Here is a 115343-nt window from a genome sequence, read left to right as displayed (position 1 = left end):
ATCGACCATGCGGGGTACGGCGCCTGCACGGTCTCGCCGGGGACGTAGGTCAGCACCTCACGGCCTTGGGCATCCACTCCCAGAAAAGCTGGTGAGGCGTCGAAGCCGACCTCCTGGAGATGGTCGAGCAACGCGTGCACGGCAGGGCTGCTCGGCCGGAGCGGGCGGCGTACGGTCTGGCCGACCCGAACCACCAAGCCCCGGTTGGCGGTGCCGCCGAGCAGGCGGGTCTCGACCTCAGGCATCACGGCACAGTCTGGCGGCTGGACCTCGATCCGGCCAGTGCGGCCTGCTCACCCCGCCAACCCATCACTTCGGATGCTCAGATGAGCAACGATCCGCTCTACTGTTGCCCGAACTCTTGACAGGCTCACCCACATTCGGTTCACTCAACGATGAGCAGCCCCCTGCTCATATGAGCGAGTACCGCCGATCGCGAAGGAGCAGCCCGTGCTGGAACAGCGCAAACGCATCGGAGGTGTGGTGATCGCACTCCTGCTGGTGAGCGGAGTGAGCAGCTGCGCCGGGTGGGGCGGTGGTGGCGGCGGAGGCGGTGGCGCCGACAGCATCAACGTGCTGATGGTGAACAACCCGCAGATGGTCGACCTGCAGAAGCTGACCGCGGAGAACTTCACCAAGCAGACCGGGATCAAGGTCAACTACACGGTGCTGCCGGAGAACGACGTCCGGGACAAGATCAGCCAGGAGTTCTCCAGCCAGGCCGGCCAGTACGACGTCGCCTCGCTGAGCAACTTCGAGATCCCGATCTACGCCAAGAGCAAGTGGATCGCGCCGCTGTCGGACTTCATCGCCAAGGACTCGACCTTCAACCAGGACGACATCCTGAAGTCGATGACCGAGTCGCTGTCCGGTGAGGACGGCAAGGTGTACGGCGAACCGTTCTACGGCGAGTCGTCGTTCCTGATGTACCGCAAGGACATTCTGCAGTCCAAGGGCGTCGAGATGCCGGCCAAGCCGACCTGGCAGCAGGTCGCCGAGATCGCCGCCAAGGTCGACAACGCCCAGCCCGGTATGCGCGGCATCTGCCTGCGCGGCCAACCCGGTTGGGGTCAGCTGTTCGCGCCGCTGACGACGGTGGTGAACACCTTCGGCGGCACCTGGTTCACCGAGGACTGGCAGGCCAAGGTCAACTCGCCCGAGTTCACCGAGGCGACCAAGTTCTACGTCGACTTGGTCCGCAACCACGGCGAGCTCGGCGCACCGCAGGCCGGCTTCACCGAGTGCCTCAACAACCTTGTCCAGGGCAACGTCGCGATGTGGTACGACGCCACCTCGGCCGCGGGTTCGCTGGAAGCGCCGAACTCACCCGTCAAGGGCAAGATGGGCTACGCCCCCGCGCCGGTCGTCAAGACCGACAGCTCCGGCTGGCTGTACGCCTGGTCGTGGAGCATCCAGGAGGCGAGCAAGAAGAAGGACAACGCCTGGAAGTTCATCTCCTGGGCCTCCAGCAAGCAGTACGAGGAGCTGGTCGGCAAGGAGCTCGGCTGGTCCCGCGTCCCGGCCGGCAAGCGCGCCTCGACGTACGAGAACCCGGAGTACCGCAAGGAGGCGTCGGCGTTCGCGGACCCGACCAAGCAGGCCATCGAGGCCGCCGACCCGCGCAACCCCGGCGTCCAGCCGCGGCCGGCGATCGGCATCCAGTTCGTCGACATCCCCGAGTTCCCCGATCTCGGCACCCAGGTCAGCCAGGACGTCAGCTCGGCGATCGCCGGCCGGATGAGCGTCGACGAAGCACTGAAACGCGGGCAGGAACTGGCCGACGACGTGGCCGAGCGCTATCGCGCCAGAGAAGCGAAGTGAGGGCTGACATGACTGTCGACACCGAGGTTCGACCGGGCCGTCGCGCCGCCGAACCGCCGAAGAAGCCGGGCACCCTGCTGCGCAGCACCGGTGACTGGGCCCGGCGGGCGCCGCTGCTGCCCGCGCTGGTCTTCATGATCGTCGTGACCCAGCTGCCGTTCGTGGTCACGATCATCACCTCCTTCATGGACTGGAACGCCTACTACCCCGACGAGCGCGGGTTCGCCGGGATCGACAACTTCCGCCGGGTGCTGACCGACGCGAACACCCGGCAGGCGATCTGGGTGACCATCCTGCTGACCGCGGGTGTGGTGCTGATCAGCCTGCTGCTGGGGCTCGGCATCGCGTTGCTGCTGGACCGGAAGTTCCGCGGCCGCGGCGCGGTCCGGACGATGATGATCACGCCGTTCCTGGTGGTACCGGTGGCGGCCGCGCTGCTGTGGAAGCACGCGCTCTACAACCCGGAGTACGGGCTCTTCAACGGGGTGCTGACCTGGATCTTCGGCGACGACGCGCCGCAGCCCGACTGGATCAGCAACCAGCCGCTGTGGTCGGTGATCTTCGCGCTGGTCTGGCAGTGGACGCCGTTCATGATGCTGATCATCCTGGCCGGCCTGCAGAGCCGCCCGCTGGACGTGATCGAGGCAGCCGGGATCGACGGCGCCAGCCAGTGGGACATCTTCCGCTACATGACGCTGCCGCACCTGCGCCAGTACCTCGAACTGAGCGCGCTGCTCGGCTCGATCTACGTCGTGCAGAACTTCGACGCCGTCTTCACCATCACCTCCGGCGGCCTCGGTACGGCGAACCTGCCGTACTCGATCTACCAGACCTTCTACACCGCCCACGACTACGGCCGGGCCTCGGCCGCCGGCGTCATCGTCGTGATCGGCACCATCGCGATCGCGACCTTCGCGCTCCGTTCGGTGTCCACCCTGTTCAAGGAGGAGGGCCGATGAGCGCCCATGCGACGATCGTGACCGGTAAGAAGAACCGTGGCGGTGGCTGGGCGTTGTCCGGGCTCGCCTGGGTGGTCGGCGTGCTGTTCGTACTGCCGGTGCTGTGGATGGCACTCACCTCGTTCCACGCCGAGGAGGACGCGGCGAAGAACCCGCCGGACCTGGCGGCGCCGCTGACCCTGGACGGCTTCCGGTCGTTCTTCGACACCGGACCCTGGCCGTCGATCGCGAACTCGCTGACCGCGAGCATTCTGTCGACCCTCTTCGTGATCCTGCTGGCGTTCCCGGCGGCGTACGCGCTGTCGATCAAGCCGGTGAAGAAGTGGACCGACGTGATGTTCTTCTTCCTCTCCACCAAGATGCTGCCGGTGGTGGCCGGACTGCTGCCGATCTACCTGTTCGCGCAGTTCTCCGGGCTGCTGGACAACATCTGGCTGCTGATCGTGCTCTACACCTCGATGAACCTGCCGATCGCGGTCTGGATGCTGCGCAGCTTCCTGGCCGAGGTGCCGGTCGAGATCCTCGAGGCCGCGCAGGTGGACGGCGCCGGTCTGCTCCGGACGCTGCGTTCGGTGGTCGCGCCGGTGGTGATGCCGGGCATCGCGTCCGCCTCGCTGATCTGCTTCATCTTCAGCTGGAACGAACTGCTCTTCGCCCGGGTGCTGACAGGTACCGTGGCGCAGACCGCGCCGGTGTTCCTGACCGGCTTCGTCACCAGCCAGGGCCTGTTCCTCGCGAAGGTCTGCGCCGCGTCCCTGGTGGTGTCGCTGCCCGTGCTGATCGCCGGCTTCGCGGCTCAGGACAAGCTCGTCCAGGGCCTGTCGCTCGGGGCGGTCAAGTGACGGAGGGCAACGTGCAGCAGCTGAACTCGGCCAATCTGGGATCACTCGGCGAGCAGGTCGGCGTACCGGCGTACGACCGTACTGCGATCCGCCCGGGCATCGTGCACTTCGGGGTGGGCGGCTTCCACCGCGCCCACCAGGCGATGTACCTCGACCAGCTGATGAACGACGGCAAGGCGCTCGACTGGGGCATCGTCGGCGTCGGCGTGCTGCCGCACGACAAGCACATGGCCGAGGTGCTGGCCGCGCAGGACCACCTGTACACGCTGGTGGTCAAGTCCGCGGACGGCACGCTGGAGCCGCGGGTGATCGGCTCGATCGTCGGTTACCTGTTCGCGCCGGACGACCCCGAGGCGGTGCTGGCCAGGCTGACCGATCCGGAGACCCGGATCGTGTCGCTGACCATCACCGAGGGCGGGTACCACGTCAACCAGGTGACCGGGGAGCTGGACGCGTCCGACCCCGGCCTGGCCGCGGATCTGGAGCCGGACGCGCTGCCGGGGAGCGCGTTCGGTTTCATCGTCGAGGCGCTGGCCCGGCGCCGGGCGGCTGGCGTCGCGCCGTTCACGGTGATGTCCTGCGACAACATCCCGGGCAACGGGCACGTGGCGCGCAAGATGCTGTCGGGGTTCGCCCGGCTGAAGGACCCGGAGCTGGCCGATTTCCTGGAGCGCGAGGTGCGGTTCCCGAACTGCATGGTCGACCGGATCACGCCGGTCACCGCGGACGCCGACCGCGAGGCGCTGGCGGAGCGGTTCGGCGTACAGGACGGCTGGCCGGTGGTGTGCGAGCCGTTCACCCAGTGGGTGCTGGAGGACGACTTCGGCGGTGACCGGCCGCCGTTCGAGGAGGTCGGGGTCCAGCTGGTCGAGGACGTCGAGCCGTACGAGCTGATGAAGCTGCGGCTGCTCAACGCGAGTCACCAAGCCCTTTGCTACTTGGGGTATCTGTCCGGTTATCGCTATGCGCACGAGGTCTGCCAGGACAAGCTGTTCGTCGACTTCCTGCTCGGCTACATGGACGACGAAGGGACGCCGACGTTGCCGCCGGTGCCGGGCGTCGACCTCACGCAGTACAAGCACCAGCTGATCGAGCGGTTCGCGAACCCCGAGGTGCGCGACACGCTCGCCCGGCTCTGCGCGGAGAGCTCGGACCGGATCCCGAAGTGGCTGGTCCCGGTCGTCCGGGAGCAGCTCGCGGCCGACCGCGGGATCGAGCACGCCGCCCTGGTGATCGCCTCCTGGGCCCGGTACGCCGAGGGTGTCGACGAGCAGGGCGAACCGATCGAGGTGGTGGACCGGTTGCGCGACAAACTGGTCGAGCGGGCCCAGCACAACCGCGACGAGCCGTTGCTGTTCGTGTCGGACCGGGATCTGTTCGGTGACCTCGTCGACGACGAGCGATTCGTGCAGGCCTACACCGCCGCATTGACCTCGCTGCACGAGCACGGGGCCCGCGCGACGCTGGAGGCGCGGGCCAGCTGACCAGTTAGCGGATGGGGCTCGCAGCAAGGGCTGCAAACCGTTACGGTGCCGGGGAATCACGGGAGAAGGATTGGTGGCGGGGCGAGCGTGAACAGCCGGGGACAGCTGCTCGGAGAGGGCGACGAGGAGGACGAACTGCTGGCCGAGGTGGCCCGTCGCTACTACCTCGACAACACCTCCAAGGTGGACATCGCCAAGCAGCTCGACCTGAGCCGGTTCAAGGTCGCCCGGCTGCTCGAGGACGCCCGCAGCCGGGGCATCGTGCAGATCCAGATCAAGAGCCCGAGCCCGATCGACCGGGGTCTGTCCGAGCAGCTCGCCAACGCTCTCGGCATCCCGCGCTGCGTCGCCACCCACACGTCCGGTTCGCCCGAGCAGGTCCGCGACCAGGTGGCCGAAGCGGCCGCCCGGACGGTCGCGCCACTGGTCCGCGACGGCGACCTGCTCGGCCTGACCTGGAGCCGGGCAGTGGACGCGATGGTCGATCACATCGACGCGCTGCCCGCTTGCACGGTGATCCAGATGGCCGGCTCGCTGCACTCACCCGCAGGCGGCGGCAGCACCATGGACCTTGCCCGGAGAGCAGCAGCACTCGCAGGCGGTACTGCGCACGCCGTCCACGCGCCGCTCGTAGTGGACGACATCGCTGCCGTCACCGCGCTCCGTCGGCAGCCCGGGATCGCCGACACCTTGGCGCTGGCCGACGGCCTGGACATCTCGGTGGTGGCGATCGGCGCTTGGCGCGCGGGCTGCTCGACCGTCTGGGATGCGGTGTCGGAAGACCTCCGGGCTGAGGGGGTTGCCGGCGGGGCAATCGCCGAGGTCAGCGGGCATCTTCTGGACCTGAGCGGCAGACTGGTCGAGTCTCCGTTGGAGCAGATGATCATCGCGGTCTCGGTCGACCAGTTGCGCCGTCCGGCGGAGCGGGTCGCGCTGGCCGCGGGGACCCATCGCGCCCCGGCGGTGATCGCCGCGGTCCGGGCCGGTCTGGTCAGCACCCTGGTGACGACCACCGATCTGGCCCGCGAAGTACTGCGGCATCTTGCTGTTTCTGAGAGGGAGTTAGATGACTGACCCGAGACTGGTCGCCGGCGTGGACTGCTCCACCCAGGCGACCAAGGTCGTCGTGTGCGACGCGAACACCGGCGAGGTACTGCGGGAAGGCCGCGCGCCGCACCCCGACGCCACCCAGGTCGACCCGGCCGAGTGGTGGAAGGCCTGGTCGATCGCCTCCGACGGTCTGCTCGACGGGGTCTCGGCCTTGTCGGTCGCGGGTCAGCAGCACGGCATGGTGCTGCTGGACGGCGCCGGCGCAGTGGTCCATCCGGCGGTGCTGTGGAACGACACCAGCTCCGCCGATGCGACTACTTCCCTGGTAGCCGAGTTGGGTGGACCGGAGGCCTGGGCCGCTGCGACTGGATCCGTACCGGTGCCGAGCTTCACCGTCACCAAGCTGCGCTGGGTCCAAGGCGCTGCTCCCGATGCGGCCGCGAGTGCTGAGGCTGTCGCGCTGCCGCACGACTGGCTCACTCACCAGCTCGCCGCCGACCGTTCCGGTATCGCCGATCTGACAACGGATCGCGGCGACGCCTCCGGTACGGGCTGGTGGTCCCCGACGACCAATGAGTACCGGCCTGACCTGGTCGAGCTCGCTTTCGGCCGCTCACTCCAACTGCCGCGCGTAGCCGGTCCTGCCGAGATCGTCGGCCAGACCGCGACCGGCATCTCGCTGGCCGCCGGCACGGGCGACAACATGGCAGCCGCGCTCGGCCTCGACCTGCAGCCGGGTGACGTCGCAGTCTCCCTCGGCACCAGCGGTACTGCGTTCGCCACCTCGACCGTCCCGACCACGGACCCGAGCGGCTTCGTCGCAGGCTTCGCGGACGCCACCGGCGGCTACCTGCCCTTGGTCTGCACGCTCAACGCAGCCCGAGTGCTGTCGGCAACAGCCCAACTCCTCGGCATGGACCTCGCCGAACTGGACGAGGCCGCCCTGACCTCACCAGGCAGCAACGGCCTCGTCATGCTCCCGTATCTCGACGGCGAGCGGACCCCCGACCTCCCGCACTCGACCGGCCTGATCTACGGCCTCACGCGCACCACGGCCCAGCCCGCCACGATGGCCCGCGCTGCCGTCGAAGGCATGCTCTGCGGCCTGGCTGACGCGGTAGACGCCCTCCGAGCCCAAAGCCTCCCGGTCCACCGAGTGCTGCTGCTCGGCGGCGCCGCCCGCTCCCGCGCAGTACAGGCGTTGGCTCCTGCTCTCCTGGGCGCCCCCGTCGTCCTGCCTGAGCCCGCCGAGTACGTCGCCCTGGGCGCCGCCCGCCAGGCAGCCTGGGCCGTCTCCGGCTCGGTGCCGACCTGGGAAGTCGCCATGAGCAAGCCGGAGCCGTCAGTCCTCTCCGACGAAGCAGCCGACCAGATCCGCACCCGCTACGCCGCAGTACTCAAGGGCACCCGCCCACTGCTTGCTGGTAGCTAACCCCGGAACCCTGCGCGGTGGTCGGTCTAAGGCCGTGGGCCCAGCGGGTCCTCTGCGGGCGGCGTGGGGGAGCTGCGGGTGGTGTTGGCGAGGGAGCGTTCGGGGAGCCAGAGGATGAAGGTCGAGCCGATGCCCACCTCGGAGTGCAGCGCGACCGAGCCACCGTGGGACTCGACGATCTGGCGGACGATGGCGAGGCCGAGGCCGGCTCGGCGTTGACTGGTCGACGGGCCGCTGGACGGGTCGTTGAGCGGGACTGTTGTCGGTGGCTGGCGTTGGCCGGAGCGGAAGAAGCGGTCGAAGACCCGGTCGGCGTCCTCGTCGGCGATCCCAGGCCCTTCGTCCCGTACGGCGATCCACGCCCACCCGTTGCGGCTGCCGACGGCCAGCACGAGTTCGCTGCCGCCGCGGGCGAGCCGCACCGCGTTGGAGAGCAGGTTGTCCACTGCCCGGCGCAGCGCCTGCGCATCCCCGGCCGCGATCGGCCCGGGCGACAGGCGGCGTACCAGACGGAGCTCGCGATCGGCGGCGAGCAGCGCATACTCCTCCGCCGCCTCGCCGGCGATCGCCGCCAGGTCGATGTCGGCATCCACGAACGCCGGTGACGACCGCCGAGCCGAGGCCAGCAGGTCCTCGACCAGGCGCGTCATCCGCTGGATCGCGCGCGACACGATCGCCGTCGCCTGTGCCCGATCCTCGGACGGTGTGTCGTCATGAGCCAGTACTGCGTCGACATTCGCCTGGATCACCGCCAGCGGATTACGCAGCTCGTGCGACGCGTCGTCGACGAGTTGCCGCTGCGCGACGAAGGCCGACTCGAGCCGCTCCAGCATGTCGTCGACCGTGTCCGCGAGACTGCGCAGCTCGTCCTGCGGCCCGTCCAGCGCGATCCGGCGGGACAGGTCGGTCGCCGAGATGTCCTGCGCGGTCGCGGTGATCCGGCGGACCGGCCGCAGCGCGCGACCCGACAACCACCAGCCGGTGCCGAGGCTGAAGACGAGCAGCACTCCCATCCCGGCCACCGAGTACGTCTTCATCGTCTCCAGTGTTTTGTAGTTCACCGCCGACTGGACACTGGTGATGTCAGCGGCCTGGATCGGCTCGCCGGGCTTGAACTTCAGATGGCCGTCCTTGTCGTAGTACGACTTCTTGACCGTGATCGGGTCCAGCGGCTGCGGATCGAGGTACGCCGACAGCGCGAAGTACAGGCCGCCGAGCACCAGCGCGGACAGGCCGATCAGGACCGCGGAGTAGGTCAGCGTCAGACGGAACCGGATCGTCTGCGTCCAGGGCGGGAGCTTCATTCCTCACCCCTGAGCCGGTAGCCGCGCCCGATCACCGTCTCCAGCAACGCTTCCTCGCCGTCCAGCGTGAGCTTGCGGCGCAGCGTGCCGACCGTCACCCGCACGCTCTGGGTGAACGGATCCGCGTTCTCGTCCCAGACGTGCTCGAGCAGCTCCTCGGCCGACACGACATGGCCGGGCCGCGACATGAGATAGCGCAGTACGCCGAACTCCTTCAGCGTCAGCGGCAACTCACGCCCGGCCCTGGTCGCCAGGTGCCGCGCGCTGTCCAGCACCAGCTCGCCGACGTGCAGCTGGGTGGTCCCGTTCGTCACGTCACGACGCAGCAGCGCGCGGATCCTGGCCAGCAGCTCGACCAGCGCGAACGGTTTGGTCAGGTAGTCGTCCGCGCCCTCGTCGAGCCCGCGGACCCGGTCGGCGAGCGAGGCGCGCGCGGTCAGCATCAGCACCCGCAACTCGCGCCCGGACGCCACCTCGATCTCGCCGCGACGGACCGCGCGGCACAGGTCGAGACCGCTGGTGTCCGGCAGCGTGATGTCGAGAATCGCCAGATCGTACGGCGTACTGGCGAGCTTCTCGACCGCCTCCGCGCCGGTCAGCGCCGCGTCCACGGCATAGCCGGCCCGGCCGAGTCCCGAGCGCAGCGCGCTGACCAGGCCTTCCTCGTCCTCCACCACCAGTAATCGCACCACTCCAAGGTAGCGGCGCGAGCCGCTGGAACGGGTCTGCGCTTTCGCCGGACTTTCGTTCTGCTTTCCGGTCGTTTTCGGGGTGGCCTGATGAATTGGTGGCCAGCATCGACAACCTGAAGGAGTCAGCATGAATCTCCCCGGTAAGCGTCTGCTGCTCGGTACTGCGATCGCGGTCGCCGCGCTCGGCGCCGGCGGTGTCGCGTATGCCGCCGGCAACGACCCGGCCCCCGAGCAGGGTTATGTGACGGTGGAAGAAGGGCCGTCGGCATCAGGTAAGGACTGCCCGGGGAAGAACGGGTCCGGCGGTCAGCAGGGCGGCGCGGAGCAAGGCGCTCAGCCCACCCAGCCGCAGAGTGAGCAGCAGCCCGACGTGGCGGGCAACGCATGACCGCAGTACTGGAGCGGGCTCTCTTCGAGGTGAAGCGGGTGGTCGTCGGCCAGGACCAGCTGGTCGAGCGGATGCTCGTCGGATTGCTTGCCCGCGGCCACTGTCTGCTGGAGGGCGTGCCCGGCGTCGCCAAGACGCTTGCGGTCAGGACGCTGGCCGAGGTGATCGGCGGCCGGTTCACCCGGCTGCAGTTCACCCCCGACCTGGTGCCCGGCGACATCGTCGGGACCCGGATCTGGCGGCCGTCGGCGGAGGGGTTCGACACCGAGCTCGGTCCGATCTTCGCCAACCTGGTGCTCGCCGACGAGATCAACCGCGCCCCGGCCAAGGTGCAGTCGGCGTTGCTGGAGGCAATGGCCGAGAACCAGGTCAGCATCGGCGGCGTCAGCTACCCGCTGCCGGAGCCGTTCCTGGTGCTCGCCACCCAGAACCCGATCGAGTCCGAGGGCGTCTACGCGCTGCCCGAGGCGCAGCGCGACCGGTTCCTGCTGAAGATCACCGTCGACTACCCGACCCCGTTGGAGGAGCTCACGATCCTGCAGCGGATGAGCTCGCACCGGCCGCACGCGAACGGGGTGCTGACCCCGCAGATGGTGAGTGAGTTACAGGAGGCAACGGAAGACGTCTTCGTGCACAACGCCGTCGCGGAGTACGTGGTCCGGTTGGTGCACGCGACCCGTCAACCGCAGCAGTACGGGATCGATGATCTGGCCGGCGTGCTGGAGTTCGGGGTGAGCCCGCGGGCGACCTTGGGTCTGGTCGCGGCCGGCCGCGCGCTCGCCTTGCTGCGTGGTCGCGACTACGTGCTGCCTGCTGACGTGTACGACGTGGCGCATGACGTGATGGCGCATCGGTTGGTGCTGACCTTCGACGCGCTGGCCGACGGGGTCGACCCGCGGGCCGTGGTGTCGCGAGTGCTGCACGCGATCGAGCAGCCGCACGTCGTACCGGCTGATCAGGCGCAGGGGTCCGCGGCATGACAGGTCCCGACCTGCTGGCCGGGCGGGAACGCGCGCTCCGCTCGCTGGAGCTCTCGGTGAAACGGAAGCTGGAAGGCTTCCTGCACGGCGAGATCACCGGCCTGCGGAGCGGCCCGGGCAGCGAACCGAACGAAGCAAGGCCTTACCAGGCAGGCCAGGACGACGTCCGCCGAATGGACTGGAACGTCACCGCCCGCTCGCTCGAACCCCACGTCCGGGCGCCCCTCGCCGAGCGTGAACTGGAGACCTGGGCCCTGGTCGACGCCTCCGCCAGCATGGACTTCGGTACTGCGCTGTCGGAGAAGCGCGATCTCGCCGTCGCCATCGTCGGCGCGGTCGCCCTGCTGGCCGACCGCCCCGGCAACCGCCTTGGCGTCCGCGTTGCTGTTGGCAACGAAATCCGGCGGATCCCGGCGGTCAGCGGTAACGCCGCGCTCCGTCGTACCCTCCGCGCTCTGCTGTCGTTGCCAAGAGCAACGCCGGGCGAGCATCCCGCAACAGACCTGGCCCACGCGATCACCCGCCTCAACCGCGAACACCCACGCCCAGGCCTGCGAGTCGTCATCTCGGATTTCCACACCGCGCCGAGCACCGGCTGGGCCGACCAACTGCGACGCCTCGGCGCCCGGCACGAGCTCATCGCCGTCGAAGTCCTCGACCCCCGCGAACTGGAGCTCCCCGAGGTCGGCCTGCTCACCCTCGTAGACCCCGAGACCGGCCGCACCCGCGAAGTACAGACCAGCAGCAAACGCCTCCGCGCCAGATATGCCACCGCGATGCGCGAGCACCGCGAGCAAACCACCCAAGCGATTCGCGCCGCCGGCGCCGCCCACCTCGTCCTGCGGACCGACACCGACTGGGTCCGCGACGTCGCCGCCTTCGCCACCGCCCGCAAACGCGCCGCCACCCGACGCGCCCCGCGAGGAAGGACCGGTACCCGATGAAATTCGAGCAACCCCTGTGGCTCTGGCTGCTGCTGATCGTCGCGGCGCTGGTCGTGGCCTACGTCTTCGCTCAGCGCCGCCGCAGCAAGTACGCCGTCCGGTTCGCGACCCTGCCGATGCTGGAGAAGGTCGCCCCGAAGAGCCCCGGCTGGCGTCGCCATGCGCCTGCCTTCGCCTTCCTGGCCGCCCTCACCGTGCTGACGATCGCGATCGCCCGCCCGGTCACCGACGTCCGGGTACCGCGTGAGCGCGCCACCGTCGTGGTCGCGATGGACATCTCCAACTCGATGGCCGCCACCGACGTCGAGCCGAACCGGTTCGAGGTCGCCAAGAGCGCCGCCACCGAGTTCGTCAACAGCCTGCCGGAGCAGTTCAACGTCGGCCTGGTCTCCTTCGCCCGTACTGCGAATGTCGTCGCGCCGCCGAGCACCAACCACCAGGCCACCGTCGACGCGATCAGCCGGCTCACCCTGACCGACAGCACCGCGATCGGCGAGGCGGTCCTGACCAGCCTGGCCGCGGTGCAGAACCTGGACGCCGACGCGGCCACCGACCCGCCGCCGACCCGGATCGTGCTGCTGTCCGACGGCGGCAACACCGCGGGCCGCCCGATCGACGAAGCCGCGCAGGCCGCGACGGAGGCCGGCGTACCGGTCTCGACCATCGCTTACGGCACGGCGCAGGGCACGGTGACGATCGAAGGCCGGAGCATTCCGGTCCCCGCCGACGCCGACTCCCTGCGGGGACTGGCCGACGCGACCAACGGTTCCTTCTACGCCGCGGAGAGCGACGAGGAACTGCGTTCGGTCTACTCCGATCTCCAGTCGTCGATCGGCTGGACCACCGAGGAACGCGAGATCACCAACCTGGTGGCGGGAATCGCCCTGGCCGTCGCACTGCTGGCCGGCCTGGCGTCGCTGCTCTGGTTCTCGCGGCTGCCCTAAGGAGCCTTCAAGTGAGCCCTCATCTCGGTCACCCCTTCCGCGGGCCGCACTACCAGCCCGGCCCACCACCCACCGCGCCGCCCGCACCCAGCGGCCCGCCGCAAGGCGACCCGTTCACCGTCACCCCGGCCACCGCCTGGTCGGCTCCCCCCTCTCCGGCCGAGGTACCACCGGCCGGGGTGACGGCCTCACCCCCAGTACGCCGTACCGGCCGGATCCTCGCCACGGGGATCGCACTGTCCGTGCTGGCCGGCGGCCTCGCCGGCGCGGTCACGGGCAACTGGGGCGACTCGCCGTCCTCGGTGAGCGCGCCGGTCGAGTTGCCTCAGGCCCCGGCTCCGTCGGCCGGTGCCGAGCAAGGCTCGATCGCGGCCGCCGCGGCGAGTGTGTTGCCCGGCGTGGTGTCGGTCCGGGCCGGCCGGGCGACCGGCTCCGGGTTCGCGATCGACCAGCAGGGGCACGTGGTCACCAACGCACACGTGGTGGAAGGAGCGAGCAATGTGTCACTGGTCCTGTCCAACGGGCGGTCCGTTGCCGCCAGCATCGTCGGGGTCGACGCGGACAACGACCTCGCTGTCCTTCAGGTCAGCGGCAATGTCGAGGGACTGCGTGCGCTCACGCTCGGCCGGTCCTCGCAGCTCCACGTGGGCGACCCGGTCCTGGCGGTCGGCTCCCCGCTCGGCCTGGAGGGAACGGTGACGGCGGGCATCGTCAGCGCCGTCGACCGGCAGGCCCGGTTCGGCGACAACGGCAACCGCCAGACCGCGATCCAGACCGACGCCGCCATCAACCCCGGCAACTCCGGCGGCCCACTGGTGAACGCGGCCGGTCAGGTGGTCGGCGTCAACACCGCGATCGCCACCCTCGGCTCGTCGTCGCGCTCCGGCAGCATCGGCATCGGCTTCGCGATCCCGGTCGACCGGATGACGACGATCGTCAAAGGCATCATCAACTGACGGCGTCACCCAGCCGGCGCGAGATCGGCGCCGGGCTGAAGTCCTCACCGTCCTGGTGCCGGAGCACCCACTCGTCCAGATCCGCCGCCGCTTCTTCCGGTGCCTCCGGCAACAACCAGCTGACCGGTTGTGCAGTCGTCTGCTGACATGTGAAGGCATGCACAGTCGCGGCATACCGCTCAGCGGCAGCCAGTACTTCGTGCGCTCGCGCCAGCAGCTCCTCGGGATCGCCCTCGATCGTCACAGCCGTTCGCGCGGCCTCGGCCAGCTGGCACGCTTCCCAGGCGATCGTCAGCCGGGCCAGCGAGTCGGCGGTGATCATGAGGTGACCACGAAATAGCCGACCGTCATCGCGGCCGCCGACGTCACCACGATCGCGCGGAGTACGGAGGTGGAAAGCCTGCGGCCGATCGAGGCGCCGCCGTACCCGCCGATGATCGCGCCGGTGAGCATCACCAGCAGCTTCGGCCACTCGGTCAGGACGTCCGAGGCGACCAGGAAGACGGCGCCGGCGGTGATGTAGATGGCCGCCATCTGGGCCTGCCGCAGCGGGTTGAGCCGGCCCGGGTCGACACTCGCGGCGACGCTCCAGAACGCGACCATCATCAGCCCGGAGGCGCCGCCGAAATACCCGCCGTAGAGGGAGAGCAGCAGTTGGCCGGCCAGGATCGTCGGCCGGGCGGCGATCCGCGTTTTGAGGGATTTGGCGATCCGGCGGCCGAAGGCGAGCACGAAGGTGGCGAAGGCGAGCAGCCACGGCACCACCGCGTCGAACGACTCGGACGGCAACAGCAGCAACAGGACCGCACCCAGCGCGCCGCCGAGGACGCTGGTCCAGGTCAGCACTGGGATCGACGTGTTCGGCAGCGGCCGGAGATCGCGGCGATAGACCCAGAGGCTGGCCAGCCCGCCCGGCAGCAGGGCGACCGTCGTCGCGGCGTTGGCGGTGACCGCGGTGACGCCGACCGCCACCAGCGCGGGGAACGCGACGAAGCTGCCACCCCCTCCGACGGAGTTGAGCGCACCGGCCGCGATCCCCGCGAGCAGGACGATCAGCAGCGTGGTCACTCCTAGTGTCCCGTCAGCGAAGTAGCTTGACGCTGGAGGCGCCCAGGCACGCACCTCGCGGCACTTGACGAGCATCCACGATGCTCCGCATCGAGGACGCTCCTCAAGCACCACGATGCACGCACCTGGACACCTCCATCGTTCAAGCTACTTCGCTGACGGGACACTTAGAGCATCCGGGAGCCGGGTAAGGAGCACAATGCGTATTTGCCGCAGTCAGCCTCTGCTCCAGGCGTAGGCTGGTGGCTGTGCGTTACGACCTGGATGACCTGCGGCTCTTTGTCCACGTGGTGGACCAAGGCTCGATCACGGCCGGTGCCGCCCAGATGCACCTGAGTCTGCCTTCAGCCAGCGCGCGGGTCAGAGCCCTCGAAGCCCAGGTCGGCGTACCGCTCCTGATCCGCGAACGCAGGGGAGTGCGCCCAACCCCGGCCGGTACGACGCTGGCCCGCCACGCGCGCGAAGTACTGGCGCAGACCTCGCGTCTCGACAGCGCGGTCGCCAGCTACACCGCAGCCCGCTCCCGACCGCTCATCCTGGTCTCCGGCGGCTCCGCCATGCACCGAGTCGTCCCGGCCGCGCTGGCGTCCTTCCTGCGCGAGTACCCCGAACACGACGTCACGGTCTCCGAGCAACGCACCCCGCAGTCACTCCGCCTCCTCGCCGACGGCAAAGCAGACCTGGGCATCGTCCTGGACGACGACGAAACCATCGCCACCACCCTCCGCACCGAACCCCTGGTCGACGACTCCCTGGTCGTCATCGGCCAATCAGGCGGCCTACTCGCCGGCCGCCACACCATGCCGTACGCCGAAGTCGCCGAACACCCCATGATCGGCCTGGACCTCGGCTCCACCCTCCGCACCTGGATGGACCGCCGCCTCGGCCCGCACGCCCCCGCCCCGCGCTACCGCACCCTCGTCCCGACACTCCACACCCTCATCACCCTCGCCACCGCCGGCGTAGGCCTGGCGATCGCCCCACTCCGCTCGGTCGACGGCAACCCATCCCTCGACATCACCCGCCTCACCGACCCCTGGGCCACCCGCTCCCACCTCCTCTGCTACGCCTCCCCCCGAATCACCCCAGCCGTCAAAGCCCTCGCCAACCACATCCGCCTGGCCGCCCACACCTGACCCGGCTATCGCCTACGGCGTTCCTTCACCAGCTTGCGCCAGGCCGTTTCCGTCACCAGCCGCGCCGGCCTGACAGCCCGGGCAAAATGCTCCACCTGCGACATCTCCAGGTGTACGACGATCGACTGGCTCTCATCCGCCAGAGACACGGTCGGCTGCCCCCTGTCGTTCCAGACCGTGGCGTCGTAGGCCCAAGGCGCGAAAACCAGAAACGCGGCCCAGGTCTCGTCGGCAGCCACCGGCAGTCGCCCGGTCCGCGCGTACCCGCCCTTGTCGACCCGGCCGGTCTGACCCGCGGCTGCTCGCAGAACCTCCGCAGCCGCCAGAACCTCCGGCGGCCAGTCGGCCTCGACGGCAGGAACATCGACCCGGTACTCCGCTGCGGTTCCCTGCGCAGCGCTCAGCACCGCCCGGCAGGCCTCGACCATCTCGGCGTGCTCCCAGCCGTCCCTGTCCACCACAAAGCTCTGCACGCTTGCCACCGTAACCAGTCCGCTTGCGACCTCTCCTGCTCATCACCTGTCAAGAGAGCTGGATCTCGTTTGCAGCTTGTTGCAGATCGCGTAACGGCGCGCCGGATGGCGTCGATGTGGTGAGCGCTGGCCCGCTCGGCGAATGTCCCTCGCCGCAGCCGCCCTAGGCCGGCTCTCAACGGGGAGTGCCATGTTTGTGCTTGATCGATCTCAGCGTGCCCGGATCCAGAAATTCCCGAGGGTGGTCGCCGCGGTTGTCTCGCTGGCACTGCTGGCCACCGCCCTCGAGACCCATCAGACCGCGGAGGCAGCGCCGTCGGAGGATCCCCAGCCGGTCGCGCAGAAGGTTGCCTCGCGCCCCGATGTGATCTCGGCGGCGGTGACCGCGCGGTCCCAGGGCTCCCGGGTCGAGGTCGAGTCGCTGCGGACCGAGACGTCCACGACGTGGTCGAACCCTGACGGGACCATGACGACGGACGCCCACGCGGTACCGATCCGGTTCAAGACCGCCAAGGGCAGCTGGCAGGCGATCGACCTGACCCTGCAGAAGGCCGCCGACGGCACGGTCGCTCCCCGCGGCCACCAGCACGCCGTGCGCTTGGGCAAGCGCAACGCAGCCACCGGTCAGGTCTTCGCTTCGGCATCGTCCGGCACCGGCCGGCAGGTCGAGTGGATCTCCCCGTGGAAACTCCCCGAGCCGACCCTCAACGGCACCAAGGCCACGTACGCCGACGTGCAACCGGGCGTCGACCTCGTACTCGATGCCCGCCGCAACGGTTTCGAGAACGACTTCATCGTCAAGCAGCGCCCCGCGGCCGCCCCGGTCTGGCGGATCCCCTTGCGGACAAAGGGTCTGACGCCGCGTTCGCTGGCCGACGGCACCATCGAGTTCGTCGACGCCAAGAACGTGGTCCACTCGAAGATCCCGGTCGGCTACATGTGGGACTCGGTCACCGCGGCCAACGGTGAGCCGGCCAACAAGACGATCGTGAAGGTGACGGTCGAGCAGGTGTCCCGCGGCAAGGCGACCCTCGTCATCACCCCCGACGCCAAGTGGTTCCTCGACCCGGCGCGCGTCTTCCCGGTGACGGTCGACCCGACGTACGTGACCGGCACCCTGAAGTCGACCTTCGACACCTGGGTGCAGTCCGGCATCACCACCGACCAGTCCGACGCGGTGGACTTGCGAGTCGGCAAGACCGGTACGGCGACGGCCCGCTCGTACATGAACTTCGCGACCTCGACCTTCGCCGGCAAGGACATCGTCTCGGCCTCGATGTCGCTGTGGCAGTACGGCGCTGTGTCGTGCACCGCGACCGCAGTACAGGTGCGCTCGGCAACGCCTGCCACCACCGCGACCCGATGGACCGCGCAGCCGACCCTCGGCGCGGTCTACGGCAGCGTCAGCGCAGCGAAGGGCTTCACCGGTTGCCCCGGCGGCCGGATCTCGATCCCGATGACCGGTCTCGCGCAGGCCTGGTCGACCGCGTCGTACCCGACCGGCGGACTGGCCCTCACCGCGGCCAACGAGACGGACGTCAACGGCTGGAAGCGGTTCTACTCCTTCTCCGGCACGGCCGACCCGTACGTCACGATCACTTGGAACCGTCCGCCCGCCCAGCCGGCTAACCCAACCTTCTCCTCGGCAGTCTCCTACGCGCCGCTGAACGGCACCAGCGAGCTCTACTCGCCATACCTGAACCCGTGGGTGACCACCAAGGCGACCGATGCCGACGGCAACACGGTGAAGTACGTCGCTGAGTTCCACACCTCGACCGCCGTCTCGGCGAGCACCCTGAAGGCGACCTGTACCAGCGCGACCTACGCGTCCGGCACCACGGGAGGCTGCAAGCCGGCCACCAACCTGCCAGAGAACACCGCGATCTTTGTCCGGGTGAAGGCCAATGACGGTCGCCGCGACGGCGCCTGGTCCGGCTTCACCAAGGTCCTGATCGGCGCGACGCCCGCTGCGGCTCCGGTGATCTCGTGCCCCTCGCCGTACGTCATCAACTCCTGGCAGGACAACGACCCGGCCGCCGACATCGTCTGCACGGTCACTGCGACAGGCACCAGCTACTCGGCTCCCGGCTATCTCCGGATCACGGTCGACGGTAAGCCGGTGGCCTCGAACTTCCCGGGCGCCGCAGCCGGCCAGGTGAAGATCACCCCGTCCAGCGACCCGGCCGTCGCCAAGACGACTGTGACGATCCCGAAGAACGTCCCCGGTCTGCATCGGATCAGCGCCCAGGCCGAGACCCCGGCCGGGCGAATCTCGAGTACTTCGGCGTACAGCTTCGGCTGGGGCGGTTCCTCCCTCTCGGCCCCGACGGCGACCCCGAGGATCACCACCACCGGCTCGATCAAGATCGCTGCTGCCGGACCGCCGAAGGGGCAGTCCGCAGTACCGACGGCCAAGATTCGCTGGCGGCTGTCCGGTTATGCGAAGGGAAGTCAGCACGACACGGTCGGCTGGAACGTCGACAACGACACCGTGCTGACGGTCACCGACAACGGTGATGCCGGCGTCACCGTGGCCGGCCTGTGGGACACCAACCGGGCCAAGATCGACGCCAACGTCGACTCCGACCCGGACACCGAAGGCGTCCAGCCGACCACGCTGAACGACCGCGTCCCGGTCAAGCTCGACGTCCAGGTCTGCATCACCTACGCGTCCTCCAGCCAGTGCACCTGGTCGCAGACGCCGGACACCACGATCCAGCGCGTACCGCATGCCTTCGGCAACGGTTTCCCGACCGCCGAGGCCGGACCTGGCCAGGTCGCCTTGTGGACCGGCGAGTTCAACGCCGACGCCTCCGACATCTCGGTCCCGGGGTACACCGGCGACCTGTCGATCTCGCGTTCGCACTCCACCTACGCCGGTGAGGGCGACGCGATGACGAAGGTCTTCGGACCTGGCTGGGTCGCCAACTTCGACGGCGCCGACGCCGGCGCCGCGGGGACCAACGTGGTCGACTCGACCCGGGTCGACGGCACGATCGCGCTGCTCGACGGCGACGGCACCGGTTTGATCTTCGAGTCGCCGAACGGACTCCGCCGTACGACGGCAGCGCTGGCCACCGGCACCTGGATCCCGGCCGACGAGGAGACCGAGCTGGACGGCTCGAAGCTCACCGTCACCGGAACCGCCACCGCGCCGATCCTCTCGCTGACCGAGGACGACGGCACCGTCACCACCTGGACCGCTGCCGCCGCACCGACCGCCACGACCAACACGACCTTCCGGCCCGCGGGAATCGCCGAGCCGGGCATCGCGTCCAAGACGACCTACTCGTACGACGCGGCCGGCCGGGTCACCCGGATCCTCGCCCCGGCCCCGCCGGGCGTGACCTGCCCCGCGACCGGCGCCCTGAACCCGGGCTGCCGCGCACTGCGCTTCGTCTACATCACCATCGGCGCCACCCGGGTCCGGATGAGCGAAGCCTGGCTGGACATCTACAACCCGGACAAGGCCGGCGGCGCGGCGATGGACTCCACCCGGGTCGCGAACTACTACTACGACTCCGAGCAGCGCCTGGCCAAGGTCACCGATCCCCGCTCGAACCTGAGCACGGAGTACACCTACAACACCGCGAACCACCTGACCTCGGTCAAGCCCGCCGGTCAGCTCCCGATCCAGCTGAACTACGTCACGGTCGACCAGCAGGAGAAGCTCGACACGGTCAAGCGCGACCGCCCGGCCGGCGACCCGACCGGTGGTACCGCGACGCTGTCCAAGTTCGTGTACGACGTACCGCTGTCCGGCGACGGCCTGCCGGACCTGTCGGCCACCTCGGTCGCCCGCTGGAACCAGAAAGCCACGCCCACCAACGGTTTCGCGGTCTTCGGCCCGGACCACCCGGTGAGCGGCACGCCGACCGCCGACGACTGGCAGTACGCCGACCTGCAGTACACCGACGCCTCTGGCTACACGGTCAACACCGCGAAGTACGGCGCCGGCGACTGGCAGTACACGTCGACCGACTACAACGAACAGGGCAACGTCGTCCGGACCCTGGACGAACGCGCCCTCCGCGCCGTGATCGACGGCTCGATGCCGTCCGGCGCCTCGGTCGACCAGCTCGCCAACCTCACCGTCTACAACAAGAACCTTCCCGACGCCACCGTTGTCACTCCGGACGGCACTCTGGTCACCGACACCTACGGCCCGGCCCGCTTCGCCGCCCTGAAGGACGGCACGGTCCGCTGGACCCGAGCCCACTCGCACACGACCTACGACGAACTCGCCCCGAACAACGGCATCAACCCGGACACCACGCTGCCTTATCGCCTGCCCACCAAGGAAACCTCGTGGGCCAACGACCCAGGCACGGGCGAGGACCTGGAGATGACCGCGCAGTCGCTCACGTCGTACGCCGCCCCGGTGGCCGGCGACGCGGACGGCTGGGCCCTCGGCCAGGTCGGCAAATCGGTCACCGACGTCGACCTCGACGGCACGATCAGCACCGGCGACATCGTCAAGCTCACCCGGTACGACGCCGAAGGCCGCGCGATCGAGACCCGTCAACCGGGCTCGAACGGCGCTGACGCCGGTACGACGAAAACGGTCTACTACACGACCGCCGCCAATGCGTCGTTCGCCGAATGCGGTGGAAAGCCGCAGTGGGCCGGCGTGGTCTGCAAGACCTACCCGGCCGCCGCGCCGAGCTCCGGACCTTCGTTGCCCTCGACAACGACCAGCAACTTCACCTGGTTGCTCGCGCCGAAGACGGTGGTGGAGACCTCCGGTTCGGTGGCCCGCACGACCACCACGACGTACCTGCTCGACGGCCGTACCTCGTCGTCCAAGACCGTGGTGACCGGCCTGGCCGGCTCCACCCCGAACACGGCGAAGTCGACCACCTACGACCCGGCCACCGGCCAGGCGACGGCCGTCACCGCGACTGCCGCGGACAACAGCACCACCAACGTCACCACGGGCTATGACACGTGGGGCCGTCAGACGACGTACCAGCCGTCGGGGGAGCAGGCGACCACCACGGTGTACGACGCGGCCGGCTCGGTCGCAACAGTCACCGATGCGAACGGCTCGACCCGCTACACGTACGACGGCACCGACGCAGCCGGCAAGGCCGAACGCCGCGGTGTCGCCACCAAGGTCGAGGTGACCACCGCAGGCTCCACCTGGTCATCGACAGGCGCCTACGACGCCGACGGCTCGATGACGATGCAGAAGCTGCCTGGTGGCATCACGCAGTACAACGACCTCGACAACGTCGGCGAACCGATCGGCCTGCGCTACACCGGCCAGGTCACCTCCGTGGAAGAGGACGGCTCAACCACCGTCGACCCGAACGGCCCCTGGCTGTCCTGGTCCGTCGACAACGACGTGAACGGCCGCATCACCCACGAGTGGACCCCCGACGGCTCCGCCTTCACCAACGCCTCAACCGACGTACCGACCGGCGCCATCGGCTACGACCGCTCGTACGCCTACGACAACGCAGGCCGCCTCACCAAGGTCGAGGACCACACCGCCACCGCCACCGGCGTAGACGTCACCGACCCCACCGAAACCCCCGGCTGCGTAACCCGCACCTACGGCTTCGACCGCAACGACAACCGCCTCACCAAGTCAACAGCGGCCCCAGCGACCGACGGCTCCTGCACCACCACCGGCGCCTCAGCTGTAACCCGCACCTTCGACACCGCCGACCGCCCGGTCACGGGAGCCAACGGAACCGGCACCTACGTCTACGACGCCCTGGGCCGCACCACCACCCTCCCGTCCACCGACGCCCCGCGCCCGGCCGACGGCAACATCACGTTGTCCTACTACGACAACGACCTGGCCCGATCGATCACCCAAGGCGCCACCACCACGACGTACACCCTGGACGCCCTCGACCGCCGCTCCACCGAGTCGGTCACCGGCGCCACCCCCACCACCCGCCACTACGCCGACACCTCCGACAACCCCACCTGGGTAACCCAAGGCACCACCTCCACGAGGTACGCCGAACTGATCGGCGGCGACCTCAGCCTCACCGTCGACCAGAACGGCGCCGCCGACCTGACCCTCGCCAACCCCCACGGCGACGTCGTCACCACCATCGACCTCCCCACGGCGGCAGCCCCGGCCACCAACATCACCGCCTGGAACGCGTACGACGAATACGGCAACGCGGCCACCACCAACACCGCCATGACCGGCACCGTCAACTACGGCTGGCTAGGCGCCAAACAACGAGCCACCTCCGGCGCCGGCCTCACCTTGATGGGCGTCCGGCTGTACAACCCGGCCACCGGCCTGTTCACCTCGGTGGACCCGGTCGAGGGAGGAAACCCCAACGCCTACACCTACCCGACGGATCCAGTGAACAGCCTGGATCTGGATGGTCGGTTCGGTTTCAAGAAGTGGCTGAAGCGAGCAGCACAAGCTGCCACCTACATGCCCGGCTTCATCGGCACAGCAGCCAACATCGGTTGGGCCGGGTACTACGCCTACAAGGGCGAGTGGGGCAAAGCCGCAGGGCACGCGCTCGGCGCCGCATCCTTCGGGGTCACCCGCTACACCAGTCTGATCGGGAAGGTTGCGATCAAGTCGAAGCGTTTCGGGATCGGCAGCAAGCTCTTCGGACGGCACAAGGTTGGTAGGTTCAACAGGAACGACCGGGTGCGCCTCGGCTGGACCTGGCGCGGTTCGGCCAAGAACGGACGGAACATGTTCTCGCTTCGCTTCGGCTCCAAGCGTGGCTTCAAGTTCCGCGGCAAGAAGCGCAAGCTGCACGTTCACTACCACTTGATGAGAGGCATCGACTTCTGATGACCGAAGGCACAGGCGGCGCGTTGGTCGATGTCCTGCGCGCCGCCGCCGCGCCCTGGATCTCGGACAGCCGGGCACGGTTGGTCGAGGTCGACGGGCTCAGGCCCGCCTGGCGGCTTGAGCCGGACGGCTCTGTTGACTGCCTTCGGATCACGCTGGTGCCGGGCGCAGGCGGGGCCGACTGCTTCCTGTCGGACGCGCGGAACGAGTACGAGTCGCTGGAGATCGAGGACCGGGAAGCACCGGCGCTACGAACCTTGACGCAAGCAGTGCTGGAGGGACGAGCCACGCTTCGGCTGGCGCGGTTCCTCGGCAGATCCTGGCTCCGCTCGGTGGAGTGGGACAGCGAAATCTGGTCTGTCTCCACGACACCGCTCCTCACTCTGCTGCCGCAACACCCAACGAAGTACCAGCCTTACTGACCCGGCTCGGAGAAGTGATCGGGATTTGAGCCTCGCTGCATCCCGGGGGAGAGAGCCTTCATGACAAGACTGCCGTTTCGGAAGAGGTTCTGGGATCTGGGCTGGGGTGGCCGGGGCATGGATGCCATGTTCGTGCTGGCGATCGGCGGCGCGATCCTCGGCGGCGTGGCCGGCTGGATCGGCGGGGAGTGGCTGATGGGTGCGGGCATCGGCATCCTGGTGGGCCTGGTCGCCTTCGTGGCGCTGGTGATCTGGGCGCACCGCGGGCAACAACCGCAGGAATGCAAGCACTGAGCGGGACGCCGACCGGATGACACCGGCCAAACAGACGCCTTCTGGGTCGGGGCAGGCGTCGGGCTAGGGATGAGCGTGATCTGGGTGGTGTACTCCGTCCTCGTCATCGGCGTGCTCCGGCTGCGCGGCTCCGATTGGCGGCAGGTCCTCGAGCAGTGGAAGGAAACCAGGTGAGGTCCGACCGTAGCCACCGGCGGGCGGTTACGGTTGGTGGATGGTGATCTTCGGCGGGCTGCTGGGGTTGGTGGGGTTGGCGACCCTGGTGTTTCGCGATGGTGACGTGATCGGGATCCCGGCGGCCGGGATCGGTGCGACGTTCCTGGTGCTGGGCGCCGCGATCGCGGGGATCGGGCTGGTCCGGCGGGCGAAGTGGAAGCGGAAGAAGGAGCGCGGGGAGCCGGTGCCGGTCGGGGACGTGTTCGAGCGGGCGCGGGCGTTGCCGCGGTTGTTGCGGGCTGCCAAGACCGAGGGGTACGCCGGGGTCAGCGGCGGGCGGAAGGCCTTGTGGCTGGTGGCGTTGGTGTATCTGATTTCGCCGATCGACATCCTGCCGGACCTGCTGCCGCTGATCGGGATCGCCGACGACGCCGGGGTCGGCGTCTGGCTGTTCACCAGTGTGTCGACGGCCGCGGGGCTCTACCTGCGTCAAGAGCGGGAGCGGCGCGGCCTCCCGCCCAGTTAGGGTCGAGAGCATGCCTGCTCTCACCCCTGAAGAGGCCCGCACCCGGGCTGCGTCGATCGAGGTCAACTCCTACCAGGTCGCGTTCGATCTGACGGTGGGGGACGAGGTGTTCCGGGCGGTCAGCACGATCAGGTTCGCCGCGTCCGCGGAGCGCACCTTCGTGGACGTGAAGCCGCGAGAGCTCACAACAGTCACGCTCAACGGCCGAAGCGTCGACATCGCAGGGCTCGAGGACGGCCGGCTCTGGCTGGACGGCCTCGCGGCAGACAACGAGCTGGTCGTCGACGCGCTGATGAAGTACTCCGCCGACGGCGAAGGGCTGCAGCGGTCGGTCGACGTGGCCGACGGCTTGGTCTACCTGTACGGCATGTCGTCCCTGGAGTCGGCGCCGCGGTACTTCGCCTGCTTCGACCAGCCCGATCTCAAAGCGCCGTACACGATCACCGTCAGCTGCCCCGACGAGTGGATCGTGCTCGGCAACGGCGCCGCCACCAAGACCGCGCCAGGCAGCTGGAGCCTCGCCGAGAACAAACCGCTCTCCACGTACTTCGTGACGCTGGTGGCCGGCCCCTACCACCTGATCCGTGGCGAGCACGACGGCATCCCGCTCGGCCTCGCTTGCCGGCAGACCCTCAAGGACGCCCTGGAGCGAGACCAGGAAGACCTCTTCACCGTCACCGCGCAGGCCTTCGACGAGTACCACCGGCTGTTCGGCTACCGGTACCCGTTCGGCGAGTACCACCAGGTGTTCGTGCCCGACTTCAACCTCGGCGCGATGGAGAACCCGGGCTGCGTCACCTTCGCCGACAGCTTCGTCTTCCGCTCGACGGTCACCGACGCGGAGCGGAGTACCAGGGCCCGGGTGGTGGTGCACGAGATGGCGCACATGTGGTTCGGCGACACCGTCACGATGCGCTGGTGGAACGACATGTGGCTGAATGAGTCGTTCGCCGACTACATGGCCCACCGGGTCTCGCACGATGCCACCGACCACGACGGGCACTGGACCGATTTCGCCTTCGTGGGCAAGTGGTGGGGGATGCAGGCCGACCAGCGCGCCTCGACCCATCCGGTCGCGGCCGACGCGGTGAAGGACGCCCGCGCCTCGCTCGACGACTTCGACGGAATCTCCTATGCCAAAGGCGCCGCGGTGCTCAAGCAGCTCACGGCGTACCTCGGGGACGAGACCTTCCTGCGCGGCGTCAACGCGCACATCGACGCCCACGAGTTCGGCAACGCGGATCTGCACGAGTTCGTCGCGACCCTGACCGAGGCCGGCGCCAAGGACCTGCCGAACTGGTCCGAGCAGTGGTTGCGCACGGCCGGCCTGGACACGATCAGCGCCGAGCGCACCAGCACCGGGATCAGGCTGCACCGCAGGACGCCGACGGATCACCCGGCCAACCGCCCGCACCAACTCAGCATCGGCGGGTACGACGTCAGCGGCCGCGTCGCCTCTGTCCAGGTGCTGCTGGACCGCGACGTCGTCGAGGTGGAGCTCGACCCGACGATCGCCGTGATCGTGCCTGACGCCGACGACGACACTTGGGCCAAGATCCGGCTCGACGAGACCAGCCTGGCCAACCTCCCCGCAGTACTGCCGAAGATCGCTGACAGCACTACTCGCGCGGTGATCTGGAACAGCATCCGGGACGCCGTCGCCGATGCGGAGCTCGATCCGCGGCAGGCGCTGGAGTTCCTGCTGGTGGCCATCGAGCACGAGGACAGCGTCATTGCGCTCGGGTCGTTGCTGCGCTGGCTGGACGACCGGGTGCTCGGCATCTGCCTCCCGTACGAGCCGTACCGCGGTCAGGTGGCTGCAGCGCTCACCGCGCGGCTCAGTAACACCCCGCCCGGCAGCAGTCTCCAGCTGGCGATCGCCCGAGGGGTAGTCGCGACCACTGACGACAACCAGCTGCTGCAGAGCTGGCTAGACGGCACCGACGTACCGGACGGCCTGCAGGTGGACACGGACTTCCGCTGGTCCCTCGTACTACGTCTGGTGCGCCTGGGCGCCTACGGCAAGCCAGAGGTGGACGCTGAGCTCGCCCGGGACCGGTCGACCGAGGGTGCGAAACAGGCGGCTCGCTGCCTGGCCGCCACCGAGGACGGCCGGGAAGCGGCCTGGCAGCGGATCATCAACGATCCGTCGCTGGGCGTGGACGAGCTCTTCGCGAGCGCCGAAGGGTTCTGGGGTGCGGGTCAGGGCGAGCAGACCGCGCCGTACGTTGAGCGGTTCTTCGCCGAGATCGCGCGCACCGGCGAGATCCGGTCGGGGATGGCGGTCGCGATGACGGTCGGCCGGATCTTCCCGAAGTACGCGGTGGAGGAGCGGGTGGTCGCCCTTGCCGAGGCGCTGGCCGCCGACGAGAGTGTCGCCCCGAACATCCGCCGGAGCACCGCCGACAAGGCCGACGACCTACGCCGGGCACTGGCCGCCCGCCGCACCTTCGGCTGACCGACCAAAGCACTCAGCGACGGAAGAAGCGGGCGAGCAGCCCCGGGCTCTCGTCCTTCGGGTGTCCGCCGCACCACTCGTCCGCGGGCACGCCCTGCTTGACCTGCGCGACGTGCTGCCCGCAGCCGGCCCAGGTGGTTTTCCCGCAGTTCTTGCACTTCACCGCTCTGCACATGCGCCGAAGGTACCTGGTTGTCAAGGTCTCGCGCTTGTCGGTGCCGCCGCCTACCCTCGTCAGGAGTGTCGCCCCCACGACTGAGGAGTTCGCCCGTGCGCCGGTTCATTCGCCTTGCTTTGGTTGCCGCGCTGGTCGCGGGATCAGCGGTCACCACCTCGGTGGCCGCCCCCGCAGTACCGGTCGCCGATCCGGTCGCCGAGGTGACGGCGAAGCTGCAGACGATCCCCGGCCTGCGGATCGAGAGCAGCAGCGTCGTCGCCGGCAAGCCGTTCTTCGTCTTGCAGTACACCCAACCGGCCGACCACAAGAAGCCCCGCGGCGAGAAGTTCGAGCAGCGCGTCACCTTGTGGCACCGCGACTTCGCCCGCCCGACCGTCCTGCACACCACCGGTTACGGCGGTGTCGGCGGCGCGTTCACGTCGGAGCCGACCCGCCTGGTCGACGGCAACCAGTTGAACGTCGAGCAGCGCTTCTTCAACGCCTCCACGCCGGCCAGCCAGAACTGGTCCAAGCTCAACATCTGGCAGGCCGCGACCGACCAGCACCGGATCGTCCAGGCCTTCAAGAAAGCCCTGTACTCCGGCAAGTGGGTGAACACCGGAGCCAGCAAGGGCGGCATGACCTCGGTCTACCACCGCAGGTTCTACCCGAACGACGTCGACGCGACCGTCGCCTACGTCGCGCCGCAAGACGTCGACAACCGCCGCGACTCGTACATCAGCTTCATCCAAGAGGCCGGCACCGACCCGGCCTGCAACCTCGCGCTGCGCAACATGCAGCGGAACACGTTGCTGCGCAGGCCCGCGATGCTGGCCAAGCTGAAGGAGTACGCCGCGGCCAACGGGCTGACCTACGACAGCACCTTCGGGTCCGCCGACCGAGCGCTCGAAGCGGCCGTGTTGGACACACCGTTCGCCTTCTGGCAGTACAGCACCCAGGCGAGCTGCCCGCAGGTGCCGGGCACCGCGGCGGCGACAGACCAGCAGTTGTTCGACTTCATCGACCAGATCGCCGGTTGGTCGTTCTACTCCGACGAGGGCACCGAGGGCTTCCTGCCGTACTACTTCCAGGCGACCCAGCAGCTGAACTGGCCGGACGTGGCGAGCAAGACGACCTGGCTCAAGGGTCTGCTGCACTACCGCGAGGCGGGCGACGCTCCGGCCGCGGTACCGGACTCGATCGAGCCGCGGCACGAGCCGTTCGCGATGGCCGACGTGGATCGGTGGCTGAAGACGTCGGGCAAGCGGATGCTGTTCGTGTACGGCGAGAACGACCCGTGGAGCGCGGAGAAGTTCGAGCCGGGACGCGGTACGAGGGACTCGCACTGGTACACGGTGCCGGGCGGTAACCACGGATCGAGCATCGGCGCCCTGCCCACGGCGCAGCGCACCGAGGCGACCCAGATCCTGCAGCAGTGGATGGGCGTCGCCGCCAACCCGGCCGTTGCCCAGACGAAGACCACCACCATCGACCCGGGAGCCCTGCGACAAGGCGGCCTGCGGTAACCGGCGCCAGGTCAGCGGACCAACCAGCGCCGGACTAACCGGCGCCAGGTGAGCCCCGGGGCGAACTCCTCCTGGGGTCAGCGAACGGTGAGGTGCTCGGCCACTGCCTTGCGGGCCTGGTGGATCCGTGCCTTCACCGTACCGAGCGGCACCGCCAACTCCTCAGCGATCTCGGCGTACGTCATCGCGCCGAGATCGCGCAGTACCAGCGGCTGAACCAGCTGCGGATGGTTGGCCTCGAGCGACTCGAGCGCCTCCAGCAGGTCGAGGCGGGAGCCGGCGATCACCGATGTGGTCCTCGGGTCGACCGACTCAGGCAGCACCTCGGCGGACTGCTCGACGGCCCGGCGCTTCAGCGAGCGGTAGGTCTGCCGGGCGCAGTTGGTGGCGACCACCGTCAGCCAGCCGGCGAAACTGCCGGAGCCCTTGAAGGTGTGGATCTTGGTTGCCACCGTCATCAATGTGTCCTGCGCGGCCTCTTCGGCATCCTCGCGGAACGGCAGGAACTTCGACACCCGGCGCAGCACCTGCGGCCGGATCGCCTGCAGCAGTTCGGGGATGACGCTCTCGTCGCCACCCGCCGCACGGGCCGCGAGCACTTCCAGATCCTCGTTCATGCTCTCCCAAGTCCGGCACAACGCTGTCGCGATGGCGTTATGTGTTCGCCTTGATCCCAGTGTCCCGTGTCGAAAGTGCCGTTGCGCTACCGGCGCCCAGGCACGCACCTCGCGGCAGCGGAGAAACGGCCACGATGGAAAGACATCGAGGCCGCTCCTCCGCCACCGCGAGGCACGCACCTGAACGCCGCTATCGCTAACGGCACTTTCGACACGGGACACTGCCGTGCTCGACAATAGCGGCGATGGATGTCATCGGAAGGTATCGCCTGCAGTCGAAGATCGGCGCGGGCGCTTTCGCGACCGTCTGGCGGGGGTACGACGACGACCTCGACGTGGACGTGGCCGTGAAGGTGCTCGCCGACAACTGGGCGTCCCGCGCGGACGTCCGCGAACGGTTCCTGTCCGAGGCGCGGCTGATGCGCCGGATCGCCAGCGACCGGGTGGTGCGCGTCTTCGATCTCGGCGAACTGCCCGACGGCCGCCCGTACTTCGTGATGGACTTCGTGCCCGGCGGTTCGCTGGCCGAAGTACTGGCGCACGGGCCGCTCGATCCGACAGATGCTCTCTGGTGGGGCGCCGACATCGCCCGCGCGGTCGCGGCGCTGCACGAAGAGGGCGTGGTGCACCGCGACATCACCCCCGCCAACCTGCTGCTCCGGCCATCGCAGGGGCTCGAATCAGGCGGCGGCACCCATCGAATCGTGCTGGCCGACCTCGGCCTGGCGAAACGAGCAGCCGAGGCGTCCGGCCTGACCCAAGCGGTCGGTACTCCGTCGTACATGGCACCGGAGCAGGGGCGAGGTGACGGTGGTTTCGACGAGCGCGCCGACGTGTACGCCGTCGGCGCGGTGACCTATGCGCTGATGACCGGGCGGCCGCCGTTCGTCGCGTCGTCCATCACCGACGTGCTCGCGCGCGACCCCGACAGCAACCCGCCCAGCCTGCGGCCGTTGCTGCACGACTCGGTCGGCGAGATCGACGAGATCCTCGCCCGGACGCTCGCCTACCGCGTCGGCGATCGCTGGAACCGCGCGGACACCCTCGCCGAACGGCTCGAGGCCGAGGCCTACCGCCTGGAACAAGAAGCCCCGCTGCTCGCCTCCCAACGCACCACCGTCGGCGACCAGGACGAGATCCGCACCACGATCGCACAGGCCGCCACCCCGGCCCGCCCTCGCCGAAGCCGCCGCGGCTGGATCCTCGGCTCTCTACCCGCCCTCTTTCTGCTGGCCGGCGCCGGCGCTTGGTTCCTGGTCGGCCGCTAGCCAACCAACGGCCCGACTCCGTAGGGTAGTCATATGACTACTCACTGCATCAAGATGTGGTTGCGCAAGTCATCCTTCGTCGGTGCCGGTCTATTGCTGATAGCACCGACTCTCACGGTCCCGCCGGCGATGGCAGCCGGGCCGACCGCGAGCTATGCGTGCCGAGCTGACACCAAGTTCGGCAAACAGACCTTCCAGCTCCGCCAAGGAGTGGACGCAAAGGCCCCCGCGACCGTGCGCTCCGGCCAGCGCTTCACCGTGGCGGTCGACTTGAAGCCGGGAAGCCTGCCGGCCGAGGTCAAAGGCTTCAAACTCAAAGAGGTCCGCGACCTCCAACTCCGCATCCCCGTGCCCCCGAACACCTCGTTCGTCAGCGCCACCCTCACCGGTGGCTCAGGACTCGGCTCCACCCCGACGCTCGAACGCAACGGCAGCGTCGTGACGATCCGGGTAGGCGGCCCGCTCCCCGGCGGAGCGGCGTACCAGCTGCCGACCTTGTCGGTACGCCTGAAAGCCGGCGCCCGCGATCGCGTGGTGGAGACGAAGCTGCAGGGCACCAGCTTCGACAACCCCGGCCTCACCCTGCAGGCCACCATCAAATGGAAGTTCATCACCATCAAGTCGCCGGTCACCTGCTACCCCAACGCCAACCCCGCTCTCACCCGGACCCAGATCCGCTAACCTGGCGCGCTATGCGCTACCTGATGACGTTTCGCGGGTCCGAGGAGTACGAGAACGGCGCAATGCCGAGCCAGGAAAGCATCACCGCGATGACCGCGGTGATGGCCGAGATGGCGACCAAGGGCGTCCTGCTCGGCGGCGACGGGCTGCACCCGAGCTCCCGGGCGATCCGGCTCGAGCTGCAGGACGGCAAGCGCCGGGTCGTCGACGGCCCGTTCGCGGAGACGAAGGAACTGATCGGCGGCTACTGCCTGATCCAGGTCGCCTCGAAGGAAGAGGCGATCGAGTGGGCGTCGCGCTGCCTGGACGCCGACATGGGCAACTCGCTCGGCATCGACCTCCGGCTGATCTTCGAGGCAGACGACTTCGGCGACGCCTACACGCCGGAGGCCCGTGCCCTCGCGGTCGACGCCGACGCGGACATCAGTAAATGACCGAGATGCTCTGAGTCGCCGGCGTCACGGTGGCGATCCCGCCGTACGGCAGCACGAGCTGCGGATCGGTGTGCCCGATATCCAGTCCGGTGACCAACAACGCCTTCGGCCGGTACTCCGCGAGCGCACGGCGGGCGGCGGCGTACTGCGCCTCGACAAAAGCAGCTGACTCCTCCGGCGTCGAGTGACGGTCGAGCGACCACGACTTCGGGCGCGCCCAGAGCACGGCATCGAAGCGTGCCAGCAGCCCGCGCTCGCCGAAGTTGCGGAGCATCCGATACACGTCGTCCGCCGACGGAAGCTCCTCGGAGGTCTCCAGGAACAGCACCCCGGAGTACTCCTCGACCGGCAGCATCCACCGATTGGCGGCGAGCTGCCACTCGAGGATCTCCAGGCAGCCACCCCAGAGCCGGCCGCTCACTGGCTCCTGCGACCCGTGCCAGCTCCACCCAGTCGCCGGAAACAGCTCGGGCTCGGACTCGAGAGTGCTGAGATCGGCCCAGTCGCGATCGTGATCGGTCCAGTCGTCAGCGGACAACTCGAAGTCGCCCGACTCGAACAGCGCCGCCCGCAGCGACTTCTCGCTGGCCGGATGCATCGCGCCACCCCGCCCGAACTGCACCATCACACTGCCGCCGTGATAGGCCGGAATCCCCAGCGAATAAAGGAAGTTGAGCAGGTTGGTGTTGTCGCTGTACCCGAAGAACGGCTTCGGGTCGCCCCGGAAGACCTCCGGATCGAGATGCTTGAGCACCGTGATCTGGTCCTCGCCACCGATCGATGCGATCACCGCCCGGATCGACGGATCGCTCCAGGCAGCGTGCAGGTCGGCGGCGCGCTCCTGCGGCGTACTGCCGAGCTTGCGCGTGGTCGGGTACTCGACCGGCTCGAGCCCGAACCCCCGAAGACGCTCCAGCCCGAGCTCGTACGGCCCGGGAAAGATCTCTGCCAGCCCACCCGACGGCGAGACGACGGCAACCCGATCTCCGGCCACGACCTTGCGCGAGAACAACATGGCGCCAAGCTACAAGAGCGGCAGCCGATCAGCCGACACGTTTTGCGATACCGGGGTAGTCGACGGCCAGGCCGTCGGTGTCGAGTTGGAGGTCAGCCACGAAGTCGCTATCCAGACTGATGTAGCGCACGACGGCCCCTGACTCGTCGGAGCTGACCGACTGGTAGCGCTGCGGCGAGGCATGCACCGCGAGGTCGGGGAGCGACACCCAGGCCGTCATGAAGTCGACCGTCCCCGGCTGCCGGTGCAAGCCGTGGCGGAGGACCGGCATCACGTTGGTCAACGGCGAGTAGGCCAGATCGCAATCCAGCGCACCGGCTACTGCGGTGAGATCGCCACCTGGCTGCGGCAGGTCCACCTCGCCGTCGGTCGAGGTCCTGCATCGCCACTGCCCGGCCTCGTCCGACCACAGCCGAAGCGACCGGCGCCAACCATCCCCGACGACCGTCACCTGCAGCAGCCGGGTCACCCACTCCGCACCGGTCTCAAGCTCGTAATCCGCCCGATAAGGCAGCGGATCGGCCCCGAACTGCGTCCCCCTCGCAGTCAGCCGATCCGTACCCAACTCAACTTCAGCCGACTCGGCCCGCCAAGCCCCGTCACCGCTCCACAGCAGCATCATCGGCCAAGCTCACAACCCGATCGGATGCCAGACGGTCTTCAGTTCCAGGTACTGCGTAAGCCGCGACAGCCCCGGCGACTCGGTCCAGTCCTCGGCAGCCGGACGACGGACCCGCTTGAGGTTCTCAGCCGAAGCGGCTTCCAGAGTGGTCGCCTCGTCGGCATCGACGATGCCGGCCAAATCGATCGCGTTGACATCGGAGTGCGACGCCAGCCAGGGACCGATCTCGGACGCCGACCCGGTCAGCAGGTTGACCACGCCACCCGGCACGTCGGAGGTTGCCATCACCTCGCCCAGCGTCACGGCCGGCAGCGGCCGCGCGAACGACGTGACTGCCACCACGGTGTTGCCGGACACGATCGCCGGCGCGATCACGCTGGTCAGACCGAGCAGGCTGGAGTCCTGCGGCGCCAGCACCGCGACCACGCCAGTTGCCTCGGGCAACGAGAAGTCGAAGTACGGGCCGGCCACCGGGTTGCTCGAGCCGACCACCTGGGCCAGCTTGTCGGCCCAGCCGGCGTACCAGACCCAGCGGTCGATCGACGCGTCGACGGCCGCCCGCGCCTTGCTGATCGAGAGTCCCTCCGACGCCGCGACCTCCGCGCTGAACTGCTCGTGCCGGCCCTCCATCACCTCGGCGATCCGGTAGAGCACCTGACCACGGTTGTACGCCGTCCGCGCCGACCAGCCGCCGAACGCCTTCCGGGCGGCGACGACGGCGTCCCGGGCGTCCTTGCGGGACGCCTGCGAGGCGTTCGCGAGGAACTTGCCCTTGGCATCGGACACGACGTACGCCCGGCCGGACTCGCTGCGCGGGAAGGCGCCGCCGATGTACAGCTTGTAGGTCTTGCGCACGTCGAGACGCGCTGCTGTCGTGCGCGCGGGGTCCTTAGTGGGCAAGGTAGGCCTCCAGACCATGGCGGCCGCCCTCGCGGCCGTAACCCGACTCCTTGTAACCGCCGAACGGCGAGGTCGGGTCGAAGCGGTTGAACGTGTTGGCCCAGACGACGCCGGCCCGGAGCTGGTTCGCCATCCAGAGGATCCGCGAGCCCTTCTCGGTCCAGACGCCGGCCGACAGGCCGAAGGGGGTGTTGTTCGCCTTCTCGACCGCCTCCTGCGGGGTCCGGAAGGTGAGCACCGACAGCACCGGCCCGAAGATCTCCTCGCGGGCGATCCGGTGTGCCTGGGAGACGCCGGTGAAGACGGTCGGCGGGAACCAGAAGCCCTGCGTCGGCAGCTCGCACTCGGGCGACCAGCGCTCGGAACCCTCGTCCTCGCCGATCTGCGACAGCTCGCGGATCCGGGCCAGCTGCTCGGCCGAGTTGATCGCGCCGATGTCGGTGTTCTTGTCCAGCGGGTCGCCGACGCGCAACGTGGACATCCGGCGCTTCAGCCGCGCCAGCACCTCGTCGTAAACGCTCTCCTGGACCAGCAGCCGCGAACCGGCGCAGCAGACGTGGCCCTGGTTGAAGAAGATGCCGTTGACGATGCCTTCGATGGTCTGGTCGATCGGGGCGTCCTCGAAGACGATGTTCGCCGCCTTGCCGCCCAGCTCCAGAGTCAGCTTCTTGTCGGTGCCCGCGACCGATTTGGCGATCGCGCGGCCGACCGCGGTCGAGCCGGTGAAGGCGACCTTGTCGACGTCCGGGTGCTCGACCAGTGCCTGGCCGGTACGCCCGGCGCCGGTGACGATGTTGACCACACCCGGCGGCAGGTCGGCCTGCTGGCAGATCTCCGCGAACGCCAGCGCGGTCAGCGGGGTCGTCTCGGCCGGCTTCAGCACCACCGTGTTGCCCGCCGCGAGGGCCGGCGCGATCTTCCACGCCAGCATCATCAGCGGGAAGTTCCACGGGATCACCTGCGCGGCGACACCGAGCGGCTGCGGGTCGGCGCCCGCACCGGCGTACTCGAGCTTGTCGGCCCAGCCCGCGTAGTAGAAGAAGTGCGCGGCGACCAGCGGCAGGTCGACGTCGCGGGACTCACGGATCGGCTTGCCGTTGTCGAGCGACTCCAGCACGGCCAGCTCACGCGACCGCTCCTGGATCAGCCGCGCGATCCGGTACAGGTACTTCGCCCGGTCGCGGCCCGGCATCGGGCCCCAGACCTTCTCGTAGGCCTTGCGGGCGGCCTTGACGGCCCGGTCCACATCGGCCGGACCGGCCTCGCTGACCTCGGCCAGCACCTCCTCCGAGGCGGGGCTGACCGTCTTGAACGGCTTGCCGTCGGTCGCCTCGGTGAAGGCGCCGTTGACGAACAACCCGTACGACGACTTGATGTCGACGATCGCGCGCGACTCCGGCGCGGGTGCGTACTCGAATCTGCTCAATGCCCTCAGTCCAGCGTGAAGTAGTCGGGGCCCGGGTAGTGCCCGGTGGCCAGCTTGGTGCGTTGCATCAGCAGGTCGTTCAGCAGGCTGGAGGCGCCGAAGCGGAACAGCTCCGGGTCCAGCCAGTCCGGGCCGGCCGTCTCGTTGACGGTGACCAGGTACTTGATCGCGTCCTTGGCGGTCCGGATCCCGCCGGCCGGCTTGACGCCGATGTGCAGCCCGGTCGACTCGTGGTAGTCGCGGACCGCCTCCAGCATCACCAGCGTGACCGGCAGCGTCGCCGCGGGGGAGACCTTGCCGGTGGAGGTCTTGATGAAGTCCGCGCCGGCCAGCATCGCCAGCCAGGACGCCCGCCGGACGTTGTCGTAGGTGACCAGCTCGCCGGTCTCCAGGATCACCTTCAGGTGCGCGTCGCCGGCCGCCTCGCGGATCGCGGCGATCTCGTCGAAGACCAGCCCGTACCGGCCGGACAGGAAGGCGCCCCGGTCGATCACCATGTCGACCTCGTCGGCGCCCGAGGCGACCGCGTCCTTGGTGTCCTGCACCTTGATCGCCAGGCTGGAACGCCCGCTGGGGAAGGCGGTGGCGACGCTGGCCACGTTGATCCCGGTGCCGCGCAGCTCGAACTTCGCCGTCGCCACCAGGTCGGGGTAGACACAGACCGCGGCCACCTGGGGCGCGGTCGGGTCGGCCGGGTCGGGCCGTTTGGCCTTCGCGCACAGCGCCCGCACCTTGCCCGGGGTGTCCGAGCCCTCCAGGGTGGTCAGGTCGATCATCTGGATGGCCAGATCGAGCGCGTACGCCTTGGCGGTGGTCTTGATCGACCGGGTGCTCAGGGCGGCGGCCCGGGCTTCGGCGCCGACCTGGTCGACGCCCGGCAGGCCCAGCAGGAACCGGCGCAGCCGGTCCTCGGACGAGGTCACGTCGGCGAGACTGTCGACGCCAGTGTCGGTAGTGGTCACCCTCGGCAGTCTAATCGTGTTTCGGCCGGGCGGTTCGCGGCCGTACACAGGTACCAGGACGGCAACAGGTCTGCTCCCGAACGAGGAGATTCCTGGCCTGTGCGGTTACGTTGTCCGGGTGAATTCGAAGTCGATGGAGAACGAGCAGTACCTGTCCGCGTCGAACCGGATCACCGCCGTGATCGTGCTGGTGATCGGTGCGGCCGGCCTGGCCGACATCGTGCTGGAGTGGCGCACGCCGGGCGGCCTGGTGGCCGGCTGCCTGATCGGGCTGCTGATGGTCGCCGCGTACGCCGGGCTGTTCCGACCGTCGGTCACGCTCCGCCCCGGCAGCCTGCTGATCCGTAACCACATCCGCGACCACGTGGTGCCGTGGAACAAGATCACCGAGGTCGACGTCACCGACATCCTGCGGGTCCACACCGAGGACCGCCGGCTGCGCTGCCCCGGCGTCCAGCTGGTGATGCGGGACATGCGCAAGTCCCGCGTCGGCGGCCGCAAACTCAAGGCGGAGAACTCGATGTCCCGCGCCGAGTTCGTCGTCGACCGGATCGACCACCACGTCAACCTGTACGGCGGAACCGGCTCCGCCGACGCCGAGATCGTCACCACCTGGGCCCGCCCCGAACTCGCCATCGCCGCAGTACTGGCCGTCGTCGCCCTGATCGCCCAACTCCTGCGCTGATGCGCCGCCGCACCTTCTCCTGCTGAAGAAACCCGGCAAGAAAATCTTGGATTGAGGGGAACTTCACCCGGATCGGTCGCGTCCGAACCCGTGTCCGCCCTGCTGATGAACCTCACGGTCACCCAGGATGGACACCGCAAGGTCCCCCGATACACCGAGAGTGGAGCTCATGGTCAACCTCTCCAGCAAGAAGCGCGTCCTGGCCGGCGTCGCCGCCGTCGCCGGATTCGCAGCGCTGGCAATGCCCGTTCAGGCAGCGCAGGCGACTGGTGGCGTCCCGCCCCAGATCCCCGCCGCCGAGCTGGGCAAGTCCGCTGCCCAACTGGGCAAGCCCGCCGCCGAGGCGAAGATCCAGGGCACCCAGGCCACCACCCTGGCGAGCTCGAACACGAACATCGTTCGCTACAACAAGCTGTACACGACCGGCGCGATCCAGGCGTCGAAGTGCAAGGAGGTCAACGTCTCCCTGCGCACCGCCGCCGGGGTCAAGGCCTACGACCAGCAGCTGCTGAACTGCATGTGGGCAGCCTGGGCGCCGACCCTGAAGGCCTCCGGCGCCAACTACTCGATCAAGCCGACGCTGGTCATCTACAGCGCCAGCAAGGTCGCCACCAACTGTGGCACGGTCAGCTACCCGACCTCGTACTTCTGCGGGTACGGCACCCAGTCGCACATCTACATCCCGTGGGCCTACATCGCCGGCTTCTGGAAGCAGAGCCCGACCTACGCCCGCGCCTACGCCACCAACACGCTGGCGCACGAGTACGGCCACCACGTGCAGTACCGGACCGGCATCCTGTCCGCGTCCTGGTCGCGGCAGTACGCGTTCACCACCAGCGCCGCGAAGCTGGAGGAGAGCCGTCGCCGTGAGCTGCAGGCGTCCTGCCTCGGCTCGGCGATGCTCGGAGCCAACAAGAAGTACTACCCGCTGTCCGGCGGCCTCTACACCCAGTGGAAGTACCTGGTCGAGCACTCCGGCGACATCAAGGGCTACCCGCGCGACCACGGCTCGTTCGCGAACCACGGTTTCTGGTCGCACTCGGGCTTCTACGCGGCCAGCTCGAAGACCTACGCGAACCGCTGCAACACCTTCAACTCGGCCTCGGCCCGGGTCGCCTGACCCAGCTGAGACAATCTCCGGGTGATCCCGGAGTAACTAAGCCGCCTGGAACGCGTTCACGTTCCAGGCGGCTTTTTGTTTGATCCGGCCGAAGGTTGCAATTTGGCCGACACGTTCACGATCTGCGATCGTGTGGTTACCGTGTTTCGGGTCCGCACGCCTTACAGTCTTGGTCGACCCACGAACGGCAGGAGTCAAGGATCGTGAACTACGACGAGTTCAACACCGAGTACACGAAGGTGCTGGACAAGATCAAGAGCGGCAAGTGTGGCTGGTCGGAGCTGTCCGGTCACGTCACCCGGCTGCGCCAGGGCACGGCCGGCATCAGCACGCCGGTCGAGCGCGCGCAGATCGACAGCGACCTGGCCGCGCTCGGTCAGATGGTCGACCTGTCGCGCCGCACCAACGACAAGGAAGACGTCTGGACCGTCACCTCCGACGCGGTCCGCCGGGCCAGCAGCGGTGAGGGCACTGTCGCCGACCGCCTCGCCCGGATCGAGGCGAGCGTCAACGAGATCACCGCGCTCGCCAACCGCAACCCGGACGAGCGCGAGGCGCTGATGCAGTCCACCAGCACCCTGAAGATCCTGCACTCCTCCCTGCAGAGCTCGCTGCGAGCCGAGCAGGCCGAAGCCGCAGCACTCAGCAGCTGACCCGCCACCAGCTGCCGCAAGTTTCAGCAACACCCGGGCAGGCGCAGACTTCTGCGCCTCCACGCACTTCACCTCCGCGCTCAGCTGCCGCAGGCAGCTGAGCGCGGAGGTTGTTTGGTTAGATGCCTGCGGCCGCGGCCAGATCGACCTTGATGGCAGCCAGCTCAGTGGCAGCTTGGGCTCGTGCCGCCGCCACGTCATCGCCGGCGACCGGGATGACAACCTCCAGGTAGCACTTGATCTTCGGCTCGGTGCCGGATGGGCGGACGACCACCCGGGCGCCTTCCGAGAGCGTGTAGCGCAGACCATCGGTCGGCGGCAGAGCCTCAGACCCCTCACTCAGGTCCTCGACGACGTCGACCGAATGACCACCCAGCGACGTCGGCGGAGTCGCCCGCAACCGATCCATCGCCGCGGCGATCAAGCTGAGGTCATCCACCCGCGCAGCCAACTGATCCGTCGCATGCAGCCCGTACTTCTTCGCCAGATCGTCCAGCAGATCCAGCAACGTCCGCCCATCAGCCTTGGCAGCCGCGGCCAGCTGCAGCACCCGGACCAGCGTCGAGACGCCGTCCTTGTCCTTCACGGCCTCCGGATCAACGCAGTACCCGAGCGCCTCCTCGTACCCGAAGACCAGCTCCGGCACCCGCCCGATCCACTTGAACCCGGTCAGCGTGTCGACGTACCCGACCCCGTACGCCGCCGCGATCTTCCCCAGCAGCGACGACGACACGATCGAGCAAGCCGCCACCCCAGTAGGCCGCGAGGACAGCAGGAACTCGCCGAGCAGCGCGCCCAGCTCATCCCCGCGCAGCATCCGCCAGCCGCCCTCAGCCCCAGCATCCGGTACGGCGACCGCGCACCGATCAGCATCCGGATCGTTCGCCACCGCAATATCGGCCTCAACAGATCGCGCCAACTCGAGCGCAGCGTCGATCGCCCCCGGCTCCTCCGGATTCGGGAACGACACGGTCGGGAAGTCCGGATCCGGATCAGCCTGCGAAGCCACCACATCCAGTACTTCGAACCCCGCGCGCTCCACCGCAGCCTCGACCAGCAGCCGCCCCACCCCGTGCAACGGCGTGTAGGCCACCTTCAGGTCCCGAGGAGCATCCGCGGGCACCAGCGTCGCGATCCGGTCGAGATACGCGTTCAGCAGGTCGTCCCCGGCGGTCTGCCAGTCATCGCCCCGCGGCACGGACGCGATCGGCCCGACGGCATCGATCGCCGCAGCGATCTCGCTGTCAGCCGGCGGCACGATCTGCGAGCCGTCCCCGAGATAGACCTTGTACCCGTTGTCCTGCGGCGGGTTGTGCGACGCCGTCACCACCACCCCGGCAACCGCTTTCAGGTGCCGGATCCCGAACGCGACCACCGGCGTCGGCGCCGGCCGGTCCAGTAGCACGGCATCCAGCCCGGCGCCCCGGATCACGGCGGCGGTGTCCTGGGCGAACACGTCTGACTTGTGCCGCGCGTCGTAGCCGATCAGTACCGGCCCGTCGGTCAGCCCGTTGGCCTTCAGGTACGCCGCGAGCCCAGCCGCGGCGCGGATGACCACGACCCGGTTCATCCGGTTCGACCCAGCGCCCACAGCGCCACGCAGGCCCGCAGTACCGAACTCGAGGGTGCCGGCGAAGCGGTCGGCCAGTTCGGCGTCGGCCTCCGGGCCGGCGTCGAGCAGCGCCTGGAGTTCGGCGCGGGTGTCGGGATCGGGGTCCTCGGCCAGCCAGGCCTGGGCAGCCAGGCGGGGCAGAGCGGCATCGTTGACGGTCACCACCGCACGATACCGCCCGGTATCAGGCCAAGGAGGGGGCTAGTGGCCGGAGCTCTGGCACGGCCGGGCCCGCAGGTCCGCCACGTAGTCGTCCGGCGCGCCCGCGGCCTCGGCGGCCTCGGCGAGGATGCCCAGGTACCGCGCGGAGGGCAGGCCGCCCTCGTAGGCGTTCAGGACGTACATCCAGGCCAGTTGCTCGCCGTCCAGGGTCTGCACCCGGATCTGGAGCTTGCGGTAGACGCCCTGGTCGATGAACTCCCATTCATCCAGGCGCTCCAGATCCACCGGGCTGACGTCGTACAAGGCGACGAAAACCTGGTTGGTCGGGTCGCTGGGATCCTCGACGACAGTCGCCATCGAGCCCTCCCAGCCGAGTTCCTCACCCCCGAAGGTGAGGCGCCAGCCGACGATCCACCCGGTCCCGCGCAGGGGCGAGAACGGGCACCGCTCGGCCATCAGATTCGGGTCCAGATTCGACGCAAACGCGGCGTACAGGGTCACGAGATCACAGGATACGGAACAATGGCCTCTCGTGGCGCGAGTTGTGATCATCGGTGGCGGTCCAGGCGGGTACGAAGCGGCTAGTGCAGCCGCCCAACTAGGGGCGGAGGTGACAGTCGTCGACTCCGACGGGATCGGTGGTTCGGCCGTCCTGACGGACTGCGTTCCGAGCAAGACGCTGATCGCCACGGCGGAGGTGATGACGGAAGTCGAGGAGGCCGGCCAGCTCGGGGTCCGGGTGGAGGACGGCGACGACGATCCGGCGAACGCCGTGCGTGTCGACCTGTCCGTCGTCAACCGCCGGGTCAAGGCGCTGGCGACCGCCCAGTCCGAGGGAATCAGGCGGCGGCTGACCGACGACAAGATCCGGGTGATCAACGGCCGCGGCCGGCTCGACGGGCCGGAGACCGTGGTCGTCGGCGACGAGCGGCTGGACGCCGACGTGGTGCTGATCGCCACCGGGGCAAGGCCGCGCATCCTGGCCGGCTCCGAGCCCGACGGTGAGCGGATCCTGACCTGGGAGCAGGTCTACGAGCTCGAGGAGCTGCCCGAGCGGCTGATCGTGGTCGGCTCCGGTGTCACCGGCGCCGAGTTCGCCAGCGCGTACGACGCGCTGGGCAGCGACGTGGTGCTGGTCTCCTCGCGGGACCGGGTGCTGCCGGGTGAGGACAAGGACGCCGCCGAGGTGCTGGAGGACGTCTTCAGGCGCCGCGGCATGACCGTGCTGGGCAAGTCCCGGGCGGAGTCGGTGAAGCGGCGCGGCGACGGGGTCGTGGTGACGCTGACCGACGGCCGTACGGTCGAGGGCTCGCACGCGCTGCTCGCTGTCGGATCGCTGCCGAACACCGAGGACATGGGCCTGGTCGAGTCGGGCGTGTCGCTGGGTGACGGCGGCTTCGTCACGGTCGACCGCGTTTCCCGTACTACGGCGCGCGGCGTCTACGCGGCGGGCGACTGCACCGGCGTGCTGATGCTCGCCTCGGTGGCGGCCATGCAGGGCCGGATCGCGATGTCCCACGCGCTCGGCGACGCGGTGGCGCCGCTGAACCAGTCGACGGTCTCCTCGAACGTCTTCACCGCCCCCGAGATCGCCACGGTCGGCCTGACCCAGGCGGTGCTGGACGCGGGCGGCAGTACGGCGATGGTCGTCAAGGTGCCGCTGGCGGACAACGCCCGGGCCAAGATGCAGGGCGTCCGGGACGGCTTCGTGAAGCTCTTCTGCCTGCCGAACACCGGGATCATCGTCGGCGGCGTGGTGGTGGCGCCGCGGGCCAGCGAGCTGATCCACCCGATCTCCCTGGCGGTCGCTGCCCGGCTGACGGTCGACCAGATGGCTCAGTCGTTCACTGTCTACCCGTCGGTGTCCGGCTCGATCGCGGAGGCGGCGCGGCGGTTGCACCTGCGCTCCTGACGGCCGGCGGGTTGTTGACCGCTGGCGTGCTGCATGCCGGCGGTCAAACAACCCGCTATCGACTCAGAGGGTCGGCGTCATCCCGCCGTCGATGACGATGTCGGCGCCGGTGAGGTTGCCGGCCCGGTCGCTTGCGAGGAAGACGACCAGGGCGGCAACTTCCTCGGGAGTGGTGAACCGGCCGGTGACTGCGCCGGCCGCGACCTTGGCGGCGACCGCTGCCGGGTCGCCGTCGCCCGCGACCGTCTCGGCGACACCACCCTTGCCGAGCCAGAGATCCGTCGAGACCGGTCCCGGGCTGACTGTGTTGACCCGTACGCCGCTGAGCCCGACCTCCTTCGACAACGCCTTGAAGAAGTTGGCGGAGGCGGCCTTGGCGGCGCTGTAGTCGATCACCAGCGGATCGGGCAGGATCGCGTTGACCGAGCAGACGGTCACGATCGCGCCGGTCCGCTCTAGCAACATCGGGAGCGCCGCGCGGGTGGTGCGGACGGCCGAGAGGAAGTCCAGCGTCCAGGTGGCCAGCCAGTCCTCGTCGGTGACGGAGGCGAATCCGCCGGGCCGCGGATGCACCGCACCGACGTTGTTGACCAGGATGTCGAACCCTTGGGTGCGCTCGAGTGCTTCGGTGACGAAGTCGGCCGGGCCGTTCGGAGTACTGAGGTCGACGGCGATGGTCTCGACACCCAGTGATCCCAACTCGCCGCCGACTGTCCGCGCTCCCGCGACCACCTGGACGCCTTCGGCCACCAACTCCTTGGTGATCGCCAGCCCGATGCCCTTGCTGGCTCCGGTGACGAGTGCGGTCTTGCCGGCCAGGTTCAGCTCCATCGCGGACTCCAGTCCTGAGGGTCCGGCGAGCCCGGACGCCTCAGGTTAGTGCGGTGCTCGTGGGAGACCGTGCATACCGACAGGAAGTAGTGCCCGCGCTGCGGCCGGCCGCCGCTCCGGTGAGCGTGTCGGCCGGCCGTGGAACCGACTACTGCCTGTCGGTATGCGCGGGGTCGGGCAGTCAGTTGGGGGTGTTGGCCGACGCGGTGTCGCCGGGGGTGTTGGCGGACGCAGTACCGGCCGGGGTGTTGGCGGACGCGGTGTCACCCGGGGTGTTGGCGGACGCAGCGCCGGCCGGGGTGTTGGCCGAGGCCGTGTCGCCGGGGGTGTTGGCCGAGGCCGGCTCGCCGGGGGTGTTGGTGCTGGCGACCTCGCCAGGGGTGTCCGCGGAGACGGTCGGCGCGGCGGTCGTCGTACCGGGGGTGACTGCCTTGTCCGACTGGGTTGCCGTCGGGGTGGCCGGTGCCGGGTCGTTCAGGTTCGGGGCGGCGTAGGCCGCGGTACCGATGCCGATCGTGGAGATAGCGGCGATCGATCCGACTACGGCCCACTTACGCGTTGCTGACATGGTGATTCCTTCCTTCGGGGAGCCAGTGGCTCCGGTTGACCCGGTCTGCGGCCTCGACCCAGCTTTCGGCCAGGAGGAGTCGTTCCCGGGTTGCTTGCCGCCAGCCGGCTTCCTGCACACGGTGCGGGCCGGTGGCGAGTGAGAGGACGACCGAGGCGACCCGCAACCGAAGCTGGCGCGGATCGACACAGCGGTCGAAAGTCGAGAGGCAGTGCGCGGAGTAGGCGCCGATGGCCGACGCATGCTGCGGCAGGACCTGCGCGAGGACATCCAGATGACCGACCAGACACGCGAGATCGTCGAGCCGATCCCCGGGCCCGGCCGTGTCGACGTCGAGCAGCCCGGTCACCGCGCCGTGCGAGTCCACGAAAAGCTGTGCTTCGTAGAAGTCACTGTGCACCGGCACCGTCGGCCCACTGTTGCTCTCCGCAACGATCTCCGCGGCGAGCTGGATGGCGGTCGTCCGCAGTTCCGGTACTACGTCGCCGATCGAGTGGGCGTAGTACTCGGTCCGCTCCAGCCACGAAGTCCGGCGGGGAGCATCGAGAAGCTCGGTGGGGAGCGCGTCGAGCACTCGGAGCAGTTGCGACGGATCCGGGAGGGGACCGCCTGAGCGCAGTACGGATCGCAGGTTTTGGCCGGGGAGGCTTTCCAGCACGAGCAGCCCGTCGTCGCTCCAGCCCAGACTGCGAGGAGCCGGTACTCCGGCACCCGTCAGCAGCCGGTGTCGATCATGCAGCGCCTCGACCTTTGCAGGCGGAACCACCTTCAAATAAAGGCGTCCCAGCGACCCGGTCGCCTCCACGACAGCCCGACGCAACGGCCGGTAGGACAGCAACTCGAGGCTGACGTCACCGCTCCCAAGCCCGCAACGCTCGAAGAGCGCCGAGACGGCGGCAGGATTCATCGCCGCCCGCATCCCCGGCAGCAATGGGTCAGCGCCCGCAGCCCAAACCCCTACCTGCAGGTCATCGGCCCCGATGACAGTGACGCCATCCGGCAGCTTCCCACCGGCGGTCGCGCACAACACCTCGGACTCGGGCCGACTGGACGCGTGCCGCCGGATCTCGGTGCGATAGGCAACCGTCGTACCGGCCGCATGGTGATCGACCTGCTCCGGCCGCCAGTTGATCAGTTCACCGCCGCCGGCCTCCACAGCCGCCGCCAGCATCTCCCCGGCCGAAGGACCGGTGAGGAGCTCCAGGAACTCGCTGTGTTCTGCCATACCCAGAACACTGCCCGGCCACTATGAGCGACCAGTTAGCGCATTCTGAGAGCTTTCTCATCTGTCGGCAGGTCGAGGTCGGCCCGCATCGCGATCCGGATCTCACGCAACGGTCCCCACGCCTCCTGGAGGATGTCGCGCGCCTTCTCCGTCGTGTCGGTGGCGGAATCGTGAGTGCCGTCCTCGCGGTGTTTGAGGATGCCGTAGGCGTCGGCCAGCCCTTTGGCGATCTGCTGGGCGAGCACCAGCACCGGGGCGCTGACGATCATCTGCGCCTCGGCGTACGCCGTCTGGAAGGCTTGCCGGGTCTGCGGGAGCTCGACCGTCTCGGCGGCTCGGTCGGTGCCGTTGTCGGCGGCGTAGGACCAGGCGCGGAGAGCGCGGTGGTAGTCGCGTGCCGCCGCGTTGAAGGTGATGTAGCCCTGGCGGAGTTCCAGTCGCCGGACCCTTTTCTCGTCGCGCTCCGCCTACTCGAGGCGCTCGGCGCGGGCCCGCTCGAACTCCCGCCGTTTCGAGCGCTCCGAGAGCAGCGGCGAGAGGGTCGAGGCGATCAGGGTGCCGGCCACGCCGATGGCTGCGATCACCAGTGAGCTGTCCAACGGTCGCCTCCTCGAGAACAGGGGTAAACATGCGTTTCCGCAAGAGCGGGCGCCCGATACTCAGGGTAGTCGACACCGGTTCGGGGGCATCCCGCCGCGATGCGGAAAATCGGCCACCGCCGACTGCCGTTTCGACGGCTGGACACAAGCCGTGTTCGTTGCTTGTGGCAACCAAATAATCGAGGCCGGAACTGGCCGCTGGAACAACTTCCGTGGCGGCGTCGGGCGGTCGTAGGGTCCGAAAGAGTTGAGACGCGGTGGTCGGGGGACCGCCTGTGCTGGAGGGGATCTGATGAGACGACGGCTGTTGCATGGCTCTGCCCTGGTTGCCATGACCACCTTGATCGCGGCGCCGCTGCTGTCGGCGCCGGTGCAAGCCGCGACCGGGGAGGATCCGCCGGGTCAGCCTGGCGCGCAGCCGACCCAGCAGGTGGAGACGGCGACCGATGGAGCCGTGGCGAAGCTCGATCCGAAGCTGGAGACGCGGGTCAAGAAGGGGGAGACCCAGCAGGTCGCGGTGTTCGCGACGGTGAAGGGTGACTCCAGCAAGGCCCGCGCGCTGCTCGACAACGCGAGGGTCGCGCAGTCCGGTGGCACCGGCATCGTCGCCGGGTCGATCGCCGTCCAGGCGCTGGCCAAGCTCGCCTCCGCGCCGGGCGTGATCTCGGTGCAGCCGGTCGAGTTCGGCAAGACCGGGCAGCCGACCGGCGACCCCGATCCCGAGCTGCACCAGGCGCCGACGAAGGCCGAGCAGCAGGCCGCGATCAGCAAGATCAAGACCGCCGAGGTCCCGTACTCCGAAGCGCCGGCGCCGCGCTCCTCGAACTTCGAGAAGCTCAGGAACCAGAACCTCCTCGACGCCAAGTCGCACAACTTCACCGGCGCCTGGAAGGACGGCTTCACCGGCACCGGCATCACCGTCGGTGTCCTCGACGGCGGCACCGACTTCGGCCACCCCGACCTGCTGAACACGTGGCAGACGTGGTCCGGTCAGACCGGCGCGAAGGCCGGCTGGAACGGCTGGCCCAAGGCCTTCGACCCGTACGGCACCCAGCAGTGGCTGTTCGCCCCGGACCAGATCGACCAGGGCCTCTCCTGGTACGTGAAGACCGAGGCAACAACCTGCACTCCGGCAGCCGGCAACTGCGCCGTCGACTTCGCCACCAAGACCGGCCCGTCGCGGAACTTCGCCGCCCCGGCCGGCACGGCTGAGCACAGCTACGACTTCCCCTCCGCGTGGAGCAAGTCCGGCAAGGTCCGCCTCGGCAGCCACCCGGACGACCACCTGCTCTCCCTGTACGGCGAGCGCCCCGCGTTCCTGCTCGCCGACCCGAACACGGCCGGCGTCTACGACACGATCTACGTGGACCTCGACGACGACCACTCGTTCGCGGACGAGAAGCCGGTCAACAAGACCAGCCCGGCGTCGTACCGGGACATGAACGGCGACGGCTACACCGACATCTCCGGCGGCCTCCTGTACTACGTCTCCGACGGTGCGACGCCGCTGCCGGGCGGGCTGGACGCGTTCGGCGGTGAGGGTGCTCCGTTCGGGGCCGGCGAGGTGGTCGCCTGGACGGGTGACTTCGACCCGTCGATCGAGGGCCACGGCACGCTGACCGCGTCGAACATCGTCGGCCAGGCAGTTGCCGACGGCAAGGTGGCGAGCTTCAAGGACGTTGCCGGTGGCAAGCCTGCGGGCGCGGTACTGGGTGGCGCTCCGAACGCCAAGCTCGCGCCGTTCGGTGACATCTACCTCGGCTTCGCCTTCTCCACCCAGTTCGGCTACCTGCTCTCGACCCGGCAGGGTGTCGACGTCACCTCGAACTCCTACGGTCAGTCGGCGATCGACAACGACGGCTGGGACGCGGCGAGCCAGGAGGCCGACGTGATCCACAACGGTCTGCGCACGACGCCGTTGTTCTCCACGGGTAACGGCGCCCCTGGCTTCGGTACGACGGGATCCGCCGCGCCGACCGCGGGCATCGAGGTCGGCGCGTCGACGCAGTTCGGCGGCTCCGGCTGGGACTCGATTCTGCGGACCAAGCAGATCAACGACAACGACGTGGTGGTCTGGTCGAACCGCGGCTTCGGCGCGAACGCGACCAACGGGGTCGATGTGGTTGCCGATGGCGCCTATGCACCGGGCGACGCGACGCTGAACACCGTGCTCGACGGGCGGAACGCGTGGACCACCTGGGGTGGTACCAGCCGGTCGACACCAGTCGCCGCCGGTGCGACCGCACTGGTCTACCAGGCGTACAAGGCGCAGCACGCGGGCGTAGTACCGGCTGGGTTCTACAAGACGGCCAAGGATCTGCTGAAGGGTTCCGCGCAGGACCTCGGGTATGACTCGAACATCCAGGGCTCCGGCTCGATCGACGTCGGCAAGGCGGTGCGGAGCGCGGTCGGTACGCGCGCTTCGGTCAGCCCGACGCAGTGGCGGGTCGGCGACTACCGCGGTACGGAGTACCCGGTGTTCGCGAACGTGATCGCGCCCGGCGCGACGGACACGCAGAAGTTCACGGTCGACGGTCCCGGTGTCTGGGACGTCAGTGACCGCCAGTTGGTCCGTACTGCGAACGACACGTTCTCGTTGAGCAGCAAGGATCTGAAGCAGGAGAGCACCGGCAACTTCAACGCGCCGGACTATCTGGTCGACCTGACCAGCAAGGTGAAACAGCACCAGGACGCCGATCTGATGGTGGTCAAGCTGGAGTATCCGCGAGAGCAGTTCGACGGCGACAAGAACTACACCGAGGACCAGGCCTGGCGGCTGCTCACCTACAACTGGACCGACGTCAACGGTGACGGCAAGCTCTGGAAGGATGCCGATGGCAACGGCGTGGTGAACCACGCCGACAAGACGACCAGCTCGAACATCGACGGCTTCCTCGACCTGGACTTCGCCAAGTCGGAGATGCAGCAGGGTGAATATGGGCGGTTCATGTACCACCGGGCCGGGTCGAACGCTCTGCAGTCCTGGGTGCGGGATCCGCACTCGCGGATGGCCGACGGGGTCTTCCTCGGGCTGCAGCACTCGACGAAGAACGCGAAGATCCCGGTGACGAACTTCAAGATCTCGATCGACTGGTACCAGAACTCCGACTGGAACTGGATCACCACCTCGAAGAACTCCAAGGGCGGCGAGGTGACGGCAACGATCAAGGTGCCGCCGGCAACGCCGTACGGGATGTACTCCGGCGCGATCGTGCTGAAGCGGGGAAGTGACTCGATGGTCGTGCCGGTGTCGGTCGCGGTCGCCGCGAAGGCCACGCAGGACGCGACCGGCAAGATCACCGGGACGACCACCTTCGGCGGCTCGGATGTGGCTGCGGCACAGAGCAATCTGACCTACAACAACGGCTCGGTGTTCGGCGCCAACGACTGGGGCTGGCGCCCGGAGTCGGGGGACTGGCGGTTCTTCTACCTCGACGTACCGAAGACGCCGGCCGAGGGCACCAAGCTGCTCGCCAACACCACCTGGTCGGGAACTGGCCCGTACACGGACCTCGACACGTTGATCATGGGCCGCTCGGAGAACCACTTCCAGCTGTTCCCGGACTCGGTGTTCGGTGCGCCGTACACGATCGACACGGTCGGCAAGAGCCCGAACACCAACGTGCGAGCCGGGGTTTGGCGCTTCGACACGGCCAGCGGCGGTCCTGCCGACGTGGTCACCGCACCGGCGCAGGAAGGCCTGCAGTCGGTCGCGATCCACCAGGTCGGCTGGCAGGGCGACGCCTTCAACACCCCCTTCAAGGTGCAACTCGGCAGCGCATCGGTGTCGCCTTCGGCGGTATCACTACCGTCTTCAGGTGATAGCGGCAGCTTCGACGTCAAGTTCGAGTCGAGTGTCGCGCTGGACGGCCTGAAGGCATCCGCCTTCGGTCTCAGCCAGCCGAGCAACACCACGGAGACCGCACACCAGGACAACCCCGACGACCCGTCAACGGCGAGCGTGAAGAAGAACATCACCCTCAACCACGCTTCCCGCCTGAGCGTCACCACCGCGCTCGACTCCAACGACTTGGACCTGTTCGTGGTCCGCGACGCCAACAACGACGGTGTCTTCTCATCCTCGGAGATCGTCGCGTCGTCCACGTCTGGGACGGCCAACGAGTCGGTAGACCTGGTCAGCCCACCCGACGGCAACTACCAGATCTGGGTGCATGGCTTCGCTGTCGCCGGTACTCCGTCCTTCGGCCTCAACATCAACGCAGTACAGGGCAACGACCTGACCGTCACCGGCCTACCGTCCGGCCCGCTGGCCGCTGGTACTCCGGTCACGCTTCATGTTGCCTACAACAAGGCGATGACCGCCGGCCAGGACTACCACGGCGAACTGCTGATAGGCCCGCCGTCTGCTCCTTCGGCACTGTCCGTCCCGATCACCATCAAGAGATAGGTAGCCAGTGGACAGCCGCTCACCCTTTGGGTGGGCGGCTGTTCCTTTTCCCACGCCCAACACATGTTCGGAGTGGCGAGTGTCCCGGCATTCCTGTTTTGACGTCGAAGTAAGCTCGGTGGACACTTCCGAGTGGTTCGAGCATTCGTGCGGTGTATCAACAAGCTCCTGTTGAGGCCCGGCTGCCGAGCTGCGCTGGTTGCGTGCCACGATTCCTTCGTGCGTACCAGGGTGATGTGGGCTCTCGCCCTCGGGGTTTGTGTTGTTGTGGGCATCGTTTTGCCGGGGCTTTGGCAGCATTCGCTGGTTGATTTGAAGGTGTATCGGCTGGGTGGGGCGACGCTGCTGGATGACGCGGCAGCGTTGTACGACGTGCGGTTGGCGGGGTTGCCGTTTACGTATCCGCCGTTTGCGGCCGTGGTGATGGTGCCGTTTGCGGTGGTGCCGTGGGTGGTGGCGGTGGGGGTGTGGACAGGCGTCACGGTCGTGAGTCTGATCGCGGTGTGGCGGTTGTCGGTGGGGAAGGTGTTGGCGCCGCCGGTGTTCCTGGGGGTGGTGGCGGGGGCGTTGTTGTTGGAGCCGGTGCGGGAGACGTTGGGGTTTGGGCAGGTCAACCTGATGTTGTGTGCGTTGATCCTGTACGACGTACTGGGGCCGGCGCGGCGGGCAGGGCGCGGGATCTGGGTGGGGTTGGCGGCGGGGGTGAAGTTGACGCCGTTGGTGTTTTTCGGGTTGTTGGTGGTCACGAGGCAGTGGAAGGCGCTCGCTTACGCGTCGACGGCCTTCGTGGCGACGGTGTTGGTGGGGTTTGTGGTGACGCCGCATGGGGCTACGGAGTACTGGACGTTGTTGGTGGCGGAGACGACGCGGATCGGTGGGTTGGCGTTCAGCAGTAATCAGTCGTGGAACGGGTTTCTGATCCGGCTGACGGGGGATCTCGATGGGGGTGGGCTGCTCTGGCTTGGGCTGGTGGCCGTCACTATCACCGGTGGTCTATGGCTTACGTGGAAGCTTTGGATTGACGGCCAGAGGCTCGCGGCGGTGTCGGTGACCGCGTTGATCGGGCTGTTGTGTTCGCCGGTGTCGTGGAGTCATCACTGGGTCTGGGCGATTCCGCTCGGGGTGAGCGTCGTCCAGGTGCTGCCGCGGTACAAGGTGGCGTTCGGGGTGCTCTGGGTGGCGGTGTTCATGGTCGCGCCGATCTGGTGGCCGCCGAATCATGACAACCGGGAGCTGGACTGGTCCTTCGGGGAGCAGTTCAGTGGGAATGCCTATCTGATCGCGGCGCTGGTGGCGGTCGGGCTGCTGGGCACCTGTGGATTGAGATCCAATCGACGGAGTGGCATAGACCAGAGTTGACCCAATCGGGTGTCAGGCTGGATCGGGTGATTACGGGGAGCCTGGGGGACCCGGTCAAGCGCCGATGGTGGCTGGCTGCGGGGGTTTGTGTGGTGGTGGCCGCGGCGCTGCCGTTCTTGTGGGACCACACCGGCGCCGATCTCAAGGTCTATCGGCTGGGTGGCGCCGCGTTGCTGGCCGATCCGTCGAGTCTCTACACGACCCGGCTGCGCTACATCTCGATGCCGTTCACCTATCCGATCTTCGGTGGGGTGGTGATGGCTCCGGTCTCGCTGCTGCCGTGGCCACTCGCGTACGGCGCCTCGATCGCCGCCTCGTTGGTCGCACTCGTGGCGGTCTGGCGGTTGAGCCTCAAACAAGCCTTGAAGAAAGGCCTGCATCCTGCGGTGATGATCGCCGTGGCCGCGGCGTCGCTGCTGATCGAGCCGGTGCGCGAGACGGTCTCGTATGGTCAGATCAACCTGATCCTCTGCGCCGTGATCCTGTACGACGTACTCGGGCCGAAAAGCCGAACGGGCCGAGGTATCTGGCTCGGTCTGGCCGCCGGGATCAAGCTGACCCCGCTGGTCTTCTTCGGCCTGCTGCTCGTCACCCGGCAGTGGAAGGCGCTCGCACACGCCTCGGCGGCCTTTGCGGCGACCGTGTTGATCGGCTTCCTGATCACCCCGCGGACGGCGTACGAGTACTGGACGAGTCTGCTCGCCGACACCAGTCGGATCGGCGGCTTGGCCTACTCCGGCAACCAGTCGTGGAACGGGTTCCTGATCAGAGTCACCGGTCACTTGGAAGGCGGCGGCCGGCTGTGGCAGGTCGTAGTACTGATGACCGTCGTCGCGGGGCTCTGGCTGAGTCGCAACCTCTGGCGGCGTGGTGAGCAGTTGGCCGCGGTCTCCGTCACGGCGACGATCGGCCTGTTCTGCTCGCCGGTGTCCTGGAGCCACCACTGGGTCTGGTGCATCCCACTCGGCGTCTCATTGCTGACGGCAAGCAAGGTGGGTCGCCGCTGGCCGTTGCCGACGGCATTGACCTGGATGGGGCTGTTCGTGCTGGCGCCGATCTGGTGGCCGCCGCGCGGCGACAACCGCGAGCTCAGCTGGAATTCTGTTCAGCTGCTGGCGGGCAACGCCTACCTGTGGCTCTCGCTGGTCGCCGCCATTCTGCTGGCCGTCGGCCGCCTCGGGAAGACCCAGGTTTCGAGGAAGGCCGAAATGTCGGAGCGGCGACAACCAACCGGTCCGGATCCGCATCAAGTCCTCTGACGAACACCACGAGAGGACCGAACCACATGAACCTGACCAAGCGCGCGGCCTTCCTGGGCTCCCTGGCTGTACTGGCCGGCGGCCTGGCCGGCACTTCGGTAGCGACCGCGACGACCACGGCCCCCGCCACCCCGTGCTCGATGAGCCTGTACTCCGTATCGCCGCAGGGCACTCTCGACGGCAACGGCATCACCGCCACCAAGCCGCCTCAGAACACGTCCAACCTCGGTGGGCAGAAGTTCACGCCGGGCGCGGTCAAGGCGATGACGTACTGGGAGGCCGTCCTGGGCACCGACGGCACCGTGACCTCCTCCGCCCTCGCGGTGGTCGGCACCACCCTGACCAGCCAGGTCCTCCAGCCGAACGGGACCCTCCTGCAGAGCAACATCGGCGGCGGCTGGGGTGACTACAAGTCGGTCAACCTGTCGATCTGGCAGAAGTACCTCGGCTCGATCGAGGGGCACACCAACTTCTACGGCCTGACCAACACCGGCACGATCACCCGCTGGGCCCCCGGCAAGACCTGGAAGAAGACCGGGACCTACACCGGATTCGCGTCGGTGAAGACGCTGACGCTGATCAGCCAGACCGCGACGTACGACACGTTCCTGGCCAACCTGCGCGGCGGCGGGCTCTACACGATCCAGATCCCGCTCGCGTCGACCAGCAAGACCATCGTCAAGCAGGTCCGCGGCAGCGGCTGGGACACCTACGACTCGCTGGTCGCCGAGCGCTGCGGCCAGAAGGGCGTCCTGCTCACCGCGATCGACAAGGAGACCGGCGGCGCCAAGCTGTTCGCCGTCGGCCACGCCACCGGCACCACCACGGTCATCCAGGACCTCGGCAAGCTGCCCGGAACCCTCAAGAACCCGGTCTACTCCTTGGTCGCCTACGACGCGGCCGGCAACTTCAACGGCGAGTAGCCCTCAGCACCTACGCAGCAGCCGTACTGCGGCCGGCCGGGATCACGATGCCGTCGCGCTCGTCGTCCCAGGCGGCGGCGCTGATCCGCCAGCCGGCCGCGGTACGGACGAACTGGATCGTCTTCATCCCCTTGCCGGTGAAGGATTCGCCGTCCTGCACCCAGGACTTCGCGTAGCTGCCGTACCACTGACCGATGTCGCCGAACACCTCGATCGACCCGGACAGCACCCACTCCTTGAAGTCGATGAGAGTGCCGCCGGTGAGCAGAGCAAGCCGGGGAGCGATGAAGTCGTCGACGCCGTACACGGTCGGGGTCATCCCGCAGGTGCGGACGATGATGGCCTCGGGCAAGAACACCTCCGGCAAGGCGTCGAGCCGCTCCGCGCACTCGGGGCCGGAGGTGAAGGCGCTGAAGAAGGTCTGCACGATCGCCTCAATGGCTGTGGCATCCGTCATCGGGTGCGCCATTCCGTGGCCAGCAACGCCCAGACCTCCGAGTCGTACCGGACGCCGTTGTGCGGATACTGCTCACGCAGTACGCCGTCCAGCTTCATCCCGAGTCGCCGGGCGATGTTGCTGCTCGCGGTGTTGTCCGGCCGGGTGATCCACTCGATCCGGTGCATCCCGCGCTCCCAGACCGCCCAGTCGATCAGGTACTTCGTTGCCTTGGTCACCAGTCCGCGGCCCTGCCCGGCGGGCTCCAGCCAGCAGCCGATCTCACAGTTGCCATAGGCAACCTCGAAGCTGACGAACATGGTGCCGCCGACCAGCACGCCGTCCAGCCAGATCCCGTACAGCCGGCCGGCGTCGCGCGCCGCGAGATCGCTGTACCGCTGCAGCGTCGCGCGCGCCGAGTCCAGATCCGTACTGCGGCCCGCCCACGGGATCCACGGGTCGACGCCTTCCCGCGCGCGGTCCATGTGTGCGAGGAACTCCTCGGCCTGCCACGGCTCCAGCGGTCGGAGCTCGGCGCCGTCCCCCAAGTCGATCGCGAACACGACAACACCCCTCCCTGGTCAACGCTTCGTGCGCCGATCCTAGGAAGCAACTGGCCTCGCGTTATAGTCCAGTTTTGTGGCAATTGAGTGGTCCGGTTTGACTCCTGAGCTGGCTCTGCGGCTCGAGCGCGATGCCGACGAGCCGTTGGGGTCGCAGCTGCGGGAAGCGTTGCGGGACGCGCTGCGCTCGGGGCGACTCAGCCCTGGTGAACGGTTGCCGTCGTCCCGCACGCTGGCGGCCGATCTGGGGATCTCACGCGGGCTGGTGCAGACCGTCTACGAGCAGCTCAGTGCCGAGGGGTACCTGGTCACCAGTGCAGGTGCGCCGACTCGAGCGGCACCGGCGCTTCGGCAGAGTCGTGTGGAGCCGGCGCCGTCCGTTGGCGGGCGGTCAGTGGCTATCGACTTCACCCCGGGCCTCCCCGACCTGCGCAGCTTCCCGATGCGCGACTGGGTGTGGGCCTGCCGCGAGGTTGCTCGTACTGCGTCTGCCCGCGACATCGACTACGGTCCGTCCGCGGGATCGCTGCGTCTGCGGGAGATCGCTGCTTCGTATCTTCGCCGGGTCCGCGGTGTGGTCGCCGACAGCGGCGGGATGGTCGTCACGACGGGCTTCACCCAGGGCGCCGCGTTGACGCTGGCCGTGCTGAAGGCGCGGGGAGCCAGAGCTGTCGCCGTCGAGGATCCCGGTCACCCCGCGATGCCGTCGATGATCCGCCGGGCCGGCCTGCAGGCGGTGCCGGTGCGGGTCGACGAGGAAGGGATGGTCGTCGACGAGCTTCGCAGTACGGGGGCGACGGCGGCGATCCTCACGCCCGCGCACCAGACGCCGACCGGAGTCGTGCTGTCCCCGGCTCGCCGGTTGGCCTTGATCGATTGGGCTCGGCAGGTCGACGGTCTGGTGATCGAAGACGACTACGACTCGGAGTTCCGCTACGACAAGTCGCCGGTCGGCAGTCTGCAGGGTCTGGCGCCGGATCGCGTCGTCTACCTCGGTTCGGTGAGCAAGGCGCTCGGCCCGGCTGTGCGACTCGGCTGGGCGGTGCCCCCGGCGTACCTGCTGCGTGACCTCGCCGCCGAGAAGCGATATGCCGACCACGGGTCGTCAGGTCTGGATCAGCTCACGCTCGCCTGGCTGATGGAGTCCGGCCGCTACGACCGCCACCTGCGGCGGATGCGCAAGACGTACGCCGCCCGCCGGCGGACGCTGATCGATTCGCTCGCCGCTCACGCACCCCACCTACCGCTGACCGGCCTCGACGCCGGGTTCCACGCGCTCGCGACACTGGTCACGGACGAAGCCCACACGATCGCCGCGGCCGCCGAGCGTTCTGTCGGGTTGCACGGGCTCACGCCCTACCGATCACCCGGCTCGACGTCCAATGCGGGCATCGTCTTCGGCTTCGGCAACTTGAACGAGTCCGCCATCGCCCAAGGAATAGAACAGATCGCCGACCTACTCGCGAGATGAGAAGACCCCTGGAAGCCTGATGGCTTCCGGGGGTCAACCAGCGCAGATCAGAAGTCGCCGCCGCCGAAGTCTCCGCCGCCGAAGTCCCAGCCGCCGCTGTCGCCGCCACCGCTGAAGTCGCCGTCGCCGCTGAAGTCGCCGGAGCCGCCGTCTCCGCCGCCGAAGTCACCGCCGCCGTCGCCGCCTTCGAAGCCGCCGCCGGCCATGTCGCCGTAGCCGCCGCCGGCGAACATGCCGCCGAGCATGGTGCCGATGAACATGCCGGTCATCACACCGCCGAGGGCGCCGAACATGCCCTGGGCGTAGGGGGAGTAGGCCGGGCCGGCCTCCCAGTACGGGACGCGCTGCGGGCCGACCATCACCTTGCGGATGTCCGGGTCGGCACCGGCGCGGACGCGCTCGGCGTCCGCGGCGCAGGCCGGGACCTCACGCGGGGCACCACCGGGGGGCGACCAGGTGACGTCGGCGACCGACGGGCCGTGCTGCGGGTTGAAGAAGCAGGACGGGCGGCGCTGCGGCAGCGGCTCGCCGTTGACCCGGGCGCGGACGCAGGCCATCGCGTACCGGCCGTCCTCGAGGATCTCGATCACGTGCCGGATCTGCTCGGCCTCGGTGACCTGGCCGACCGCGGACTTGGCCGACTCGTAGGAGTCCAGCGCGCGCTGGTAGTCCTGCCGGGCGCCGTCGCCGAGGTCCTTGCCGACCATGTCGAGGTCGAGATCCTGCAGCTCTTCGCCGAACTTGGTGATGTCCTCGTCGGCGGTCCGCTTCACCGACTCCAGCTCGCCCGCGGTGATCTCGTGCTTCTTCTTGGTCTCGAGTTGCGTCCGCCGATACGAGCGGTACGCCAGGACGGCGATCGCGATGACCGCGATCAGCAGGATGAACTTCATGTCGGGCCTTCCTCGACGAGTGTTGCGTCGAGCCTACCGGGCGGTCGAAAGCGACCGAAATCTCCTGAGAATCTCCTGAAAAAGCTGAAAAACAGAGCGTTGGCGGTGCGGCGGCGTCAACGCGTTCGCGGCGGCTCGTAGCGGCGCCGCATGGCTTCCGAGGCAGCAGGTCCCGCGGTGAACACATACTCCGGTCCGTCGACCCGCCGGCCGCTGGCCCGATCCACCACCACCGGCTCGACCTCGTCGCCGCTCTCGGCCTCGACCAGGATCATCGTCCGCTCACCGGCCGGCAGCCGCTCGTTGCCCCACGCCGCCAGCGTGACGATCACCGGCCGCAGCGACCGCCCGAGCTCGGTCAGCACGTACTCGTACCGCGCCGGTTTCTCCTGGTACTGCGTACGTTCCAGCAGCCCGTCCTCGACCAGCGTCCGCAACCGCGTGGTCAGCATGCTGGACGAGATCTTCAGGTTCCGCTGGAACTCGTCGAACCGGGTGTAGCCGTCGAAGGCGTCGTGCAGGATCAGCAACGTCCACCACTCGCCGACATGCCGCAGCGTGGTCGACAACGGGCAGGACAGATCCTCGGGCCGGAACCGGTTCGCCATCGCAAACCCCCTGGTCGCTTCGATTTCAGCAGCCAGCCTACCGACGCCACGCAGGGTGACGAAAATGCGCGGATGTCGGTCACGCGGTGCGCATAATCGATTACTGCTGTCCCGTCTAGCAGAAGGCTGTCCGATGAGCAAGACCTTCTCACCCCGACTGGCGCTGACCGCGGTGACAGGCCTGGCCCTGTTCGCGCCGCTCGCGCCCGCCTCTGCCGAAGTACCGGTCGTCCAGACCGTCCCGGTGGCCGATCCGACCTACGAAGAGCTGCCGCTCACCCAGGGTTCGCAGTACTCGACTGCCGAGGCCCAGCAGACCAAGCCGTTCGGCATGGTCGGTGTTACCTGGCCCTACCGCAAGGACTCTGCCCAGGTGCAGGTCAAGGTCCGGGTCCAGCGCGATGGCCAGTGGTCGGCCTGGGAGGCGTTGCCGGTCGAGGACGACCACGGTCCGGCGACCGGGACCACCGAAGGCGTCGAGCGCTCCGGCACCGAGCCGTTCTGGGTCGGCAACGCCAATGGCATCCAGACCTCCCTCACAACGCTCGACGGCACGAAGATCACCGATGCCAAGGTCGCGCTGATCAATCCTGGCATCAGGGCCGCCGACGCCGAGCCGCCGACCGTCGAGGATCCGGTGGAGGCCGAGGCCGCCAGAGCGCCGTACCCGATGCCGCCGATGGTGAGCCGGCGCGCGTGGGGCGCCGACGAACGGCTCCGCGCGCACAACGGCAAGGCCTGCGTGAAGCCGAAGTACACCGGCACCGTCCAGGCCGCCTTCGTGCACCACACCGCTGATCGCAACAACTACACCCGCACCCAGGTGCCGGCGATGGTCCGCAGCATGTACGCGTACCACGTGAAGAGCCGTGGCTGGTGCGATCTGGGCTACAACTTCCTCGTCGACCGGTTCGGCCGCGCCTTCGAGGGCCGGTACGGCGGTGCGCAACTGCCGGTGCTCGGCGCGCACACCGGGTCGTACAACGCCAGTTCGTTCGGCGTCTCGCTGATCGGCAACTTCGACCAGGTCGCGCCGCCCGCCCCGATGCTGGAGACGACGGCCCGGATCATCGCCTGGAAGCTGGACGCCAACTACCGCTCGCCGCTGGCCACGATCGTGCTGGCCGGCAGCAAGCTGCACACCGTCTCCGGCCACAAGGACACCAAGGCGACCGCCTGCCCGGGCAAGAACCTGTACTCCAAACTTCCTTGGCTGAAGCAACGAACCAACATCTTGATGGGCAAGAGCGTCTCCACCGAGATCTACCGGTTCGCCAAGACCCTCGGCGGATTCCGGGTGACCGGGCAACCGTTCTGGGGTGAGCACCGGACCAAGACCGGCCGGGCCACCTACTTCAGCGCGCGGGACATCTACTGGTCGAAGGCCAGCGGCGCGCACTCGGTGACGGGCCTGTTCCGCACCCGCTACCGCCAGTTCGGCCCCGACGGGCTGCTCGGCCTGCCGACCAGCGAGTACCGCGTCGGCCGGGTCACCGGCAGCAAGGTGCAGTCGTTCCAGAACGGCGGCCTGTACTGGTCGAAGCGCACCGCGATGCGGCCGGTCGCCGGGATGATCCACCGCAAGTACGCCGCGCTCGGCGCCGAGCGGTCGAAGGTCGGCCTGCCGATCACCGACATGTACAAGGTCAAGGGCGGGCTGCGGCAGAAGTTCCAGCGCGGCACCCTGACCTTCAGCAACCGCGCGCAGAAGGTCTACGTCTCGTGAACCGCCTGATCGTTGCCATCGCCCTCGGCTCGACATTGCTGAGCGCAACTGCCCAGGCGGCCCCACCACCTGAGACCGAGGCGACCCAGACCATCACCGGTCGCGGCTTCGGCCACGGCCGCGGTATGTCGCAGTACGGCGCGCAGGGGGCGGCGATCGCGGGCCGGTCGGCGAAGTCGATCCTGGACTTCTACTACCCCGGAACGACGGTGGGCAAGGCGAACGGGGCGATCCGGGTCCGGATCAGCGCCGACACCACCGACGGCGTCCGGGTTGCCGCGGCCAACAAACTGCGGTTGCGTGACCTGCGGACCGGCAAGCTCTACACGTTGCCGACGGCATCGACTCGCAACCAGTGGTCGATCGACCCGTACGGCGAACACGGCGCCAAGGTCAGCTCGTACAACGCCAAGGCGACGACCTGGACGGTCTGGAAGACGCTGACCGGGATGGGCCAGTTCGAGGGCCCGACGGTGATCTCCCTGGTACTGCCCAGTGGCGCGGTCCGGCGCTATCGCGGCGTACTGCGGTCCGCCGACCTGTCCGGCGCCCACTTCGACACCATCAACGTCCTCTCGTTGGAGCTGTATCTGCGCGGCGTGGTTCCGCGCGAAGCCGTGACGAGCTGGCGGCCGGCCGCGCTGCAGGTGCAATCAGTTGCCGCACGCACCTATTCGGTCTTCCACCGCAACCGCGCCACCCGGCGGGCCTACGACCTGTGCGACACCACGTCCTGCCAGGTCTACGGCGGTTACAACGACGAGAAGAACTCGACCAACAACGCGATCGCGGCCACGGCCGGGCAGATCCGGCTCTACAAGGGCAAGCCGATCATGGCCGAGTTCTCGTCGTCGAACGGCGGCGCCACGGCGACCGGCGATACGGCGTACCAGGTGATGAAGCTGGACGGCTGGGATGCGTATCCGGGCAACAGGAACCCGAATGCCACCTGGTCGGTCACCCGGACCAGCGCGCAGTTGCAGGCCGCTTTCGGGGTGGGCGCCTTGCGAAGCCTTCGGGTGCTCCGCAGGACCGGTGTCGGTCCGTCGGGCGGGCGGGTGACCTCGGTCCAGGCGGTCGGCTCGAAGGGCAAGGTGGTGCTGACCGGCGATCAGGTCCGGCTGCGGCTGCACCTGCGCTCGGCCTGGTTCGGGTTCGCGGGGGTCCAGCCGACCTCACTTAATATGTCAACTACGGAAGAACCCGGATGACGCTGAGCCATTGACGGCGAATCCCCTGGCCAGCTAGAACGTGACATCGATGTCAATCGCCGCCGCCCCAGGAGGAGCAGGTCGATGCGCAGAAAATTTGGTATACCAACTCAACGGATTGCCGGTGGCTTGCTCGCGGTCGGGATGCTGGCCGCGCTGCACACCCCAGCCGCCGACGCGAAGGGTGACACCGTGACCGGGAGCCCACACTCGCCGGCGGCGAAGGCCCAGGCGTCGTACCAGGCACTCAACAAGTACTTCGACACCGGCAACCAAGGGCTGCTGCTGGAGGAGTACCCGAACGAGCAGCAGAACCCCTACTCCTATATCTGGCCGTACTCGCAGGCCGCGGTCGCTGCCGAGAACCTGGCCGGCATCCCCGGCTCAGGGCGCAAGGCCGACAAGGAGGCCGACCGCCGGCTGGCGGCGTACCAGCCGTACTGGAACGCGACCACCACGCCGAAGGGCTACGACTCCTACCTGCGGCCGCCGCTCGGGCAGGGCGGTGACAAGTTCTACGACGACAACGAGTGGATCGGGCTGCACCTGATCCAGCAGTACCAGCGGACTGGTGACCGCTCGTCGCTGGCCCGGGCGAAGGAGATCTTCACGCTCGTGATCCACGGCTGGGACACCGACCCGTCGCACCCGTGCGCGGGCGGCACGTTCTGGACCCAGGCGCCCTGGAGCCAGGACCGCAACACCATCTCCAACGGTCCGGGCGCCGAGCTCGGCGCGCATCTCTACCTGCTGACCCGGGACAAGTCGTACCTGACCTGGTCGAAGAAGATGTACGACTGGGCGCAGAAGTGCATGCTGGCCCCGAACGGCCTGTACTGGGACCACATCGACCTGGCCGGCACGGTCGAGAAGACCCAGTGGAGCTACAACCAGGGCGTGATGCTCGGCGCCGGAGCCTTGTTGTACAAGGCAACGCACGAGAAGAAGTACCTGACCGACGCCAAGGCGCTGGCGAAGGCGTCGCTGGCCTTCTACGGCGCCGAGGACCGGCTGTGGAAGCAGCCGACCAGGTTCAACGCGATCTACTTCAAGAACCTGCTGATCCTCGACTCGATCTCCCCTGACCGCAAGTACAAGGCGGTCGCCGAGGCGTACTCGGACCGGGCATGGAAAGAGACCCGTGATCCTGCCACGGGCCTCTTCCACTTCGCCGAAGGACCGGTCCAGTTGCTGGAGCAGTCCGGCATGGTGCAGATCGACGCCTTGCTGGCCTGGCCGCGCAGCAAGTACGACGAACTGGCCTAACTTGCCGCGGTGACGGTCTTGATCTCGACCGGTGTGGCGGGCTTGCCGTCGGTAGGCCCGCCCTGCGGGACCACACCAGCGTTGGCGACCTTGTCGATCGCTTCCAGGCTGGCCTTGTCGACCGTCCCGAAGGCCGTGTACGACGGCGGCAGTCCGGCGTTGCCGTAGACGACGAAGAACTGGCTGCCGTTGGTGTTCGGGCCCGAGTTGGCCATCGCGAGCACGCCGCGGCCGTACTTCAGCTCGGGGTACACCTCGTCCTTGAAGCTGTAGCCGGGGCCGCCGCTGCCGGTGCCCGACGGGTCGCCACACTGCAGCACCTGCAGGCCGTCGCCGACGGTGAGCCGGTGGCAGCTGGTGCCGTCGAAGTACTTCTGCCCGACCAGGCTCAGGAAACTCTTCACCGTGCAGGGCGCGAGCGCGCTGTCCAGGGTGAAGTGCAGCTCGCCGACCGAGGTGTTCAGGGTGACCGGCGAGGTGCCGCTGGCCTTCACCTTGCCGTTGGCCGGCGCGTCGACCTTCTTGCTGGCCGGCTCGGCGGACTTGGCGTAGCTGCAGTCCACTTCCGCCGCGAGCGGCTTGGCCCGCTTCGGTGCCGGTGCGATCGCGGTCGGGATCGAGACCGGCTTGTTCTCCGCGCCCGCCGCCGGTGCCGACGGATCCGGGCTGCCACCCACCGCGGTGTCGTTCCCGGTGTTCTTGGCGATCAGCACCACCACGCCGCCGATCACCGCGACCACCGCGATGATCGACGCGATCGTCACCGCCACCATCCGGCGCTGCTTGGCGCGTTCAGCCTGCCGCTCCGCCTGACGCTGCGCCTTGCGTTGAGCCAGCTGATGCTCGTGGGTCTTCCTGGACATGCAGAGTTCTCCTCACCTCGCGGCAATCCTGCAGGGAAGCTACCGGTAAATGCTGAGAAAGACCTGTGTTTCAGTCTTTGATTTCGCAAATAGCCGCACCAGCAGCCACGGTGGCGCCTACTTCGGCCGACAGCCCAGTTACCGTGCCGGCCTTGTGGGCGTTCAGCGGCTGCTCCATCTTCATCGCCTCCAGGACCACGATCAGGTCGCCCTCGGCGACCGTCGCGCCTTCCTCGACGGCGAGCTTGACGATGGTGCCCTGCATCGGCGAGGTGAGCGAGTCGCCCGAGGCGGCTGCCTTACCGCTGCTCCCCGCGCGCCGCGAAGGCTTCTTCTTCGCAGTACCGGTGGAGGCGACGCCCGAGGAGCCCAGGCCGGCCGGGAGAACGACCTCGAGACGCTTGCCGCCGACCTCGACGGTGACCTTCTCGCGCTCGCCCTGCTCGGCCACGTCGGTGCCGCCGTCGTACGGCGGGATCTGGTTGTCGAACTCGGTCTCGATCCAGCGGGTGTGCACCTGGAAGCCGTCGTCGCCGACGAAGGCCGGGTCGCTCACCACGGCCGCGTGGAACGGCACCGCGCTCGGCATGCCCTCGACCACGAACTCCTTCAGCGCGCGGCGGGACCGCTCCAGCGCCTGGGTCCGGTCGCGGCCGCTGACGATCAGCTTGGCCACCAGCGAGTCGAACGACCCCGGCACGGTCTCACCCTCGTCGTACCCGCCGTCGAGCCGGATGCCCGGACCGGACGGCACGTGCCACTTGGTCAGCGTGCCAGGCGCGGGCAGGAAGCCGCGGCCCGGGTCCTCGGCGTTGATCCGGAACTCGATCGAGTGGCCGGAGACCTCCGGGTCGTCGTAGCCGAGCTCTTCACCGTCGGCGATCCGGAACATCTCCCGGACCAGATCGATGCCGGTCACCTCTTCGCTGACCGGGTGCTCGACCTGCAGCCGGGTGTTCACCTCGAGGAAGGAGATCAGGCCGTCCTGGCCGATCAGGAACTCACAGGTGCCGGCGCCGACGTACCCGGCCTCGCGCAGGATCGCCTTCGACGACGTGTAGAGCGTCTCGAGCTGCTCGGCCGAGATGAACGGCGCGGGCGCCTCCTCGACCAGCTTCTGGTAGCGGCGCTGCAGCGAGCAGTCCCGGGTGGAGATCACCACGACGTTGCCGTGGGCATCGGCCAGGCACTGGGTCTCGACGTGCCGTGGCTTGTCCAGGTAGCGCTCGACGAAGCACTCGCCGCGACCGAAGGCGCTGACCGCCTCGCGGGTCGCCGACTCGAACAGCTCCGGGATCTCCTCCAGCGTGCGGGCGACCTTCATCCCGCGACCGCCACCGCCGTACGCCGCCTTGATCGCGATCGGCAGCCCGTACTCCGTGGCGAAGGCCACCACCTCGTCCGCGTCGGCGACCGGGTTCGGCGTGCCGGGGACCTGCGGGGCGCCGACCTTCTCGGCGATGTGCCGGGCCTTCACCTTGTCGCCGAGCGAGTCGATCGCCGACGGCGGCGGGCCGATCCAGATCAGGCCGGCGTCGATCACGGCCTGCGCGAACTCGGCGTTCTCGGCCAGGAAGCCGTACCCCGGGTGCACCGCGTCCGCGCCGGAGCGGGCCGCGACGTCGAGGATCTTGGCGATGTTCAGGTAGGAGTCGGCCGGCGTCGCGCCGTCCAGCGAGTAGGCCTCGTCGGCCAGCCGGACGAACAGGGCGTCGCGGTCGGGCTCGGCGTACACGGCGACGCTGCCCAGTCCCGCGTCCGCGGCGGCGCGGACGACCCGGACGGCGATCTCGCCCCGGTTGGCGACCAGAACCTTGGTGATGCGCTTGCTGTCAGACACAGCTGAACTCCCTTCGGCCCGGCCGAGTCTAGGGTCAACCGGACCTCAGGGGTGACAGGTTCTATGTCACATCGCCGTCGGCGCCCGCTCGAAGAAGGACTCCAGCACGACGACTGTCTGAGTGCTGGTCACTCCGTCCACCTGGTGGAGAGCGCGCAGGGTCGCCTGGAGCGCTTCGGTGCTGCTGGTGCGTACCTTCACCAGCACCGAGGCAGGGCCGGCGATGATGTGCGCCTCCTCGACGGTGGCGATGCCTTCCAGCGCCTGCCGGGTCGGCGCGTCGCCCATCCAGGACGCCGAGTCGAGCAGGACATAGGCCAGTACTCCGTTGCCGAGCGCGCTGGGATCGACCTCGATCGTGGTCCGCCGGATCACCCCGGCTGCTTTGAGCTTGCGGACCCGCTCGTGGGCGGCCGCCGCGGACAGGCCGACCGCCTCACCGAGGACGGCGTACGACTGGGTCGCATCCTCCTGCAGCATGGCGAGCAGTTCGCGATCTGTCTGGTCTATGGTCATGATCACCGGATCTCATCTGGTCTCAAAAGACTCTCAAAAGATATCATTCGGCACATGACGATCACGCTGACTGACACTCCGGCTCGATCGCGGGCCGACCTGGTGACGCTGGACGAACGCTTCGCGGTGGTCGCTCGCGGCGACGAGTACGTGGAGCGCCTGTACGACGGCGGCCGCTGGCTGGAAGGCCCCGTCTATGTCCCGGCCTGGCGCAGTCTGGTCTTCAGCGACATCCCCAACGACCGGCTGCTCCGCTGGGACGAACTGTCCGGCGCGGTGTCGATCTTCCGCCAGCCGGCCGGCTACACGAACGGGAACACCCTCGACGCCCAAGGCCGGCTGATCAGTTGCGAGCAGGGCAACCGCCGGGTGACCAGGACCGAGGCGGACGGCTCTCTGACCGTTCTCGCCTCGCATCTGAACGGGCTGCGGCTGAACAGCCCCAACGATGTGGTGGTCCGCCGGGACGGTTCGATCTGGTTCACCGATCCGCCGTACGGGATCACGTCGAACTACGAGGGCCACGCGGCCGAGCAGGAGATCGCCGGTTGCAACGTCTACCGGCTCTCGCCGGACGGCTCGGACCTGACCGTCGTGGCCGACGATTTCACCCGGCCGAACGGGCTGGCCTTCTCGCTGGACGAGTCTCAGCTGTACGTCGTGGACACGCCCGCCAAGCACATCCGGCGGTTCGAGGTGAAGGGTGATCGGCTGGTCGGCGGCGAGGTCTTCGCGCCTTGTCAGGCTGGCATGTTCGACGGCCTCCGGCTCGACGCCGCTGGTCGAGTGTGGGCCGCGACCCATGAAGGTGTGCACTGCTTCGACCCCGACGGCACCTTGATCGGCAAGCTGCTGTTCCCCGATGTCGTCTCGAACCTCTGCTTCGGCGGCCCGAAACGAAACCGGTTGTTCGTCACCGCCACCACCTCGGTCTACTCCTGGCTGCTCACGACGGACGGCGCCCCGCCGCCGTACGATCGCGGGTGACAACGTCAGTCACATCTCTGAGGAGCCTCCGATGCCCCTGCTCGAGCCGTTGGCCGGAACCGTTCCCGCGGAATGGGTGAAGCTGGACGACCGCTTCGCCGGGATCCGGGGTGACTCGCGGCTGGAGCGGCTGTGGACCGGCGGCCGGTGGCTGGAGGGCCCGGCGTACTCCGCGGCCGGGCGGTACCTGGTCTGGAGCGACATCCCGAGCGACCGGATCCTGCGCTGGGACGAGACGTCGTACCAGGTGTCGGTGTTCCGGGAACCGGCCGGCAACACGAACGGGCACACGCTCGACGAGCAGGGCCGGCTGATCAGCTGCGAACACGGCAATCGGCGCGTGACCAGGACTGAGCACGACGGCTCGGTCCGGGTGCTTGCCGACAGCTACAACGGCGGCCGGCTGAACAGCCCGAACGACGTGGTGGTCGGCGCGGACGGCGCGGTCTGGTTCACCGACCCGGCGTACGGGATCGACAGTGACTACGAGGGGCACCAGGGCTCGATCGAGGTCGGCGGCTGCTTCGTCTACCGGCTGAGCGCCGACGGCGACCTGAGCGTCGTCGCCGACGACTTCAACCGGCCGAACGGCCTGGCCTTCTCCAACGACGGCAGCCTGCTCTACGTGACCGACACGGAAGAAGCCACCATCCGCGTCTTCACGGTCGACGGCGACAAGCTGTCCGGCGGCGAGCTGTTCGCCGAGTGCGGCAATGGCGCCTTCGACGGCATCCGCCTCGACAGCGAAGGCAGAGTCTGGGGCGCGGCCGCCGACGGCGTACACGTCTACCACCCGGACGGCACCCTGCTCGGCAAACTCCTGGTCCCCGAGACCGTCTCCAACCTCTGCTTCGGCGGCCCCAAACGCAACCGCCTCTTCCTCACCGCCACCACGTCGATCTACTCGCTCTTCACCACAGTCAAAGGCGGCCGGCAGTCGTACGACCTGAACGTCTGACTCACCAGTAGGCCGTGCCCGGCTCGCCCTTGAAGGGGCCGACCACCCGGGACGTGATCCAGCCGCCGTAGAAGTTGCCGGGTTGGGGCTGGACCTGTTCGCCGTCGATGGTGCAGGTGTCCATCGCGCCGGGGTAGAAGGCGATGTGGTCCAGCAGTACGCCGTACGCCGGCACCGGCTCGGGGTAGAACCAGGCCTTCGCCTCGGCGACCCGGTCGCCGGCCGCGATGGTGAGGTAGGACGCGACGCCCTTCCATTCGCAGTACGACGTACCGGGTGCTTCGCGCAGTACGCCGGGTGCGAACGCGGCGCGGGGGAGGTAGTAGGTCGGCGGGTGGCTGGTCTCCAGCACCCGGTACGACGCGGTGGTGTCGACCACGGGCCGGCCGCCGAGCGTGGCGATGATGTGCTCGGTGGACGGCTCGACGGCCGGTGGTCTCGGGTAGTCCCAGACGGATTCCTGTCCGGGGCCGGGGAGTTCGCGCTTCAGAAGTTCTTCCTCAGTTGGTCGATGACGGTGAAGACCGCCAGGAAGCCGAAGGCCAGGAAGGCGAACAGCATCACGGCGGTGCGCAGCCGGCTGATCCGGATGGCGCGGGGCAGGGCGCGGGAGTTCATCCACCACAGCAGGCCGGAGTAGACGAACATCATGGTGCCGGCGGTGCAGGCCGAGATGGTCAGCAGCACCAGCGGCTGGGACAGTCCGGCCAGCAGCACGATGATGCCGAAGGCAACCAGTCCCCAGACCAGCCAGAAGTACAGCTTGGACTCGGTGATCGTCGAGGTGCGCAGGTAGCGGGCCTTGATCATGTCGGAGGCCAGCCGGGAGGTGTAGTCGACGATGCCGGCCGCCGCGGCGAACAGCGAGAACGCGCCGATCGCCCAGAACAGGTAGCCGAACCAGCCGCCCACCAGGGACTGCAGGTTGACGCCCTCGATCTTGAGGAAGCCGATGTTGTTCTTCACCGTGTCGTCGCCGAACAGGGTGGCGTGCGCGAGCATCGAGGTGAACAGGATGGTCAGCACGGTGATCAGGACGAAGGTCAGCGCCTGCTCCAGGTTGGCGAACTTCCACCAGCGCCGCCAGCGGGCCAGGTTCGCGGCGTCGGGCGGGAAGGTGAAGCCGTTGGCCTGCGGATCGGCCTCCTTCTCACCCGTCACCGGCGAGGTCAGCCGCGGCACGTGCACGCCCATCCCGAAGCCCTTGTCCCGGATCCAGTTGCTCTGGCACAGGTTCTGCCCGCCACCGGCGCCGGCGTACGCGATCGCGCCCATCATCAGCGCGAAGCCGAGGGTGCTCACCGGGAACTCCGGGTGGGTGACGGCGTCGCCGAGCGCGCTGTAGGTCTTGCCGCGGATGGCGAAGATCAGCGCCAGTACGACGAGCAGCGCGACGGCGGCGATCTTGACGAAGATCAGCCGCTCCAGCATCACGTAGACGACCGGCGCCAGGGTCAGGATCAGGCCGATCACCACCAGGATGCCGATCGCGATCCAGCGCGGGTCGCCGGCGCCGAACAGGTAGGTCAGCATCGACGCGGAGCTGGTCGCCCAGCCCGGCCAGAGGTTCGCGAAGTACGTCATGATCGCGAAGAACAGGCCCCAGTGTTTGCCGTACCGGTTGAAGCCGGTCAACGCCGTCTCACCAGTGGCCAGCGTGTACCGCTCGATCTCCATGTTCAGGAACCACTGGATCGCGACCCCGACCACCGCGCCCCAGAGGAACACCAGGCCGACCTGGGACGAGATGTACGGCCAGAGGATGAACTCACCGGAGGCGAGCCCGACCCCGGCCCCGACCATGCCCGGCCCGACGATCCGCCAGGTCTGGGTCGGTGGCTCGGGCAGATCGCGAACCTGTGGCGCGGGCAGGTTCTTGGTCGGCAGGTTGAACCTGTCGTGGTCTGTGGACGTGGTGTCTGCCATCTGGCTCCTCACCTTCCTCAACCCCCACTGGGGACCATAACCATTACCCGCGCCACAGGCGAGACGACACCACTACCTTTCGAGCGGCGGCAGGTCGAAGTTGTCGTCGGACGAGCGCAACAGCGCGTACGAGGCGCCCGCGAAACCGATCGCGGCGACGACCAGCCCGAGGCCCGCGGCCAGGTGGCCGGGCATGAACGGATGGGTGAAGCCACCGAAGGCGAGGGCGATCCCCATCCAGGCCGGTGCGACCTTGCTGCGCCACAACGCGATTCCGAGCAGCAGCAGGCCGATGGTGACCGCCGAGATGAAGAGCAGACCGCCGACCTGGATGGTCGCCTGCTCCTCGAAGGCGTCCGAGAGCCGCTCCATCGTGCCCGCGTCGAACCCCTGGCGAGCGGTCAGGTACTCCAGCGTGACGACCCCGTCCAGCAGGAAGAACCCGGCGCTCATCCCACCGACCGACAGCAGCCCGCCGATCGTGGCCAGCCGCGGCGCCGTACGCCGGGACACCCACGCCGCCGCGAACATTGCCGGGATCAACAGGAAGAACGGCACCTGCAGCCACTGCATCGCCTCGAAACGGCCGGAATCGGCCGTGATCGCGGCCACCGAGGTCGCGAACGGTGCGTCGCCGTCGACCGGGCTGACCAGGTAGTAGATACCCATGAACAGCATCGGAACCGGCGCGACCACGGCGAGCAGCACCCGCCAGAACCGCCGGACATCGCGAGGTGTGCGGACAGTCTTCTGCTGACCGGCCGCGAGCTTCGCTTCTGACATGACTTACTCCTCAGGCTTGGAACGAACGGTGATGCCTCAGCGTCGGTCGCGATCGCCCCTGGTCGGCAGGTGTCCGGCCCGCGGTCCGCGCGAGAAGAGTTCCCGAGTGGTCTGGGGGCAGACCCCTACTCGACCGGGGGTGGTCGGCCTGATGATGAGCAGATGAGCGAGTCCGGACCACCCGACGCCGGCCGACGCCGTACTGCGGCATCGGCGCTGCTCGTGGTCGCGCTGCTTGAGGCCGTCGTCACGGTCGTGGCGGCCGCCGCGTCGGACCTGAGCTGGACCCGGCTGACCGAGCTGTTCGTGCCCTCCAATGCGGCGATCGGCCTCTGCCTGGCGCTGGCCGGCTGGCCGATCGCCTACCACCGGCCGCGGAACCTGGTCGGCTGGACCCTGCTGCTGGGCGGCTGTTGCTACGCCTCGACCGCGACCGGCCTGAGTGTCCTTGCCTGGTTGGGCGAACCGACAGTTCCTTGGCGAATCGTCGCGACGGTGACGAACGGCGGCTGGAGTCCGGCGCTGGCCTTCTTCATCCCGCTGACGCTGCTGCTCTTCCCCGATGGGCAGTTGCTGTCCCGTCGCTGGCGCTGGGTAGTTGCCGCTCTGGTGCTGAACGCAGTGCTGTGGACGGCGACCGGCGTCTTCGACCAGGCCGGCGGGCTGTCGGCCGAGATCGGCATCCCGGGCTACCCGCACTGGACCGGATTCGAGCAGATCCAGGTGATCGGCGCGATCAGCAGCGCGGGCTTGCTGGCCAGTCTGTTGGCCGCTCTCCTGGCGGTGGTACTCCGCTACCGCCGCAGCTCGGAGCAGGTACGCCGGCAGGTCCTCTGGTTGTTGCTCGCGCTACTGGTGATCGTTGCGTGTTTCGGGCTGGAGAACCTGATCGGCACCGAGTCGCTGGTGCTCGGCGTGCTGCCGCTGCTGCTGATCCCGCTGGCGATCGCGATCGCGGTACTGCGTCACCAACTGCTCGACATCCGGCTGGTGGTCTCCCGCTCATTGCTCTATCTGATCCTGGCCGGCGGCGTGGTCGTTGCCTATCTCAGCCTGATCGCGCTGCTGGACCGCAACTCGTCGGTGCTCGTGACGCTGGTGATCGCGCTGGCGTTCAACCCCGTCCGGGTCTGGCTGCAACGGGTGATCCATCGCGCCTTCTACGGCGCCCGGCGGGATCCGGTGCGGGCGATCGCCGAGGTCGGCGCGCAGATCGGGGCGGCCGGCGGGCTGGTCGGAGTACTGGCGGCGTTGTGCCGGGTGATGCGCTTCCCGGCGGCGTCGATCGTTGTCGAGGGCAACCAGATGGCGGCGTACGGCGAACTGCCGGCGGCTCGGCATGCGATCGAGCTGTGGTCCGGCGAGGAGCGGCTGGGCGAGTTGGTCGTCGGGTTGCGGACCGGCGAGTCTCGGGTGAACGCGGGGGACGAGCAGGTGCTGTCGTTGCTCGCGGCACCGTTGGCGGTCGCGGTACAGGCGAAGGGGTTAGCGGATGAGCTGCGGGACTCTCGCGAGCGGATCATCACTGGGCGGGAAGAGGAGCGGCGCAGGATTCGGCGGGATCTGCACGACGGGCTCGGCCCGGTGCTGACGGCGGTGGTGCTGAACGCGGATGCTGCTCGGCGGTTGATGGAGACCGAGCCGGAGCGGACGTCGGCGTTGCTCGCGGAGCTGCGGGACCAGGCGATCGGGGCGGTGGAGGAGATCCGGCGGTTGGTTTACGACCTGCGGCCTCCGGCGCTGGACGGGTTGGGTCTGGTCGGCGCGCTGAGCGAGTACGCGGCGATGGCGTCCCGGCGCGGTGATGGAGCCGCGCTGACCGTGACTGTGGACGGGCCGGCGACGCTGGCCGAGTTGCCCGCTGCTGTCGAGGTGGCCGCCTATCGGATCGCCACCGAGGCGCTCACCAACGTGATCCGGCATTCGACCGCGACCACCGCCGCAATACGGGTGGCGGTCGAGACGGACGTCCTGCGGGTCGGCGTACTCGACAACGGGGTGAACGCGGAGCCAGAGTGGACGGCAGGAGTTGGGCTCGGCTCGATGCGGGAGCGGGCGGCGGAGTTGGGTGGGCGGTGCGAGATCACCTTCAACGGAACCGGGTGCTCGGTCGACGCCGTACTGCCGCTGACGGAGGGGGCACGGCGATGACGGTGCGGATCGTGGTCGCGGACGACCACGGGGTGGTCCGGGAGGGTTTGGGCGCGTTGCTGTCGGCCCACGCCGGCTACGAGTTGGTCGGCAAGGCGGCGACCGGGGCGGAGGCCGTGCGGGCCGCGGTGACGTTGCATCCCGACGTACTGGTGATGGATATCCAGATGCCCGACCTGACCGGGATCGAGGCGACCCGGGAGATCGCCAAGGTGGCGCCCGAGGTCGCGGTGCTGATGCTGACGATGTTCGACGACGACGAGTCGGTGTTCGCCGCGATGCGGGCCGGCGCGCGCGGTTATGTCCTGAAGGGCGCTGCGCCCGACAACGTGATCCGGGCGATCGCCGCGGTCGCTGCCGGTGAGGCGATCTTCGGTCCCGGTATCGCCCGCCGAGCCCTCGCCTACCTGTCCGGTCCTCGGCCCGACCAGCCGGCCTTTCCCGAGCTGACCCCGCGCGAGCGCGAGGTCCTCACTCTGATCGCCCAGGGGCTGGGCAATGCGGCGATCGCGGCCCGACTGACTCTGGCACCGGCGACCGTCGGCAACCACATCACCAACATCTTCGCCAAACTCCAGGTGACCACCCGCCCCGAGGCCATCATCCAAGCTCGCTCGGCAGGCCTCGGGGAGGGGTAACTCAGTTGTCGGCCTTGGCGAGCTTGCTCGGCCACCAGATCTTGCGGCCGATGTCGTGCGAGAGGGCGGGGACCAGCAGGGACCGGACCACGGTGGTGTCGAGCAGGACGCCGAAGGCGACCATGAAGGCGATCTGGACCAGGAAGAGGATCGGCAGCACCGCCAGGGCGGAGAAGGTGGCGGCCAGCACGACACCTGCCGAGGTGATGACGCCGCCGGTGACCGCGAGACCGACCAGGATGCCCTTGCGAGTGCCCTGCTGGATCGACTCCTCGCGCACCCTGGTCATCAGGAAGATCGAGTAGTCGATGCCTAAGGCAACCAAGAAGACGAAGGCGTAGAGCGGGATCGAGGGATCGGCGCCGGGGAACTTGAAGATGTGGTTGAAGGCTATCGCGCTGACGCCGACGGTGGCGCCGAACGAGAGCACGTTGCACAGCACCAGCAGGATCGCGGCGACGACCGAGCGGAGCAGCAGCATCAGGACCACGAAGATGACCGCCAGGATGGTCGGGATGATCACCTTCAGGTCCCGGTTGCTGGCGTCCAGGACGTCCAGATTGATCGCGGTGGTGCCGCCGACCAGGATGTCCGGGCTGACCGTGTCCAGCTCGGTCCGCAGGTGCTCGACCACCTTGGTCGCGTCGGCCGAGTCGGCCGCGATCTTGAGCGTCGCCTGGACCAGGACCTTGCCCTCGACCACCTTCGGCGGCACCCCGGGGGCGACCGAGGCGGTGGCGGTGCCCACGCCGTCGACCTTCATCGCCGTCTGAACCACCTTGTCGGCCAGATCGACCGGCGTGAGGATCTGTACCGGCGTACCGGCGCCGGCGTCGAAGTGCTTGGCCAGTTCCTCCTGACCGGTGACGGACTCGACCTTGTTCAGGAACAGGTCCTCCTGCGAGATGCCGGAGGCGCTGAAGGTCGGCAGGAACGCGCCGCAGATCAGCAGACCGAGAGCGCTGAGCGCCCAGACCTTGCGCGGGCTGCGGCCGACCAGCCCGGAGACGCGGCCCCACAGCTTGCGGCCGCCGACCTGGTCGCTGGCGTGCACGTGGTCGACGCGGGGGATGGCCGGCCAGAAGATCCGGCGGCCGAAGGCGAGCAGCACGGCGGGCAGGAAGGTCATCGAGGAGATCAGCGCGCCGGCGATCCCGATCGCGCCGACCGGGCCGAGGCCCTTGGTGCTGCCGAGCTGGGAGAGCAGCAGGCAGAGCAGACCGAGGATGACGGTCGCGGAGCTGGCGGCGATCGGCTCGATCGCGGCCCGCCAGGCGGTCCGCATGGCGTCGTACTTGCTCTCGTAGTCGTGCAGTTCTTCCTTGTACCGGGAGACCAGCAGCAACGAGTAGTCCGTCGCGGCGCCGACGACCAGGATGAAGAGGATGCCCTGACTCTGCCCGTTGAGCTCGATCACGTTGTTCTTGGCGAGTGGATAGACCACCAGCGCGGCCAGCGCGAGACCGAAGACTGCGGTCAGCAAGACGGCGATCGGCAGCACCGGACTGCGGTACACGATCAGCAGGATGACGAACACCACGATCAGCGCGACGCCGAGCAGGATCCCGTCGATCCCGCCGAAGGCGACCACGAAGTCGGCGAACACGCCACCCGGACCGGTCACGTAGACCTGCAGCCCGGACGGGGTCAGCGACTGTTTGATCTCGGTGCGCATCTGGTCGGCGACCGCGAACAGCACGGTCTCGCCTTCCTTGACCACCTCGTCGGCGCGGTCGCCGTCCAGCTCGACGGTGAGCAGCAGCGCCTTCTTGTCCTCCGACGGGATCACCGTCTTGGCCGGCGAGGCGAGGTACTGGCCGATGGTCTTGCCCTCGCCGAGCTCGATCGACGGCACCTTGGCCAGGAAGGCGTTCGCCTTGGCCAGGTCGTCGGGAGTGATCCCGCTGTCGCGCTCGATCAGGACGAAGTACGGCAGCGCCGTGGAGTCGACGAACTTGGCCGACTCGTTGTTGACCAGGGTGGACTCGGCCTGCTTCGGCAGGAAGTTGGCGTTGTCGTTCTCCTGGACCTCGCTCAGCCGCCCGACGGTCGGCCCGCCGAGCGAACCCAGCACCAGCCACGCGATCAGTACTGCGGCCACCCCCGCGCGCCACGCCCAGCGCCTGCTCGAACGCCGCCCGGTCGTTACCTGCCCACCCTCTTCACTCATGGCGGAACAGTACCCAGTTCTCTCACCGCCGCCCGGGAGGTGTGCGGGAGCCGTTTCGGCGACGTAACAACGAGATGACCGCTCGGAAACCTCCCGGTCATAGCGTCCTGAGCTAATCAGGTGAGGCCGATGATCGGAGACGAACGATGACGCTCGAGGCTCGACCGGAGGTCGTCACTGCCCGCGACCAGGCCGGCGCGGTGGGTACCGTCGAGGTACCGCGACGCGGGCGCTGGATCGACGTCTGGGACCCCGAGGACGGTGAGTTCTGGGCCGCGAAGGGCCGCCGGGTGGCCCGGCGGAACCTGTGGCCGTCGATCTTCGCCGAGTTCCTCGGCTTCTCGGTCTGGCAGCTGTGGAGCATCGTGGTCGTCTCGCTGCCCGCCGCCGGCTTCGCGTACACCACCAACCAGATGTTCTGGCTGATCGCGCTGCCGAGCCTGGTCGGCGCCACCCTGCGGCTGCCCTACACCTTCGCGGTGCCGAAGTTCGGCGGCCGGAACTGGACGATCGTGTCCGCCATGCTGCTGCTGATCCCGGCCTCCGGGCTGGCCTTCTTCGTCAGCCGCCCCGGTACGCCGTTCTGGCTGATGGCGCTGGTCGCGGCCACGGCAGGCGCCGGCGGTGGCAACTTCGCCAGCAGCATGACCAACATCTCGTTCTTCTACCCCGAGCGGGACAAGGGCTTCGCGCTCGGCCTGAACGCGGCCGGCGGCAACCTCGGGGTGGCCGTGGTCCAGCTGATGGTGCCGATCGTGATCGTGGCCGGCGCCGGGCTGACGCTCAACCGCGCGGGGTTGATGTGGATCCCGCTGATCCTGCTGGCCGCAGTACTGGCGTGGCGGCTGATGGACAACCTGTCGGTGGCGACCTCGTCGTTCAAGGCCTCGGTCGCGGCGGCCAGGCGGCCGCACACCTGGGTCATCTCGTTCCTCTACATCGGCACCTTCGGCTCGTTCATCGGCTTCGGCGCGGCCTTCCCGCTGCTGATCAAGACCACCTTCCCCGAGATCACCGTGGCGCACATCGCCTTCCTCGGCGCGCTGGTCGGCTCGGTCTCGCGACCGTTCGGCGGCAAGCTGTCCGATCTGGTCGGCGGCGCCTGGGTGACGGTCTGCGCGTTCGTGGTGATGGGAGCCGGCATCCTGTCGGCGATCGCCGCGCTGAACGCGGGCAGCTTCACCTGGTTCCTGCTCAGCTTCCTGGTCCTGTTCGTGGCCAGCGGCGCCGGCAACGGGTCGACGTACCGGATGATTCCGGCGGTGTTCCGGCAGACGACGCGGGACCTGGACGGTGCGCCGGAGCCGATCCGCGCCCGGCGTGAGGCGGCAGCCTGTATCGGGATCGCCTCCGCGGTCGGCGCGTACGGCGGCTTCCTGGTACCGCGGGGCTTCGCGATCTCGACCTCGCAGTACGGGTCGCTGGTGCCGGCGCTCTACACCTTCTGTGGCTTCTACGTCGTCTGTCTCCTGGTCACGTACTTCTGCTACCTGCGTCGGGGTGGCCCGCTCAGCCAGGAGCGCGTGTGACCGCAGTCGCCACCCATTGCCCGTACTGCGCGCTGCAGTGCGCCACGACCCTGCACCCGGTCGAGAGGCCGGGTGCGGTCGAGGTGCGGCCGCGAGACTTCCCCACGAACCGTGGCGGACTGTGCCGCAAGGGCTGGACCGCGGCCGAGGTGCTGACCGTGCCGGACCGGCTGACCACGCCGCTGCTGCGCAACGACGACGGCGAACTGGTCCCGGCGAGCTGGTCCGAGGCGCTGGACTTCGTTGCCTCGCGCATTCGTTCGCTGCAGGATGCGCAGGGCAACGACTCGGTGGCGGTGTTCGGCGGTGGTGGGCTGACGAACGAGAAGGCCTATGCCTTGGGCAAGTTCGCCCGGACGATCCTGCGGACCGCGAATGTCGACTACAACGGACGGTTCTGTATGTCGTCCGCCGCGGCTGCGTCGAACCGGTCCTTTGGAGTCGATCGAGGACTGCCTTTCCCGTTGGCCGATCTCGGGGGCGCCGAGGCGATCTTGCTTGTCGGCAGCAACATCGCGGAGACGATGCCGCCGGCGGTGGCACACCTGGCGGCTGCTCGCGAGGCGGGTGGCTTGCTGGTGGTCGATCCGCGGCGCAGTGCGACCGTCCAGCTGGGTGGCATTCACCTCCAGGCGACGCCGGGGACGGATCTCGCGTTGGTGCTCGCGCTGACACACGTCGTACTGCAGGAGGGCCTGGCTGACACCGCTTATCTGGCCGAGCGGACCGATGATCCGGATGGGCTGTTCCGGTCGACGGCGGGGTGGTGGCCCGAGCGCGCGGAGCGCGTGACCGGCGTACCGGCGCGGACGATTCGGCAGGCGGCTCGGGTGTTGGCGGCTGCTGCGCCGGTGCACGGTGGGGCTGGGGCCTACGTCCTGACTGGGCGTGGGGCTGAGCAGCAGAGCAAGGGCACTGACACCGTCACGGCTTGTATCAACCTGGCGTTGGCGCTCGGGCTGCCTGGGCGGGTGGGCAGCGGGTATGGCTGCATCACTGGTCAGGGCAACGGGCAGGGCGGCCGGGAGCACGGGCAGAAGGCCGACCAGCTTCCGGGGTACCGGAGCATCTCTGATCCGGCCGCGAGGGCTTACGTAGCAGGGGTTTGGGGAGTCACGCCGGAGTCTTTGCCGGGACCTGGGCGGAGCGCGGTTGAGCTGATCAACGCACTCGGTACTCCGGACGGCCCGCGCGCGTTGCTGGTGCACGGGAGCAATCTGCTGGTGTCGGCGCCCCGGCTGGCGTCGGTGCGGGAGCGGCTCGCGTCACTCGACCTGCTGGTCGTGGCGGACATCGTACCGTCCGAGACCGCGATGCTGGCGGATGTCGTCTTCCCGGTCACCCAGTGGGCCGAAGAGGAAGGCACGATGACGTCGCTCGAAGGTCGCGTACTGCGTCGGCGAGCAGCCGTCGAGCCGCCTGGGCTGGTGCGGAGCGATCTGGCGGTGTTCGGCGGGCTCGCCTCGCGGTTGCGTCCTGAGGTTGCGTTCTCCGAAGACCCGGCGGCGATCTTCGAGGAGTTACGGGTCGCCAGCGCGGGTGGGGTCGCCGACTATGCGGGGATCAGTTGGGAGCGGCTGGATGCCGGCGAGGCGTTGTTCTGGCCTTGTCCTGCGGAGGACCACGCGGGAACGCCACGGCTGTTCGCGGACCGCTTCGGTACGCCGGACGGGCGCGCGCGGGTGATCAGCGTTGACCATCGGCCTGTTGCGGATGACCTGCGCTCGGACGCGCCGCTGTATCTCGTCACCGGACGGGTGTTGCAGCACTACCAGAGTGGGGCACAGACGCGGCGGGTCGCGGAGTTGGCTGAGGCCGAGCCGGAGGTGTTCGCGGAGATTCATCCGCGGGTCGCGGCGCAGTTGGGGATCGTCGACGGGCATCCGGTGCGGATGCGGACGGCTCGTGGGTCGATGGTGCTCGCGGCGCGGGTGACCGACGACGTCCGGCCGGACACGGTCTTCGTGCCGTTCCACTTCGGTGGCGCCGGCGCGGTCAACGAGCTGACCAACGACGCACTCGACCCGATCTCCCGGATGCCGGAGTTCAAGGTGTGCGCGGTCGAGTTGTCTGCTGTGGCGCTGCCACTGGCGGAGCGGTCGGCATGACGACGCGGACGGTGGCCGAAACCAAGGCGGTGCTGGCGAGCGCCGGGCCGGTTCGCCGGGCCGTGGTGCTGGGTGGCGATGTGCATGGCGTCGAGACCGCTTGCGTACTGCGGGAGAGCGGCGTTGCGGTCACCCTGGTGCACGACGGCGAGACCCTGCTGGACAAGGTCGTTCGGCCGAGTGCGGGGCGGGCGATCACCCGGGCGGTGCGTGAGTCGGGCGTTGAGGTGCTGCTCAACGCGGCGGTTCGGCGTACCGAGTCGCGGGAGGGCGCCTTCCGGGCCTTGGTGCTCGAAGGTGGGCAGCTCGTTCACGGCGAGTTGCTGATGGTCGCCGACGCCTCGGAGCAGGCCGACGTGGTTCGGATCAGTACAGACGGCTTTGAGCTGATGGTGCTGGGGGAGCGCGACTGTCTGGGCGAGGTCGTGCAACTGGCCGATGACCAGCGGTATGTGCGCGCAGTACTTCGTGATGGCGTGGTGGAGGCGGCGGTCGCCGTCAACGCTCCGGAAGTTGCGGCCGAGTTGGTGCAGCTCGCAGACCGGCGGACCCAGGTCGCTGCGGAGTTGTTGCTGGCGGCACCGGAGCCGCCCAGGAAGAAGAACCTGACGATCTGCCGCTGCAACGGAGTGACCAGAGCCGCCATCGAGGCGGCCTGGCAGGGCGGTGCCGACAGTGTGGCCGGCATCGCGGCGAAGACCAGGGCGACGACCGGCTGCGGTAGCTGTACCGGGGCCGTCGGCAACCTGCTCGACCGGCTCCGGCGCGGCGAGAGCGAACCCGTCCCGACCAGAAGGGCGACCATGACAGAGCTCGAGCAGGCCCGGCACTTGGTGATCATCGGTGGCGGCATGGTCGCGCACCGGCTGGTGGAGGCGTTGCGCGCCCGCGACGAGTCGGTCGCGTGGCGGATCACCGTGCTCGCCGAGGAGCCGCGGCTGCCGTACGACCGGGTCGCGCTGACCAGCTACTTCTCCGGCCGCGACCCGCACGACCTCTCGCTCGGCGACCCGGAGCTGTGGGACGACCCCGCTGTCACCTTGCGCAAGGGCGTCACGGCCGTCAGCTTCGACCCGGAGGCGAAGACGGTCACCACGGCGCGCGGCGAGGTGATCGGGTACGACGAACTGGTGCTTGCCACCGGCTCCTATGCCTTCGTGCCGCCGATCAAGAACAGCGACGCGGATGGTTGCTTCGTCTACCGGACCATCGACGACGTCGCGGCGCTGCGGGTCTATGTGGAACGGCTGCGGGCCGAGGGCAAGGAAGTCAACGGTGTCGTGGTCGGCGGTGGGCTGCTCGGTCTGGAGGCTGCCGGCGCGCTGCGGGCTCTCGGTGCTGCCACGAAGGTTGTCGAGTTCGCGCCGCGGCTGATGGCGCTGCAGGTGGACGAGGGCGGCGGTAGCGCGCTGGCTCGGCTGATCCGCAACCTTGACATCGAGGTGCTGACCTCGACCCAGACCACTCGGGTCAAGACCACCTCGCAGGGCGCTGCCCGGGCGATGGCTGTTGCTGATGGCAAGGACCTGCCGGCCGACGTGGTGGTGTTCGCGACCGGCGTACGGGCGCGGGACGAGTTGGGGCGGGCTGCTGGGCTGGAGATCGGTGAACGCGGTGGCGTCATCGTCGACGACGGCTGCCGGACCTCGGTGCCCGGTGTCTGGGCGATCGGTGAGGTGGCCTGTATCGAGAGCCGGGTCTGGGGTTTGATCGCGCCGGGGTACGCGATGGCGGAGATCGTCGCTGATCGGTTGCTGGGTGGTTCGGCCACCTTTCCCGGTGCCGACACCTCCACCAAGCTCAAGCTGCTCGGCGTCGACGTGGCCAGCTTCGGCGACGCTTTCGGCGCCACCGAAGGCGCGCTCGACATCGTGTACGCCGATCCGGTGGCAGGTGTCTACAAGAAGCTCGTGCTGTCCGACGATGCGCGGACTCTGCTCGGCGGCATCCTGGTCGGCGACGCTTCGGCGTACTCGGGGCTGCGGCCGATGGTCGGTCGCCAACTCGGCGCCGACCCGGCGTCGTACCTGCTGCCTGAGGGGTCGCAGCCGGCTCAGCTCGAATTGCCGGACGACGCACCGGTGTGCTCGTGCAACAACGTTGCCGCCGGTGCCATCCGGTGCGCGGTCCGGGACGAGGGCTGCGGTGATCTGAAATCGCTGTGTGGCAGGACGAAAGCCGGTACGAGTTGCGGGTCTTGCCTGCCGATCGTCAAGAACCTGCTGAACGCTGAGCTGGCGGCCGCTGGGGTCGAGGTGAGCAAGGCGCTGTGCGAGCACTTCACGGTGTCGCGGGCCGAGCTCTTCGACGTCGTACGGGTGACGGGGTTGCGGACGTTCAGCGAGATCGTCGAGCGGCACGGCTCGGGCCGCGGCTGTGACATCTGCAAGCCGGTGGTGGCGTCGATCCTGTCCAGCCTGGACCCGGCCGGGCACGTGCTCGACGGTGAGCGCGCGACGCTGCAGGACACCAACGATCACGTGATGGCCAACATCCAGAAGGACGGCACGTACTCCGTGGTGCCGCGGATCCCCGGCGGTGAGGTGACGCCGGAGGGCCTGATCGCGATCGGCGAGGTGGCCCGCGACTTCGGGCTCTACACCAAGATCACCGGCGGCCAGCGGGTCGACCTGTTCGGCGCGCGGATCGAGCAGTTGCCGGCGATCTGGACCCGGCTGGTCGACGCGGGCTTCGAGTCCGGGCACGCCTACGGCAAGGCGTTGCGGACGGTGAAGTCGTGCGTCGGCTCGACCTGGTGCCGGTACGGCGTGCAGGACTCGGTCGGGATGGCGATCGCGCTGGAGCTGCGCTATCGCGGGCTGCGATCGCCGCATAAGCTCAAGCTCGGCGTCTCGGGCTGCGCGCGGGAGTGTGCCGAGGCGCGCGGCAAGGACGTCGGCATCATCGCCACCGAGAACGGCTGGAACCTGTACGTCGGTGGCAACGGCGGGATGACACCTCGACACGCGCAGTTGCTCGCGTCCGACCTGACCGACGAGCAGTTGCTGCAGGCAATCGACCGGTTCCTGATGTACTACGTCCGCACCGGCGACCGGCTGCAGCGGACCGCCGTCTGGATCAACGAGATCGAGGGCGGCCTGGAACACGTTCGCGACGTCGTGCTGAACGACAGTCTCGGCATCGCAGCCGACCTGGACGCGGCGATGGCCGCGCATGTCGACTCCTACGTCGACGAGTGGCAGGCCACCTTGCAGGACCCGGAGAAGCTGGCCCGGTTCGTGTCGTTCGTGAACGCGCCGGACCAGCCCGACGCCGACCTGCGCTACGTGGTCGAACGCAATCAACCGCGGCCGGCGACCCCGGCGGAACGCGGTCAACTGGAGCCGGTGCTGCTCGCCGGTCCCCGATTGGAGGTACGCCGATGACCCTTTCGACGACAGCGGTGGTGGTGTGCGGGTACGACGCGCTGCTGCCGGAGCGTGGTGTCGCCGCGCTGGTCGGGGATCGCCAGGTCGCGTTGTTCCGGACCTTCGACGGGTCGGTGTTCGCGCTGGACAACACCGACCCGGTCAGCGGCGCGAACGTGATGTCGCGCGGGATCGTCGGCAGCCGCGGCGCGGTGGCGACGGTCGCCTCGCCGATGTTCAAGCAGGTCTACGACCTGCGGACCGGGGTCTGCCTGGACGATCCCTCGCTGAGCTTGAAGGTGTACCCGGTGCGCGTTGCCGACGGTCAGGTGATCGTCGGTGAGTAAGCCGGGTCCGTTGAGCGGCTGCACGATCGCCGTCACCGCGCATCGGCGGGCGGACGACCTGATCGCGTCGTTCGAGCGCCGGGGCGCGAAGGTGCTGCACGCGCCGACGCTGCAGATCGTGCCGGCCGCCGACGACCAGCCGCTGATCGAAGCGACCCGGCGGGTGATCGCCAATCCGCCGGACGACGTGGTGGTGACGACCGCCGTCGGGTTCCGCGGATGGATCGAGGCGGCGGACACGGTCGGGTTGGCGGCCGACTTGTTGAGCACGTTGGAGGGCTCGCGGTTGCTGGCTCGCGGTCCGAAGGCTCGGGGCGCGATCAGGGCCGCCGGGTTGGTGGAGCACTGGTCGGCTCGGTCGGAGACGACGGCTGAGGTGGTCGACTGGCTGCGCGACCAAGGGGTCGCGGGGCGCAAGATCGTCGTACAGCTGCATGGGTTGTCCGATCCTTCGCTGCAGGACGCGTTGCGAACTGTTGGTGCGTCGGTGCGCGGGTTGGAGGTCTATCGCTGGGGTCCGGCGCCGGATCCCGCTGCAGTTGAGCGGACGATCGGGCAGATCTGTGCGGGTGGCGTGGATGCTGTCGTGCACACGTCGGCGCCGGGTGCGCAGGCGCTGCTGGATGCGGCCGCGTTGAACGATCAGTACGACGCGTTGGTCGCGACGCTGCGGACCGGTCGGGTGCTGAATGCGTGCGTCGGTCCGATCACGGCCGGGCCGTTTGTCGCGTTGGGTCTTGAGCCGCTGGTTCCGGATCGCTTTCGGCTTGGCGCTTTGATTCGGATCGTCACCGATCGGCTCACCGACGACAACGCCCGCTCCATCGAGACTGCCTTCGGTCAACTGGTGATCCGGGGCGGCGCCGCAGTTCTGGACGGAGTCGTCCTACCGCTTGGTCCTGGTCCCCGAGCGGTCTTGGCGGCGCTGGTCGCCGCTGGTGGCGACGTGGTGTCCCGTCCAGATCTGCTGGCCGTCCTGCCTGGCGCTGAGGACGTCCATGCCGTGGAGGTGACGGTAAACAGATTGCGCACTGCGGTGGGGCGTCCTGAGTTGGTTCGGACGGTTGTCCGTCGTGGCTATCGTCTGGCCGTCGAGCCGGTTCCGGTGACGACATGATCGACTTGGTGGCTGCGGCGCATGGCACGGCGGACCCTCGGGGCATCCGTGCGGTGCACGAGCTGGTCCGGTTGATGGGCCAGCTGCGACCTGAGTTGCCGATCTCGCTGGGTTTCGTGGACGTCGACGTACCGGCGTTGCCTGGTTTGGTCGACCGTGTCGTTGCTGACAGCAATCAAGCTGTGGTGGTGCCGCTGCTGCTGAGCAGCGGCTATCACACCTCGGTCGACATCGCCCGGGAGGCTGCGCGACGGCCTTCTCAGGTGCAGACCGCCGCGGCGCTGGGACCGGATCCGGTGCTGGCCGACGTACTGGTTGATCGGCTGCGAGCTTGTGTCGACCTCGGTGGGGTCGATCGAGTGGTGCTGGCCGCCGCCGGGTCATCGGATCGTCGGGCGCTGCTCGACTGCTCCGCGACCGCCGCGCTGCTGGCCGAGCGAATCGACCGGCCGGTGGAGGTCGGCTGTATCTCCGGCGCCGGTGAGCGACTGGGCGCGGTGCTGGCACGCAGTACCGGGCGGGTTGCGGTGGCCACCTACTTGCTGGCCCCCGGGTTCTTCGCCGACCGCGCCCGGCGGATCGCCGGCTGCTTGCCGATCAGCGCGCCACTGGGAGCCGACCCGCGGATCGCCGCGCTGGCGCTGCATCGTTACGACGCTGCCAGGAAACTGTCGGTGGTCGCCGTCTAATCTTTGCCGGTGGGGATCTTCGACAGACTCAGCCGCCGCAAGCCGTCCAACGAGCCAACTGCTCCCGAGCCGCCTGCTCCCGACCCGTCCGCTGCCGACCCGGTCGATGTGCCGGCCGCACTGGAGGAACTGCGCGACCAGGTCGTGCTCTGGGTGCTACCCGGCTTCAACACGCTCGACGACGTACTCGAGTACGCCCAGGACTTCCGCGACGGCGAAGAACTGCCGGTCACCGACCACCAACTCGAGCAACTCATCAACGACGTCTGGCAGACCCGCCTCGCCGAACAACAGACCTGGACCGGCCCCACGGACGCCGACAAGGTCGAGGCCGCCTTCACCGCCCTGGACGCCGCCGGCGTAGTCGCCCGCATGAACTTCACCTGCTGCCAGACCTGCGGCGTCACCGAGATCGACGACGAACGCCCCACCGATCGCCCCTCCACCGGCTACGTCTTCTTCCACCAACAAGACAGCGAACGCCTGGCCGACGGCGGCGCCCACCTGTACCTCGCCTACGGCACCCTCGACCCGATCCAAGGCCAGGTCGCCGAACAGGACACGGAGATCGGCCGCCAGATCGAGACTGCTCTCCGAGCCCAGGCTCTTCCGGTTGAGTGGAACGGGTCTTCCGACCAACGCATCTCCGTCGGGCCACTGACTTGGAACCGCCGACTGCCGGTTTAGTTCAACCCCGGGCGGTCTGGCTGTGCCAGTCGATCGCGGTCAGCAGATCGGCCTTCAGCCGCTCCACGGTCCCGGCCACGCTTGCTGGTACTGCGGTGAGGTCGATCCGAGCATCGGCAACGGCTCGCTGAAGCTCCGACCAGGTCAGCCAGGCGACAGACTCGGGGATCCGGGCGACGACGTCCTCTGCCGGTACGTCGAGACCCGCGGTGCGAGCCAGGACTGGCTCCAGGTAGAGGTTGATGGCCGCCTCGATGGACAGCCGACCGTGACCTTTGACGGGGACAGGCGGCTCGTTCGGGATGATGAGCAGCAGAAGCGGCCGGGCGGGGCCGGCGTCCCGGAGTACGCAGAGATACTCGCGGCTGAGCTGCTCCCGCTGGAACGCGGACTTGCCCATCCCCTTGGACTCGATGAGCACATGGCAGCTCGGGGTGGTCAGCAGGCCATCCGGCTGTACTACGGTGCCGCCGGGCGACAAGGTCGATTCATCAGGCAGCAGCGTGAGCTGCGACTGCTCGGCTTCGCGGGCGAGTAGCTCGCGAGTCTCGTCGGCGCCGTGGGCCGCTCTGAACACGGCTGCGAGGAACGTCGAGCGGGGGAGATAGGAGAGCGGGCCGAGGACCTCAGCCGTCAGGACGTTCTCGCGACCGCGCCCACCGTTGCGGTAACCACGAACCAGGCGACCTTCCCAGGAGATCTCCTCGAGCAGCCGCCCGAGCACGGAGGTGTTAGCCAAGGGGGCCGGTGGCTGCGGGTCAGGCATTGCGTGTAGCTCCGTCCTGCTGGTTCGTCCCACGATCTCACGCGAGTGGTCGGGTTGTGCGGGCTTGACGGTTCGCCGGGGCTGGTTGGGTTGTGCCCGAGCGTGACGATTCACCGGTTGTGGTTCGGGTGGGCACAACGATTCAGCCGGCAACGTGGGTGCGGGTGGGGCTGTCCACCTTGGTCCGGGGGTGGCCAGGGTTGTGTGGCGCTCACCAGCTAAGCCGGAGTCGGTCGGGTTGTGCGGCGCGTGACGGTCCACCGGTTGTGGTTTGGGTGGGCACAACGCTCTAGCCCGCAGCGCGAGTACGGGTGGGGCTAACCACCTCAGCCGGGGCCGGCTGGGTTATGTGCCGCGTGACGGTCCACCGGTTGTGGTTCGGGTGGGCACAACGCTCCAGCCCGCAGCGCGAGTACGGGTGGGGCTAACCAGCTGGGCCGGGGCCGGCTGGGTTATGTGCCGCGTGACGGTCCACCGGTTGTGGTTTGGGTGGGCACAACGCTCCAGCCCGCAACGCGAGTACGGGTGGGGCTAACCACCTGAGCCGAAAGTCACCGCCTACGCAGCGCATCCAAGTCGGCCTGGCAGCGCCGTTCCACCTCGGCGAGTTCAGCGAGAGTTTCGTCGATGTCGCGGCGGCGTTGTTCCAGCTCGGCGCGGCGGGTGGTGATCTGGTTCAGCAGATAGACCAGCTGGCCGGATTCGCCGGGTTCGGCGTCGTACATGTCGACGATGGTGGCGATCTCGTCGAGGGTGAAGCCGAGGCGTTTGCCGCGCAGGATCAGACCTAGGCGGACCTTGTCGCGGGGGTGGTAGACGCGGACGGTGCCGCGGCGTTCGGGGGTGAGCAGGCCGCGGTCCTCGTAGAAGCGGATGGTGCGCAGGGTGACGTCGTACTCGGTGGCCAGCTCCGCGATGGTCCAAGTAGCTGATTCGACGGGCACCTGAATATTGTGCACCCACCCCATCGTGCTTTACGTTTACGTAAGCGTCAATCCCGAGGGCCAGGAGAAGTCATGTCGTACGAGCTGTCCGAAGAGCACCGTGAGTTCGCCCAGAGCGTGCGCGACTTCGCCCAGGCCGAGATCGCGCCGTACGCGGCGGAGTGGGATCGCAAGCACTACTTCCCGGTCGAGGTGGTCCACAAGATGGGCGCGCTCGGGCTGTTCGGGCTGACCGCGCCGGAGGAGTTCGGCGGCTCGGCCGGTGACTTCACCAGCCTGTGTGTCGCGATCGAGGAGATCTCCAAGGTCGATCAGTCGATGGGCATCACGCTCGAGGCGGCGGTCGGGCTCGGGATCAACCCGATCCTCACCTACGGCACCGACGAGCAGAAGCAGACCTGGCTGCCCGATCTGGTGGCCGGCAACCGGCTGGCCGGGTTCGGGCTGACCGAGCCCGAGTCGGGGTCCGACGCGGGCGCCACCAAGACCAAGGCCGTGCTCGACAACGGCGAGTGGGTGATCGACGGCTCGAAGCAGTTCATCACCAACTCCGGCTCCAGCATCACCTCGCTCGTCACCGTGACGGCCCGCACCGGCGAGAAGCCGGACGGCCGCCCGGAGATCTCCACCATCATCGTCCCGACCGGTACGCCGGGCTTCGTCGCCGAGGCGGCGTACGACAAGCTCGGCTGGCACGCCTCCGACACCCACCCGCTCTCGTTCGCGGGCTGCCGGGTCCCCGAGGCCAACCTGCTCGGCCAGCGCGGCAAGGGGTTCGGCCAGTTCCTCGCCACCCTGGACGACGGCCGGGTCGCGATCGGCGCGGTCGCGCTGGGCTGCATCAAGGCGTGCCTGGAGATGTCGGTCCAGTACGCCGGTGAGCGCAAGACGTTCGGCGTGCCGATCGGGCAGAAGCAGGGCGTTGCCTTCCAGATCTCCGACCTCAAGGTGATGGCCGACGCGGCCGAGCTGCTGGTCTACCGGGCCGCGGCGCTCAAGGACGCCGGTGCTCCGATGAAGGAGTTCAAGCAGGCTGCCGCGGTCGCGAAGCTCTACTCGACCGAGGCCGCGGTGACGGCGACCCGGATCGCGACCCAGGTCTTCGGCGGCTACGGTTTCATGGAGGAGTACCCCGTGACGCGGTTCTACCGCGACGCCAAGATCCTCGAGATCGGCGAAGGCACCTCCGAAGTCCAGCGGATGCTGATCGCCCGGGGCCTCGGCCTCCCGGTCGAGTGACAGGCTGCTTGTGACTGACAGGATGGCTGCATGAGCAGGGATCACTGGACCGAGTTCAAGGTCGCGCGCGAAGCGACGGTGACGCCGCCCGAGAAGGCCGCCGCCAAGCTCGCCTCGCAGAACAAGCTCTACGTCCGGGACCGGATCGCGTTGCTGGTCGACGAGGGCAGCTTCGTCGAGGACGCGCAGCTGGCCAACGCCCTCAACCCCGGCCTGCCCGCGGACGGGGTCGTCACCGGCCGCGCGCTGGTCGACGGCCGGCCGGCGCTGCTGGTCGCGAACGACCCGACCGTCAAGGCCGGTTCGTGGGGAGCCCGGACGGTCGAGAAGATCGTCCGGATCACCGAGGTCGCGCTGCGTGACGAGCTGCCGATCTTCTGGCTGATCGACTCCGCCGGCGCGCGGATCACCGATCAGGTGGACCTGTTCCCCGGCCGTCGCGGTGCCGGGCGAATTTTCCACAACCAGGTCGCGCTGTCCGGCAAGGTGCCGCAGATCTGCTGCCTGTTCGGCCCGTCGGCGGCCGGCGGCGCGTACATCCCGGCCTTCTGCGACCTGGTGATCATGGTCGACGGCAACGCCTCGATGTACCTCGGGTCGCCGCGGATGGCCGAGATGGTGGTCGGCGAGAAGGTGACGCTGGAGGAGATGGGCGGCGCCCGGATGCACACCAGTGTCTCCGGCTGCGGCGACCTGCTGGCGAGTGACGACGCCGAGGCGATCGAGCTGGCCAAGCAGTACTTCTCCTACCTGCCCGGTTCGTGGCAGGTGCCGCCGCCGTCGTACGACGCCTCGCCGGCCGGCCGCGACTTCACCCGCGACCTGGTGCCGGTCGAGGAGAGTGTCGGCTTCGACATCCACGACGTGATCGACGCGATCATCGACGCGGACACGTTCTTCGAGATCAAACCGGCGTACGCGCCGGAGCTGGTGGTCGGGTTCGGGCTGCTGGCCGGTCAGGTGGTCGGGTTCGTGGCGAACCAGCCGGCCGTCAAGGGTGGCGTGCTGTTCGTCGACTCGGCGGACAAGGCGGCCCGGTTCATCTGGTTGTGCGACGCGTTCAACGTGCCGCTGATCTACCTGTGCGACGTGCCGGGCTTCATGATCGGCTCCGAGGTCGAGCGGGCCGGCATCATCCGGCACGGCGCCAAGATGATCACCGCGGTGTCGGAGGCAACGGTTCCGACGGTGTCCGTGATCGTCCGGAAGGCCTACGGCGCCGGGCTCTACGCGATGTGCGGACCGGGTTTCTCGCCGGACGCGTGTATCGCGTTGCCGACGGCAAAGATCGCGGTGATGGGTCCGGAGGCCGCGATCAACGCGGTCTACTACAACAAGATCCAGCAGATCGACGACCAGACCGAGCGGGTCGAGTACGTCTCCAAGCTCCGCGAGGAGTACGAGACCGACATCGACATCCTCCGGCTGGCCGCCGACCTGGTGATCGACGCGATCGTCGAGCCGGAGAACCTGCGCGACGAGCTGATCGCCCGGCTGGCCGCGGCGCAGACCAAGAACCGGCACTTCAGCACCAAGCGGCACGGGGTGCCGCCGGTATAACCTGCGGGCATGACGGCTAGGGACTTCGCTGAGCGGCTTCGCGGCCGGCAGAACGCTCTCGGGTACTGGGTGATGATGGACGCGCCGGCGGCGACCGAGCGGATCGCGCTGACCGGCTACGACTACCTGGTGCTGGACGGTCAGCACGGGCTGATCGACCAGCGCGGGTTGCTGGCCGGGCTCGTCGCAATCGATGCCGCAGGCAACGGTACTGCGGGGCTGGTGCGGGTCGAGGCGAACAACGAGACGCCGATCGGGCGGGCGCTGGACGCCGGCGCGGCCGGCGTGATCGTGCCGCTGATCGACACCGCGGACGACGCGTTGCGGGCCGTTCGGGCAGCCCGGTACCCACCGGTCGGCGTACGGTCGTACGGCCCGTCGCGATCAGGGTTGCGGATCGGCCCGGTGCCGGCCGAGGCCGACGCGGCGACCGCCGTACTGGTAATGATCGAGACCCGGCAGGGGCTGGAGAACGTCGCTGCGATCTGCGCGACGCCCGGGCTGGACGGGATCTACGTCGGGCCGTCCGACCTGCGGCTGGCGATCGGCGGCAAGTATCCGGGAGACCCGGACGTCGCCGAGGAGTTCGACGCCGCGATCGCTTTGATCGCCCGGACCGCCGCCGAGGCGGGGATTGCCGCGGGCATCCACACGCACAGCGGTGCCGAGGCCCGCCGCTACTTGAGCGAGGGCTACACCTTCGCCACGGTGTCGTCAGACCTCGACCACCTGCAAGCCGCGGCTGCCGCTCACCTCGCGGCAGCACGCGACTGAGGTCAGGGGAGAACTCCCGCGAAGGGATCGTCCAGCGACTGCCAGTCGAGCGTCTGAAGCTCGGACTCGGTCAACAGGCAGGCATCGAGAATCGCCTGCAACCGCGCCGGATCCAGCCCCACGCCGGTCGCAACGACGGTGCACTCCGCCAGATGCTCGGTCTCCGACCACTCGCCGAGGGTGCCGAGCGACGCGCTGAAACCGGCCGACTCCCAGCGCACCCGTTGGGTCGGCCGGTTCGCAAGCCAGACGACACCGCGGCTGCGTACGACGTCCTCGACGATGTCCTCCAGCGCCTCGCTCAACCGGGCGGGGTGCAACGGCCGACTCGAGCGCCACAGCATCGTGGTGACGCCGTCGCCGCTCGGCTGCAGTCGTGAATCGGTCGCCAACTCGCCGGCCCAGGCCTCGGCCGCCTCGAAGTCGAACCGCCCGAGCTTGGCGACCGCCTCAGCCGGTACGCCGCTGGGGTCCGCGCTGACGACCGTGGTCCGCGGGTTCAGGTGCTGGAGCAGGTTGTGCAGCCGCTCCGGCGCCTTGGCCCGATAGGCGTTGGCCAGCACGCAGACATCGGCGTACTCGATCTGGCGGGCGGTCAGCTCGGCCACGTTGCGCCGGTCCGGCGGCCCGAGCGCGAGCCCACGCTCGTCCAGCAACTCGTCACCCGACAACTGCTCGACCAGCAGCACGGCATCGACCACGCAGGTGACCGTGTCGACCTGGATCTCCGGCATCGTCGCGACCAGCGCGCTGGCCAGCGACCGCGCCTCCATCGCCGGCGGAGCCGCCAGTACGACGTGTTGCCAGTGCTCGCGCGACACCAGGGCCTCCAGCAACGGCAGCAGCGACTCGATCAGCTGGCACGCGCCGCAGTCGTCGTCGACGCTGAACTCACCGGCGTCGATCGGGCCACTGCGATCGAACACCTTCCAGCTCAGCACTCCCCGGTAGCGCAGTTCGTCCTGATCCACCACGACAGCCACGGTGGTGGCGTCGACCATGGCGGACAGGACGGGCTCACGCAGGGTGGTGGAGAGCCCGGTCAACAGGGTCAGCGGGGTCTTGCGCTGGGCGGCCATGATCCGAGTATATGAAAACGGTTTTCATCAGTCCAGAGGTGGGGGTGGGTCAGTTTTCCCGTGAGTTCGGGAAAAATCCCGGCCTGCCGGGGAAATCAACTCGGGCCGGAGTGTCGGTAGTTAACTGTTAAGCGGCTGATGCCTTCCGTGGCTGCAGGCATCTAACTAAGGTGCGGACTATGCCGGAGCCACTGGAGCAGGCGGATACCGAGTTCGCGCGAGTACTGCGTGCGGCGATCAGGGCACGCGGGCTCGGGTTGGAGCGGATCCGGGACCGGCTGCGGGGCCAAGGGGTCACGGTGAGCCTGGCGACGCTCAGCTACTGGCAGTCCGGGCGGTCGCGGCCTGAGCGCCGGGATTCGCTGGCGGCGGTGCAGTTGCTGGAGAGTGTGCTGGAGGTGCCTGCGGGCACTTTGGTGGACTCGTTGGGCCCGCCCAGGCGGCGAGGGCGATGGCTGAGTACCGTCCCGGTGCCGCCGGAGGTGGCCGCGTTCTGGGCCCGGCCGGATGCTGTCGAGGACGCCGTCAGCGGGGTCGACATCAAGTGGGACGAGCGGCTGACCAGGATCAGCCAGCACGACCGGGTGTTCATCGGCCCCGAGGGTGGCGAGCGGTCCTACCACTCACGCCAGGTACTCCGAGCCGAGGCGGACGGGCCCGACCGCTGGGTGGTGATCATGCATCTCGACGAGCACGATCGCGCCCTGCCCGAGATCCGGCCGCTGCGGCACTGCCGGCTGGGCCGGACCGTACTGCGTCCCGCCGACGGGTTGCTGGTCGCCGAATTGCTGTTCGACCGGCCGTTGCGCAAAGGCGAAACGGTGATCACCGAGCACGAGCTGGTGAATTCCGCGCCGTACCCACCGGCCACCAACTACGAACGGAAATTCCGGCTGCCGGTCCGGGAATTCGTGCTGGAGATCTGTTTCGATCCGGCCGCGTTGCCGGTCGACTGCGTGCGCTACTCCCAACTGGACGAGGCCGACGAGCTCGCCGTACGGGTGGAGTCGCAGGAGTCCGTGCACGGTGTCGCGCTGAACTTCGGACCCGGGCGCTACGGCTTCCGTTGGAACTGGCCCGGCCGCATTAAGTAAAGTGAAGTGTTAAGGCTATAGCCTTAACTGTGAAAAGGCCCGAGCGATATCGGCGCCTTGAATTCGTTCCTAGGGTCGGCTCAACCTCCCCCGGAAAGAATTCAAGGAGAACAGTGATGAAAAGGCGCAGAAAGACGGCCGCAACGGTCGGCGGAGCCGCGGTACTGGCTTCGATCGCGGCCCTGGTCGCCGTCGGTGGCCCTGCCAGCGCGGACCAGCCGCAGGCCGCAGGAGCAGAAGCCGTGCTGCAGCAGCAGGCCGTGTTGCACCAAGTGTCCGACAAGCTGGCCCCCTCCCCGGCCCAGGCCGGCCGGTGGATCGCCGACGGCACGCTGAACGTCGCGGTGACGAGTGAGCAGGAAGCGGCGAGGGTCCGGCAGGCCGGTGCCACGCCGAAGCTGGTCAGCCGCAGCCAGGCTCAGCTGGACGAGCTGTTCGCCAAGGTCGACAAGATCGCGACGGCCGATCGGGCGAAGGGCCTGCAGAGCTGGGGAATCGACCCGGTCAGCAACAAGGTCGTGGTGAGGGCCCGCGGCGCGTACGGCGGGCTGAGCGGGCTGGGGGACGGTGTACAGGTCGTCCGGACCAGTACGACCTTCGAGCAGCAGGCCGGCGAAGTACACCCGGGTGACCCGTGGTGGCCGGGCAGTGAGACCTACTGTTCCGTTGCCTTCCCTGCAACCGATGCTCAGGGCAACAAGCACTTCGTCACCGCCGGGCACTGTACGAACGACGCCAACCAGGCGGCGTACGGCGCGATCAACCAGGCGAACCGGATCGGTACCTCCAATGTCGGTGGCAGCCGCAGCATCAACGCCCGCGAAGGTGACATGGGCGTGGTCGCGGTGACCGAGGCCGGCTGGACGCTCTCGCCGAACGTCAACACCTACGGCTCGCCGGCCGTCACGGTCAGCGGTTCGGCCGAGGCGATCGTCGGCGACGCGGTCTGCCACTCCGGCAACACCGCGCCGAAGTGGGAGTGCGGCACCGTCACCGCAGTCAACCAGTCGATCAACTACGGCAGCGTGACGGTCGACGGGCTGACCACGACCAACGCCTGCTCCGAGGGCGGCGACTCCGGTGGCGCTTGGCTGCGTGGCGACAAGGCGGTCGGGTTGCACTCGGGTGGTAACAGCAGTTGCGTCTCCGGTGATCCTGGCAACTCGATCTTCCAGCCGATCAACGAGGCGCTCGCCAAGTGGAACCTCACCCTGCTGACCGGCGCCCCCGACCCGGGCGGCGACACCCAGGCGCCGACCACGCCGGGCAACCCGCGCTCCACCGGTACGACGTCCGACAGCGTCTCGCTGGTCTGGGACGCCTCGACCGACAACACCGCGGTCACGGGGTACGAGGTCTACAACGGCACCACGCTGGCGGCCAGCGTCGCCAGTACGACGGCCACCGTGTCGGGTCTGACCGCGGACACCAGCTACTCCTTCACCATCCGGGCGAAGGATGCTGCAGGCAACAAGTCGGCGGCGAGCTCGGCGGTCACCGCGCGGACTCAGCCGGGTGGACCGAGCGGCGGCCGGACGTTTGTCAACGGCACCGACTTCCCGATCCGGGACTACCAGACGGCGGTCAGCCCGATCCGGTCGACCGCGACCGGCAAGGCGGCGGCGCAGCTCAAGGTCATTGTCGAAGGCAACCACACCTGCCTGGAGGACCTGAATATCTCGCTGGTCTCACCGGCCGGCCGGTGGTACTACCTGCAGCGGGCCGGTGGCAACAGTTGCCACCCGTTGCCGGCCAGCAAGACGTACAACGTGCCGGCGGTTGGCTCGGAGAACGCGGCCGGGACCTGGAATCTGCGAATTGGTGACAACGGGCCCGGTGACACCGGCACGTTGACCAACTGGTCGATCACTCTCTGACCAGTGTGGTTCGGGGTGCCGGGTCGGGGTGATCCCTCGGCCCGGCATTCTTTCCGCGGTAAGACCTACCGGTCTGATAGTGAAGACCCATGACGATCGAGATCTCGCAGTACACCGGCGGGTGGGAGCAGTTGCGGCCGATGATCGAGCTGGCGTTCTCGGCTCCTTGGAGCGAGGCTCAGCTCGCGACGGAGGAGCATGTCTGGGAGCGCGAGCGCAGCATCGTCGCCACGGACGGTGAGGAGATCGTCGGGCACACAGGGTCCTTCCCGTTCGAGATCACGGTGCCTGGTGGGCAGGTCCGGGCCGGGGGAGTGACGATGGTCGGCGTGGTGTCTACGCATCGTCGGCGCGGGATTCTGCGGGACCTGATGCGGCGGCAGCTGACTGATCTGTACGAGGCAGGCGAGCCGCTCGCAGTACTGACGGCCAGCGAGCCGGTGATCTACGGACGCTTCGGCTACGGCCTGGCCTCGGATCACCAGGAGGTCACCATCAAGCGGGTGTCGCGGGAGCTGCGCGAGGTGGCGGGGGTCGAGGACGTCCGGATCCGGTTTGCTGATCCGCAGGAGTCGCTGCAGCGGACGAGTGCCTTCCACAACGCTGAGGCGGTAGAGCGGCCGGGGATGTTCCGGCACAGCGACAAGTTCCAGTACTACGTGACGCACGACAACGTGACGAGTGACCTGCGGGGCGCCTCGCCGTTGCGGTGCGTGCTGGCGGAGCGGGACGGTGAGCTGGTCGGCTACTCGCACTACCGGACCCGGCGGACCGACAAGGGCTTCGTGGACGTCGTCAGGGTGCACTCGCGGGACCTGGCCGCGCATGCCGCGTTGTGGCAGTTCCTGCTCGATCCGGATCTGCTCAGCGAGACGACGTACGAGCAGTTGCCGTCCGATGACCCGCTGCTGTTCCTGCTGGTCGACCCGCGGGCGGCGAACGCGACGACGCTGGACGGGGTGTGGGCGCGGGTGACCGACGTACAGAAGGCTCTGAGTGCGCGGACCTATGCGGAGGAAATAGATGTCGTGCTCGGGATCGAGGACGACTTCCTGCCGTGGAATGCGGGCTCATGGCACCTGACCGGCGGCCCTGGTGGCGCGACGTGCGAGAAGACTGACCGGGCACCAGATGTGGTGCTGGGCGTGCGTGAGCTCGGTACTGCGTACCTCGGCCGGCCGTCGCTGGGACTGCTGGGCGCAGCGGGCCTGGCAGAGGAGCGGACCGAAGGAGCACTGGCGGTGACCTCCCGAGCATTCCTGGCACCCAGAGTGCCCTGGCTCGACACAGGATTCTGATCCAGTAGAGAGCTACTCTTCCCGGATGCAGCGAAGCCGTCGTAGCGCGTTGGCGGTGGCTGTCGTCTTGATGCTGGGAGTCGCGGCGGTCGCCTTGGTCGTGTTGGCTTCCGCGGGCGGCAGCGTCCGGCCGTACAGCGAGAGCACGGCCACTGCGGCGCCGCGGGAGATGCCGACGCGTACTCCGCCGGGCGCGACTCCGCCGGTGCAGGGGTCGCCGCCGGTACAGAGGGACATCAAGCCGTTCGAGACGCCGGCCTGGGTGACCTTCGTCTGGCAGGCGTTGTTCTACACCGTCATCGCTCTCCTGGTGCTGTTCCTGCTCCGGGCGCTCTACCGGATGCTCAACCAGGTCGAGTTGCCGACAGTGGAGCGGTCCGACTCCGAATGGGAGCGGGTGAAGGCCGAGCGTCTTGCCGATGCGGTGGAGGAGGGCCTGGCGGCCATCGACTCCGGTACTGCGGCCGACGGCGTGATCGCGTGCTGGGTGGCTCTCGAAGACGCAGCGGCTTCAGCAGGTGTGGAGAGGCAGGCTTCGGAGACGCCGGCCGAGTTCACCGTCCGGGTGCTGGGTGTCGGGAGTGTGTCGGAGCCTGAGCTGCTGCGGCTGGCGCAGCTCTACCGGGAGGCGCGGTACTCGACCCATGGTTCGAGTGAAGAGGCACGGACGCAGGCGCGGGCTGCGTTGCTTCGGCTTCGCGAGGAGCTGGCGGCGGCGATCGCGCGACGTACGCCTCCCCAGCCCGAGGGTGAGGTGACCGCCCCGTGAAGCTGAGCAAGATACTCGTGCAGCACCTGCTGATCGCGGTCGTGGGCAGCCTGATCCTGGTTGCCGGCTTCGCGCTCGCCAAGACCCAGCCGCGACCGCTGTGGTTCGTCGCCATGGGGCTGGCGATCGGCTTCGGGTCGGTCGCGCTGCGGCTGATCGGGCCGCAGGTGCTGGAGACGACCTGGCCCGCCCGGTACGACGAGAAGCTGACCGCGCGCCGCGGCCGCAACAGCGACAACCGGACCCAGTTCCTGGCGACCTGGGTGCAGGAGTCGGATCGGGAGCGCCGGGCCGGTGAGGGATCGATGACGTTCACCCGCCGGATCCGGCCGCTGCTGCACGAGCTGACCGTCGACCGGTTGGTGCACCGGCACGGGATCGACCCGGAGCTGGAGCCCGAGCGGGCCCGGGAGGTGGCCGGTCAGCAGCTGTGGGAGCTGATCAGCGGCACCGAGGCACGGACCGCGACGTTCGCGGAGATCGAGTTGGCAGTCCAGACCATCGAGAAGTTGTGAGGGAACCCGTGACTGATGAGCTGAGCCTCAGCGAGGTGTCGGCGTTGAGCCGGAAGGTGCTGGACCGGGTCGGCGAAGCGGTGGTCGGCAAGGGCGAGGCGCTGGAGCTGGTGCTGGCCGGGATCCTGGCCGGGGGGCACGTGCTGCTGGAGGACTACCCGGGGCTGGCCAAGACGCTGGCGGCGCGGTCGTTCGCGCAGGCGCTCGGGCTGGAGTTCCGCCGGGTCCAGTTCACCCCGGACCTGCTGCCGTCCGATGTCACCGGCGCCTTCGTGTACGACCAGCGGGACTCGCAGTTCGTCTTCCGGCCCGGCCCGATCTTCACCGGCCTGCTGCTGGCCGACGAGATCAACCGGACGCCCCCGAAGACCCAGGCGGCACTGTTGGAGTCCATGCAGGAGCACCAGGTCACTGTCGAAGGCGAGACCTTCCCGCTGCCGGTGCCGTTCCACGTGCTCGCCACGGCCAACCCGGTCGAGTACGAAGGCACCTACCCGCTCCCGGAGGCGCAGCTCGACCGCTTCATGCTCCGGATCGCCTTCGGCTACCCGACGGCCGCCGAGGAGTGGGAGGTCTTGCAGCGCCGTATGAGCCGCCGCTCGGAGGATCAGAAGGTCGCGCCGGTCACCGACGCCGCAGGACTGCTCGCTGCGCAACAGGCGATCGAGACAGTGACTGTCGACGACACCGTAGGCCGGTACTGCGTAGAGCTCGCTGCTGCGACGAGGCGCGACTCCCAGGTGCTGGTCGGCGCCTCGCCGCGTGGCTCACTGGCACTGCTGCTCGCCGCTCGCTCGTACGCCGTCATCCAGGGGCGCGACTACGTCGTACCGGAGGACGTGAAGGCTGTCGCTATCCCGGCGCTGGCCCACCGGATCACTGTGCGGCCCGAGCTGTGGCTGCACGAGGTGACTGGAGCCACTGTCGTCCGCAGCGTGCTGGGATCGGTGCCTGCGCCGCCTACTGTCGCGGGCGCCCGGCAGTGACTTGGCGGCCGACGCACGCACAGATGAGGGCGGTAGCTGTCGCTGCCGTCCTGCTGCTGGTTGCTGTGCTGGGTCGCCGGCCGGACATGGCGGTGCTCGGTCTCCCGCTGGCCTTCGTCGCTGCCTGGGGACGCTTCTTCCGTCCGACTGAGGAGCCGGTGCTCAAGACCGAGCTGGACGCCGATGTGCTGTTCGAGGGCCAGGCGACGACGTACAGGTTGCTGGTGGAGCAGGGGCTGGACCCGGACGTCGACCTGGTGGTCATGTCGCTCGTCCGGACGCCGTGGTTCCGCTACGACCCGCCGCAGGCTGCAGTAGCCGAGCCTGCCAACCAGGGGGATGTGACGGTTGAGGTGGGCCTGCGCTCTGAGCGCTGGGGCCTGCGGCCGCTGGAGCACCCGATCGTGATCGCTACCTCTGTGCTGGGCGCCTATCGGTCGAAGGTGCCTTCTGTCGGGGCTCAGGCGATCAGCACGTTGCCATTGCGCGACGGGTTCGAAGCAGTGGACTCCGTACCGCGTCCTGCCGGGCTGGTCGGGCTGCACCGGTCCCGGCGGCCTGGTGAAGGCACTGAGCTGGCAGGCGTCCGGCCCTTCCGTACTGGCGACCGCCTGCGCCGCATCAACTGGAAGGTGTCGGCCCGGACCCGCGAGCTGCACGTCACCTCGACCTGGTCCGACCGCGACACCGAGGTCGTCATCCTGCTCGACACGGGTGCCGAGGTCGGCATCAGTGAAGGCATTGACGGCAGGTCGAGCAGCCTGGACACCGCAGTACGGGCTGCAGCGTCTATTGCCGAGCACTACCTGCGCCACGGCGACCGGGTCCGCCTGATCGACACCGGTACTGCGGTCGGCGGCGTCTGGGCCGGTAGCGGCCGGTCGCACCTGCGCCGGATTCTCGACGTACTGGTGCATGCGGACCGCAAGGGCCGTCAGCAGGACGAGAACCAGCTCGCCCGCCGGCATCGGATCCGTTCCGACAGCCTGGTGATCGTGCTGAGCCCCCTGCTGGGCAAGGCGATGCTCGGCTACATCGTCACGCTGGTCCACTCGGGCTGCACAGTGATCGCGGTCGACACCCTGCCGCCCGACGTGGCCGACGTGATCGACCTCGAGCAGCACGATGCGAAGGCGTGGCCGCTGGCCTGGCGACTCCGGCTGCTCGAGCGGCGCGCGGAGCTCGACCGGCTGGGCGACCTCGGCGTACCGACGGTCGGGTGGCGGGGCGCGGGGACACTGGACGAAGTACTGCGTGATGCGGCGCGCGTCGCCTCCGCGCCGAGGATGCGGTCATGAACAGCGCCGAGAAGGTCACCCAGTGGCTGTCGCAGGCCCAAGCGACCGGTACGGCGACCTGGGCCTCGCGCGCGGCGATCGTGGTGGCCGGCGTGGTCGCACTCACGCTGCCCGGCCTGCAGCCCTGGGACCAGATGGACGCCATCCCGATCGCCGGGGCAGTCCTGCTGGTCGCCACTGTGCTGCTGCCGGACTCGTTGGCGGCGCTGCTGTTCCTGATCGTCGTCAGCCTGGGATGGTTGATGCGGGCCCCGAGTGACCTGACCTGGGCGTTGGTGGTCACCGGCATCGCCTTGCTGGTGGTGCATCTGGCCGCGGCCTTCGCCGGCCAGATTCCGTCGTACGCGGTGGTCAATCGGCAGGCGCTGCGGAGATGGTTGCTGCCAGCAACCGTTGCGCTGCTGCTCGGGCCGGTGGTGGCCGTTGCTGCCGCGGTGGTTCGTGGGGCCGATGTGTCGGGGTCGTTGCTGGTCACCGTGGCTGCGTTGGCGGCCGCGACGGGAGCGGTGTGGTTCGCCTCGGGGCAGTCGGTCGGGGCGCGGGAGGACTAGCTCAGGCTGGTGAGCAGCTCGGTCGCCCAGTGGCAGGAGACCGGGTTGGGGCCGGTGACCTGCATCGCGGCCATCACGGTGAGCAGCATGCCGGTGGCCATGAACTGGGTGACCTCCTCCGGCGTCGCGCCGGTGAGCTGGCCGGCCAGCTTGTGGATGTCGCCGAAGCGCGCCCGGACGGTCTCGCCGATCGCCGGGTCAGCGCTGGCCGCGAAACCGTGCAGCAGGACGACCAGCAACTCCCGCTCGGGGATCAGCTCGTTGTAGGACTCGCCGAGGCTGGCGAGCGTGGCCTCGCGCTCCGCCGCGCGCCGGAACTCGTCCTCGATCCGGTCGCTGACCCGGTGGACGGCGGCCAGGAAGAGCTGCTGCTTGGTGCCGAACAGCCGGATCACATAAGGCTGGGACACCCCCGCCAGGCGCGCGATCTCGTCGGTCTTGGTGCCGGCGTACCCGTTGGCGCCGAACGCCACCACGGCGGCCTGCAGGACCTCTTCGCTGCGCTCGGCCGCGGTCAGCCTGGTCTTCGTCATCAGCTTCCTTTCGTCGTCGCTTGACATGTTATCAGTCGATGCATACCTTGTGGGAGACGAAGTTATCAGTCGATAACAACAAGGAGTTGGACATGACTACGACCGCCCTCGAACCAGCCGGCGCCCCGGCGGTCGACGAGCCCACCGTCAAGCGCTCGCTGGCCACCGTGCTCGCCGTGGTGGGCATCCCGGTGTTCATGGTGACGCTGGACAACCTGGTGGTGACGAACGCGCTGCCGGTGATCAAGTCGGAGCTGGGCGCGTCACTGTCTGATCTGCAGTGGTTCATCAACGCCTACACGCTGTCCTTCGCGGCGCTGCTGCTGACCGCCTCGGCGATCGGCGACCGGCTCGGCCGGCGTCGGGTCTTCCTGGCCGGGCTGACCCTGTTCACGCTGGCCTCGGCGGCCTGCGCGATGACCACCGAGCCGTGGATGCTGATCGGCGCCCGGGCGATCCAAGGCGTCGGCGCGGCCGCGGTGATGCCGTTGTCGCTGACGCTGCTCGCGGCCGCGGTACCGGCTCGTCAGCGGAGTGCGGCGATCGGCATCTGGGGTGGCATCTCCGGCCTCGGGGTCGCGGTCGGCCCAGTCGTCGGGGGAGCGGTCGTCGACGGCATCAACTGGCAGTGGATCTTCTGGCTGAACGTGCCGATCGGCCTGATCGCGCTGCCGCTGGCCGCCCGGGTGCTGACCGAGTCGCGTGGCCGTGCGCAGAAGCTCGACCTGCGTGGCCTGGTGCTGTCCGCGAGTGCGGTGCTCGCCATCGTCTGGGGAGTCGTGCACGGAGCCGATGACGGCTGGAGCTCCGCCAAGGTGCTGACCGCGCTGATCGGCGGCGTCGCGTTGCTGGCCGTCTTCCTCGCTTGGGAGCACCGGGCGCCCGCGCCGATGCTGCCGCTGCGATTGTTCCGGTCCAGGGCCTTCAGTGTCGTCAACACCATCTCCTTCACCTTCTCGCTCGGCGTCTTCGGCGCGGTCTTCCTGCTGGCGCAGTTCTTCCAGGTGGTGCAGGGCTACACGCCGCTGGAGTCGGGTCTGCGGACACTGCCCTGGACGATGGCTCCGATGGTCGTCGCACCGCTGGCCGGACTCGTGGTCGACCGGGTCGGTCCGCGAGTGCTGATCGCCTCGGGGCAGTTCCTCCTGGCCGCCGGACTGGCGTGGATCGCCGTGGTGACCACCACCGATGTCACCTACGGCTCGTACGTCGCTCCGTTCGTCCTCGCCGGGATCGGGATGGGCCTCACCTTCGCCCCGTCGGCCAGCGTCGTGATGGCGAGCTTCACCGACTCCGACCGCGGCGTCGCCTCCGGTACGAACAACACGATCCGCGAGGTCGGCGTGGCGATGGGGGTCGCGGTACTGGCCTCGGTCTTCGCCTCCGCCGGGTCGTACGCCACCCCTGAGCAGTACGTCGACGGTCTGGTCCCGGCGGTCTGGGTCGGCGCCTCGATCGTCGCCGTCGGCGCAGTACTGGCTCTGCTGCTTCCGGGTCGCCAGCGCTGATTCCCCTTGATGGCCGGGACCGCATTGTCGGTCCCGGCCATTACTGTGTCGTCGTGCTTGACGCTGAAGACGTACGCCGGATCGCCTTGTCGCTGCCGCAGGTGGCGGAGAAGCAACGCTGGGGACACCCCACTTTCGACGTCGCGGGCCGGATGTTCCTCACCGTCCCCGACGACCAGACTTCCTTCGCCGTCCGCTGCCCCCGCCTGGAACGCGAAGAGCTGATCGCCGCCGAGCCGGACAAGTTCTGGGTCCCCAGCCACGAGGCCGGCTCCAGCTGGGTCCGGGCCCGTCTGGCCGCCCTGGAAGACGCCGACGAACTCCGCGACATCCTGCTCGACTCCTGGCGCCAGTCCGCGCCTGAGGCTCTCGCTGCCGAGATCTGAACGCATCAGTGGCCAGGAAGCTGGGCACTGGGGCCGCATGGCGAAGTACGAGGTGAACGAACAGGCTGTGGAGTATGCGAAGCGGCTGATCGAGAGTCGCCAGTACGTGCTGGACAGCGACTGGGGCGCCGTGCAGCCGCATGCGGAGGCGCAGAACAAGTACCTCGAGTCGCACTCCTGGGAGGAGTACGGCAACTGGCACCTCGGGCTGACCGTCGGCGCCAGTGACGAGACCAAGGCGCGCTTCGGCTTCGGGTACGGCGATCTGCGGCGGCTGCACCGGTCCGGGCTGATCGCCTGCGTGTACCGGGCCTCCGAGTGGCGCCACAAGAAGGTCGAACTGGCAGCGCACGACCTGCTGCAGCTGCTGGACGCCAAGACCGCTTAGCGGCCGGGCGTCAGGGTGCTGCTGCTGCGTATTCCTGTGCCGCAGCAGCAGCACAACGACGCACTGTAGGACATACCAGGCGGTCGCTGCGAGCCCTGACTCAACTCACGTTGGCCGCGGACGCCGCATAGGTGTTGCAACTGGCCGGGTTGCCGGTGATGAACGAGCGGCCCATGAACCGCGCCTGGCTGGCCGGGCTGCCGTGGTCGCCGGCGTTGGGCTTGTCACCCGCCGTCACCACCCATTTGTTCCAGACCCTCAGCATCACGCCGTTGATCGGGTAGCTGTTCTTGTTGGCCGCCAGGAACACCCCGGCGAAGCAGTTCGCCTGCAGCTCCGACCGGCGGGTGATCCGGATCCGGTCGGCGTAGCTGTCCGCCTCGTACTCCAGCCGGTTCGTCGCCTGCAGGATCCCGGTCACCGACTGCATCGCGTGACCGTACTCGTGCGCGATCGAGCGGGAATACCACATCCGCGAGTAGGCCTTGTTCTCCTCGTCGGGGTACTGGTTGTAGGTCTTCACGAAGTTGTCGACCTTCATGTACATCTTGTGGTTCGCCGGGCAGTAGAACGGCACCGGTACCGCGCCGTTGCCACACGGCGTGCTCACCCGGACGCCGGACCAGTAGAGCATCGTCGGCGCCCGGAAGGTGAAGCCGGCCAGCGCGGTCTGCCGGGCCCAGGACTGGTCCAGGCACGGCTTGATCGCGGCCCAGTACTTCGCGGCGTTGGCGGCCGTGGTCGGCCGGACAGCCGGTTCCTTGCAGCCCACCGAGCGCATCTGGCCGGTCTTGTAGATCGCGTTCTTGGCCACGGTGTCCAGGTCCGAGACCTGCGGCTTCTCGGTCGTCGTCGTGGTCGGCTCGGAGCTGGTCGGCTCGCTGGTGGTCGGCTCCTGGGTCGGTTCCGTCGAGCTGGTCGGCACGGTCGGCGACGGCTGCTCGGTCACCCGGTAGCTCGGCTGGGACGGCTGCGGCTGGGTGTAGTTGTTGTCGGCGTTCTTCTTGATCACGCCGAAGGCCCACAGGCCGGCGACGGCGACGAAGACCAGTCCGAGGATCGCGAACAACGGCGCCTTCGACTTCTTCCGCCGCGGCAACTGCGGCTGCCAGCCAGGCTGGAACCCCGGGCCCTGGTGGAACCCGTGCGGCGGCGGAGGGAAGCCCTGCCCTGGCCCCTGCGGCGGATAGCCAGGCGGGGGACCTTGCGGCGGGTAGCCCTGTGGACCCGGCGGACCCTGCTGAACCGGCGGTCGGTGCGGGGGCGGCGGGGCGAACTGCGGTCCCCAGCCGAAGCCCTGTCCCTGCTGCGGCGCGACCGACGGCGGCCCGTACTGGTACGGGGGCTGGTTCGGCGCCTGCTGCTGGTAGGGCGGCTGGTTCGGCGGTTGCTGCTGGTACGGCGGCCGCGGCTGGTTCTGCCCGTACGGCGGCTGCTGATTCTGCTGGTAGGGCCCGCTTGGCTGCTGGCCGTATGGCGGCTGCGTCAACCCCATGTCCCTTTCACCGACACCAGCGTCGTTCCACTGGCAAGAGAGCGCCACAGTACCGGCCTGCGGGCTCAGGCGCGCGGTAGTGTCGCCTGGTGACCGATGCGACCCCTCCGAACAGCCCGATCGACCAGATCGCCGAGCAGTTCCTCGAGTCCTTTGTCCAGCTCTCGCCGACTCAGGCGACCTTCATGGGCATCCAGGGCCACGACCACGAACTCCCTGACTTCTCACCGGCCGGCTTCGAGGCTCTGATCGAACTGAACCGCCGGACGATCGCCGAGGCGTCCGCAGTACCGGTGTCGGCGCCGCGGGAGGAGGTGGCCAAGGACGCGCTGCTGGAGCGGCTCGGGCTGGAACTCGAGCGCTACGAGGCCGGCGTGCCGCAGCACCAGCTGAACGCGATCGCGTCGATCCCGGCCGAGCTCCGGCAGGTCTTCGACCTGATGCCGACCGCCACCCAGGACGACTGGGAGACGATGGCGATCCGGCTGAACCTGATCGGTACGACGCTCGACGGCTACCGCGAGACGCTGGCCGGGCAGGCCGCCGCGGGCCAGGTGTCGGCCGCGCGCCAGATCAACTCGCTGGCCGAGCGGATCGCCAGCTGGACCGGCTCCGACGGTGACGACTTCTTCTCCGGGCTGGCCGCCAAGGCCCCCGACAGCCCGGTCAAGCCCAGTGTCGAGGCGGCCGCCGCGTCGGCCCGCAAGGCGTACGGCCAGTTCGGCGAGTGGCTGACCAGCGAGCTGCTGCCGCAGGCTCCGAGCCGGGACGCGTGTGGCCGCGAGGTCTACGCGCTCGCCTCCCGCGACTTCCTCGGCGCGACCATCGACCTCGAGGAGACCTACGCCTGGGGCTGGGAGGAGCTGGCCCGGATCGAGGGCGACATGCAGACCATCGCCGCCGATCTGAACGCCGGCGATCGCAACATCGAGGCCGTCGCCGCGCTGCTCGACAACGACCCGGCCCGCAAGATCCACGGCAAGGAGGCGTTCCGGGACTGGATGCAGCAGCTCGCCGACGCCGCCGTCACCGAGCTCGCCGGCACCCACTTCGACATCCCGGACGCGATCCGCCGGATCGACTGCGAGATCGCGCCGACCTCCGACGGGTCGATCTACTACACCCCGCCGAGCGAGGACCTGACCACCCGGCCGGGCCAGATGTGGTGGTCCGTACCGGCCGGCGTCGAGGACTTCGCCACCTGGCGCGAGGTCACTACCGTCTACCACGAGGGCGTGCCCGGGCATCACCTCCAGGTCGCCCAGACGATGCTGCGCACCGACCTGCTGAACCGCTGGCACCGGGTCGGCTGCTGGGTCTCCGGCACCGGCGAGGGCTGGGCCCTGTACGCCGAACGCCTGATGGAGGAGCTCGGCTATCTCGAAGAGCCCGGTGCCCGCCTCGGCATGCTCGACGCGCAGGGCTTCCGCGCGGCCCGGGTGATCGTCGACATCGGCATGCACCTGGAGCTGGAGGTGCCGAAGGACAACCCGTTCGGCTGGCGTCCGGGCGAGACCTGGAACGCGGACCTCGGTTTCGAGTTCCTCCGGGCGCACTCGCGGATGGAGACCGAGTTCCTCAAGGCCGAGCTGAACCGGTACCTCGGCTGGCCGGGACAGGCGCCGTCGTACAAGGTCGGCGAACGGATCTGGTTGCAGGCGCGAGAGGAGGCCAAGCAGCGCAAGGGATCGGCGTTCGACCTGAAGACGTTCCACTCCGACGCGCTGAACCTGGGCTCGATCGGCCTGGACCCGCTCCGTCGCGCCCTCGCCAAGCTGTGAGCGCGCCAAGGAGTGGTCCAGTGCGTTTCGTACTTGCTTCGCAGTCGCCGGCCCGCCTCAAGACGCTGCGCAACGCAGGCGTCGAGCCCGAGGTGATCGTCTCCGGTGTCGACGAGGACAACGTCACGGCCGAGAGCCCTGGTGAGCTGGCCCGCACCCTCGCAGTACTGAAGGCGCGGGCGGTTGTCTCCACCTTGACCGACCACGCGACCGTGCTCGGCTGCGACTCGGTGCTGGAGATCGACGGCGTCGCCTACGGCAAACCCGGTACGCCGGAGATCGCGCGCGAGCGGCTGCGGATGATGAGCGGCCGCTCGGGTGTCCTGCACACCGGCCACTGCCTGTTCGACACCTCTTCCAGGCAAGAGATCCGCGAGCTCGCCTCGACCACGGTGCACTTCGCCGAGCTCACCGAGGCCGAGATCGAGGCGTACGTCGCGACCGGCGAACCGCTGGTCGTCGCCGGCTCGTTCACCGTCGACGGCTTCGGCGGCCCGTTCGTCAAGGGCATCGAGGGTGACTACCACAACGTCGTCGGCATCTCGCTGCCGTTGGTCCGCCGGATGCTCGCCGATGTCGGCATCGCCTGGCCCGCGCTGTGGGACCTGCCGCGCAAACTCGAGTACGACGAGGCCGAAGCCGCCCGGTACGACGAGACCCGCGGCGGTGCCGAGCGTGCGCAAGCTGCGGTCGAGGCGATCCAGCAACTGCTCCCCAAGGGTGGCCGGGTGCTGGAGTTGGCCGTCGGCACCGGCCTGATCGCCGCCGAGCTGGTTGCCCAGGGCAACCTCGTGCACGGTGTCGACCTCGCTCCGGCGATGCTCAAGCACGCCCGCGTCCGGCTCCCCGGCCACATCGCCAGAGCCGATGCGATGCAGCTCCCGATCGCAGACCGCCGCTGCGACGCAGTACTGGCGATCTGGCTACTGCACCTGGTGGACGACAGCGACCAGGTCCTGGCCGAGGTCGCCCGAGTACTACGCCCTGACGGTGTCTTCATCGCCACTACGGAGAAGTCCGAGTCCACCCGGTACGCCGCCGGTCGCACCCCACGCGAGCACCGGGCCGAAGACGCCTTCGCCTTGCTGGTGTCCCGCGCGGCGCAGCACGGGCTCTACCTGGACGGCGCAACCGCCTTCACCGGCCCAGCCCGCGGCAACACCGCAGTACCGCTCTACCCGCTGATCAGGTTCCGCCGGGCGGGCTGACGCCTTACGGGTGGGCGCTGGCCTTCCAGCGGCCCGGGCCCGGGTGCAGCGGGCGGGTGTGGTTGCGCCAGTAGCTGGCCCAGTTGCTGGCGGTGGTGGGGCCTGAGGTGGCGGCAGGGGTTGCTGCTGCTCGGGCGGAGACGACGGCGATCAGAGCGGCCAACTCCTCGGGAGTCGGGTCACCCTTGGCGATCCGCAGTACGGGGTCAGTCATGGTGGGCTCCGATCACAACGGGATGTTGCCGTGCTTCTTCGGCGGGAGGGTGTCGCGCTTGGTGCGGAGCAGGCGCAGCGCCCGGATGATCTCGGCGCGGGTCTCGCTCGGCTTGATCACGGCGTCGATGTAGCCGCGCTCGGCCGCGATGTACGGGTTGGCGAGGTGGTCCTCGTACTCCGTGATGAACTGCCGGCGGCGTGCCTCGATGTCCTCGCCTGCCTCCGCGGCGGCGGCCAGTTCGCGGCGGTGCAGGATGTTGACCGCGCCCTGAGCGCCCATCACGGCGATCTGGGCGGTCGGCCAGGCCAGGTTGATGTCGGCGCCGAGGTGCTTGGAGCCCATCACGTCGTACGCGCCGCCGTAGGCCTTGCGGGTGATCGTGGTGATCATCGGGACGGTCGCCTCGGCGTACGCGTAGATCAGCTTGGCGCCGCGGCGGATGATGCCGTTCCACTCCTGGTCGGTGCCGGGCAGGAAGCCGGGCACGTCGACGAAGGTCAGGATCGGCACGTTGAACGCGTCGCAGGTGCGGACGAACCGGGCCGCCTTCTCGGAGGCGTCGATGTCCAGGGTGCCGGCGAACTGCATCGGCTGGTTCGCGACCACGCCGACCGGGCGGCCCTCGACCCGGCCGAAGCCGACGATGATGTTCGGCGCGAACAGGGTCTGGACCTCGAGGAACTCGCCGTCGTCGACGACCGCCTCGATCACCGTGTGCATGTCGTAGGGCTGGTTCGGCGAGTCCGGGATCAGCGTGTCCAGCGCGCTGTCGGTCTCGCTGGGCTCGAGGTCGGCGTCGAAGTCGAACGCGGGCGGGTCCTCGAGGTTGTTCTGCGGCAGGTGCGCGACCAGGGCCTTGACCCAGTCGATCGCGTCCTCCTCGTCGCTGCCCAGGTAGTGCGCGTTGCCGGACTTGGTGTTGTGCGTCCGGGCGCCGCCGAGCTCCTCCTGGGTGACGTCCTCGCCGGTGACGGTCTTGATCACGTCCGGGCCGGTGATGAACATGTACGACGACTCGTCCACCATCACGGTGAAGTCGGTGACCGCGGGGGAGTAGACCGCGCCGCCCGCGCACGGGCCCATGATCAGGGAGATCTGCGGGATCACCCCGGACGCGCGCACGTTGCGGCGGAAGATCTCGCCGTACAGGCCGAGGCTGACCACGCCCTCCTGGATCCGGGCGCCGCCGGAGTCGTTGATGCCGATCAGCGGGCAGCCGATCTTCATCGCCAGGTCCATCACCTTGACGATCTTCTCGCCGAACACCTCACCCAGCGAGCCGCCGAAGACGGTGAAGTCCTGGGCGAAGACGCAGACCTGCCGGCCGTCGATGGTGCCGAAACCGGTCACCACGCCGTCGCCGTACGGGCGGTTGGCGTCCAGCCCGAAGGAGGTCGAGCGGTGCCGGGCGAACTCGTCCAGCTCGGAGAAGGAGCCCTCGTCCAGCAGCAGCGCGATCCGCTCCCGGGCGGTCTTCTTGCCACGGGCGTGCTGCTTCTCCACCGCGCGCTCGGATCCGGCGTGCACGGCCTCGTCCAGCCGGTGCTCCAGGTCCGCGAGCTTCCCGGCGGTGGTGTGGATGTTCACGGTCTCTCCCATAAGCGGGCAGCCTAACTTCCCTGAGCGGTTCGTGTGCTGTGACGTCTACCGCAGACGTTACTGCGCAGTACAGGCTCAGCGGGGACCCACGACGAAGAGTTTGGTCAGCCGGGCGGCCAGCGCCAGGTCGCCACGGACCGAGAGACGCTGTTTGAGCACCGCCAGCACCGGGTCCTCGTTGCCGGTGACGATCTTGAGCAGCGTGGCCGGGTCGGTGCGGACCGAGATGGCCGGCGGGTCGGTGTGGTCGGTGAGCAGCCGGCAGGCGCCGTCGCTGACCCGGATCCGGAACTCGTCGATCCCGCCGCAGCCGCCGGAGCCGGTGATCTGCCAGGCGATCACCGCGTCGAACCCCTCGGCCCGGGCGGGGCGGAGGTACTCCGGCATCCGGCGAAAGATCTCGCGCAACGCGACCTCTCGGACTCCCCCGATGAGCCGATGCCGAAGCTCCCGCTCCGAGGTCCGGTCGACCAGCCGCGCCAGCTCGCTCAGTTCGAGCGAGGCGAAGTCGTCCTCGAGCCACCGCGCGCTGCCGCGTTCGGCCACTCAGACCTCCCCGGACACCGCTGGAAGCAGTTCCTACCAGACCGTAGGAATTTCCTACGCTCTGCTAACTTTGTCAAGTGGTCAGTCCTGAAGACCCGGTGACGGAACCTCGCCGCCGGGCCGCGCACCTGGGGCCGGAGCGTCGCCGCCCGCTGATCCTGGATGCTGCCCTCGAGGTGTTCTCCGAGCGCGGCTTCGCCGGTACGACGATGCAGTCGGTCGCCGACGCGGCCGGGGTCACCAAGCCCGTCGTCTACGACTCGTTCGCCAATCGCGACGCGCTGCTGCTCGCCTTGCTGGCCCGCGAGGAGCAGCATCTGGTGCTCTCGATCATGGCCGCGCTGCCGGCCGATCCGACCGTCGGTACGCCGGAGGAGCACGTGCTCGACGGCCTGACCGCGTTCCTGGAGACGGCGGCCAAGTCGCCGCAGTCCTGGCGGATCGTGTTCGGCGCGCAGTACGGCGCTGCTCCGGTGGTCGCCGATCGGGTCCGGGCGGCGCGAGCGTTCCTGGTCGAGGGTCTGCGGCTGACTCTTGTGCAATCGTTGCCGGGTATCACCGACCCCGACGCGAACCTGCCGGTGCTGGCCGAGATGCTCGCCTCGATGACCGAGGCCTGCGCCCGGATGCTGGTTGTCGACGGCACCGACCAGACCCCGGCGCAGCTCGCCAGGACCGTCTCCCAGGTCGTCGGTGGCGGCTTCAACGCGATCTGAAGTTTTGTGAACATTGGTCACGCCACGTCACGGTTCGTGCTCACTGGTCGGACTGGGAGGCGGGAGAGCGCGGCCACGGATATCGTGGGCGAACGTGACCGAGACCGGCAGTCAGGCGAACGCCCGCACCCGTACCCGCGCACGTTTCGAAGTGCCCGAGGAGCTCCGCGCCGATGTGCGCCTGCTCGGCGAGCTACTCGGCCGGGTGCTGGTCGAGTACGCGGGCCAGCCGCTGCTCGACGACGTCGAGAAGCTGCGCGAGCTGACCATCGCCGGTGACGGCGAGGGCGCCGAGGCGCTGGTGGCCTCCTGGCCGCACGAGCGGGCCGAGGACGTCGCCCGGGCCTTCACCTGCTACTTCCACCTGACCAACCTGAGCGAGGAGCTGCACCGCGCCCGGGTACTGCGTGAGCGCGACCGCTCCGGGGACGCTCCGGCGGTCTCTGAGCTGGCCCAGGCGGTTGTGCAGATCGGCCAGGAGTCCGGGGAGCAGCAGGCCCGCGCCCTGCTCAACGGGCTGGAGTTCCGCCCGGTGCTGACCGCCCACCCGACCGAGGCGCGCCGCCGCGCCGCCCTGGCCACCATTCGCCGGATCTCCGCGCTGCTGGACGAGCGGAGCGACCCCCGCGCCGGTGACTCCGAGCTGGCCGAGAACCAGCGCCGCCTGATCGAGCAGGTCGACATCCTCTGGCGGACGTCGCAGCTGCGGACCAGCCGGCCGACCCCGCTGGACGAGGTGCGCTCGGCGATGGCGGTCTTCGAGGAGACCCTCTTCGATGTCGTCGGCAACGTCTACCGCCGGCTGGACGACGCGCTGGCCGGTGACGAGGCAGGGATCAAGCAGCCCGTGGTGGCCCCGTTCGTCCGGCTCGGCTCCTGGATCGGCGGCGACCGCGACGGCAACCCGAACGTCACCGCCGCGATCACCCGCGAGGCGATGCAGATCCAGGCCGACCACGTACTGCGTGCGCTCGAGCTGGCGACCGATCGGCTCGGCCGCGCACTCACCCTGGACTCTGCGACCACCCCGCCCTCAGCGCCGGTCCGCCGGATCCTGGAGGACGCCCGGGCGGTCAACCCCGAGCTGATCACCGACATCGAGACCCGCTCGCCCTCTGAGCCGCACCGCCAGCTACTGCTGCTGGCAGCCCGTCGCCTGGCCGCCACCCGTGGCCGCGACGCCGACTTCGGCTACCCGCGGGCCGCGGACTTCCTGCATGAACTCAAGGTCCTGCAGGACTCCCTGGTCAGCGCAGGAGCCCTCCGGCAGGCCTACGGCGAGCTGCAGCAGCTCATCTGGCAGGTGACCTCGTTCGGCTTCCACCTGGCCGAGCTGGAGGTCCGGCAGCACTCCTCGGTGCATGCGAAGGCACTGGAGGAGGTGCTGGGCGGTGGCGAGCTGTCCGACCAGACCGAGGAGGTGCTGGCCACCCTGCGAGTCATCGGGCAGATCCAGCAGCGCTTCGGCCCCGAGGCCTGTCGCCGGTACGTCGTGTCCTTCACCCGCAACGCAGGTGACCTGGCAGCCGTCTACGAGCTGGCTGACGCCGCTATGGACGGTCGCCCGATCGACCTGGACGTAGTACCGCTGTTCGAGACCGGTGAGGACCTGCAGAACTCGGTGGAGGTGCTGGACAACGCGATCCAGCTCACCCGGGTCCGGCACCGCCTGACGGCCAACGACCGGCGCTTCGAGGTCATGCTCGGGTACTCCGACTCCGCCAAGGACGTCGGCCCGGTGTCGGCCACCCTGGCCCTGTACGACGCTCAGGCGCGCATCACCGCGTGGGCCCAGCGCAACGCGATCCGCCTGACCTTGTTCCACGGCCGTGGCGGCGCCCTGGGCCGTGGCGGAGGCCCGGCCAACCGCGCAGTACTGGCGCAGGCGCCTGGGTCGGTGTCGGGCCGGTTCAAGCTGACTGAGCAGGGCGAGGCGATCCCGGCTCGGTACGGCAACGCGGCGATCGCCCAGCGCCACATCGAGCAGGTGACCGCGGCGACGCTGCTTGCGTCCACCCCTGGCATCGAGGAGCGGGCGACTGTTGCGGCCGACCGTTTCGCCGTGGTCGGGAAGACGATGGACGAGGCGTCGCGTACGACGTACCACCGGCTGGTGAAGGCTGACGGGTTCGCCGAGTGGTTCGGGCGGGTCACGCCGCTGGAGGAGCTCGGGCAGCTGCCGCTGGGCTCCCGGCCGGCTCGACGTGGTGTGGCCGTGTCCTCGCTGGAGGACCTGCGGGCGATCCCATGGGTGTTCGCCTGGTCGCAGGCGCGAGTGAACGCGCCAGGCTGGTACGGGCTGGGCTCCGCGCTGTCGGCGGTCGGCGACGTCGCGGTACTGCAGGAGGCGAACCAGAACTGGCCGCTGTTCCAGGTGATGCTCGAGAACGCCGAGATGTCGCTGGCGAAGACCGACCGCCGGATCCTGGGTCGCTACCTCGAACTGGGGGACCGGCCGGACCTGACCGAGCAGATGCTGGACGAGCACGAGCTGACCACCGAGTGGGTGCTCAAGGTGCTCGACGGCGACAAGCTGCTCAGCGGCCGCCGGGTGCTCGGCCGGGCGGTCGAGCTGCGCAACCCGTACGTCGACGCGCTGAGCTACCTGCAACTGCGGGCGCTGCGGACCCTGCGGACGGATGACTCGCTCGACGAGCAGCAGATCGTCAGGACCAGGCGACTGCTCCTGCTGACCGTGTCGGGCGTTGCCGCCGGCCTGCAGAACACCGGCTGATGTTCGGCGATCTGGAGCGGCCGCCCCTGGATGCGAAGTACCTGCAGGGGCGGCTGGTGCGACCTGGCTCGTTGTGGAGTCAGGTCGACGTACTGGGCGAGACGGAGTCGACCAACGCGGTCATAGCTGCCGCAGCGCGCTCTGGTGCGCCTGAGGGGCTCGTGGTGGCGGCGGAGTACCAGTCGTCGGGGCGTGGGCGGCTCGGGCGCACGTGGACGACTCCTGCGCGTTCGGCGGTGCTCATGTCGGCGCTGCTGCGGCCGACGGGCGTTCCGGCGCATCGGTGGCCGTGGCTGGGGTTGCTGGTGCCGTTGGCGGTGGCGTCCGCAGTACGGCAGGTGGGGGAGATCCCTGCGCAGGTGAAGTGGCCTAACGACGTACTGGTTGATGACCGGAAGCTGGCAGGCATTCTGCTGGAGCGGATCGATGGCCCGGCGGCTGTGGTCGGCATCGGGCTCAACGTGACGCTCAAGGCGGATGAGCGGCCTACTGAGGTCGCTACGTCGATGGCGCTCGAAGGGGCCGCGACTACGGATCGGGCGACCGTGCTGACCGCAGTACTGCGGGAGCTGGCTACCCGCTATCAGGCTTGGGTGGAGGCCGACGGGGATCCTGAGGTGATCCTGCCGGACTACCGCGAGCTGTCTGCCACCTTCGGGCGGCAGGTGCGGGTGGAGCTGCCCAACGGGGTGTTCCTGGAGGGCACGGCGTCGGATCTGGACTCAGATGGCCGACTGATCGTGCTCACCGCCGACGGCCCGCACACGTTGGCCGCCGGCGATGTCACGCATCTAAGAGCTACTGAGTAAACAGCTTTGCTGCGGTGATGAGGGTCTGGACGATGCCGTAGCCAAGCAGGACGGCAACCAGCGCCCAGGAGATGACGAGGCGAGGGGTCTGGTTCATTTCGCGGCCTCCGCTGCCTTGGTCTCGGACTTTTCGTGGAACCGGTCGGCCACCGGCCGGATCAGCAGGTTGGCGACGAAGCCGACCGCCAGCACCCCGACCATGGTGAACAGCGCGGGGCGGTAGGCCTCGGCCGTCAGCGTGCCCGGCTTGCCCTCCCGGTCGAGGAAGCCGTTGATGATCAGCGGCCCGGCCACCCCGGCGACCGACCACGCGGTCAGCAGCCGGCCGTGGATCGCGCCGACCTGGTAGGTCCCGAAGAGATCCCGCAGGTACGCCGGCACGGTGGCGAACCCGCCGCCGTAGAAGGACAGGATGACCGCGGCGAACAGGACGAACAGCGCGGTGCTGTTGTGGCCGATGGTCGCCAGCAACGCGTAGAAGATGATGCCGAGGCCGAGGTACATCGCGTAGATCGGCTTGCGGCCGATGATGTCCGAGGTGCTCGACCAGGCGAACCGGCCGGCCATGTTGAAGATCGAGAGCACGCCGACGAAGCCCGCGGCCGCGCCGACCGCGACGGTTGACTTGCCGCCGACGTCGCCGCGGAAGAAGTCCTGGATCATCGGGCCGGCCTGCTCGAGGATGCCGATCCCGGCGGTCACGTTGCAGAGCAGGACCACCCAGAGCAGCCAGAACTGCGGGGTCTTGATCGCGTTCGCGGCCGACACGTTCGAGGTGGTGACGAGGGCCTTCGTCTTCACCTTCGAGGGATCGAAGCCGTCCGGCTTCCAGCCGTCGGCGGGGACCCGGATGTTGACGACGCCGAACATCATCACCACGAAGTAGCCGATGCCCAGGGTCAGGAAGAGTGCGACCAGGGCGCTGCCGCCGGCCACCGAGGTGGAGACGTTGGGGTCGTAGCCGTCGTCGTACAGGCTGAGCAGTTGGCGCGACAGCGGGCTGGCCACCAGGGCGCCGCCGCCGAAGCCCATGATCGCCAGGCCGGTGGCCAATCCAGGCCGGTCGGGGAACCACTTGATCAGCGTGGAGACCGGGGAGATGTAGCCGATCCCGAGACCGATGCCGCCGATCACGCCGTACCCGAGGTAGACCAGCCAGAGCTGGCCGGTACCGATGCCCAAGGCACCTACCAGGAACCCGGTGGCCCAGAAGCAGGCCGAGACGAACATCGACTTGCGCGGTCCGTTGCGCTCCACCCAGGTGCCGCCGATCGCGGCGGACAGGCCGAGCATCACGATCGCGATGCTGAAGATCACCCCGATCGAGGTCTGGCTCGCGTCGAAGTGCTTGGTCATCGAGGTCTTGTACACGCTGGTCGCGTACGCCTGACCGATACACAGGTGCACCGCCAGGGCGGCCGGCGGGATCAGCCAGCGGCTGTACCCCGGTGGCGCGATGGTGTGCTCGCGATCGAGTACGGACAAGATGCCCATTACGGCTCCTTTTAGGTCGTCGCCCCCAGCGTGCGCTCGCCCCTCTTGCGCATCGTGGCCGACTGTATCCCTTTTGTGAAGCTTTCAACCATCGTGTCGCCCCGCGACAACCGGCCCCCGGAACTGTGAGACTGACCCCATGGCGATCTCGGCGAAGTTGTTGGGTGAGGACGAGTACGTAGTCGTCAGCACCCGGACGCACTGGAAGGCACTGATCTTCCCGGTGTTCCTGTTGCTCGTGGTGGCGGCCGGCGGCGGGTTCCTCGCGGCGATCGTGCCGGAGGGCAACCT

Annotated in this window: 104 protein-coding genes (2 of these 104 only partly in view); 64 read left to right on the top strand and 40 right to left on the bottom strand. The window is 68.6% G+C overall.

Annotation, left to right across the window (positions count from 1 at the left end; genetic code table 11):
• Positions 1-245 carry the 5' portion of a phosphotransferase gene (locus tag AB0P21_RS13495; protein WP_363696392.1) on the bottom strand. It extends 544 nt beyond the left edge of the window, so the window shows 245 of its 789 coding nt (coding positions 1-245); its start codon is at positions 243-245; its stop codon lies beyond the left edge, outside the window.
• A 205-nt stretch (positions 246-450) separates the two neighbouring features.
• Between AB0P21_RS13495 and AB0P21_RS13490 the strand changes: the two genes are divergently transcribed.
• The 6 genes from AB0P21_RS13490 (at position 451) to xylB (ending at position 7588) form a co-directional block, all read left to right on the top strand.
• Complete coding sequence (locus AB0P21_RS13490) at positions 451-1821, top strand: sugar ABC transporter substrate-binding protein (RefSeq protein ID WP_363696391.1); 1371 nt, start codon at positions 451-453, stop codon at positions 1819-1821.
• Between the two features lie 8 nt (positions 1822-1829).
• A complete protein-coding gene (locus tag AB0P21_RS13485) occupies positions 1830-2780 on the top strand; it encodes a sugar ABC transporter permease (RefSeq protein ID WP_363696389.1) in 951 nt (316 codons plus the stop codon).
• Positions 2777-3622: a carbohydrate ABC transporter permease gene (locus AB0P21_RS13480; RefSeq protein WP_363696387.1), complete on the top strand. Its 846-nt coding sequence runs from the start codon at positions 2777-2779 to the stop codon at positions 3620-3622. Before AB0P21_RS13485 ends, AB0P21_RS13480 begins: the two co-directional genes overlap by 4 nt.
• The gene (locus AB0P21_RS13475) at positions 3619-5106 is read left to right on the top strand and encodes a mannitol dehydrogenase family protein (RefSeq protein ID WP_363696385.1); all 1488 of its coding nucleotides are present in this window, start codon (positions 3619-3621) and stop codon (positions 5104-5106) included. The genes AB0P21_RS13480 and AB0P21_RS13475 overlap by 4 nt, the downstream gene beginning before the upstream one ends.
• A gap of 87 nt (positions 5107-5193) precedes the next feature.
• Positions 5194-6180 (top strand): sugar-binding domain-containing protein, encoded by a 987-nt coding sequence (locus AB0P21_RS13470; protein ID WP_363696383.1) that lies wholly within the window; start codon positions 5194-5196, stop codon positions 6178-6180.
• On the top strand, positions 6173-7588 hold the full coding sequence (xylB, locus tag AB0P21_RS13465; RefSeq protein WP_363696381.1) for a xylulokinase: 1416 nt from the start codon (positions 6173-6175) through the stop codon (positions 7586-7588). The genes AB0P21_RS13470 and xylB overlap by 8 nt, the downstream gene beginning before the upstream one ends.
• 26 nt (positions 7589-7614) lie before the next feature.
• Here the strand turns inward: xylB and AB0P21_RS13460 are convergent, their stop codons facing one another.
• Positions 7615-8892, bottom strand: a complete 1278-nt coding sequence (locus AB0P21_RS13460; protein ID WP_363696379.1) for a HAMP domain-containing sensor histidine kinase — start codon at positions 8890-8892, stop codon at positions 7615-7617.
• A complete protein-coding gene (locus AB0P21_RS13455; RefSeq protein ID WP_363696376.1) occupies positions 8889-9581 on the bottom strand; it encodes a response regulator transcription factor in 693 nt (230 codons plus the stop codon). The genes AB0P21_RS13460 and AB0P21_RS13455 overlap by 4 nt, the downstream gene beginning before the upstream one ends.
• 130 nt (positions 9582-9711) lie before the next feature.
• Here AB0P21_RS13455 and AB0P21_RS13450 point away from each other — a divergent pair, with 130 nt between their 5' ends.
• From AB0P21_RS13450 to AB0P21_RS13430, 5 genes are read left to right on the top strand one after another with little or no spacing between them, the layout of a single operon-like run.
• Positions 9712-9972, top strand: coding sequence for a hypothetical protein (locus tag AB0P21_RS13450; protein WP_363696374.1), 261 nt, complete (start codon positions 9712-9714; stop codon positions 9970-9972).
• Positions 9969-10952 carry a MoxR family ATPase gene (locus AB0P21_RS13445; protein ID WP_363696372.1) on the top strand — a complete coding sequence of 328 codons (984 nt, stop codon included), beginning with the start codon at positions 9969-9971 and terminating at the stop codon, positions 10950-10952. Before AB0P21_RS13450 ends, AB0P21_RS13445 begins: the two co-directional genes overlap by 4 nt.
• Positions 10949-11896 (top strand): DUF58 domain-containing protein, encoded by a 948-nt coding sequence (locus AB0P21_RS13440; RefSeq protein ID WP_363696371.1) that lies wholly within the window; start codon positions 10949-10951, stop codon positions 11894-11896. The genes AB0P21_RS13445 and AB0P21_RS13440 overlap by 4 nt, the downstream gene beginning before the upstream one ends.
• Complete coding sequence (locus AB0P21_RS13435; protein WP_363696369.1) at positions 11893-12840, top strand: VWA domain-containing protein; 948 nt, start codon at positions 11893-11895, stop codon at positions 12838-12840. Before AB0P21_RS13440 ends, AB0P21_RS13435 begins: the two co-directional genes overlap by 4 nt.
• Positions 12841-12851: 11 nt before the next feature.
• Positions 12852-13796 (top strand): trypsin-like peptidase domain-containing protein, encoded by a 945-nt coding sequence (locus AB0P21_RS13430; protein ID WP_363696367.1) that lies wholly within the window; start codon positions 12852-12854, stop codon positions 13794-13796.
• Here AB0P21_RS13430 and AB0P21_RS13425 read toward each other — a convergent pair.
• Entirely contained in the window at positions 13789-14118 is a 330-nt protein-coding gene (locus tag AB0P21_RS13425) for a hypothetical protein (protein WP_363696365.1), read from the bottom strand. The genes AB0P21_RS13430 and AB0P21_RS13425 overlap by 8 nt on opposite strands.
• Positions 14115-14864, bottom strand: coding sequence for a sulfite exporter TauE/SafE family protein (locus tag AB0P21_RS13420; RefSeq protein WP_363696363.1), 750 nt, complete (start codon positions 14862-14864; stop codon positions 14115-14117). The genes AB0P21_RS13425 and AB0P21_RS13420 overlap by 4 nt, the downstream gene beginning before the upstream one ends.
• Positions 14865-15112: 248 nt before the next feature.
• Here AB0P21_RS13420 and AB0P21_RS13415 point away from each other — a divergent pair, with 248 nt between their 5' ends.
• Positions 15113-16000: a LysR family transcriptional regulator gene (locus tag AB0P21_RS13415; RefSeq protein WP_363696362.1), complete on the top strand. Its 888-nt coding sequence runs from the start codon at positions 15113-15115 to the stop codon at positions 15998-16000.
• A 5-nt stretch (positions 16001-16005) separates the two neighbouring features.
• On the opposite strand, the gene AB0P21_RS13410 is transcribed toward AB0P21_RS13415, so the two are convergent.
• A complete protein-coding gene (locus AB0P21_RS13410) occupies positions 16006-16473 on the bottom strand; it encodes a hypothetical protein (protein ID WP_363696361.1) in 468 nt (155 codons plus the stop codon).
• A 241-nt stretch (positions 16474-16714) separates the two neighbouring features.
• Between AB0P21_RS13410 and AB0P21_RS13405 the strand changes: the two genes are divergently transcribed.
• The 5 genes from AB0P21_RS13405 (at position 16715) to pepN (ending at position 27113) form a co-directional block, all read left to right on the top strand.
• The gene (locus AB0P21_RS13405) at positions 16715-23257 is read left to right on the top strand and encodes an RHS repeat-associated core domain-containing protein (protein WP_363696359.1); all 6543 of its coding nucleotides are present in this window, start codon (positions 16715-16717) and stop codon (positions 23255-23257) included.
• Complete coding sequence (locus AB0P21_RS13400) at positions 23257-23679, top strand: hypothetical protein (RefSeq protein WP_363696357.1); 423 nt, start codon at positions 23257-23259, stop codon at positions 23677-23679. The genes AB0P21_RS13405 and AB0P21_RS13400 overlap by 1 nt, the downstream gene beginning before the upstream one ends.
• A 60-nt stretch (positions 23680-23739) precedes the next feature.
• Entirely contained in the window at positions 23740-23973 is a 234-nt protein-coding gene (locus AB0P21_RS13395; RefSeq protein ID WP_363696354.1) for a hypothetical protein, read from the top strand.
• A 214-nt stretch (positions 23974-24187) separates the two neighbouring features.
• A complete protein-coding gene (locus AB0P21_RS13390) occupies positions 24188-24655 on the top strand; it encodes a YkvA family protein (RefSeq protein WP_363696353.1) in 468 nt (155 codons plus the stop codon).
• A gap of 10 nt (positions 24656-24665) precedes the next feature.
• Positions 24666-27113 (top strand): aminopeptidase N, encoded by a 2448-nt coding sequence (gene pepN, locus AB0P21_RS13385; protein ID WP_363696351.1) that lies wholly within the window; start codon positions 24666-24668, stop codon positions 27111-27113.
• A 13-nt stretch (positions 27114-27126) separates the two neighbouring features.
• Here pepN and AB0P21_RS13380 read toward each other — a convergent pair whose 3' ends face one another.
• Positions 27127-27288 carry a hypothetical protein gene (locus tag AB0P21_RS13380; RefSeq protein WP_363696349.1) on the bottom strand — a complete coding sequence of 54 codons (162 nt, stop codon included), beginning with the start codon at positions 27286-27288 and terminating at the stop codon, positions 27127-27129.
• A 95-nt stretch (positions 27289-27383) separates the two neighbouring features.
• Here AB0P21_RS13380 and AB0P21_RS13375 point away from each other — a divergent pair, with 95 nt between their 5' ends.
• Positions 27384-28796, top strand: coding sequence for a S28 family serine protease (locus tag AB0P21_RS13375; RefSeq protein WP_363696347.1), 1413 nt, complete (start codon positions 27384-27386; stop codon positions 28794-28796).
• 77 nt (positions 28797-28873) lie between these two features.
• Here the strand turns inward: AB0P21_RS13375 and AB0P21_RS13370 are convergent, their stop codons facing one another.
• A complete protein-coding gene (locus AB0P21_RS13370; protein ID WP_363696345.1) occupies positions 28874-29413 on the bottom strand; it encodes an RNA polymerase sigma factor in 540 nt (179 codons plus the stop codon).
• A gap of 245 nt (positions 29414-29658) precedes the next feature.
• Between AB0P21_RS13370 and AB0P21_RS13365 the strand changes: the two genes are divergently transcribed.
• The 3 genes from AB0P21_RS13365 to AB0P21_RS13355 are packed head-to-tail and all read left to right on the top strand — an operon-like array spanning position 29659 to position 31796.
• Complete coding sequence (locus tag AB0P21_RS13365; protein WP_363696343.1) at positions 29659-30681, top strand: serine/threonine-protein kinase; 1023 nt, start codon at positions 29659-29661, stop codon at positions 30679-30681.
• A gap of 33 nt (positions 30682-30714) precedes the next feature.
• Positions 30715-31362 carry a hypothetical protein gene (locus tag AB0P21_RS13360; RefSeq protein WP_363696342.1) on the top strand — a complete coding sequence of 216 codons (648 nt, stop codon included), beginning with the start codon at positions 30715-30717 and terminating at the stop codon, positions 31360-31362.
• Positions 31363-31385: 23 nt separating this feature from the next.
• Positions 31386-31796 carry a YciI family protein gene (locus AB0P21_RS13355; RefSeq protein WP_363696341.1) on the top strand — a complete coding sequence of 137 codons (411 nt, stop codon included), beginning with the start codon at positions 31386-31388 and terminating at the stop codon, positions 31794-31796.
• On the opposite strand, the gene AB0P21_RS13350 is transcribed toward AB0P21_RS13355, so the two are convergent.
• The 5 genes from AB0P21_RS13350 to deoC are packed head-to-tail and all read right to left on the bottom strand — an operon-like array spanning position 31786 to position 36721.
• Entirely contained in the window at positions 31786-32811 is a 1026-nt protein-coding gene (locus AB0P21_RS13350; RefSeq protein WP_363696339.1) for a S66 peptidase family protein, read from the bottom strand. The two genes, AB0P21_RS13355 and AB0P21_RS13350, sit on opposite strands and share 11 nt — an antisense overlap.
• Positions 32812-32839: 28 nt before the next feature.
• Positions 32840-33433, bottom strand: a complete 594-nt coding sequence (locus tag AB0P21_RS13345; RefSeq protein WP_363696337.1) for a putative glycolipid-binding domain-containing protein — start codon at positions 33431-33433, stop codon at positions 32840-32842.
• Positions 33434-33442: 9 nt separating this feature from the next.
• Entirely contained in the window at positions 33443-34333 is an 891-nt protein-coding gene (locus AB0P21_RS13340) for an aldehyde dehydrogenase family protein (protein ID WP_363696335.1), read from the bottom strand.
• Positions 34323-35759 carry an aldehyde dehydrogenase family protein gene (locus AB0P21_RS13335; protein ID WP_363696333.1) on the bottom strand — a complete coding sequence of 479 codons (1437 nt, stop codon included), beginning with the start codon at positions 35757-35759 and terminating at the stop codon, positions 34323-34325. The genes AB0P21_RS13340 and AB0P21_RS13335 overlap by 11 nt, the downstream gene beginning before the upstream one ends.
• A 5-nt stretch (positions 35760-35764) precedes the next feature.
• Entirely contained in the window at positions 35765-36721 is a 957-nt protein-coding gene (deoC, locus tag AB0P21_RS13330; RefSeq protein WP_363696331.1) for a deoxyribose-phosphate aldolase, read from the bottom strand.
• A gap of 118 nt (positions 36722-36839) precedes the next feature.
• On the opposite strand from deoC, the gene AB0P21_RS13325 reads away from it, so the two are divergent.
• From AB0P21_RS13325 to AB0P21_RS13315, 3 genes are all read left to right on the top strand, one after another.
• Positions 36840-37406 (top strand): PH domain-containing protein, encoded by a 567-nt coding sequence (locus AB0P21_RS13325; protein WP_363696329.1) that lies wholly within the window; start codon positions 36840-36842, stop codon positions 37404-37406.
• Positions 37407-37575: 169 nt separating this feature from the next.
• Positions 37576-38526: a neutral zinc metallopeptidase gene (locus AB0P21_RS13320; protein WP_363696328.1), complete on the top strand. Its 951-nt coding sequence runs from the start codon at positions 37576-37578 to the stop codon at positions 38524-38526.
• 203 nt (positions 38527-38729) lie between these two features.
• Complete coding sequence (locus tag AB0P21_RS13315) at positions 38730-39179, top strand: hypothetical protein (protein ID WP_363696326.1); 450 nt, start codon at positions 38730-38732, stop codon at positions 39177-39179.
• A gap of 118 nt (positions 39180-39297) precedes the next feature.
• Here the strand turns inward: AB0P21_RS13315 and AB0P21_RS13310 are convergent, their stop codons facing one another.
• Entirely contained in the window at positions 39298-40956 is a 1659-nt protein-coding gene (locus tag AB0P21_RS13310; RefSeq protein WP_363696324.1) for a phospho-sugar mutase, read from the bottom strand.
• Between the two features lie 36 nt (positions 40957-40992).
• A complete protein-coding gene (locus AB0P21_RS13305; RefSeq protein WP_363696323.1) occupies positions 40993-41454 on the bottom strand; it encodes a gamma-glutamylcyclotransferase in 462 nt (153 codons plus the stop codon).
• Between the two features lie 31 nt (positions 41455-41485).
• On the opposite strand from AB0P21_RS13305, the gene AB0P21_RS13300 reads away from it, so the two are divergent.
• Positions 41486-42865 carry an NAD(P)H-quinone dehydrogenase gene (locus AB0P21_RS13300; protein WP_363696321.1) on the top strand — a complete coding sequence of 460 codons (1380 nt, stop codon included), beginning with the start codon at positions 41486-41488 and terminating at the stop codon, positions 42863-42865.
• Between the two features lie 63 nt (positions 42866-42928).
• Here AB0P21_RS13300 and AB0P21_RS13295 read toward each other — a convergent pair whose 3' ends face one another.
• The 5 genes from AB0P21_RS13295 to AB0P21_RS13275 form a co-directional block, all read right to left on the bottom strand.
• Positions 42929-43696, bottom strand: a complete 768-nt coding sequence (locus AB0P21_RS13295; RefSeq protein ID WP_363696319.1) for an SDR family oxidoreductase — start codon at positions 43694-43696, stop codon at positions 42929-42931.
• A gap of 181 nt (positions 43697-43877) precedes the next feature.
• On the bottom strand, positions 43878-44264 hold the full coding sequence (locus tag AB0P21_RS13290; RefSeq protein ID WP_363696317.1) for a hypothetical protein: 387 nt from the start codon (positions 44262-44264) through the stop codon (positions 43878-43880).
• Entirely contained in the window at positions 44248-45489 is a 1242-nt protein-coding gene (locus tag AB0P21_RS13285; RefSeq protein ID WP_363696316.1) for an aminoglycoside phosphotransferase family protein, read from the bottom strand. Before AB0P21_RS13285 ends, AB0P21_RS13290 begins: the two co-directional genes overlap by 17 nt.
• A gap of 35 nt (positions 45490-45524) precedes the next feature.
• Positions 45525-45758 (bottom strand): hypothetical protein, encoded by a 234-nt coding sequence (locus tag AB0P21_RS13280; RefSeq protein ID WP_363696315.1) that lies wholly within the window; start codon positions 45756-45758, stop codon positions 45525-45527.
• Positions 45759-45956: 198 nt separating this feature from the next.
• Positions 45957-46088, bottom strand: coding sequence for a hypothetical protein (locus tag AB0P21_RS13275; protein WP_363696314.1), 132 nt, complete (start codon positions 46086-46088; stop codon positions 45957-45959).
• Between the two features lie 331 nt (positions 46089-46419).
• Between AB0P21_RS13275 and AB0P21_RS13270 the strand changes: the two genes are divergently transcribed.
• From AB0P21_RS13270 to AB0P21_RS13255, 4 genes are all read left to right on the top strand, one after another.
• Complete coding sequence (locus AB0P21_RS13270) at positions 46420-50496, top strand: S8 family serine peptidase (RefSeq protein WP_363696312.1); 4077 nt, start codon at positions 46420-46422, stop codon at positions 50494-50496.
• A gap of 219 nt (positions 50497-50715) precedes the next feature.
• On the top strand, positions 50716-51855 hold the full coding sequence (locus AB0P21_RS13265; RefSeq protein WP_363696310.1) for a glycosyltransferase 87 family protein: 1140 nt from the start codon (positions 50716-50718) through the stop codon (positions 51853-51855).
• Positions 51856-51881: 26 nt separating this feature from the next.
• Positions 51882-53114, top strand: coding sequence for a glycosyltransferase 87 family protein (locus AB0P21_RS13260; RefSeq protein WP_363696308.1), 1233 nt, complete (start codon positions 51882-51884; stop codon positions 53112-53114).
• A 26-nt stretch (positions 53115-53140) separates the two neighbouring features.
• Positions 53141-54037 carry a hypothetical protein gene (locus AB0P21_RS13255; protein WP_363696307.1) on the top strand — a complete coding sequence of 299 codons (897 nt, stop codon included), beginning with the start codon at positions 53141-53143 and terminating at the stop codon, positions 54035-54037.
• Positions 54038-54047: 10 nt separating this feature from the next.
• On the opposite strand, the gene AB0P21_RS13250 is transcribed toward AB0P21_RS13255, so the two are convergent.
• Positions 54048-54494, bottom strand: coding sequence for a DUF4440 domain-containing protein (locus tag AB0P21_RS13250; RefSeq protein ID WP_363696306.1), 447 nt, complete (start codon positions 54492-54494; stop codon positions 54048-54050).
• Positions 54491-55036 carry a GNAT family protein gene (locus AB0P21_RS13245; protein WP_363696304.1) on the bottom strand — a complete coding sequence of 182 codons (546 nt, stop codon included), beginning with the start codon at positions 55034-55036 and terminating at the stop codon, positions 54491-54493. The genes AB0P21_RS13250 and AB0P21_RS13245 overlap by 4 nt, the downstream gene beginning before the upstream one ends.
• A 76-nt stretch (positions 55037-55112) precedes the next feature.
• Between AB0P21_RS13245 and AB0P21_RS13240 the strand changes: the two genes are divergently transcribed.
• Entirely contained in the window at positions 55113-56507 is a 1395-nt protein-coding gene (locus AB0P21_RS13240; protein WP_363696303.1) for a PLP-dependent aminotransferase family protein, read from the top strand.
• 47 nt (positions 56508-56554) lie between these two features.
• Here AB0P21_RS13240 and AB0P21_RS13235 read toward each other — a convergent pair whose 3' ends face one another.
• Together AB0P21_RS13235 and AB0P21_RS13230 are read right to left on the bottom strand one after the other, a co-directional pair.
• A complete protein-coding gene (locus tag AB0P21_RS13235) occupies positions 56555-57400 on the bottom strand; it encodes a hypothetical protein (protein ID WP_363696301.1) in 846 nt (281 codons plus the stop codon).
• Positions 57401-57516: 116 nt separating this feature from the next.
• On the bottom strand, positions 57517-58008 hold the full coding sequence (locus tag AB0P21_RS13230) for a helix-turn-helix domain-containing protein (RefSeq protein WP_363696300.1): 492 nt from the start codon (positions 58006-58008) through the stop codon (positions 57517-57519).
• A 133-nt stretch (positions 58009-58141) separates the two neighbouring features.
• On the opposite strand from AB0P21_RS13230, the gene AB0P21_RS13225 reads away from it, so the two are divergent.
• The 3 genes from AB0P21_RS13225 (at position 58142) to AB0P21_RS13215 (ending at position 62211) form a co-directional block, all read left to right on the top strand.
• A complete protein-coding gene (locus tag AB0P21_RS13225) occupies positions 58142-59734 on the top strand; it encodes an N-acetylmuramoyl-L-alanine amidase (RefSeq protein ID WP_363696298.1) in 1593 nt (530 codons plus the stop codon).
• Positions 59731-60945 (top strand): SpoIID/LytB domain-containing protein, encoded by a 1215-nt coding sequence (locus AB0P21_RS13220; RefSeq protein ID WP_363696296.1) that lies wholly within the window; start codon positions 59731-59733, stop codon positions 60943-60945. Before AB0P21_RS13225 ends, AB0P21_RS13220 begins: the two co-directional genes overlap by 4 nt.
• A gap of 84 nt (positions 60946-61029) precedes the next feature.
• A complete protein-coding gene (locus AB0P21_RS13215; protein WP_363696294.1) occupies positions 61030-62211 on the top strand; it encodes a glycoside hydrolase family 76 protein in 1182 nt (393 codons plus the stop codon).
• On the opposite strand, the gene AB0P21_RS13210 is transcribed toward AB0P21_RS13215, so the two are convergent.
• The 3 genes from AB0P21_RS13210 to AB0P21_RS13200 form a co-directional block, all read right to left on the bottom strand.
• Positions 62208-63074, bottom strand: a complete 867-nt coding sequence (locus AB0P21_RS13210; protein ID WP_363696292.1) for a peptidylprolyl isomerase — start codon at positions 63072-63074, stop codon at positions 62208-62210. The genes AB0P21_RS13215 and AB0P21_RS13210 overlap by 4 nt on opposite strands.
• A 70-nt stretch (positions 63075-63144) precedes the next feature.
• Positions 63145-64914, bottom strand: a complete 1770-nt coding sequence (locus AB0P21_RS13205) for a biotin carboxylase N-terminal domain-containing protein (protein WP_363696290.1) — start codon at positions 64912-64914, stop codon at positions 63145-63147.
• 66 nt (positions 64915-64980) lie between these two features.
• Entirely contained in the window at positions 64981-65430 is a 450-nt protein-coding gene (locus AB0P21_RS13200) for an Lrp/AsnC family transcriptional regulator (protein ID WP_363696288.1), read from the bottom strand.
• A 54-nt stretch (positions 65431-65484) separates the two neighbouring features.
• Between AB0P21_RS13200 and AB0P21_RS13195 the strand changes: the two genes are divergently transcribed.
• Together AB0P21_RS13195 and AB0P21_RS13190 are read left to right on the top strand one after the other, a co-directional pair.
• Positions 65485-66417, top strand: coding sequence for an SMP-30/gluconolactonase/LRE family protein (locus AB0P21_RS13195; protein ID WP_363696286.1), 933 nt, complete (start codon positions 65485-65487; stop codon positions 66415-66417).
• 31 nt (positions 66418-66448) lie between these two features.
• On the top strand, positions 66449-67375 hold the full coding sequence (locus tag AB0P21_RS13190; RefSeq protein ID WP_363696284.1) for an SMP-30/gluconolactonase/LRE family protein: 927 nt from the start codon (positions 66449-66451) through the stop codon (positions 67373-67375).
• A 1-nt stretch (position 67376) separates the two neighbouring features.
• Here AB0P21_RS13190 and AB0P21_RS13185 read toward each other — a convergent pair whose 3' ends face one another.
• The 3 genes from AB0P21_RS13185 to AB0P21_RS13175 form a co-directional block, all read right to left on the bottom strand.
• Positions 67377-67778 (bottom strand): DUF427 domain-containing protein, encoded by a 402-nt coding sequence (locus AB0P21_RS13185; RefSeq protein WP_363696494.1) that lies wholly within the window; start codon positions 67776-67778, stop codon positions 67377-67379.
• Positions 67779-67861: 83 nt separating this feature from the next.
• Positions 67862-69301, bottom strand: coding sequence for an Nramp family divalent metal transporter (locus AB0P21_RS13180; protein WP_363696282.1), 1440 nt, complete (start codon positions 69299-69301; stop codon positions 67862-67864).
• A gap of 72 nt (positions 69302-69373) precedes the next feature.
• Positions 69374-70084, bottom strand: a complete 711-nt coding sequence (locus AB0P21_RS13175) for a hypothetical protein (protein ID WP_363696280.1) — start codon at positions 70082-70084, stop codon at positions 69374-69376.
• Positions 70085-70246: 162 nt separating this feature from the next.
• Between AB0P21_RS13175 and AB0P21_RS13170 the strand changes: the two genes are divergently transcribed.
• Complete coding sequence (locus tag AB0P21_RS13170; protein ID WP_363696279.1) at positions 70247-72235, top strand: histidine kinase; 1989 nt, start codon at positions 70247-70249, stop codon at positions 72233-72235.
• The gene (locus AB0P21_RS13165) at positions 72232-72873 is read left to right on the top strand and encodes a response regulator transcription factor (RefSeq protein ID WP_363696278.1); all 642 of its coding nucleotides are present in this window, start codon (positions 72232-72234) and stop codon (positions 72871-72873) included. Before AB0P21_RS13170 ends, AB0P21_RS13165 begins: the two co-directional genes overlap by 4 nt.
• Before the next feature lies 1 nt (position 72874).
• Here the strand turns inward: AB0P21_RS13165 and AB0P21_RS13160 are convergent, their stop codons facing one another.
• Positions 72875-75043 (bottom strand): efflux RND transporter permease subunit, encoded by a 2169-nt coding sequence (locus AB0P21_RS13160; protein WP_363696277.1) that lies wholly within the window; start codon positions 75041-75043, stop codon positions 72875-72877.
• Positions 75044-75189: 146 nt separating this feature from the next.
• Here AB0P21_RS13160 and AB0P21_RS13155 point away from each other — a divergent pair, with 146 nt between their 5' ends.
• From AB0P21_RS13155 to AB0P21_RS13125, 7 genes are read left to right on the top strand one after another with little or no spacing between them, the layout of a single operon-like run.
• A complete protein-coding gene (locus tag AB0P21_RS13155) occupies positions 75190-76572 on the top strand; it encodes an MFS transporter (protein ID WP_363696276.1) in 1383 nt (460 codons plus the stop codon).
• Entirely contained in the window at positions 76569-78680 is a 2112-nt protein-coding gene (locus tag AB0P21_RS13150) for a molybdopterin oxidoreductase family protein (protein ID WP_363696274.1), read from the top strand. Before AB0P21_RS13155 ends, AB0P21_RS13150 begins: the two co-directional genes overlap by 4 nt.
• Positions 78677-82066, top strand: a complete 3390-nt coding sequence (gene nirB, locus AB0P21_RS13145) for a nitrite reductase large subunit NirB (RefSeq protein WP_363696273.1) — start codon at positions 78677-78679, stop codon at positions 82064-82066. The genes AB0P21_RS13150 and nirB overlap by 4 nt, the downstream gene beginning before the upstream one ends.
• Positions 82063-82395 carry a nitrite reductase small subunit NirD gene (nirD, locus tag AB0P21_RS13140; protein ID WP_363696272.1) on the top strand — a complete coding sequence of 111 codons (333 nt, stop codon included), beginning with the start codon at positions 82063-82065 and terminating at the stop codon, positions 82393-82395. Before nirB ends, nirD begins: the two co-directional genes overlap by 4 nt.
• Complete coding sequence (locus AB0P21_RS13135; protein ID WP_363696270.1) at positions 82388-83512, top strand: uroporphyrinogen-III synthase; 1125 nt, start codon at positions 82388-82390, stop codon at positions 83510-83512. Before nirD ends, AB0P21_RS13135 begins: the two co-directional genes overlap by 8 nt.
• Positions 83509-84201 carry a CbiX/SirB N-terminal domain-containing protein gene (locus tag AB0P21_RS13130; RefSeq protein WP_363696268.1) on the top strand — a complete coding sequence of 231 codons (693 nt, stop codon included), beginning with the start codon at positions 83509-83511 and terminating at the stop codon, positions 84199-84201. The genes AB0P21_RS13135 and AB0P21_RS13130 overlap by 4 nt, the downstream gene beginning before the upstream one ends.
• Before the next feature lie 9 nt (positions 84202-84210).
• Positions 84211-84888 carry a hypothetical protein gene (locus AB0P21_RS13125; protein WP_363696267.1) on the top strand — a complete coding sequence of 226 codons (678 nt, stop codon included), beginning with the start codon at positions 84211-84213 and terminating at the stop codon, positions 84886-84888.
• A 1-nt stretch (position 84889) separates the two neighbouring features.
• On the opposite strand, the gene AB0P21_RS13120 is transcribed toward AB0P21_RS13125, so the two are convergent.
• On the bottom strand, positions 84890-85654 hold the full coding sequence (locus AB0P21_RS13120) for a hypothetical protein (protein WP_363696265.1): 765 nt from the start codon (positions 85652-85654) through the stop codon (positions 84890-84892).
• 551 nt (positions 85655-86205) lie between these two features.
• Entirely contained in the window at positions 86206-86598 is a 393-nt protein-coding gene (locus AB0P21_RS13115; protein ID WP_363696264.1) for a MerR family DNA-binding transcriptional regulator, read from the bottom strand.
• A 72-nt stretch (positions 86599-86670) separates the two neighbouring features.
• Between AB0P21_RS13115 and AB0P21_RS13110 the strand changes: the two genes are divergently transcribed.
• The 3 genes from AB0P21_RS13110 to AB0P21_RS13100 are packed head-to-tail and all read left to right on the top strand — an operon-like array spanning position 86671 to position 90171.
• On the top strand, positions 86671-87837 hold the full coding sequence (locus AB0P21_RS13110) for an acyl-CoA dehydrogenase family protein (protein WP_363696263.1): 1167 nt from the start codon (positions 86671-86673) through the stop codon (positions 87835-87837).
• Positions 87838-87867: 30 nt separating this feature from the next.
• The gene (locus tag AB0P21_RS13105; RefSeq protein WP_363696261.1) at positions 87868-89397 is read left to right on the top strand and encodes an acyl-CoA carboxylase subunit beta; all 1530 of its coding nucleotides are present in this window, start codon (positions 87868-87870) and stop codon (positions 89395-89397) included.
• A gap of 9 nt (positions 89398-89406) precedes the next feature.
• Positions 89407-90171 carry an aldolase/citrate lyase family protein gene (locus AB0P21_RS13100; protein WP_363696259.1) on the top strand — a complete coding sequence of 255 codons (765 nt, stop codon included), beginning with the start codon at positions 89407-89409 and terminating at the stop codon, positions 90169-90171.
• A 2-nt stretch (positions 90172-90173) separates the two neighbouring features.
• Here AB0P21_RS13100 and AB0P21_RS13095 read toward each other — a convergent pair whose 3' ends face one another.
• Positions 90174-91250: a GTP-binding protein gene (locus AB0P21_RS13095; RefSeq protein WP_363696257.1), complete on the bottom strand. Its 1077-nt coding sequence runs from the start codon at positions 91248-91250 to the stop codon at positions 90174-90176.
• Between the two features lie 179 nt (positions 91251-91429).
• Here AB0P21_RS13095 and AB0P21_RS13090 point away from each other — a divergent pair, with 179 nt between their 5' ends.
• The 8 genes from AB0P21_RS13090 to AB0P21_RS13055 all read left to right on the top strand — a co-directional run bounded on the left by AB0P21_RS13090 (position 91430) and on the right by AB0P21_RS13055 (position 99638).
• Entirely contained in the window at positions 91430-92344 is a 915-nt protein-coding gene (locus AB0P21_RS13090; protein WP_363696256.1) for an XRE family transcriptional regulator, read from the top strand.
• Between the two features lie 116 nt (positions 92345-92460).
• Complete coding sequence (locus AB0P21_RS13085; protein WP_363696254.1) at positions 92461-94221, top strand: proprotein convertase P-domain-containing protein; 1761 nt, start codon at positions 92461-92463, stop codon at positions 94219-94221.
• Between the two features lie 89 nt (positions 94222-94310).
• Positions 94311-95519 carry a GNAT family N-acetyltransferase gene (locus AB0P21_RS13080; RefSeq protein WP_363696252.1) on the top strand — a complete coding sequence of 403 codons (1209 nt, stop codon included), beginning with the start codon at positions 94311-94313 and terminating at the stop codon, positions 95517-95519.
• A 25-nt stretch (positions 95520-95544) separates the two neighbouring features.
• Positions 95545-96288 (top strand): DUF4129 domain-containing protein, encoded by a 744-nt coding sequence (locus AB0P21_RS13075; protein ID WP_363696249.1) that lies wholly within the window; start codon positions 95545-95547, stop codon positions 96286-96288.
• Positions 96285-96803 carry a hypothetical protein gene (locus tag AB0P21_RS13070; RefSeq protein WP_363696248.1) on the top strand — a complete coding sequence of 173 codons (519 nt, stop codon included), beginning with the start codon at positions 96285-96287 and terminating at the stop codon, positions 96801-96803. The genes AB0P21_RS13075 and AB0P21_RS13070 overlap by 4 nt, the downstream gene beginning before the upstream one ends.
• Positions 96804-96811: 8 nt before the next feature.
• Positions 96812-97789 carry a MoxR family ATPase gene (locus AB0P21_RS13065; RefSeq protein WP_363696245.1) on the top strand — a complete coding sequence of 326 codons (978 nt, stop codon included), beginning with the start codon at positions 96812-96814 and terminating at the stop codon, positions 97787-97789.
• A gap of 23 nt (positions 97790-97812) precedes the next feature.
• The gene (locus tag AB0P21_RS13060) at positions 97813-99087 is read left to right on the top strand and encodes a DUF58 domain-containing protein (protein WP_363696243.1); all 1275 of its coding nucleotides are present in this window, start codon (positions 97813-97815) and stop codon (positions 99085-99087) included.
• The gene (locus AB0P21_RS13055; protein WP_363696241.1) at positions 99084-99638 is read left to right on the top strand and encodes a hypothetical protein; all 555 of its coding nucleotides are present in this window, start codon (positions 99084-99086) and stop codon (positions 99636-99638) included. Before AB0P21_RS13060 ends, AB0P21_RS13055 begins: the two co-directional genes overlap by 4 nt.
• On the opposite strand, the gene AB0P21_RS13050 is transcribed toward AB0P21_RS13055, so the two are convergent.
• Positions 99635-100171: a TetR/AcrR family transcriptional regulator gene (locus tag AB0P21_RS13050; protein WP_363696240.1), complete on the bottom strand. Its 537-nt coding sequence runs from the start codon at positions 100169-100171 to the stop codon at positions 99635-99637. The genes AB0P21_RS13055 and AB0P21_RS13050 overlap by 4 nt on opposite strands.
• Positions 100172-100263: 92 nt before the next feature.
• On the opposite strand from AB0P21_RS13050, the gene AB0P21_RS13045 reads away from it, so the two are divergent.
• From AB0P21_RS13045 to AB0P21_RS13035, 3 genes are read left to right on the top strand one after another with little or no spacing between them, the layout of a single operon-like run.
• Positions 100264-101679 (top strand): MFS transporter, encoded by a 1416-nt coding sequence (locus AB0P21_RS13045; RefSeq protein WP_363696238.1) that lies wholly within the window; start codon positions 100264-100266, stop codon positions 101677-101679.
• Positions 101680-101732: 53 nt separating this feature from the next.
• Positions 101733-102065 carry an MmcQ/YjbR family DNA-binding protein gene (locus AB0P21_RS13040; protein ID WP_363696237.1) on the top strand — a complete coding sequence of 111 codons (333 nt, stop codon included), beginning with the start codon at positions 101733-101735 and terminating at the stop codon, positions 102063-102065.
• 37 nt (positions 102066-102102) lie between these two features.
• Positions 102103-102453 carry a hypothetical protein gene (locus AB0P21_RS13035; RefSeq protein WP_363696235.1) on the top strand — a complete coding sequence of 117 codons (351 nt, stop codon included), beginning with the start codon at positions 102103-102105 and terminating at the stop codon, positions 102451-102453.
• A gap of 100 nt (positions 102454-102553) precedes the next feature.
• On the opposite strand, the gene AB0P21_RS13030 is transcribed toward AB0P21_RS13035, so the two are convergent.
• Positions 102554-103942, bottom strand: coding sequence for a neutral zinc metallopeptidase (locus AB0P21_RS13030; protein WP_363696233.1), 1389 nt, complete (start codon positions 103940-103942; stop codon positions 102554-102556).
• Positions 103943-104037: 95 nt separating this feature from the next.
• Between AB0P21_RS13030 and AB0P21_RS13025 the strand changes: the two genes are divergently transcribed.
• Both AB0P21_RS13025 and AB0P21_RS13020 read left to right on the top strand, forming a co-directional pair.
• Positions 104038-105729 carry a DUF885 domain-containing protein gene (locus tag AB0P21_RS13025; RefSeq protein ID WP_363696230.1) on the top strand — a complete coding sequence of 564 codons (1692 nt, stop codon included), beginning with the start codon at positions 104038-104040 and terminating at the stop codon, positions 105727-105729.
• Between the two features lie 20 nt (positions 105730-105749).
• A complete protein-coding gene (locus tag AB0P21_RS13020; RefSeq protein ID WP_363696228.1) occupies positions 105750-106937 on the top strand; it encodes a Maf family nucleotide pyrophosphatase in 1188 nt (395 codons plus the stop codon).
• A gap of 4 nt (positions 106938-106941) precedes the next feature.
• On the opposite strand, the gene AB0P21_RS13015 is transcribed toward AB0P21_RS13020, so the two are convergent.
• The 3 genes from AB0P21_RS13015 to AB0P21_RS13005 form a co-directional block, all read right to left on the bottom strand.
• Positions 106942-107151: an acyl-CoA carboxylase subunit epsilon gene (locus tag AB0P21_RS13015; RefSeq protein WP_363696226.1), complete on the bottom strand. Its 210-nt coding sequence runs from the start codon at positions 107149-107151 to the stop codon at positions 106942-106944.
• A gap of 12 nt (positions 107152-107163) precedes the next feature.
• Positions 107164-108753: an acyl-CoA carboxylase subunit beta gene (locus AB0P21_RS13010; RefSeq protein WP_363696224.1), complete on the bottom strand. Its 1590-nt coding sequence runs from the start codon at positions 108751-108753 to the stop codon at positions 107164-107166.
• A 75-nt stretch (positions 108754-108828) separates the two neighbouring features.
• The gene (locus AB0P21_RS13005) at positions 108829-109299 is read right to left on the bottom strand and encodes an SCP2 sterol-binding domain-containing protein (RefSeq protein WP_363696222.1); all 471 of its coding nucleotides are present in this window, start codon (positions 109297-109299) and stop codon (positions 108829-108831) included.
• Positions 109300-109376: 77 nt separating this feature from the next.
• Between AB0P21_RS13005 and AB0P21_RS13000 the strand changes: the two genes are divergently transcribed.
• The 3 genes from AB0P21_RS13000 to AB0P21_RS12990 all read left to right on the top strand — a co-directional run bounded on the left by AB0P21_RS13000 (position 109377) and on the right by AB0P21_RS12990 (position 113558).
• Positions 109377-110015, top strand: a complete 639-nt coding sequence (locus AB0P21_RS13000) for a TetR/AcrR family transcriptional regulator (protein WP_363696220.1) — start codon at positions 109377-109379, stop codon at positions 110013-110015.
• A gap of 94 nt (positions 110016-110109) precedes the next feature.
• Positions 110110-112749: a phosphoenolpyruvate carboxylase gene (locus tag AB0P21_RS12995; protein WP_363696218.1), complete on the top strand. Its 2640-nt coding sequence runs from the start codon at positions 110110-110112 to the stop codon at positions 112747-112749.
• Positions 112749-113558 carry a biotin--[acetyl-CoA-carboxylase] ligase gene (locus AB0P21_RS12990; RefSeq protein WP_363696216.1) on the top strand — a complete coding sequence of 270 codons (810 nt, stop codon included), beginning with the start codon at positions 112749-112751 and terminating at the stop codon, positions 113556-113558. The genes AB0P21_RS12995 and AB0P21_RS12990 overlap by 1 nt, the downstream gene beginning before the upstream one ends.
• Before the next feature lie 93 nt (positions 113559-113651).
• Here AB0P21_RS12990 and AB0P21_RS12985 read toward each other — a convergent pair whose 3' ends face one another.
• Positions 113652-115052, bottom strand: coding sequence for an OFA family MFS transporter (locus AB0P21_RS12985; protein ID WP_363696214.1), 1401 nt, complete (start codon positions 115050-115052; stop codon positions 113652-113654).
• Positions 115053-115191: 139 nt separating this feature from the next.
• Between AB0P21_RS12985 and AB0P21_RS12980 the strand changes: the two genes are divergently transcribed.
• On the top strand, positions 115192-115343 hold the start of the coding sequence (locus AB0P21_RS12980) for a PH domain-containing protein (protein WP_363696212.1). It continues 475 nt past the right edge of the window; 152 of the gene's 627 nt are visible here — the first part of the coding sequence; it begins with the start codon at positions 115192-115194; its stop codon lies off the right edge, out of view.

Origin of the sequence: Kribbella sp. NPDC056861 (assembly GCF_040687575.1) — a bacterium.
Lineage (GTDB): Bacteria > Actinomycetota > Actinomycetes > Propionibacteriales > Kribbellaceae > Kribbella.
Note: the sequence above shows the minus strand (reverse complement) of the source record. Positions and strands in the feature narration are given on the sequence as shown.

Bases quoted from the DNA above. Each gene is read 5' to 3' on its own strand.
- AB0P21_RS13485 (WP_363696389.1), top strand. From the start codon at position 1,830: ATGACTGTCGACACCGAGGTTCGACCGGGCCGTCGCGCCGCCGAACCG.
- AB0P21_RS13480 (WP_363696387.1), top strand. From the start codon at position 2,777: ATGAGCGCCCATGCGACGATCGTGACCGGTAAGAAGAACCGTGGCGGT.
- xylB (WP_363696381.1), top strand. From the start codon at position 6,173: ATGACTGACCCGAGACTGGTCGCCGGCGTGGACTGCTCCACCCAGGCG.
- AB0P21_RS13460 (WP_363696379.1), bottom strand. From the start codon at position 8,892: ATGAAGCTCCCGCCCTGGACGCAGACGATCCGGTTCCGTCTGACGCTG.
- AB0P21_RS13450 (WP_363696374.1), top strand. From the start codon at position 9,712: ATGAATCTCCCCGGTAAGCGTCTGCTGCTCGGTACTGCGATCGCGGTC.
- AB0P21_RS13445 (WP_363696372.1), top strand. From the start codon at position 9,969: ATGACCGCAGTACTGGAGCGGGCTCTCTTCGAGGTGAAGCGGGTGGTC.
- AB0P21_RS13440 (WP_363696371.1), top strand. From the start codon at position 10,949: ATGACAGGTCCCGACCTGCTGGCCGGGCGGGAACGCGCGCTCCGCTCG.
- AB0P21_RS13435 (WP_363696369.1), top strand. From the start codon at position 11,893: ATGAAATTCGAGCAACCCCTGTGGCTCTGGCTGCTGCTGATCGTCGCG.
- AB0P21_RS13425 (WP_363696365.1), bottom strand. From the start codon at position 14,118: ATGATCACCGCCGACTCGCTGGCCCGGCTGACGATCGCCTGGGAAGCG.
- AB0P21_RS13400 (WP_363696357.1), top strand. From the start codon at position 23,257: ATGACCGAAGGCACAGGCGGCGCGTTGGTCGATGTCCTGCGCGCCGCC.
- AB0P21_RS13395 (WP_363696354.1), top strand. From the start codon at position 23,740: ATGACAAGACTGCCGTTTCGGAAGAGGTTCTGGGATCTGGGCTGGGGT.
- AB0P21_RS13390 (WP_363696353.1), top strand. From the start codon at position 24,188: ATGGTGATCTTCGGCGGGCTGCTGGGGTTGGTGGGGTTGGCGACCCTG.
- pepN (WP_363696351.1), top strand. From the start codon at position 24,666: ATGCCTGCTCTCACCCCTGAAGAGGCCCGCACCCGGGCTGCGTCGATC.
- AB0P21_RS13380 (WP_363696349.1), bottom strand. From the start codon at position 27,288: ATGTGCAGAGCGGTGAAGTGCAAGAACTGCGGGAAAACCACCTGGGCC.
- AB0P21_RS13370 (WP_363696345.1), bottom strand. From the start codon at position 29,413: ATGAACGAGGATCTGGAAGTGCTCGCGGCCCGTGCGGCGGGTGGCGAC.
- AB0P21_RS13365 (WP_363696343.1), top strand. From the start codon at position 29,659: ATGGATGTCATCGGAAGGTATCGCCTGCAGTCGAAGATCGGCGCGGGC.
- AB0P21_RS13360 (WP_363696342.1), top strand. From the start codon at position 30,715: ATGACTACTCACTGCATCAAGATGTGGTTGCGCAAGTCATCCTTCGTC.
- AB0P21_RS13355 (WP_363696341.1), top strand. From the start codon at position 31,386: ATGACGTTTCGCGGGTCCGAGGAGTACGAGAACGGCGCAATGCCGAGC.
- AB0P21_RS13350 (WP_363696339.1), bottom strand. From the start codon at position 32,811: ATGTTGTTCTCGCGCAAGGTCGTGGCCGGAGATCGGGTTGCCGTCGTC.
- AB0P21_RS13345 (WP_363696337.1), bottom strand. From the start codon at position 33,433: ATGATGCTGCTGTGGAGCGGTGACGGGGCTTGGCGGGCCGAGTCGGCT.
- AB0P21_RS13320 (WP_363696328.1), top strand. From the start codon at position 37,576: ATGGTCAACCTCTCCAGCAAGAAGCGCGTCCTGGCCGGCGTCGCCGCC.
- AB0P21_RS13295 (WP_363696319.1), bottom strand. From the start codon at position 43,696: ATGGAGCTGAACCTGGCCGGCAAGACCGCACTCGTCACCGGAGCCAGC.
- AB0P21_RS13290 (WP_363696317.1), bottom strand. From the start codon at position 44,264: ATGTCAGCAACGCGTAAGTGGGCCGTAGTCGGATCGATCGCCGCTATC.
- AB0P21_RS13285 (WP_363696316.1), bottom strand. From the start codon at position 45,489: ATGGCAGAACACAGCGAGTTCCTGGAGCTCCTCACCGGTCCTTCGGCC.
- AB0P21_RS13280 (WP_363696315.1), bottom strand. From the start codon at position 45,758: ATGATCGTCAGCGCCCCGGTGCTGGTGCTCGCCCAGCAGATCGCCAAA.
- AB0P21_RS13270 (WP_363696312.1), top strand. From the start codon at position 46,420: ATGACCACCTTGATCGCGGCGCCGCTGCTGTCGGCGCCGGTGCAAGCC.
- AB0P21_RS13255 (WP_363696307.1), top strand. From the start codon at position 53,141: ATGAACCTGACCAAGCGCGCGGCCTTCCTGGGCTCCCTGGCTGTACTG.
- AB0P21_RS13250 (WP_363696306.1), bottom strand. From the start codon at position 54,494: ATGACGGATGCCACAGCCATTGAGGCGATCGTGCAGACCTTCTTCAGC.
- AB0P21_RS13235 (WP_363696301.1), bottom strand. From the start codon at position 57,400: ATGAAGTTCATCCTGCTGATCGCGGTCATCGCGATCGCCGTCCTGGCG.
- AB0P21_RS13230 (WP_363696300.1), bottom strand. From the start codon at position 58,008: ATGGCGAACCGGTTCCGGCCCGAGGATCTGTCCTGCCCGTTGTCGACC.
- AB0P21_RS13225 (WP_363696298.1), top strand. From the start codon at position 58,142: ATGAGCAAGACCTTCTCACCCCGACTGGCGCTGACCGCGGTGACAGGC.
- AB0P21_RS13215 (WP_363696294.1), top strand. From the start codon at position 61,030: ATGCGCAGAAAATTTGGTATACCAACTCAACGGATTGCCGGTGGCTTG.
- AB0P21_RS13210 (WP_363696292.1), bottom strand. From the start codon at position 63,074: ATGTCCAGGAAGACCCACGAGCATCAGCTGGCTCAACGCAAGGCGCAG.
- AB0P21_RS13200 (WP_363696288.1), bottom strand. From the start codon at position 65,430: ATGACCATAGACCAGACAGATCGCGAACTGCTCGCCATGCTGCAGGAG.
- AB0P21_RS13195 (WP_363696286.1), top strand. From the start codon at position 65,485: ATGACGATCACGCTGACTGACACTCCGGCTCGATCGCGGGCCGACCTG.
- AB0P21_RS13190 (WP_363696284.1), top strand. From the start codon at position 66,449: ATGCCCCTGCTCGAGCCGTTGGCCGGAACCGTTCCCGCGGAATGGGTG.
- AB0P21_RS13180 (WP_363696282.1), bottom strand. From the start codon at position 69,301: ATGGCAGACACCACGTCCACAGACCACGACAGGTTCAACCTGCCGACC.
- AB0P21_RS13175 (WP_363696280.1), bottom strand. From the start codon at position 70,084: ATGTCAGAAGCGAAGCTCGCGGCCGGTCAGCAGAAGACTGTCCGCACA.
- AB0P21_RS13170 (WP_363696279.1), top strand. From the start codon at position 70,247: ATGAGCGAGTCCGGACCACCCGACGCCGGCCGACGCCGTACTGCGGCA.
- AB0P21_RS13165 (WP_363696278.1), top strand. From the start codon at position 72,232: ATGACGGTGCGGATCGTGGTCGCGGACGACCACGGGGTGGTCCGGGAG.
- AB0P21_RS13160 (WP_363696277.1), bottom strand. From the start codon at position 75,043: ATGAGTGAAGAGGGTGGGCAGGTAACGACCGGGCGGCGTTCGAGCAGG.
- AB0P21_RS13155 (WP_363696276.1), top strand. From the start codon at position 75,190: ATGACGCTCGAGGCTCGACCGGAGGTCGTCACTGCCCGCGACCAGGCC.
- nirB (WP_363696273.1), top strand. From the start codon at position 78,677: ATGACGACGCGGACGGTGGCCGAAACCAAGGCGGTGCTGGCGAGCGCC.
- nirD (WP_363696272.1), top strand. From the start codon at position 82,063: ATGACCCTTTCGACGACAGCGGTGGTGGTGTGCGGGTACGACGCGCTG.
- AB0P21_RS13130 (WP_363696268.1), top strand. From the start codon at position 83,509: ATGATCGACTTGGTGGCTGCGGCGCATGGCACGGCGGACCCTCGGGGC.
- AB0P21_RS13120 (WP_363696265.1), bottom strand. From the start codon at position 85,654: ATGCCTGACCCGCAGCCACCGGCCCCCTTGGCTAACACCTCCGTGCTC.
- AB0P21_RS13110 (WP_363696263.1), top strand. From the start codon at position 86,671: ATGTCGTACGAGCTGTCCGAAGAGCACCGTGAGTTCGCCCAGAGCGTG.
- AB0P21_RS13105 (WP_363696261.1), top strand. From the start codon at position 87,868: ATGAGCAGGGATCACTGGACCGAGTTCAAGGTCGCGCGCGAAGCGACG.
- AB0P21_RS13100 (WP_363696259.1), top strand. From the start codon at position 89,407: ATGACGGCTAGGGACTTCGCTGAGCGGCTTCGCGGCCGGCAGAACGCT.
- AB0P21_RS13095 (WP_363696257.1), bottom strand. From the start codon at position 91,250: ATGGCCGCCCAGCGCAAGACCCCGCTGACCCTGTTGACCGGGCTCTCC.
- AB0P21_RS13090 (WP_363696256.1), top strand. From the start codon at position 91,430: ATGCCGGAGCCACTGGAGCAGGCGGATACCGAGTTCGCGCGAGTACTG.
- AB0P21_RS13085 (WP_363696254.1), top strand. From the start codon at position 92,461: ATGAAAAGGCGCAGAAAGACGGCCGCAACGGTCGGCGGAGCCGCGGTA.
- AB0P21_RS13080 (WP_363696252.1), top strand. From the start codon at position 94,311: ATGACGATCGAGATCTCGCAGTACACCGGCGGGTGGGAGCAGTTGCGG.
- AB0P21_RS13075 (WP_363696249.1), top strand. From the start codon at position 95,545: ATGCAGCGAAGCCGTCGTAGCGCGTTGGCGGTGGCTGTCGTCTTGATG.
- AB0P21_RS13060 (WP_363696243.1), top strand. From the start codon at position 97,813: ATGAGGGCGGTAGCTGTCGCTGCCGTCCTGCTGCTGGTTGCTGTGCTG.
- AB0P21_RS13055 (WP_363696241.1), top strand. From the start codon at position 99,084: ATGAACAGCGCCGAGAAGGTCACCCAGTGGCTGTCGCAGGCCCAAGCG.
- AB0P21_RS13050 (WP_363696240.1), bottom strand. From the start codon at position 100,171: ATGACGAAGACCAGGCTGACCGCGGCCGAGCGCAGCGAAGAGGTCCTG.
- AB0P21_RS13045 (WP_363696238.1), top strand. From the start codon at position 100,264: ATGACTACGACCGCCCTCGAACCAGCCGGCGCCCCGGCGGTCGACGAG.
- AB0P21_RS13035 (WP_363696235.1), top strand. From the start codon at position 102,103: ATGGCGAAGTACGAGGTGAACGAACAGGCTGTGGAGTATGCGAAGCGG.
- AB0P21_RS13015 (WP_363696226.1), bottom strand. From the start codon at position 107,151: ATGACTGACCCCGTACTGCGGATCGCCAAGGGTGACCCGACTCCCGAG.
- AB0P21_RS13010 (WP_363696224.1), bottom strand. From the start codon at position 108,753: ATGGGAGAGACCGTGAACATCCACACCACCGCCGGGAAGCTCGCGGAC.
- AB0P21_RS12990 (WP_363696216.1), top strand. From the start codon at position 112,749: ATGTTCGGCGATCTGGAGCGGCCGCCCCTGGATGCGAAGTACCTGCAG.
- AB0P21_RS12985 (WP_363696214.1), bottom strand. From the start codon at position 115,052: ATGGGCATCTTGTCCGTACTCGATCGCGAGCACACCATCGCGCCACCG.